We start from the raw sequence: 97,510 nt of genomic DNA on the forward strand, positions 1-97,510 counted from the left end.
GAGCCTGCTCGCGAAAGCGCCAGTTGCAGCACCGAGGTGTCCGAAGTGGAAAGCCAAAATTACACGCTGTAAAGATTTCATGACGAAATCCACAGGTAAAACCCATGAAATCGCCTTTTTCTTGATCCCGTAAGAAAATGCTTACGCTTCATTCTCTCAGATCCTTCTTCCACCGCTCTATCCCGCTTGTTTCCCGATCCCATGCAAGGTGTCATGCGCGCCATGCCTGTCGTGCAGGTGCATAACAAAAAGGAGGCGCAATGACCGCCGCAATCCGTTTCCAGCTCTCATCGGGGGCCGGTTTTTACGCCGTCCCCGCCCGTGACCTGCAAAGGTCTGATGTCCTTTTTGCTGCCGCCCGATCGCTTCGGGGTGGACACATGCAATCCCGGCTACCGACACGCTGATCCAGCGGGGTCTGGCAGCAGGGGGTTACAGGTGTACAATGCGCCGCGTTTTACCTGTGACCTCCTGCGCATCTGCGCAAACCTCAAGGCTATCCGCCTTGTTCACTCCGCCGCGCCACAAGCGTGTCGGGTTCGATTTCGTCACAGATAAAAACAAACAGGTGACGCATGACCGTTGTAAATACGCTGAACTCCTGGTGCCTGCGCTGGGGTTTGATCGACGCTGCTTAACGTCCTTCTGAGTAGCAACGTCAACTGAATATCATCAAACCTTGCGTGAGACCCTTTTCATGAGTGGACAAAACTCGCATTCAGGCGAGCTGAAACGCGGCCTGAAAAATCGCCACATTCAACTGATTGCCCTCGGTGGCGCGATCGGTACCGGTCTGTTCCTCGGCTCGGCCGGGGTACTGAAATCCGCCGGGCCGTCGATGATCCTCGGCTACGCCATCTGCGGCTTCATCGCCTTCATGATCATGCGCCAGCTGGGCGAAATGATCGTCGAAGATCCGGTGGCCGGCTCCTTCAGCCATTTCGCGCACAAGTACTGGGGCGGCTTTGCCGGCTTCCTGTCGGGCTGGAACTGCTGGATCCTGTACATCCTGGTCGGCATGTCGGAGCTGACGGCGGTCGGCAAATACATCCACTACTGGGCGCCGGACATCCCGACCTGGGCCTCCGCAGCCGCTTTCTTTGTGCTGATCAACGCCATCAACCTGGCTAACGTCAAAGTCTTTGGCGAGGCCGAGTTCTGGTTCGCGATCATCAAGGTCGTGGCGATCGTCGGCATGATTGCCTTGGGTAGCTACCTGTTGGTGAGCGGTAATGGCGGCCCGCAAGCGGCGGTCAGCAACCTGTGGTCCCACGGCGGCTTCTTCCCAAATGGCGTCACCGGCCTGGTGATGGCCATGGCGTTCATCATGTTTTCCTTCGGCGGCCTGGAAATGCTCGGTTTCACCGCAGCCGAAGCCGACAAGCCGAAAACCGTGATCCCCAAAGCGATCAACCAGGTGATCTACCGCATCCTGATTTTCTACATCGGTGCGTTGGTGATCCTGCTGTCGTTGACCCCGTGGGACAGCCTGCTGACCACCCTGAACGCCTCCGGTGATTCCTACAGCGGCAGCCCGTTCGTGCAAGTGTTCTCGATGCTGGGCAGCAACACCGCTGCGCACATCCTCAACTTCGTGGTCCTGACCGCGGCCTTGTCGGTGTACAACAGCGGCACCTACTGCAACAGCCGCATGCTGCTGGGCATGGCCGAGCAGGGCGATGCGCCGAAAGCACTGGCGAAGATCGACAAGCGCGGCGTGCCGGTGCGTTCGATCCTGGCCTCGGCCGCCGTGACCCTGATCGCGGTACTGCTGAACTACCTGATCCCGCACAGCGCGCTTGAGTTGCTGATGTCGCTGGTAGTGGCCACGTTGGTGATCAACTGGGCGATGATCAGCTACTCGCACTTCAAGTTCCGCCAGCACATGAACAAGACCAAACAGACGCCGCTGTTCAAGGCCTTTTGGTATCCGTACGGCAACTACATCTGCCTGGCGTTCGTGTTGTTCATCCTTGGCGTGATGTTGTTGATTCCGGGGATCCAGACGTCGGTGTACGCGATTCCGGTGTGGCTGGTGTTCATGTGGGTCTGCTACGGCATCAAGAACAAGCGCCATGCACAGCGCGCCTTGCAAGCAGCCGTGGAGTAACGCTGCACAGAAACAACAAACCCGGCCATGTGCCGGGTTTGTTTTTTTCAGGGTTCACACAAGACCCTGTGGGAGCGAGCCTGCTCGCGAAGGGGCCCTGTCAGTTGACATCACTGTTGCCTGGCACGCCGCCTTCGCGAGCAGGCTCGCTCCCACAAGGTCCGTATTCCTCCCACCTATTCGCGGTATCCTGCACCCTCTGATTACGGACGCTTTTCCATGCTGGTGATTTCCAACAACGTGCATCTGCCGGATGCCGAGATCGAATTGACGGCCATTCGCGCCCAAGGGGCCGGTGGGCAGAACGTCAACAAGGTTTCCAGCGCAGTGCACCTGCGTTTCGACATTCCGGCCTCGTCCTTGCCCGAGTTCTACAAGGAGCGGCTGCTGGCGCTGCGCGACAGTCGCATCACCAGCGAAGGCGTGCTGATCATCAAGGCCCAGCAATACCGGACCCAGGAGCAGAACCGCGCCGACGCGCTGGAGCGTTTGGTCGAGTTGATCCAGAGCGCTACCAAGGTCGAGAAGAAACGCCGGCCGACCAAGCCGACCCTCGGCTCGAAAACTCGTCGGCTTGAATCCAAGAGCAAGCGCGGCAACATCAAGGCCGGGCGCGGCAAGGTGGATTTCTAGCCAGCGTCTCGCGCTTGTCGATGCCTTGGGGCTTGCCGATACAGGTAGATGCAGAGCATCAGACTGCTTAGCGCGGCAATGGCGGCGAACAGGAAGATCGAGGCGAAGCCGAATCCCGCCGCAATCGCACCGGCCAACGGCCCGGTGATCCCCAGTGACAAGTCGATGAACAGCGAATAGGCGCCGACCGCCGCACCACGACTGGAGGCCGGCACCAGGTTGACCGCTTCGACACCCAGTGCCGGGAACACCAGCGAGAAACCAAAACCGCTCAATGCCGCGCCCGCCAACGCCCAATGCGCATCGGGTGCCAGCCACAGCAGTAACAGGCCCAGGGTTTCCACCGACAGGCAGGCAATCGCCACGCGAAAACCGCCAAGGCGATTGATCAGGTTGCCAAACAGCAGGCGCGCACCGATGAAGCTCGCTCCGAACAGGCTCAGGCACAACACGGCGTTGTCCCAGTGCTGGGTGGCGTAATACAGAGTGATGAAGGTGGCGATGGTGCCAAAGCCAATCGAGCCCAGGGCGAGGCCGCAACCGTGGGGCAAGACCCGACCGAGCACGTGCATGAACGGCAAGCGTTCACCGACAACGATGGGCGCGGCGGTTTTCGGCCACGCCAGCAGCAGGCCAAGTACTGCCAGCAGCACAATGCTCACGCCCATGCTCCACAAGCCCATCTGCTTGACCAGCAACACGCCCAAGGGCGCGCCCACCGCCAATGCGCCGTAACTGGCGATGCCGTTCCATGAGATGACCTTGGCGGTGTTCGCCGCGCCGACCCGGCCGATGCCCCAGCCAATCGAGCCGGAACCCACCAGGCTTTCGGCGCTGCCGAGCACCAGGCGGCCGATCAGCAAACTGATCAGGCTGAGCATCGGCAGGCTTTGGGTCCAGGCCGATAGCAGCATGAACACGCCGCTCAAGCCACAGCCCGCCAGGCCATACATGACCGCCAGTTTGCTGCCCTTGTTGTCGATGATTTTCCCGGCGTAGGGGCGGCTGAGCAGGGTGGCCAGGTACTGCACGCTGATCACCAGCCCGGCGATTACGGCGCCAAAGCCCAGGTCGCTATGGACATAGCCTGGCAGTACCGCCAAGGGAATGCCGATGTTGAGGTAGCCGATGAAGGTAAACAGGACGATGGAAACGACTTGCAGCGTGACCGCCAGGGGGCGCTGTTGTTCAGGCATGGGTAAAGGTCCACGGGAAAGCAGGTTTAGATAGGCTGCTTATGATAGCGGCGCGAGTGGCTGCCGGTCGTGGAAAAAGTAAAACTATTTGCCGGACGGATAGATCAGGGCTTGGCAGGCGCTACCAGTTGCGTGGTGACCAGGGCGGCCAGGGCATTTTCTTCGCTGCCGAAGCGGGCGAGCAGGGCGGCTTGTTTTTCGGGGGAGAGGCGATTCCAGATTTCGATCATTTTCTCGGCGGTGCCGATCAGGACGCTGGCTTGGGCTTCGGAAAATTCGTCGGTCATGGAGGGCTCACTGTTCAGGCGGTGTGGAAAGCGCATGTTAGCGCTTTCCACACAGTCTGTACGGCGGGTGTGTCAGTCTTCGCTGTCAGCCTGGCGGCAGTCAGTGGCTTCTTTCGGCTCGGGCTGTTGGGCACCGGCTTGTTGCGTGGTCGTCTGCTCAGGTACGTGCAGGCTTGGGAAGGGGAGATTAGGAATCTCGTGCATGGTCGCGCTCCTCGCTAAGTCTGTTGATAGATCTGGTCGATCCGCGCTTTCAAAAAAGCCTTGGCAGGATACAGGAGTAAAAATGACAAATAGACTTTTATATCTATTTGTTTCGACGAATGGGATTGTCTAGACAGGTAGTGAAGAACGTGGCAGTCGATCGTTCCCACGCTCTGCGTGGGAATGCCTCCACGGACGCTCTGCGTTCGGCTTTGGATGGGACGCGGAGCGTCCCGGGCTGCATTCCCACGCGGAGCGTGGGAACGATCAGTGAAGGAGCGTCCCGGGCTGCATTCCCACGCGGAGTGTGGGAATGATCAGTGAAGGAGAGTTATTTGCAGACTTTCGCGATGGCTTCGGCCAACAGGTCAAGACGCGACGCATCGATCCCCGCCACGTTCGCCCTGCCCGAGCTGACCATGTACACGCTGTGGTTATCCCGCAGGTCTTTCACTTGTTCAGGTGACAGCCCGGTGTAGGAAAACATTCCGCGCTGCATGCCAATGTGCGCGAAGCGCTCACGCAAACCGTAGGCCTCCAGCGCTTCGAGCAAACCGCTGCGCAGTTGTGCAATGCGCAAGCGCATGGTTTCCACTTCGTCGGCCCAGAGGTTTTTCAGCTCCGGGTCGCCGAGGATGGTCGCCACCACGGCAGCGCCGTGATCGGGCGGCGTCGACCACAGGTTGCGGGCGATGTTGGCCAGTTGGCTGCGGATGTCGGTCAGCTTGTCCGCAGATTTCGCGCAGACAATCAGCGCCCCGGTGCGGTCGCGGTACAGGCCGAAGTTCTTCGAGCAGGAACTGGTGATCAGGACTTCCGGCAATTCGGCGGCAAACAGTCGAGTCGACCACGCGTCCTGCTCCAGGCCGTCGCCGAAGCCTTGGTAGGCGAAGTCGATCAGCGGCAGCAACTCGCGCCGACGCACCACCTCTAGCACCCGACGCCAGTCATCATGGGACAGATCGAAGCCGGTCGGGTTGTGGCAGCAGGCGTGCAGCAGTACCACGTCGCCCTTGGGGGCTTCATTGAGCACGGCAAGCATCGCATCGACGTCGAGACGGTTGTCGCTGCCCACGTACGGGTAATGGCTGACCTTGACCTTGGCCGCGGCGAAAATGGTTTCGTGGATCGGCCAGGTCGGATTGCTCAGCCAGACCCCACGGCCCGGCAGGCACTGGGCGATGAAGTCGGCGCTCAAGCGCAACGCCCCGGTGCCGCCCGGGGTCTGGGTGGCGCCGGCGCGCTGTTCGGCGATCAGCTTCGAGTCGGCGCCGAGCACCAACTCGTTGATGACTTTGCCAAAAGCCGGGTCGCCATGACCGCCGATGTAGGTCTTGGTGGTCTGGCGATCCACCAGTCGCGCCTCAGCGAGTTTCACGGCCTGGGGAATCGAGGTCAGGCCCTGGGCGTCTTTATAGACACCCACGCCAAGGTCGAATTTGCGCGGGTTTGGGTCCTGCGCATAGGCCTCCATCAGGCCGAGGATCGGGTCGCCGGGCACCCGGCCGATGGCGTCGAAATGCATTACTTGCGGCCCTCGGCGTCCTTGGCCACTTCGTCTGTGCGCGCCGCCATGATGAAGTCGTTGCGGTGCAGGCCCTTGATCGAATGGCTCCACCAGGTCACGGTGACTTTGCCCCACTCGGTCAGCAGGCCAGGGTGATGGCCTTCGGCCTCGGAGATTTCACCGACGGCGTTGGTGAACGCCAGGGCGTGCTTGAAGTTCTTGAACAGGAAAACCTTTTCCAGCTGCATGATGCCGTCGCGAACTTCGATGTTCCAGTCGGGGATCTGCTTGATCAGGATCGGCAGTTCTTCGTCGCTGACTTGTGGGGCGTCGGCGCGGCAGGCTTCGCAGTGGGCTTGGGTTAATGCGGTCATGATGGGTTCCTGAAATCGTATTATTGGAATTCGGCCGTCAATGTCACCACGCTAAAGCAAAGCGTCGGTTCCGGACAGGCTCACTTGATGCTAAAAGCTGCGGATCACGCGGCTTTTGGTTTTGGCGGAAATTTTGGCGCGTGCAGACCCATCTGCATCGCTTGCTTGACCATGCCCATGATGTCTTCGTGGGCCAGGTCGAACAGGCGCTTGAGGTTCGGCAGCACAAAATACAGCGGTTGCAGAATGTCGATCCGGTAAGGCGTGCGCATGCACTCCAGCGGATCGAATGCCTGGCGCTCAGGCTCATCCGACAGGCAATACACGGTTTCCTTGGGCGAAGAAAGGATGCCGCCACCGTAGATGCGCTGGCCTTGCGGGGTGTCGAGCAGACCGAATTCGATCGTCATCCAGTACAGGCGCGCCAGGTACACGCGCTCTTCTTTGGAAGCCTGCAGCCCAAGTTTGCCGTAGGTGTGGGTGAATTCAGCGAACCAGGGGTTGGTCAGCAAAGGGCAGTGGCCGAAAATCTCGTGGAAAATGTCCGGCTCTTGCAGGTAATCCAGCTCTTCGCGGGTTCGAATGAAGGTAGCCACTGGAAACTGCTTGCTGGCGAGCAACTCAAAAAAGGTCTGGAAGGGAATCAGCGCCGGAACGCGGGCGACTTGCCAGCCGGTGGTTTCACCGAGGACCTTGTTGATCTCGCCCAGTTGCGGAATGCGGTCGTGGGGCAGACCGAGTTTTTCGATACCGTCCAGGTATTCCTGGCACGCACGCCCTTCGATCACTTTCAGTTGGCGAGTGATCAGCGTGTTCCACACCGCGTGTTCTTCAGCGGTGTAGTCGATAAAACCTTGCGCATCGGGCTCACGAGCCACGTATTGCGTCTGCTTCATGCTGCTCTCCTGCTAGGGGATTCGTTCTTGTTATGTACTGCTTTGGACCTAGGAATACCCCAACAATTGCTTCGATGCAGCCGGTGGAACGCGTCCTGTGCGGGAAATTCACGGTCAATTCGTAAAGTTTTCGTTACGTATTGGGCGTCATCGCGTAGATGTTGAGATTGGCGGGTAGGAAAAGCCCTTCACCTGTCACATAATCTTGACGACAAAGTGAGCGTTCCTGCAGAAAAAATCCTGCGAGGGGCCTCTTCATCACTGTCCAGGCCTCTATATGCGTATCAAAGTCCACTGCCAGAACCGCATCGGCATCCTGCGCGACATTCTCAACCTGTTGGTCGAGTACGGCATCAACGTCGCTCGGGGCGAAGTGGGGGGCGAGCATGGCAATGCCATTTACCTGCACTGTCCGAACCTGATCAATATCCAGTTCCAGGCGCTGCGTCCGAAATTCGAAGCGATTGCCGGGGTGTTCGGTGTCAAGCGCGTAGGGCTGATGCCCAGTGAGCGTCGGCACATGGAGCTCAATGCGTTGCTCGGCGCGCTGGAGTTTCCGGTGCTGTCGATCGACATGGGCGGTTCGATCGTCGCGGCCAACCGCGCGGCGGCGCAGTTGCTGGGCGTGCGGGTGGATGAAGTGCCGGGGATTCCCTTGTCGCGTTACGCCGAGGATTTCGACTTGCCGGAGCTGGTGCGCGCCAACAAATCGCGGATCAACGGACTGCGGGTCAAGGTCAAGGGCGATGTGTTCCTGGCCGACATCGCGCCCCTGCAATCGGAGCATGACGACAGCGAAGCCATGGCCGGGGCGGTGTTGACCCTGCACCGTGCCGACCGGGTGGGCGAGCGCATCTATAACGTGCGCAAGCAGGAGTTGCGCGGCTTCGACAGCATCTTTCAAAGCTCGAAGGTGATGGCGGCAGTGGTGCGCGAAGCCCGGCGCATGGCACCACTCGATGCACCGCTATTGATAGAAGGCGAAACCGGTACCGGTAAAGAGCTGTTGGCACGCGCCTGCCACCTGGCCAGCCCGCGTGGGCAATCGCCGCTGATGGCGCTCAATTGCGCCGGCCTGCCGGAGTCCATGGCCGAGACCGAGTTGTTCGGCTATGGCCCTGGTGCCTTCGAGGGCGCCCGGGCCGAGGGTAAGCTCGGCCTGTTGGAATTGACGGCCGGCGGTACGTTGTTTCTCGATGGTGTCGGGGAAATGAGCCCGCGGTTGCAGGTGAAACTGCTGCGTTTCCTACAGGATGGCTGCTTCCGTCGCGTCGGCAGCGATGAGGAGGTTTACCTCGATGTGCGGGTGATTTGCGCGACCCAGGTCGACCTGTCCGAACTCTGTGCCCGCGGCGAGTTTCGCCAGGACCTGTATCACCGTTTGAACGTGCTGTCGTTGCACATCCCGCCGCTGCGAGAATGCCTCGACGGCCTGACGCCGCTGGTGGAGCACTTTCTCGATCAGGCCAGCCGGCAGATCGGTTGCCCGCTGCCGAAACTCGCACCCGCGGCCATGGACCGGCTGAGCCATTACCATTGGCCGGGTAACGTACGGCAACTGGAAAACGTGCTGTTCCAGGCGGTCTCCCTGTGCGATGGCGGGACGGTCAAGGCCGAGCATATTCGTCTGCCGGATTATGGCGTGCGTCAGCCACTTGGCGACTTTTCGCTGGAGGGTGGGCTGGACGAGATTGTCGGGCGCTTTGAGAAAGCGGTGCTGGAGCGTTTGTATTCCGAGCATCCGAGCAGTCGGCAACTGGGTAAAAGGCTGGGGGTTTCGCATACCACCATTGCCAACAAGTTGCGTGATTATGAGGTGGGCAAGACAGAGTCCTAGCTGATTTTTGCGGTGATAGCGCACGCCTCTTCGCGAGCAGGCTCGCTCCCACAGGGGATCTTCAGTGCGCCGCAGATCCAATGTGGGAGCGAGCCTGCTCGCGAAGGCGGCGGTGGCCATCGCCCAAGGCCAAGCCTTGCCACCCACCGGCACGACACCGCCGGTTTTTCGTCTCTGACACAATCCCCCGTTTCCCTATAAATACCCTCAAGTCCTTTATTTGCCGGGCTTCGCGCCACCAAAAACAACTTGGTCTGCAAATTGCTTATGCCACGTCAGTACAGCATCGGGCGGCAAACGTCCGGCAGGCAGAGGAAAGCGTGTGGACAAGTACCTTTATGTGGCAATGACCGGTGCCAGCCAGAATGCGCTGGCGCAAAAGGCTCATGCCAACAACCTGGCGAACATCTCTACCAGCGGCTTCCAGAAAGACCTGGAGCAGGCCCGCTCGATGCCGGTGTTCGGCGACAGCTTTCCGGCGCGCGCGTTTGCCTTGTCCGAGCGCCCGGCTACCGACTTTACCCCTGGCTCCCTGGTACAGACCGGGCGCGACCTGGATGTCGCCGTGCAGGGCAGTGGCTGGCTGGCGGTGCAGAACCCCGATGGCGGCGAAAGCTACGTGCGTACCGGCAGCCTGGTGGTGGACGCCTTGGGCGTACTGCGCGCTGGCAATGGCATGCCGGTGATCGGCAATGGCGGACCGATTGCCGTGCCGCCCGAACAGCAGATCGAAGTCGGCGAGGACGGCACCATCAGCATCCGGGCGATGGGCGAAGGCCCGCGCGTCATGGCCGAAGTCGATCGCATCAAGCTGGTCAACCCGGACATCAAGAACATGACCAAGGGCCTGGACGGTTCGATCCACACCAAGGACGGTGCACCTGCGCAAGCCGATGCCGGGGTCAAGCTGGTGTCCGGTTTCCTTGAGTCGAGCAACGTCAATGCCGTGGACGAGATGACCCAGGTGCTGGCCCTGTCGAAGCAGTTCGAGCTGCACATCAAGATGATGAACACCGCCAAAGAAGACGACCAGGCCATGGCTCGGGTCTTGCAGATCAGCTAATTACCAGAACGTCGCGCCGTAAAACAGGCGCACGAGGAGAATCGAATGCTTCCGGCTCTATGGGTTGCCAAAACCGGTCTGTCCGCCCAGGACACCAACCTGACCACCATTTCCAACAACCTGGCCAACGTGTCGACCACGGGTTTCAAGCGTGACCGCGCCGAGTTCCAGGACTTGCTGTACCAGATCAAGCGTCAGCCAGGCGCCCAGTCGACCCAGGACAGCGAACTGCCATCGGGCCTGCAACTGGGTACCGGTGTGCGCATTGTCGGTACCCAGAAAAACTTCAACGCCGGCAGCCTGCAAACCACCGAGCAACCCCTGGACATGGCCATCGACGGTCGCGGCTTCTTCCAGATCCTGCAGCCGGACGGCACCACGTCCTACACCCGTGACGGTACTTTCCACCTGGACTCCAACGGCCAGATCGTCAACGCCAGCGGCTTTGCCCTGGAGCCGGCGATCGTCATTCCGAACGACGCCCAGACCTTCACCGTGGGCAAGGACGGCACCGTGTCCATCACCGTCGCCGGCAACCCGGCTTCCCAGGTGATCGGCAACCTGCAGACCGCCGACTTCATCAACCCGGCCGGCTTGCAAGCGGTGGGCAACAACCTGTTCCTGGAAACCGCCGCCAGTGGCGCGCCGCAAGTTGGCACCCCGGGCCTCGCCGGTTTCGGCACCACGCTGCAGAACACCCTGGAAACTTCCAACGTCAGCACCGTTGAAGAGATGGTCAACATGATCACCACCCAACGCGCCTACGAGATGAACTCCAAGGTGATCTCCACCGCCGACCAGATGCTCTCGTTCGTAACGCAGAATCTGTAATCAAGTCTATGAGGCGGCCGTGCGGCCGCCTGCAGCACCGTGAGGTAGGGTCATGAAACGCTTCGTCTCTGTTCTGGCATTGAGTGGGATTACCGCGCTCGCAGGCTGCGTGCCCGTGTCGCCCAAGCCCAATGACCCTTACTACGCCCCGGTGTTGCCGCGCACGCCGTTGCCGGCTGCCGCCAACAACGGTTCGATCTACCAGGCCGGTTTCGAGCAGAACCTGTACAGCGACCGCAAGGCGTTCCGGGTCGGTGACATCATCACCATCACCCTGAACGAGAAGACCCAGGCGAGTAAAAACGCCAACTCGCAAATTGGCAAAAACAGCAAGACCGGCATCGGCCTGACCTCGCTGTTCGGTAGCAGCGCAACCACCAACAACCCGTTCGGCGATGGCGACCTGAGCCTGAGCGCCAGCTATGAAGGTGACCGCGCGACCAAGGGCGACAGCAAGGCCGGGCAGGGCAACAGCCTGACCGGTTCGATCACCGTGACGGTGGCGGATGTCTTGCCCAACGGCATCATCGCCGTGCGTGGCGAGAAGTGGCTGACCCTCAACACCGGTGACGAACTGGTACGGATTGCCGGCCTGGTGCGCGCCGATGACATTGCCACCGACAACACCGTGTCGTCGACCCGCGTCGCCGATGCACGCATCACCTACTCGGGCACCGGTTCCTTTGCCGATGCGAGTCAGCCAGGCTGGTTCGACCGTTTCTTCCTCAGCCCGCTGTTCCCTTTCTAGGTGGTCACCTTGCATTTCAAAAGCCTCATGGTGGCCGCATTGTTGATGTCTGCGGCCTTCAACGCTCAAGCCGAGCGCCTGAAGGACATCGCCAGCATTTCCGGCGTGCGCACCAACCAATTGATCGGTTACGGCCTGGTGGTCGGGCTTAACGGCACTGGCGACCAGACGACGCAAACCCCATTCACCTTGCAGACCTTCAACAACATGCTCTCGCAGTTCGGCATCAAAGTGCCGCCGGGTTCGGGCAACGTGCAGTTGAAGAACGTCGCGGCAGTCTCGATCAGTGCCGACTTACCGGCCTTCGCCAAGCCAGGTCAGCAGATCGACATCACCGTGGCCTCCATCGGTAACTCCAAGAGCCTGCGCGGCGGCACCTTGCTGCTGACGCCGCTCAAGGGGATCGACGGCAACGTCTATGCGGTGGCCCAGGGCAACCTGGTAGTCGGCGGTTTCGATGCCGAAGGTCGCGACGGCTCGAAGATCACGGTCAACGTGCCGTCGGCCGGTCGCATCCCCGGCGGTGCCTCGGTCGAGCGCGCCGTGCCGAGCGGTTTCAACCAGGGCAACAGCCTGACCCTGAACCTCAACCGTTCCGACTTCACCACGGCCAAGCGCATCGTCGACAAGATCAACGACATGCTCGGCCCTGGCGTGGCCCAGGCCATCGACGGCGGATCGGTGCGCGTCACCGCGCCGCTGGACCCAAGCCAGCGTGTCGATTACCTGTCGATCCTGGAAAACCTCGAGATCGATCCGGGGCAGGCGGTGGCCAAGGTCATCATCAACTCGCGCACCGGCACCATCGTGATTGGCCAGAACGTCAAGGTTTCGCCGGCCGCCGTCACCCACGGCAGCTTGACCGTGACCATTACCGAAGACCCTATCGTCAGCCAGCCAGGTCCGCTGTCCAATGGCCAGACGGCCGTCGTGCCGCGCTCGCGGGTCAACGCCGAGCAGGAAGCCAAGCCGATGTTCAAGTTCGGCCCGGGCACCACCCTCGACGAAATCGTGCGTGCGGTGAACCAGGTCGGCGCGGCACCGGGCGACCTGATGGCGATTCTTGAAGCACTGAAACAGGCTGGCGCCTTGCAAGCCGACCTGATCGTGATCTGAGGACGGCGACCATGGACATGAACAAGAGCGGTCGGGTCAGCAGCAGCGATTCCGGTGCTTTTTCCGACCTGAACCGGCTGAACCAGCTCAAGGTCGGCGACAAGAACAGCGACGCCAACATGCGCAAGGTGGCGCAGGAGTTCGAGTCGCTGTTCCTTGGCGAGATGCTCAAGTCGATGCGCTCGGCCACCGAATCGTTGGGCAAGGACAACCCGATGAACACCGCCGAAGCCAAGCAGTACCAGGAAATGTACGACCAGCAACTGGCGGTTTCGATGTCCCGCGAGGGTGGCGGTATCGGCCTGGCGGATGTGCTGATGCGCCAGATGTCGAAGAACAAGCCGCTGGCGCCGGGTGAGGCGGCAACGCTGTCCGCCGCCAAGCAAGAGGCCGCGAAAGCCGCTGCGCAAACCCCGGTGGCCGCCGGCACGACGGCGCTCCATGGGCCGCTGTCGCGGGTCAATGGCGAACGTCCATTGTGGGCTTCACGTTCGGTCAGCGCACCGAGCGGCGAGGGCGCGCACCGCAATGACATGGCGCTGATCAATCAGCGCCGGCTGGCGCTGCCGCCGAAACTGGCCGATCGCTTGCTCGCGGGCCTGGTGCCTTCCGCCACGCCAACCAATGCTGGGGTGGTCAACAAGGCGCCATTGCCTGAGCGCGTCGCAAGCAGCGGTTCCGGACCCTTGTACAACGGCGACTGGCTGGCCAATGCCCAGGCAGCTGAGAGCGGGTCCCTGCAGATTCACGGGCGCGCCATCGCACAAATCCCCTTGGCGCCAGCGAAAAAAGCCTTCAGCAGCGCCGACGAATTCGTTAGCACCATGCTGCCGATGGCCAAGGAAGCGGCCGACCGCATTGGCGTCGATCCGCGCTACCTGGTGGCCCAGGCCGCCCTGGAAACCGGCTGGGGCAAATCGGTCATGCGCGCCCAGGATGGCAGCAGCAGCCACAACCTGTTCGGCATCAAGGCCGGCAGCAGTTGGAAGGGTGATTCGGCACGGGCGATCACCAGCGAATTCAGGAACGGCGAGATGGTCAAGGAGACGGCCGAGTTCCGTTCCTACGACTCCTACAAGGACAGCTTCCATGACCTTGTCACGCTGCTGCAAACCAATAATCGCTATCAAGATGTAGTGAAGTCGGCCGATAACCCGGAACAGTTTGTGCGCGAGCTGCAAAAGGCCGGTTACGCAACCGACCCGGCTTACGCCAGCAAGATTTCGCAGATAGCCAGGCAGATGACGAGTTATCAGAACTACGCTGCGGCGGGCGTTTCCACAACGCCTTTATAGACATAAGGGTCTGAACCATGAGTTTGCTCAACATCGGAATGTCGGGGCTCAATGCCAGCCAGGTTTCACTGGCGACCGTCGGCAACAACATTGCCAATGCCAACACGGCCGGCTATTCACGTCAGCAGACCACTCAGGTGAGCAACGCGTCGAACCTGTATGGCGGCGTGTTCATCGGCAGCGGTACAACCCTGGCCGATGTGCGTCGGGTCTATAACGCCTACCTCGATAACCAGTTGCAGACCTCCACGTCGTTGAGCAGTGACGCCAACGCCTACCTCGATCAGGTGAACCCGCTCGACAAGCTCTTCTCCGACAAGAACACGGGGATCAGTGCGGTGTTGAGCAGCTTCTTCACTTCGGTCCAGACGGCCGCCGGTACACCGAGCGACACCGCCGCCCGGCAACTGCTGCTGACCAATGCGCAAACCCTGAGTAATCGCTTCAACGCCCTGGCGTCGCAGATGACGCAGCAGAACGAAGGGATCAACAGCCAGTTGACGACCTTGACCGGGCAGGTCAACCAGCTGACGGCGTCGATCGCTTCGTTGAACCAGCAGATTGCCCAGGCCAGCACTTCTTCCGGCAGTGGCCCGAGCAACTTGCTCGATGCGCGCAATGAAGCGGTGCGCTCGCTCAACGAGTTGGTGGGTGTCACGGTCCAGGAACAGAACGGCAGTTACAACGTCTCCCTGGGGAACGGCCAGCCCCTGGTGCTGGGCAACACCTCCAACACCCTCTCGACCGCCCGCACCGGCATCGACAAAAGCCAGCTGAATATCCAGCTCAACTCGCCGTCTAAAACCAGTGACGTCACCTCGGTCATCAGCGGCGGCAAGATTGGCGGCCTGCTGCGTTATCGCGACGATGTGCTGGTGCCGGCGCAGAACGACCTGGGCCGCACCGCCCTGGTGATGGCTGACAAGATCAATAGCCAATTGGGCCAAGGGCTCGATGCCAATGGCGAGTTTGGTGCTTCGCTGTTCTCCAACATCAACAGTGCCACCGCGATCAGCCAGCGCAGCCTGGGGGCGTCGAACAACAGTACCGGTTCGGGCAATCTGGATGTCACGATCACCAATTCCAGCGCACTGACCACCTTCGATTATTCGGTCACCTTCACTGCGGCCGACAAGTACACGGTCAAGCGTTCCGACGGCAAGGACATGGGCTCTTTCGACCTGTCCCCGGCAGCAGAAATCGATGGTTTCAAGCTGGATCTGAACGGTGGTGGTCTCAGCGCGGGTGATTCGTTCAAGGTGACGCCGACTCGCAACGCCGCGAGTTCCATCAAGACCCAGATGACCGACTCGAACAAGCTCGCGTTTGCCGGCCCGCTGGCTGCCACCGGCAGCACGAGCAATGGCGGCACCGGCGCATTGACCCCTCCAGTGCTGTCCACGCCGTTGGATATCTATGGCGGTGCCGATCTGGCAGCCTTGCAGGCAGGTATCAAGGACTCGATGCCAGTGACCCTGGCCTTCAAGGATGCGGCGGGTGGCAGTCAAGCCTACGAAGTGTTCAACGCGAAAGGGCAGAGCATCGGCACGGGCACCATCGTGCCTGGCCAAAGCAATGACCTGACCATCAATGTGCCGATGCTTGATGCCTCAGGCGCACCGATCCCCGGAAAGTCGTTTTCGTTCAACACCACGGTCAGTGGCTCGCCGTCGAAGAATGACAAGTACGAAATCGCGTTCAACGCAGACGGCAAGAAGGACAACAGCAACGCCAACGAGCTGTTGGCTTTGCAAACCAAGGCAACGGTGGGTGTGACGGGCGGCAACGCCGGGATGAGCATGACCACCGCCTACAGCCGCCTGGTCGAACAGGTGGGTGCCAAGGCCAGCCAGGCCCTGGGTGACAGCACCGCCAGTGGCGCGATCCTGTCCCGGGCCAAATCCGAAGTCGCGTCGGTGTCCCAGGTCAACCTGGACGACGAAGCCGCCGACCTCTTGAAGTTCCAGCAGTACTACACCGCGTCGTCGCAGATTATCAAGGCCGCGCAAGAAACCTTCAGCACGCTGATCAACAGTCTTTAAGGGAGTCTTCGACGATGCGAATTTCTACAGCCCAGTACTTTGAGACGAGTGCGGCCAAGTACCAGAACAACTTCTCCTCGATTGTGAAGACTCAGGAGCAGATCACGTCGGGCGTGCGCATCCAGAGTGCTGGTGATGATCCTGTTGGCGCTGCAAAGTTGCTGATGTTGCAGCAGCAGAAAGACTTGTTGGGGCAGTACAGCACCAACATGGGCAGTATCAAGAGTTCGCTGACCAACCAGGAAAGCGTGCTTGAAAGCATTAACACCGCGTTGCAGCGTGGTCGCGAGTTGGCGCTTCAGGCGGGTAATGGTGGTTACAGTGATGCTGATCGAAAATCCATTGCCAGCGAGATAGGTGAGATTGAGCAGCAAGTACTGGGTTTGCTCAACAGCAAGGATTCGTCGGGCAACTACATGTTTTCTGGCTCGAAAACCTCTATACCACCCTATGTGCGTAACAACGATGGCACCTACACCTACCAGGGTGATGACACACAGTTGAGCCTGCAGGTGTCGGACACCTTGTCCATGGCCAGCAACGATACCGGTAAAAGCATCCTTGAGTCGGCGACGAACTCGGGGCGTACCCAGGCAGTCCTCGATCCGTCGAAGCCCAATGACGGTACCGTTTCCGTGTCTGCCGGCCTGGTGCAGTCGAATGCGACCTACATCAAGAAATTTGCCGCGGGAGAGCCCTACGAGCTGAGGTTTGTAGACAGTACTCATTACACTATCGCGGACAAGGACGGTAACGATGTCACGAGCGAGGTGCCTGGAAATGGCACGTTCGACTCAAGTAAAGAGGGTGGCTCGACCATCAGTCTGCGGGGGGTGGAGTTCGACATCTCGTTGCGACTCAAGGCGCCTGTGGATCCTGCGACCACGCTGCCAATGACCCCTGATCAAGAGGTCAAGGACCACATCTTTTCGCTGGGCACCAAGCCTGACAGCTTCAATGCATCGCGGACCTCGAGCAACGGTTCGACGGCCCAGATCACCGGGTCCGGCGTCGCTAACCAGGCAGACTACGTCAACGGGTTTCCCAACAGCGGGGTGGTGATCAAATTCACCGATGCCAGCAATTATCAGGTCTATGCCCAGCCAATGAGTGCAGACAGCAAGGCGATTGGTGGGGGTGTACTGGCGGGAGGGTCGATCACGGTCGCGGGCGTGAAGCTTGATTTTACCGGTGCCCCGCAAGCGGACGATCAGTTCGTGGTGGGTGCGAGTAGTCACCAAACGCAAAGTGCCCTGGATACCTTGAGCCAGTTGCGTCAAGCATTGGAAACGCCCGCCGATGGCAATGATCTGGCACAGATCAAGCTGAAGGACTCGGTGAATGCGGCGATCAGTAACCTTTCCAATGCCAGTGAGCAGGTCGATAACGTTCGAGGAGCGATAGGGGCGCGATTGAACGCCATTGAAATCCAGAGCGCCGAAAACGTCAGTATGGGCCTGGCTAACACCAGTACCCAGGCGGCTATTGGTGATACGGATGTCGCAACGGCATCCATCGACTTGGCGTTCCAGCAATCGCTGTTGCAGGCCTCGCAACTGTCCTTCGTCAAAATTGCCCAGTTGAGCCTGTTCAACAAGCTTTGATCTCTTCTCTAATTGCCGGCATCAATGATGCCGGCAATTTCTCGTTGGTTCGTTGTCGCGCCTTTTTTGCTCAATCATTTCCGATTTTTTCCTCTTCCACTGGGCGGTTGAACGCTTGTTTGTGGCTGGATGTTTTGCGCAAGGCACGCATAATGCGTGACCTGTGAGTCAGATAGCGCATCTTCACTGTATTGTGTCAAAAAGGATGGGCAGGGGTTTGACCCTTGTCGGGCGTGTTTTCAGGGTTTCTGGAGCGTCTGTGCCGTATTTTTTCGCTCGGTGAAATCCAGTATTGTCGTACCTCTCGGTCATGCGAGCGGTGATCTCCAGCTATTTAGTATTGGGAAGCCACAATGATTGGCATAAAAAGCATTGCCAGCTACGTGCCAGCGAGTGGGCTGGATAACTATGCTCAGGGCGCAAAGTTCGAGAAGGATGAAGAGTTCATCCTCGGGAAAATCGGTTCGGCGTTCCTGCCGCGCAAGGACGTTGAACAGGAAACCTCCGACCTGTGTGTCGAAGCGGCCAATGCGTTGTTCGCCAACAACCCTCAGCTCGACCGTCAATCCATCGACGTGCTGATCGTCGTCACCCAGAACGGTGACGAAGAAGGCCTACCGCACACGTCGGCGATCGTCCAGGACAAACTGGGCCTGTCGACCAACGTCGCCGCCTTCGACATCTCCCTGGGGTGCTCCGGTTACGTCTACGGTATCTATGCAATCAAGGGCTTCATGGAAGCTGCCGGGCTGAAAAATGGCCTGCTGATCACCGCAGACCCGTATTCGAAGATCGTCGACCCGGAAGACCGCAACACCACCATGCTGTTCGGCGATGCCGCCACCGCCACCTGGATGGGCGAAGACGCCATCTGGCAGCTGGGCAAGGCCAAGTTCGGTACCGACGGCTCCGGTGCTCCGCACCTGAAGGTTACCGACGGCGTGTTCTTCATGAACGGACGGCAGGTATTCAACTTCGCCCTGCTTAAAGTGCCGGCGCATCTGCACGAACTGCTCAATCAGTCCGGTCTCACGTCCCAGGATATCGATGCCTTCTGCATTCACCAAGGCAGTGCGGCCATTGTCGATGCCGTGGCGCGCCGCTTTGAAAGCGAGCCGGAGAAGTTCATCAAGGACATGGTCGAGACTGGCAACACCGTGTCTTCGAGCATCCCGCTGTTGCTGGAAAAGCACATGTTCGATTCCAGCTGGAAGCGCGTGGCGATCAGTGGTTTTGGTGTGGGCCTGTCCTGGGGCTCGGCGCTGATCCATCGCACCTGACGCGTCAGTTAAATAACGCCCAAAAAAGCGCCCATGGCCGTGAGGTCATGGGCGTTTTTGCATTCTGGGTCGGCATTTAACGCTTTGAAATGCAAGGGGTGGCACGGTGCTAGTAAAAAAAATCAAAAAAGCCCTCAAGCAACCTGCTTTCACGACGATAACTATTACGAAGGTTCTCTAGGCCACACCCGGCGGTTGCCAGGGCCGGAAGCCGCAGCACCCAACCAACGAGGAATTCGTCATGTCGTTATCCGTAAACACCAACATCACCTCCCTGGGCGTTCAGAAAAACCTGAACCGGGCTTCCGATGCTCTGAGCACCTCGATGAGCCGTCTGTCTTCCGGCCTGAAAATCAACAGCGCCAAAGACGACGCTGCCGGCCTGCAAATCGCCAACCGTCTGACCAGCCAGATCAACGGTCTGAACGTTGCCGTGAAAAACGCCAACGACGGTATCTCGATCGCCCAGACCGCTGAAGGTGCGATGCAAGAATCCACCAACATCCTGCAGCGTATGCGTGAGCTGGCCCTGCAATCGGCGAACGGATCGAACAGTGATGACGACCGTACTTCCCTGAATCAGGAATTCACCGCCCTGTCGGGTGAGCTGAACCGTATCTCCAACACCACCACTTTCGGTGGCAAGAATCTGCTTGATGGTTCGTTCCAAAACACCAGCTTCCAGGTTGGTGCAAGCGCTAACGAAACTATTTCGTTTGGTATGGGTGACTTGAGTGCTTCGGGTTTGAAGGGTACCTACAGCAGCGCTGAAGTGACTGGCAAAGAAATGTCGGGTATGGCTGCTAGCGTGCAGGGTTCGACCACTACATTGAAGCAAACTATTGTAGCGGGCGTTGCTGCTACTGGCTTTACTGTATCTGGCAATGAGAAGCTCAGCATCAACGGTGTTGATATCAAGCTGGCTGGAACTGAAACCAGTAACGCCGATGTTGCGACTACGATCACTGCCGCGTTAACTGCTGCTGGTTCTGCCGTAACTGTCGCTGAGGCTGGTGATATACTGACCTTCACCAATGCTTCTGGTCCTGTGTCTATTTCTGGTTCCGACGCTGGTAAGTTCGGTCTGACGGCTGGCACCACCAGCAACAAAACCGATGGTGGATCCGTTCCTCCAAAAGCCGGTAGCATCCTCGTCAATGGCTCTGCTGTTTCTTGGAATGGTACTACGGATGACGTTGACTCCATTCTGGGTCAGATCGAAGCATTGGCTGGTGTTGGTACTGGTAACGCCAAGATTGTTGACGGTCAAATCTCCATCACCTCCCAGAACGGCAACAAGATAACACTGGCAGACAATACTGGTGCCAACGATAGTGGTTCTCTCGCCTCGCTGGGCCTGAAAAGCGGTACTTCGGACGTCAAAATGACTGCTGATACTTCGCTAAAAATCGGCACCACCGAAATCAAGATCACTAAGGGCAGCGACCTTGACGCTGTTATTTCGTCGATCAACAGCGCCAGTGCCGGCGCTACCGCAACCAAAACTGCCGATGGCAAGATTCAGCTCAGCGGCAAGGCTGACATCGTGATCTCGGCAGGCAACACCGGTTCCCTAGGCGACCTGGGTCTGGAAGCAGGTATCTCCAATGCCAGCGAAACCCAAACCACCGTTGGCGACCTGGACATCCTGACTGCTGCTGGTTCGCAACAATCGGTACAGGCTCTGGACGCTGCCATCCAGCAAATCGACAGCCAGCGCGCCGCACTGGGTGCCGTACAAAACCGTTTCGACAGCACCGTGGCCAACTTGCAAAGCATCGCGCAGAACTCCACCGCTGCCCGTGGTCGCGTACAGGATGCCGACTTCGCTTCCGAAACCGCAGAGCTGACCAAGCAACAAACCCTGCAACAGGCTTCCACCGCGATCCTGTCCCAGGCCAACCAGCTGCCTTCCGCTGTACTGAAGCTGCTTCAGTAATCCCCGCGTCTGGTCAGTGAAATAAAAGGGCGCGTCTAACGCGCCCTTTTATTCATTCCGTTGATTTTTCATCTGAGGTGATGGCAATGGACATGAGCGTCAAGATGAATCAGCCCCCGTCTGTGACTGCATTGCAGGGGACAACCAGCCCAAAACCTTCGCCACTCTCGGCATCGACCGATGTGGGCGCAACGGCGTCGATGGACAAGCCCAAGCGGGCAGAGTTGGAACAAGCGGTAACCGATATTCGAGAATTTGTTCAGTCCAGCAAGCGCAACCTGGATTTCTCGATTGATGACTCGACCGGCAGGGTCGTGGTCAAGGTGATCGCGACAGAAAGCGGTGAAGTCATCCGCCAGCTGCCTTCAGAAGCGGCTTTGAAATTGGCTGCGAGTTTAAGTGATGCCAGTAGCCTTCTATTTGATGGAAAGGCTTAAGCTGGCACGTGTTTTGATAGTGGCTGGCATTGGTGAATTGTTCGTCAAGAACATGGCGACCTTCCGGGAAGGAGAAAAAGCATGGCAAGTTCAACCGTCAGTGGCATAGGCTCGGGGATCGACACCCAGAAAATTGTCACCGCATTGGTGGATGCCGAGAAAGCACCGAAACAAGCCCAGATCGACAAGCAGACTGCTTCGACCAGCACCACGCTGTCCGGGATCTCGGTGATCAAAAGTGCGCTTGACACGTACCGGGCGGCGATCGCCAAGCTCAACACGGCCACTGCTTTTGGTAGTATTTCCGGCGCTTCTTCCGACGAGAAAATCGCCAAGACAACGGTCAACGATGCGGCTACCAATGGTTCCTACGCCCTGGAAGTCACCAAGCTGGCCACGGCTTCAAAAGTCTCTACCACCGTGTTTGCAGGTGGCGCGTCGAGCGTGGTCAACTCCGGTACCGTAGCGACCACGTTGACGATTTCTCAGTCTGGCAACGATTACGGTGTGGTCATCGAGCCTGGTGCGACCCTGCAAGAAACGCGCGATGCGATCAACACCCAGCTCAAATCGAAGAACATCAGTGCCAACATCCTGACCGATGCCAACGGTTCCCGATTGGTTTTGAGTTCGAATACGACTGGCAAGGGTACTGATTTGACCCTCAGTGGCGCTGATGAGTTGACCAAGGATTATGTGGTCACTACCGTCCCACAGAATGCCGAGTACACGCTTGATAATGTGAAGATGGAGTCTGCTTCCAACTCCATTTCCTCGGTGGTCAGTGGGGTTAATCTGGAGTTGCTGACAGAAGGCAAATCCACAATCACGGTGTCTAGCAGTACCGCGCAGTTGAAAACCTCCGCGCAAGCTTTCGTATCCGCTTATAACGCGCTGATGACGGCGATCAACACGCAAACCAAGGTGTCGGCGACGGCGACCGCAACAGGTGGATCTACTACGACCGCTGGTGCGCTCACAGGTGATGCGACGATGCGAAGCCTGGTGACTTCTGTGCGGAATGAGTTGGTGTCCGGGGAGTCGGGTGCAGGCACCAGCGGCTTGAGCATGCTTTCGCAGCTGGGCATCAACACGGACAAAACCACCGGTTTGCTGACTATCGATGATGCCAAGTGGGACAAGGGCGTGAAAGCGTTTGGTTCCGAAGTCGCCGAACTGTTCACCGGCAAGAATGGCGTTATCAGTCGCATGACGAGTGCCACCGATGCCTTCGCGAAATCCGATGGCGTCCTGGCTCAGCGGCAGACCAGCCTGACTGACTCCCTGGACTCGCTCAAGGTTGATCAGGAAGATCTGAATCGTCGAATAGCGAACCTGCAAACTACGTTGACTGCCAAGTACACGGCCATGGATACCTTGGTCGCACAATTGACTGCGACTTCCAAGAGCATCATGACTACGCTGAATGCGTTGAACAAAGTCAGCGACGACTAACGGTCGCCAGATGGAAAAAACCCGGATCCTTTTTCAGGCGCTCCGGGTTTTTTCGTTTTGCCATGCGGGCCATGGCTAAAGTTTTATCCGTTCAAGTCGATAGCCCGTCATAGCAGATGAATGCCAGATAATCGTTTTTTCAAGGAGTCAGACATGAACCCCATGAGAGCCCTGCGTCAATACCAAAGTGTCAACTCGCACGCTCAGACTTCCGAGGCTAGTCCTCACCGTCTCGTCCAGATGCTGATGCAGGGTGGACTTGATCGTATTGCCCAGGCCAAGGGCGCTCTGGAGCGTAATGACACGGCTACCAAAGGGCTTTGCATTGGCAAGGCGGTGGCAATCGTAGGAGGGCTGCGTGAGGGGTTGGACCCTGAGAAGTCACCTACACCATTGTCTGATCTCGACAGCCTCTACGACTACATGATGCGTCGGCTGACTGAGGCCAATATCAAGAGTGATCCGCTCATTCTCGATGAGGTCTCCGGGCTGCTCAGTAACCTCAAGGAAGGTTGGGATGCAATTGCGCCTTGAGACGCTTCGTTAAATTTTCGAGGGTGATGCAATGAGCCAAGCACTGCAACGGATCGAACAAACCCGCGAAGCGCTGATCGATGCGCTGGCCGCGCGTAACTGGGATGCGATCGGCGAGCTGGATTCGGCTTGCCGCGAATGCGTGGACGAGGTGCTCAGTGAAGCGCCCGTCGACGAAGAAGCGCTGCGCACCCACCTTGAGAGCTTGCTCGCGGTGTACAAAGATTTATTGACGGTGACGATGGGCGAGCGTCAGGCGATAGTCGATGAGATGTCGCAGATCAACCAAGCGAAGAGTGCCGCAAAGGTTTACCATCTGTTTGGTTAATTATTTTCTGCTTAATCCGTGCTTATTGCGCCATAAATTTGACTGTGAACGGTTTTTTGACTTTACTAGTGGCTGTTTCCAGATTTCGGGCGTCTACAGGCATTAACGGTCTGCAAGCGTCTAGCTTGCCCACTCATTTCGGGCACCGGGTCGACTAGGGAAGTTACGATTGCATGTGGCGTGAAACCAAAATTCTGCTAATCGATGACGATAGCGTTCGCCGCCGCGACTTGGCGGTGATTTTAAATTTTCTCGGCGAAGAAAATTTACCCTGCGGTAGCCACGACTGGCAGCAGGCTGTCGTCTCTTTATCTTCTAGTCGTGAAGTGATCTGTGTCCTTATCGGGACGGTCAATGCTCCGGGTTCGCTTCAGGGCTTGTTAAAGACACTGTCGACATGGGATGAGTTCCTTCCGATTTTGCTGATGGGCGATAATTCTTCCATCGACCTGCCGGATGACCAGCGTCGCCGGGTGCTGTCGACCCTGGAAATGCCACCCAGCTACAGCAAGTTGCTCGATTCGCTGCACCGTGCCCAGGTCTATCGCGAGATGTACGACCAGGCCCGCGAGCGCGGTCGGCATCGTGAACCCAATCTGTTCCGCAGCCTCGTCGGCACCAGCCGGGCGATCCAGCACGTGCGCCAGATGATGCAGCAAGTGGCCGACACCGATGCCAGCGTGCTGATCCTCGGTGAGTCCGGGACCGGCAAGGAAGTGGTCGCACGCAACCTGCATTACCACTCCAAGCGCCGCGAGGCACCGTTCGTGCCGGTCAATTGCGGGGCGATTCCGGCCGAGCTGCTGGAAAGCGAATTGTTCGGGCATGAGAAGGGCGCTTTCACCGGGGCGATCACCAGCCGTGCCGGGCGTTTCGAGCTGGCCAATGGCGGCACGCTGTTCCTTGACGAAATTGGCGACATGCCACTGCCGATGCAGGTCAAGCTGCTGCGTGTGTTGCAAGAGCGTACGTTCGAGCGCGTGGGCAGCAACAAGACCCAGAGCGTCGATGTGCGCATCATTGCGGCGACCCACAAGAATCTCGAAAGCATGATCGAGATCGGCACCTTCCGCGAAGACCTGTACTACCGCCTGAACGTGTTCCCGATCGAGATGGCGCCGCTGCGCGAGCGCGTAGAAGACATTCCGTTGCTGATGAACGAATTGATCTCGCGCATGGAGCACGAGAAGCGCGGTTCGATCCGCTTCAACTCCGCGGCCATTATGTCGCTGTGCCGTCACGGCTGGCCGGGCAACGTCCGCGAGCTGGCCAACCTGGTGGAGCGCATGGCGATCATGCATCCATACGGGGTGATCGGCGTGGTCGAGTTGCCGAAGAAATTCCGTTACGTCGACGATGAAGACGAGCAACTGGTCGACACTCTGCGCAACGATCTCGAAGAGCGGGTGGCAATTAACGGCCATACGCCGGACTTCACCACCCATGCGATGCTGCCACCTGAAGGCCTGGACCTGAAGGATTATCTCGGTGGCCTGGAGCAAGGCCTGATCCAGCAAGCGCTGGACGATGCCAATGGCATTGTTGCGCGCGCCGCTGAGCGCCTGCGTATCCGCCGGACCACGCTGGTGGAAAAAATGCGCAAGTACGGCATGAGTCGCCGTGACGGAGATGAACAGGCGGATGATTGACGCCTGTTTTTCAAGCCGTTCATTTTCAAGCAGTTTTTTTTAGGCACGGGTATTGCTATAGCCCTCGCAACGTTCCGTTTCACTGACGGTCAGCCAAGCGAGAGAGCACCCAATGCCCCCATCCGCCCAGATGTCTCCTGCTCCCGATACCTTGGGGGATGCCCTGGGGCAATCGTCGTCGGTAGAGCAGGCGAGCCGGCTTGGCCTTGAGCAGGCGTTTGCCCTGTTCAACCAGATGTCGAGCCAATTGACCAACTCCTACAGCATGCTCGAAGCCCGGGTGACCGAGCTCAAGGGTGAGTTGGCGGTGGTCAGCGCCCAGCGCATGCAGGAGCTTGCAGAGAAAGAACGCCTGGCCAATCGCCTGCAACATCTGCTCGACCTCTTGCCTGGTGGCATCATCGTCATCGACGCCCAGGGCATCGTGCGCGAAGCCAATCCGGCGGCGTGCGAACTGCTCGGCCTGCCCCTCGAAGGTGAGCTGTGGCGGCAGGTCATTGCCCGTTGCTTTGCGCCCCGTGAAGACGACGGTCATGAAGTCTCCCTCAAGGATGGTCGGCGCCTGTCGATTGCCACCCGTTCGCTGGATGCCGAGCCTGGCCAGTTGGTGCTGCTCAACGACCTGACCGAGACCCGTCATCTGCAAGATCAACTGGCGCGCCACGAACGCCTGTCTTCCCTGGGGCGCATGGTGGCGTCGCTGGCGCATCAGATTCGCACGCCGTTGTCCGCGGCCTTGCTCTACGCCAGTCACTTGACCGAGCAGACGCTGCCGGTGGCCACCCAGCAACGCTTTGCCGGGCGGCTCAAGGAGCGCTTGCATGAGCTGGAACATCAGGTGCGCGACATGCTGGTGTTCGCACGCGGCGAGCTGCCATTGACCGACCGCGTGACGCCGGCGCAGCTGATGCAGGCGCTGCAGGCGGCGGCACTGGCACATGTGCAGGACTTGCCGATTCGCTGGCAATGCGACGCCCATGCCGGCGAACTGCTGTGCAATCGCGACACCCTGGTGGGTGCGGTCCTCAATCTGATCGAAAACGCCATTCAGGCCAGTGCCGCTGACGTGCGCTTGAAGGTGCACCTCTACACCCGTGGCAATAACCTGTGCTTGTGCGTCAGCGATAGCGGCAGCGGTATCGACGAAGCGGTGTTGGCGCGTCTGGGGGAGCCGTTTTTTACCACCAAGGCCACGGGCACCGGTCTCGGCCTGACCGTGGTCAAGGCAGTCGCAAGGGCGCACCAGGGCGAGTTGCGCTTGCGCTCGCGGATCGGTCGCGGCACCTGTGCGCAGGTAGTGCTACCGCTTTTTGACAGCGCCCAGGGAGTGGAGTGAAGCTCATGGCTATCAAGGTTCTACTGGTCGAGGACGACCGCGCGTTGCGCGAGGCGCTGGCAGACACGCTGTTGCTCGCCGGCCACGATTACAAGGCCGTGGCGTCGGCGCAGGAAGCCCTGGAAGCTGCGGCGGCCGAAGCGTTTAATCTGGTGGTCAGCGACGTCAACATGCCGGGCATGGATGGTCATCAGTTGCTCGCTTTGCTGCGGGCGCGACAGCCGCAACTGCCGGTGCTGCTGATGACGGCGCACGGTGCCGTCGAGCGCGCGGTGGATGCGATGCGCCAAGGGGCGGCGGATTACCTGGTCAAGCCGTTCGAGCCCAAGGCGCTGCTCGACCTGGTCGCACGGCACGCCCAGGGTAGGGTCGGCGCCACCGATGGCGAAGGGCCCGTGGCGTTCGAGCCGGCCAGTGCACAGTTGCTGGAGTTGGCCGCGCGGGTGGCGCGCAGTGATTCCACGGTGCTGATCTCCGGTGAGTCCGGCACCGGCAAGGAAGTGCTGGCGCGCTACATTCACCAGCACTCTCATCGGGCCAGTCAGCCGTTCATTGCGATCAACTGCGCGGCGATTCCGGACAACATGCTGGAGGCTACGCTCTTCGGGCACGAAAAGGGCTCGTTCACCGGCGCCATCGCGGCGCAGGCCGGCAAGTTCGAACAGGCCGATGGCGGGACGATCCTGCTCGATGAAATTTCCGAAATGCCCTTGGGGTTGCAGGCCAAGTTGCTGCGGGTGCTGCAGGAGCGCGAGGTTGAGCGAGTAGGTGCGCGCAAGCCGATAGCCCTGGATATCCGCGTGGTCGCGACCACCAACCGGGACTTGGCGGGTGAGGTGGCGGCGGGGCGTTTTCGTGAAGACCTGTACTATCGCCTGTCGGTGTTCCCGCTGGCCTGGCGGCCGTTGCGCGAGCGCACCGCCGATATCCTGCCGCTGGCCGAGCGACTGTTGGCCAGGCACGTCAATAAAATGAAGCATGCCGCGGCCAGGCTGTCGCCCGCGGCCCAGGCGTGCCTGATCGCTTATCCGTGGCCGGGCAACGTGCGTGAACTGGACAATGCGCTGCAGCGTGCGTTGATCCTGCAGCAGGGCGGGGTGATCGAGCCGCAGGATTTCTGCCTGAACGGACCGATCGCCTGCGCACCGTTGCCGGCATTGGCGCCCGCGCCGACGACAGTGCGGGCGGTCGAGGCCGAATCTGGCGGCGGGTTGGGCGACGACCTGCGGCGCCGTGAGTTCCAGATGATCATCGACACCTTGCGCACCGAGCGCGGCCGCCGCAAAGAGGCCGCCGAGCGCCTGGGCATCAGCCCGCGCACCTTGCGCTACAAGCTGGCGCAGATGCGCGATGCCGGAATGGACGTGGAAGCGTATTTGTTTGCCACCTGACCCACCGTGACGCCCGGTTCTCCCGTAGGAGCCAGGCTTGCCGGCGAACCAGGCGCTGCGGTGTATCTGTAATACCGCGTTCGTTCTTCGCCTGTAGGAGCGAGGCTTGCCCGCGAAGAACGATGACGCGGTCTACCAGAAATACCGTGGTGTCTGGTTCGCGGGCAAGCCTCGCTCCTACGGGAGGGGGGGCGCTGCCGGTTTTGTTTGAGGTAGACGCTGAGCTGGCACCCTTGTTGCTAACACCTCGTTACCCGCTGAGTGAGCGTCAAAAAATTGCGGGCCGCCAGAGAGAGTAGAGCATGAGCCAAGGTATTGAATTCAATCGATTGATGCTGGATATGCGGGCCATGCAAATGGACGCCATGTCTGCGCCGAAATCGACTGCCGCCGTCCCTGAATTGAATGGCAGCAGCTTTGCCGACATGCTCGGTCAGGCCGTCAACAAGGTCAACGACACCCAGCAGGCTTCCACGTCGTTGGCCAACGCCTTCGAGATCGGCAAGAGCGGTGTCGACCTGACGGACGTGATGATTTCCTCGCAGAAGGCCAGCGTGTCTTTCCAGGCATTGACCCAGGTGCGCAACAAGCTGGTTCAGGCGTATCAGGACATCATGCAGATGCCGGTTTAAGGACGAGATTGAGTCATGGCAGATGCTATCGCTGACAATGTTCCGGCCAAGGCCAACTCCGTAGACGGCAAACCGCCGCTGTTCGGGTTGTCCTTCCTGGAAAACCTCTCCGAGATGACCATGCTGCGCCAGGTGGGGCTGTTGGTCGGCCTGGCCGCGAGCGTGGCGATTGGCTTTGCCGTGGTGTTGTGGTCCCAGCAGCCGGATTACCGTCCGTTGTACGGCAGCCTTGCCGGCATGGACGCCAAGCAGGTGATGGACACCCTGGCTGCCGCCGATATTGCCTATACCGTGGAACCCAATTCCGGCGCCTTGCTGGTCAAGGCCGAAGACCTGTCCCGTGCGCGTCTCAAGCTCGCGGGCGCTGGTGTCACTCCCAGCGATGGCAACATCGGTTTTGAAATCCTCGACAAGGAACAGGGCCTGGGCACCAGTCAGTTCATGGAGGCGACCCGTTATCGTCGCGGCCTTGAAGGCGAACTGGCGCGCACCATTTCCAGTCTGAACAATGTCAAGGGTGCCCGCGTGCACCTGGCGATCCCGAAAAGTTCGGTGTTCGTGCGCGACGAGCGCAAGCCCAGCGCTTCGGTGTTGGTCGAGCTGTATTCCGGGCGTTCGCTGGAGCCGGGGCAGGTCGTGGCCATCATCAATCTGGTGGCGACCAGCGTACCCGAACTCAGCAAGTCGCAGATCACCGTTGTCGACCAGAAAGGTAACCTGCTGTCCGATCAGGCGGAAAACTCCGAACTGACCATGGCCGGCAAGCAATTCGATTACAGCCGCCGCATGGAGAGCATGCTCACCCAGCGCGTGCACAACATTCTGCAACCGGTGCTGGGCAACGACCGCTACAAGGCCGAAGTCTCGGCGGATGTCGACTTCAGCGCTGTCGAGTCCACCTCCGAACAATTCAACCCCGACCAGCCGGCATTGCGTAGCGAGCAGTCGGTGAACGAACAGCGCACCGCCAGTAACGGCCCGCAAGGTGTGCCGGGTGCCCTGAGCAACCAGCCGCCGTCGCCAGCCTCGGCGCCGCAAACCACCGGTGGCGCCACGGCGTCGGCCGGCATGGTACAGCCAGGCCAGCCATTGCTCGATGCCAACGGCCAGCAGGTCATGGATCCGGCCACCGGCCAGCCAATGCTCGCACCGTATCCGGCGGACAAGCGCCAGCAATCGACCAAGAACTTCGAGCTCGACCGCTCCATCAGCCACACCAAGCAACAGCAAGGGCGATTGAATCGCCTGTCGGTCTCGGTGGTGGTCGATGACCAGGTCAAGATCAACCCGGCCAACGGTGAGATCGCCCGTGCGCCTTGGAGCGCCGATGAGCTGGCCCGTTTCACCCGCCTGGTGCAGGACGCGGTCGGCTTCGATGCCAGTCGTGGCGACAGCGTCAGCGTGATCAACATGCCGTTCTCCACCGAGCGCGGTGAAGTGATTGCCGATGTGCCGTTCTACTCCCAGCCGTGGTTCTGGGACATCGTCAAGCAGCTGTTGGGCGTCCTGTTCATTTTGGTGCTGGTGTTCGGTGTGTTGCGTCCGGTGCTCAACAACATCACCGGTGGCGGCAAAGGCAAGCAGTTGCCGGGCATCGGCAGCGACGTCGAGCTCGGCGGCATGGGCGGCCTGGACGGCGAACTGGCCAATGACCGTATCAGCCTCGGTGGCCCGACCAGCATCCTGCTGCCGAGCCCGAGCGAAGGCTATGACGCGCAGTTGAACGCAATCAAGAGTCTGGTGGCAGAAGACCCGGGCCGTGTCGCCCAGGTCGTGAAAGAGTGGATTAACGCAGATGAGTGATAACCGAGCCATTGCCGCCAAACTGAGCAAGGTCGACAAAGCCGCGATCCTGCTGCTGTCGCTGGGCTCAACCGACGCTGCCCAGGTGTTGCGCCACATGGGGCCCAAAGAGGTCCAGCGTGTCGGCGTGGCCATGGCGCAGATGGGTAACGTGCACCGTGAGCAGGTCGAGCAGGTGATGAGCGAGTTTGTCGACATCGTCGGCGACCAGACCAGCCTGGGCGTCGGTTCCGATGACTACGTGCGCAAAATGCTCACCCAGGCCCTGGGCGAGGACAAGGCGAACGGCCTGATCGATCGCATCCTCCTGGGTGGCAATACCAGCGGCCTGGACAGCCTGAAATGGATGGAGCCGCGCGCGGTCGCCGACGTGATCCGCTACGAGCACCCGCAGATCCAGGCGATCGTGGTGGCGTACCTCGATCCAGATCAGGCCGGTGAAGTGCTGGGCAACTTCGACCATAAGGTGCGCCTGGACATCATCCTGCGGGTTTCCTCGCTCAACACCGTGCAGCCTGCGGCCCTCAAGGAACTTAACCAGATTCTCGAGAAGCAGTTCTCCGGCAACTCCAATGCTTCGCGCACCAGCCTGGGCGGCATCAAGCGCGCAGCTGACATCATGAACTTCCTCGACAGCTCGATCGAAGGCCAGCTCATGGACTCGATCCGCGAAGTGGATGAGGACCTGTCCGGTCAGATCGAAGACCTCATGTTCGTGTTCAACAACCTGGCCGATGTCGACGATCGCGGTATCCAGGCGTTGCTGCGCGAAGTGTCCTCCGACGTGCTGGTGCTGGCCCTCAAGGGCTCGGACGAAAGCGTCAAGGAGAAGATCTTCAAGAACATGTCCAAGCGTGCGGCCGAACTGTTGCGCGACGATCTCGAGGCCAAGGGCCCGGTGCGTGTCAGCGATGTGGAAACCGCGCAGAAGGAAATCCTCACCATTGCCCGTCGCATGGCCGAAGCGGGCGAAATCGTGCTCGGCGGCAAGGGCGGCGAGGAAATGATCTAACGCCATGGCCAAGAATGACGAGCTGCCCTCTGACCTGATCCGCGCCAGGGATGTCGGAGGTTTCGATACCTGGGCGCTGCCCAGCTTCGATCCGCCGGCCCCTGAGCCGGAGCCCGAGCCCGAACCCGAGCCGCCGGAAATGGAGGAGGTGCCGCTCGAAGAGGTCCAGCCACTGACCCTCGAAGAGCTCGAGAGCATTCGCCAGGAAGCCTATAACGAAGGTTTCGCGGTGGGCGAAAAAGAAGGGTTCCATAGCACCACGCTCAAGGTTCGTCAGGAAGCTGATGCGGCGTTGGCGGCCAAAGTTGCCGCGCTTGAAAAGTTGATGGCGCATCTGTTCGAACCCATCGCCGAACAAGACACGCAGATTGAAAAGTCCCTGGTCGAACTGGTGCGGCACATGACCAAACAGGTGATCCAGCGCGAACTGGCCATGGACTCGACGCAGATCGAACATGTGATGCGCGAAGCCCTCAAGCTGTTGCCGTTGGGCGTCAACAACGTGCGGCTGTACATCAATCCGCAGGATTTCGAACAGGTCAAAGCCCTGCGCGAGCGACATGAGGAAACCTGGCGCATCGTCGAGGACGAAGCGCTGTTGCCCGGTGGTTGCAGAGTCGAAACCGAACACAGCCGCATCGATGCCACGGTCGAAACCCGTGTGGGGCAGGTGATGGACAAGCTGTTCGACCAGCTTCACGAGCAGGCCTTGCACCCGGCGGCGCCGGATCTGAGCATCGATCTGTCCAGTGCAAGCAATCCTGTGGCGGTTCCCGATGCACCTTAAGCGCACCAGTTTCGCCAAGCGCCTGGGCAGTTACGCCGGGGCGATCGAACTGGCCGGCGCACCGATCCTCGAAGGCCGCCTGTTGCGCATGGTCGGCCTGACCCTGGAAGCCGAGGGCTTGCGCGCGGCCATGGGCAGCCGCTGCATGGTCATCAACGATGACAGCTATCATCCCGTGCAGGTCGAAGCCGAAGTCATGGGCTTTTCCGGCAGTAAGGTGTTTTTGATGCCGGTGGGCAGCGTGGCCGGCATTGCCCCAGGTGCCCGGGTGGTGCCCCTCTCCGACAGCGGTCGCTTGCCGATGGGCATGAGCATGCTCGGGCGCGTACTCGACGGTGCTGGCCGCGCCCTGGATGGCAAGGGCGGAATGAAGGCCGAAGACTGGGTGCCGATGGACGGCCCGACCATCAACCCGCTCAAGCGCGAGCCGATCAGCGAGCCCCTGGATGTGGGCATTCGCTGCATCAATGGCATGTTGACGGTCGGGCGCGGTCAGCGGCTTGGCCTGTTCGCCGGTACCGGCGTTGGTAAATCCGTACTGCTGGGCATGATGACGCGCTTCACCGAGGCCGACATCATCGTCGTCGGCCTGATCGGTGAGCGTGGTCGAGAGGTCAAGGAGTTCATCGAGCACATCCTCGGTGAAGAAGGGCTCAAGCGCTCGGTGGTGGTGGCGTCGCCCGCCGACGATGCACCCCTGATGCGTCTGCGCGCCGCCATGTATTGCACGCGAATCGCCGAGTATTTCCGCGACAAGGGCAAGAACGTGCTGCTGCTGATGGATTCGCTGACGCGTTTCGCCCAGGCCCAGCGGGAAATTGCCCTGGCCATTGGCGAGCCACCGGCGACCAAGGGTTATCCGCCCTCGGTGTTCGCCAAGTTGCCGAAACTGGTAGAGCGCGCGGGCAATGCCGAGAAGGGCGGTGGCTCGATCACCGCGTTCTATACCGTGCTGTCCGAAGGCGACGACCAGCAGGACCCGATTGCCGACTCGGCGCGGGGCGTGCTCGACGGGCACATCGTGCTGTCGCGGCGCCTGGCCGAGGAAGGCCATTACCCGGCCATCGATATCGAGGCGTCCATCAGCCGGGTCATGCCGGCGGTAGTCTCGCCGGAGCACATGACTCGCGCGCAGTACTTCAAGCAGTTGTGGTCGCGCTACCAGCAGAGCCGCGACCTGATCAGTGTCGGCGCCTACGTCGCCGGCGGTGACCGCGAGACCGACCTGGCGATTTCCCTGCAGCCGCAACTGGTCAAATACCTGCGCCAGGGCCTCAACGACAGCATCAGCCTGGGCGAAAGCGAGGCGTATCTCGCGTCGATCTTCGCGCCCGCGGCGGGCGGTTAACCGGCCATGGCCCAGACTCGGGCGGGCCGCCTGGCTCCCGTGGTGGAAATGGCCGAGAAGGCCGAGAAAACCGCGGTCCAGCGCCTGGGACACTTCCAGGGGCAAGTGCGCCTGGCCGAAAGCAAGCTGGCCGACCTCGAAGCCTTTCGGCTCGACTATCAGGAACAGTGGATCGTACGCGGCAGCAGTGGCGTGTCCGGCCAATGGCTGCTGGGCTACCAGGGCTTTCTCGCGCAGTTGGGCACGGCCATCGATCAACAGCGGCAAAGCCTGGCCTGGCACCAGAACAACCTGAACAAGGCGCGCGACACCTGGCAGCAGGCGTTCGCCCGGGTAGAAGGCTTGCGCAAACTGGTCCAGCGCTACCAGGACGAAGCGCGGGCGCTGGAGGACAAGCGCGAGCAAAAGCTGCTGGATGAACTGTCCCAGCGGTTGCCGCGCCATGATGCGTATTGAGTCATATGGAACGCGTTATCGTTCTTCGCGAGCAGGCTCGCTCCCACAGGAGAAAGGCGGTCAACCTGTGGGGGCTCAAGGCCTCCAAAAATATCCTGCCTTGCCCCAACCTCTACCCAATGCTAAACCTTGTACAAGAAGGTTTACCAACGACAAGGAAGCCATGACATGTCAGTCGTTTCAGAAGTGTCCCCGGATGGGCAAAAGCTGACGATATCGGTCAAGGGACGATTCGATTTCGCCAAGCATCAGGAATTTCGTCAATCCTACGAAGACAAGGCGCTCGCCGAAGTCGTCGTCGATCTGAAGGAAGCCACCTACCTCGACAGTTCCGCCCTGGGCATGTTGCTGCTGTTGCGAGATCACGCTGGCGGCGACGATTCCGATATTCGCGTGGTCAACAGCAATTGCGACGTGAGGAAAATCCTCGCCATTTCCAACTTCGACAAGCTGTTCGACATCAGTTGATCACTGTGCAACCGGCACTCGAATCGCTGACGATCCTGATCGCCGAAGACAGCGCGGCCGATCGCATGCTGTTGTCGAGCATCGTGCGCCGTCAGGGGCATCAAGTGCTAACGGCCGCCAACGGTGCCGAAGCGGTGGAAATATTTCGCCAGCAACGCCCGCAGCTGGTGTTGATGGACGCGATGATGCCGGTGATGGATGGCTTCGAGGCGGCCGCGCAAATCAAGGCATTGGCCGGGGAAACCCTGGTTCCGATCATCTTCCTCACCTCACTGTCGGAAAACCAGGCATTGGCTCGTTGCCTGGAAGTCGGGGGTGACGATTTTCTGGCAAAACCGTACAACCAGGTGATTCTTGCCGCCAAAATAAAGGCGATGGACCGCTTGCGGCGCTTGCAGGCCACCGTTGTACAGCAGCGCGACCAGATCGCCAGGCACCACGAATACTTGCTCAACGAACAGCGCGTGGCCAAGGCGGTGTTCGACAAGGTGGCTCATTCCGGCTGCCTGAATGCGCCCAATATCCGCTACCTGCAATCGCCTTACGCATTGTTCAACGGCGACTTGCTGTTGGCCGCCTTCACCCCGGCAGGGGACATGCATGTGCTGCTCGGCGATTTCACCGGCCATGGCCTGCCCGCCGCCGTTGGCGCCATGCCCCTGGCCGAAGTCTTCTACGGCATGACCGCCAAGGGCTACGGCCTGGCGGAAACCCTGCGCGAGATGAATGCCAAGCTCAAGCGTATCCTGCCGGTGGACATGTTTTGCTGCGCCACGATGCTGTGCCTGAGTGCCCAGAATCACTCGGTGGAGGTCTGGAACGGCGGCATGCCGGACGGCTACCTGTACAGCGTTGCCAGCGGCGAGCGAACGCCACTGACCGCGCGGCATTTGCCACTGGGGGTGCTGAGCCCGCCTACCTTCGATGATCGCACCGAAGTGTTTCCGATGGCCCCGGGTGATCGGATATTCCTGTTGTCCGACGGGGTGATCGATACCTGCGACGCCGATGACCAGCTGTTTGGTGTGCAGCGGTTGCAGCAGGTATTTGCCGCCAATCGTCAACCCGACACCTTGTTCGAGGATATCGAGCAGGCGCTTCGGGACTTTCGTGGTGAGGCGCGCGACGACGTCAGCATGGTCGAGGTCAGCCTGCCTGCGCCCACTCAGGCGAGCCCGCCGCTGCCGATCTATTCCGACAGTGGCCAGTCCTGCCCTCTGGACTGGTCGGCCAGTTTCGAGTTTCGCGCTGCGACGCTCAAGCGCTTCAATCCGTTGCCCCATCTCTTGCAACTGCTGCAGGAAGTGCACGGTCTGCGGGCTCAAAGCGGGGCGCTCTACAGCGTACTGGCCGAGTTGTACTCCAACGCCCTGGAGCATGGAGTGCTAGGCCTGGATTCCAGCCTTAAACGCGATGTGTCGGGTTTCACCCGCTATTATCAACAACGCAATGCACGCCTGGACGAGCTTGAGGACGGTTATGTCCGGGTTCATTTACAGGTTACCCCGCAAGGCGAGGGTGGATGCCTGGCAATTCGCGTCGAGGACAGCGGCAAGGGATTTGATGTCGGGCGGGTACTGGAACGTCCTGTCGATCCTGTCCGTCTGTCTGGACGTGGAGTCAGTCTGATCCGTCAGTTGGGTCATAATGCAAGCTGGTCTGACGATGGTCGAAGTGCCCGCGTGGAGTTTCTCTGGAAGGCTCTGGCATAATCCATAAATTCTTGATCAAGGAGCGAACAAGTGGCTGATGAACATCTGGACCTCGACGCGCTGAACGAGTTGCGCGAGGTCATGGAGGACGCGTATCCGCAGTTGCTGGATACCTTTCTCGCCGATTCCGAAGAGCGCCTTCAAGCGTTGCGCGAGGCAGGGAGAGCTGCGCAGCTCGTAGACGTGGCGCACAGCTTCAAAGGCAGCAGCAGCAACATGGGCGCCGTCAAGCTTGTCGCGCTATGTGGCGAACTTGAGAAAAATGCTGAAAAGCTTTCGCCCTCCGAAATCCAGGAGCTGATCACTGCAATCGACCTTGAGTTCGCGATCGTTCGGCCTCTTTACGAAGCTGAGCGGCAACGGTCCCTGGCGGAAAGCTGAGGCGCAAGACGCTTTTCGTCGCCATCAGGCGAAACTGGCCCGCCCCTTGCTATTAACTCTTGCAACTGTACCTACGATCCCAGTGCAGCGGAGACCGTTAAATGCCCTTTACCCCAAATTCTCTTCTTCAGGCCGCCGCTCAGGCCAAGAGTCAGGCCGCCGCCGCCCCTTCCACGAAGGTCGCCGCCGAGCCCGGGGACAAGGCGTCGAGCTTCTCTCAGGTGTACGCCGCACAAGGCCGGAACCCGGCTGCTGACGGACCTTCGAAACCACAACCTCACAAGGCTGCCGACAGCCTCGGTAAAAAGGACGACGTCAAGGATAACGCTGCCGCCGAGAAGCCTGTCGTTGCCGATAGCGGCAAAAGCTTGCCCGCCGACAAGCCGGCGCAAGCCGACGACAAGCAGGACAGCGCCGATGCGACGGACGAACAGGCAGGGGGCGTCGAAGCTGCGCCGGTTGATCCTGTCGAGGTGCCTGTCATCGCGGCGCCTGTTGTGGCTGATCAACCAGCCGTCGAAGCGCCCGTTGCGGCGGTCATCCCGCCAATCGTCCCCGCCACTGACACAGGATTCGATCCCGAAGCCGACCCACTGGACGCCCTGCCAGCCCTGCGCATGGCCATGGAGCAGAGTGGCCATGTCTCGGCCTCAAGCCAGGCACAACCCAAGGCAGCTCCGACCGAGGTCGACGGTGAACGGACGGCGGCGCAGACCTTCGCCGCTGGCATGGCGAACATGCTCGACGTGCAAACCGACATGGACAGTACCGACCAGGGCGGCGACCAGGCCTTCAGTGGCCTGATCGATGATGGGCTCAAGGACCTCAAGTCTGCCAGCAGCGATACCCGGGTCGACGATTTCGCCGACCGCCTGGCGGCACTGACCCAGGCAGCGACGCCAAAAACCGCCAACGCCCTGCCGGTCAACCAGCCCATCGCGATGCATCAGAGCGGTTGGACGGAAGAAGTGGTGAATCGGGTCATGTACCTGTCCAGCGCCAATCTCAAGGCGGCCGACATCCAGTTGCAGCCGGCCGAACTCGGCCGTCTCGACATTCGGGTGAACATGGTGCCCGATCAGCAGACCCAGGTGACGTTCATGAGCGCGCATCCGGGCGTGCGTGAAGCGCTGGACGGGCAGATGCAGCGTTTGCGCGACATGTTCACCCAGCAGGGCATGGGCCAGGTTGACGTCAACGTCTCGGACCAGTCCCGGGGATCCCAGGACCAGGCGCAACATCAGCAGGCGCAGAGTGGACGCGCCAGTGCTGGCGGCGGTCGCCTTGATTCGATGGATGACGAGATTACCCCGAGCATCACCGAAGTGGCTGCAACGGCCACTCATGTCATCGGCTCCAGCGCCGTCGACTACTACGCCTGACCAAGGACTGCACTAACCCTGTGGGAGCGAGCCTGCTCGCGAAGGGGTCGTAACAGTCAACATCTTCTTTGACTGTTTCGCCGCTTTCGCGAGCAGGCTCGCTCCCACATTGGTTTGTGGGGCTTGCACATCTGATCGTTGGCATAACACTTGCTCTTGCCTAGTCGCGCGACTGTAAAAACCGAATAGTGACGGATTATTGGCATGGCGAAGAGCGACGCAGCAGTAAAAGACCCCGCAACCAAAGGCAAACTCAAGCTGATCATCTTGATCGTGGTGGCGCTGTTGCTGGCGATCGGCTTGTCCGTGGGGGCGACCTGGTACTTCATGCACAGTGCCCAGAGCAAGCCTGCCGTCGTGGCCGAAACCACCCCCGTGGGCAAGCAGCCTGCCGTTTTCGAGCCGATGGCCCCGGCGTTCGTGGCCAACTACAACCAGAACGGACGCCAGCGCTACATGCAAGTGAGCATTACCATGCTTGCGCGCAACCAAGCGGATCTGGACGCGCTCAAGGTGCACATGCCGGTGATCCGCAACAACCTGGTGATGCTGTTCTCCAGTCAGGATTTCGCGACCCTCGCCTCGCCGGTCGGCCAGGAAATGTTGCGCCAGAAGGCCACCGCCAGCGTCCAGGAAGTGGCGCAGAAAGAGCTCGGCAAAGTGGTGATCGAACAGTTGCTTTTCACTAATTTCGTACTGCAGTAGGAACACGACATGGCCGTGCAGGACCTGCTGTCCCAGGATGAGATCGACGCGCTGTTGCATGGCGTCGACGATGGTCTGGTACAGACCGATATCGCTGCCGAACCCGGCACCGTCAAGAGCTACGACCTGACCAGCCAGGATCGCATCGTCCGTGGACGCATGCCGACGCTGGAAATGATCAACGAGCGTTTTGCCCGCTACACGCGCATCAGCATGTTCAACATGCTGCGCCGCTCGGCAGACGTGGCGGTCGGTGGTGTGCAGGTGATGAAGTTCGGCGAATACGTACACTCGCTGTACGTGCCGACCAGCCTCAACCTGGTCAAGATCAAGCCGCTGCGCGGCACGGCGCTGTTCATCCTCGACGCCAAGCTGGTGTTCAAGCTGGTGGACAACTTCTTCGGCGGCGACGGTCGCCACGCCAAGATCGAAGGCCGTGAGTTCACCCCGACCGAGTTGCGCGTGGTGCGCATGGTCCTGGAGCAGGCATTCGTCGATTTGAAGGAAGCTTGGCAGGCGATCATGGAGGTGAACTTCGAGTACATCAACTCGGAAGTGAACCCGGCCATGGCCAACATCGTCGGCCCGAGCGAAGCCATTGTAGTGTCGACCTTCCACATCGAACTCGATGGCGGTGGCGGCGACCTGCACGTGACCATGCCTTACTCGATGATCGAGCCGGTGCGCGAAATGCTCGATGCCGGCTTCCAGTCCGACCTGGACGACCAGGACGAGCGTTGGGTCAACGCCTTGCGCCAGGACGTGATGGACGTCGATGTACCGATCAACGCCACCGTTGCCCGTCGCCAGTTGAAGCTGCGCGACATCCTGCACATGCAGCCAGGGGACGTGATTCCCGTGGACATGCAGGAAGAACTGGTGATGCGCGCCAACGGCGTGCCGGCCTTCAAGGTCAAGATGGGTTCGCACAAGGGCAACCTTGCGCTGCAAGTGATCGAGCCGATCGAGCGCCGTTGAAGCGACGCAACTCCCCCTATTAATCAACTCTTCTAATTGAAGAGTTGTTCGCCGAGGACAAATGATGGCTGACAATATGAATACCCTGGACGATCAGGCGCTGGCTGATGAGTGGGCTGCTGCCCTGGAAGAAACCGGCGACGCCGGGCAGGCCGATATCGACGCATTGCTGGCCGCCGATGCTGGCCGTTCTTCGTCCAACCGCCTGCCCATGGAAGAGTTCGGCAGCGTGCCGAAAAACAACGACCCGGTGAGCCTCGAAGGCCCGAACCTGGACGTGATTCTCGATATCCCGGTGTCGATCTCCATGGAGGTCGGCAGCACCGACATCAACATCCGCAACCTGTTGCAGCTCAACCAGGGCTCGGTCATTGAACTGGATCGCCTGGCTGGTGAGCCGCTGGACGTGCTGGTCAACGGCACCCTGATCGCCCATGGCGAAGTGGTTGTGGTCAACGAGAAGTTCGGCATCCGCCTGACCGACGTGATCAGCCCAAGCGAACGCATCAAGAAGCTGCGTTGAGTGAAAAGGCTCCTGGGGTTGTTTTCGGGGCTGGCCCTGGCGTTGCCAGGCCTTGTGCTGGCCGCCGAGCCTGTCGCCAATGCCGCCGCCGCGCCCGCGGTCAACAGCGGCGTGGCCGGGCAGTTGACGCAACTGGTATTCGGCTTGTTGCTGGTGCTGGGGCTGATTTTCTTCCTCGCCTGGCTCTTGCGCCGGGTGCAACAGGCCGGGCCGGCCGGCAAGGGGCAGGTGATCGAGCTGATCGGTTCTCGCGCACTGGGGCCCCGTGATCGCTTGATGCTCGTGCAAGTCGGCAACGAACAGATCCTGCTCGGCCTGAGCCCGGGGACCATCACGGCGTTGCATGTGCTCAAGGAGCCGGTGCAGGTGCCGAGCGGCACTGAAAAAGCTACCCCCGAGTTTGCCCAGCGCCTGATGGAGTTGATGGGCAAGGATCAGAAGGATAAGAAGTAATGGGCGCGCTGCGCATCATCTTGACCCTGGCCATGATGCTGGCCGCGCCGCTGGCGTTAGCCGCCGATCCATTGTCGATCCCGGCCATCACCTTGGGCACCAACGCCGAAGGTGCCCAGGAATATTCGGTCAGCCTGCAGATTCTGCTGATCATGACCGCGCTGAGTTTCATCCCGGCGTTCGTCATGCTGATGACCAGCTTCACCCGGATCATCATCGTCTTCTCGATCCTGCGTCAGGCCCTGGGCCTGCAGCAGACGCCGTCGAACCAGATCCTCACCGGCATGGCGCTGTTCCTGACGATGTTCATCATGGCGCCGGTGTTCGACCGGGTGAACCAGGATGCCTTGCAACCCTACCTGGCGGAAAAGATGACCGCTCAGGATGCCGTGGCCAAGGCCCAGGTACCGATCAAGGACTTCATGCTGGCCCAGACGCGCACCAGTGACCTGGAGTTGTTCATGCGCCTGTCCAAGCGCACCGACATTGCCACGCCGGACCAGGCGCCGCTGACCATCCTGGTGCCGGCGTTCGTGACTTCGGAGCTCAAGACCGCGTTCCAGATCGGCTTCATGATCTTCATCCCGTTCCTGATCATCGACCTGGTCGTGGCCAGTGTGCTGATGGCCATGGGTATGATGATGCTGTCGCCGCTGATCATTTCCCTGCCGTTCAAGATCATGCTGTTCGTGCTGGTCGATGGCTGGGCGCTGATCATCGGCACCTTGGCCAGCAGCTTCGGCGGTGTGTCGCCATGACGCCGGAAGTCGCCGTCGATATCTTCCGCGAAGCCTTGTGGCTGACCACGCTGATGGTCGCGGTGTTGGTGATCCCGAGTCTGCTGGTCGGCCTGGTCGTGGCGATGTTCCAGGCCGCGACGCAGATCAACGAACAGACCTTGAGCTTCCTGCCGCGCCTGCTGGTGATGCTGGTAACGCTGATCGTCGCCGGCCCTTGGCTGGTGCAGACGTTCATGGAATACATCCTGCAGCTGTACGGCAGTATTCCGCAGGTCATCGGCTAAGCCATGTCGTCGCTGCTGCAGCTGACCGATACCCAGATCAGTACCTGGGTGGCGACGTTCATGTTGCCGCTGTTTCGCGCCGGCGCCTTGCTGATGGTGATGCCAGTGTTCGGCACTGCCCTGGTACCCAAGCGCATTCGCCTGTACTTCGCCCTCGCCATCACTGTGGTCATCGCGCCGGGCCTGCCGCCGATGCCGCCGGTGAATGCGCTGGACCTGAGCGGTCTTCTGCTGATTGCCGAGCAGATCCTCGTCGGCGCGATCCTGGGGTTCTCCCTGCAACTGTTCTTCCAGGCCTTCGTGGTGGCGGGACAGATCGTCGCGATCCAGATGGGCATGGGCTTCGCATCGATGGTCGATCCCACCAACGGCGTGTCGGTGGCAGTGATCGGGCAGTTCTTCACCATGCTGGTGACACTGATGTTCCTCTCCATGAACGGCCATCTGGTGGTGTTCGAGGTACTGACCGAGAGCTTCACCACCTTGCCGGTCGGCAGCGGCCTGATGGTCAACCATTACTGGGAACTGGCCGGCAAACTCGGCTGGGTGCTCGGCGCGGCGCTGCTGCTGGTGCTGCCGGCGATCACCGCGTTGCTGGTGGTCAACATCGCGTTTGGCGTGATGACCCGCGCCGCGCCGCAACTGAACATCTTCTCCATCGGCTTCCCGCTAACCCTGGTGCTCGGGATGTTCATCCTCTGGGTCGGGCTGGCGGACATTCTCAACCAGTATCAACCGCTGGCCTCCGAGGCCTTGCAGTTTTTACGCGAACTGGCACAGGCGCGCTGAGGCATGGCTGAGAGCGAAAGCGGTCAGGACAAGACAGAAGACCCCACGGAGAAAAAGAAAAAGGACGCCCGTGAGAAGGGTGAGATTGCCCGTTCCAAGGAGCTCAATACCCTGGCGATCATGCTTGCCGGGGCCGGTGCGCTGCTGGTCTTCGGTGGGGCTCTGGCGCAGGACATGATGGACCTTATGCGCCTGAATTTTTCCCTGTCGCGTGACGTGGTGCTGGACCAGCGTTCGATGGGCACCTACCTCCTGCATTCGGGACAGATTGCCTTGCTGGCGATCCAGCCGGTGATGATCACCCTGCTGCTGGCCGCCTTGATCGGCCCGATCTCCCTGGGTGGCTGGCTGTTTTCCGCCGGCACCATGGCGCCCAAGTTCAGCCGCATGAACCCCGGCGCGGGTCTCAAGCGCATGTTCTCGGCCAAGGCCTTGACCGAACTGCTCAAGGCCCTGGCCAAGTTCTTCATCGTCCTGTTCGTGGCCCTGGCGGTGTTGTCGGCGGATATTGACGACCTGCTGCGCATCGCCCACGAACCACTGGACCGGGCCATCACCCACAGCCTGCAAGTGGTCGGGTGGAGCACCTTGTGGATGGCCTGCGGGCTGATCATCATCGCCGCCGTCGACGTGCCGATCCAGATCTGGGAAAGCATCAAGAAGCTCAAGATGACCAAGCAGGAAATCCGCGATGAGCACAAGGACCAGGAGGGGCGGCCGGAGGTCAAGCAGCGGATTCGCCAGCTGCAACGCGAGATGTCCCAGCGCCGGATGATGGCGGCGGTACCGGATGCCGACGTGGTCATCACCAACCCGACCCACTATGCCGTGGCCCTCAAGTACGACCCGGACAAGAGCGGGGCGCCGATGCTGATTGCCAAGGGCAGCGACTTCCTGGCGTTGAAGATTCGCGAGATTGCGACGGCCAATGAAATTCTGCTGCTGGAGTCCCCGGCGTTGGCGCGGTCGATTTATTACTCCACCGAACTTGAGCAAGAAATCCCTGGCGGCCTGTACCTCGCCGTCGCCCAGGTACTGGCCTACGTCTACCAGATTCGCCAATACCGCGCGGGCAAGGGCAAGCGCCCGGACCCACTCAAGGATGACTTGCCGATTCCACCGGATTTGCGCCGGGATTCCTAGCAGCGTGATCGGTGTTGTACACAAGCAGTGTTGCCCGGGCCGATCCCCTTGTGGGAGCGAGCCTGCTCGCGAAGACGGCCGTCCATGCGACTTGATTTTTCCCGACCAATCCCTCTGTTTCAACCCCTCACGAAAGTTGGAAGGCTTCTTGCAATAGCCGCTTTGCGCCAGCTTATGGCGTCAAAAGTTTTGCTTCAAAGGAACGGGGAATACCGGTGGATCGCTCTCAGTTAATCAACAGTGCCCGCACGAACATGGCCGACCTCAGCCGAGGCAATCTGGGCGTGCCGCTGTTGCTGCTGGTCATGTTGGCGATGATGATGTTGCCGATGCCGCCGTTCCTGCTCGACGTGTTTTTCACGTTCAATATCGCGTTGTCGATTGTCGTCTTGCTGGTCTGCGTCTACGCCTTGCGGCCGCTGGATTTTGCGGTGTTCCCGACCATTTTGTTGGTGGCGACGCTCTTGCGCCTGGCGCTCAACGTGGCTTCCACCCGAGTAGTGATGCTTCACGGCCAGGACGGTCATGCCGCCGCGGGCAAGGTGATCCAGGCCTTCGGCGAGGTGGTGATCGGCGGTAACTACGTGGTCGGTATCGTGGTGTTCGCGATCCTGATGATCATCAACTTCGTCGTGGTGACCAAAGGCGCCGGGCGTATTTCCGAGGTGAGTGCGCGGTTCACCCTCGATGCGATGCCCGGCAAACAGATGGCCATCGACGCCGACCTCAACGCCGGCCTGATCGACCAGAACCAGGCCAAGGCGCGGCGTTCGGAAGTGGCGCAGGAGGCCGAGTTCTATGGCTCGATGGACGGTGCCAGCAAGTTCGTGCGCGGTGACGCCATCGCCGGCCTGTTGATTCTGTTCATCAACCTGATCGGCGGCATGGCGGTCGGTATCTTCCAGCACAACATGACCTTCGCCGATGCCGGCAAGGTTTACGCCCTGTTGACCATCGGTGACGGTTTGGTGGCGCAATTGCCATCACTGTTGTTATCTACAGCGGCGGCGATCATGGTGACCCGTGCTTCGGGCTCTGAAGACATGGGCAAGCAGATCAATCGGCAGATGTTCGCCTCGCCCAAGGCGTTGGCGGTGTCGGCGGGCTTGATGGCGGTGATGGGGCTGGTGCCGGGTATGCCGCACTTTTCCTTCCTGTCCATGGCCGCGCTGGCTGCAGGTGGTGCGTACCTGTTCTGGAAAAAGCAGAACAGCGCCAAGGTGCAGGCCCTGCAAGAGGTCAAGCGTCAGCAGGAACTGTTGCCATCGCCGGCCCGCGCCCAGGAAACCAAGGAGCTGGGTTGGGATGACGTGACGCCGATCGACATGATCGGCCTGGAAGTGGGCTATCGCCTGATTCCGTTGGTGGACCGCAACCAGGGCGGGCAATTGCTGGCGCGGATCAAGGGCGTGCGCAAAAAGCTGTCCCAGGACCTGGGCTTCCTTATGCCTACGGTTCACATCCGCGATAACCTCGACCTGGCTCCGAGTGCCTATCGCCTTACCCTGATGGGGGTGATCCTGGCCGAGGCGGAGATTTACCCGGACCGCGAACTGGCGATCAACCCGGGGCAGGTCTACGGCACGCTCAATGGCATTACCGCCAAAGATCCGGCTTTTGGACTGGAGGCGGTGTGGATCGAAATCAGCCAGCGCGCCCAGGCGCAATCGCTAGGCTACACCGTAGTCGATGCCAGTACCGTGGTGGCCACGCACTTGAACCAGATCCTGTACAAGCACTCCAGCGAGCTGATCGGCCACGAAGAAGTCCAACAACTCATGCAATTGCTGGCGAAAAACTCGCCGAAGCTGGCCGAAGAGCTGGTGCCGGGCGTGCTGTCACTGTCGCAATTGCTCAAGGTCTTGCAAGCGCTATTGGCCGAGCAGGTACCGGTACGCGACATTCGTAGCATTGCCGAAGCCATCGCGAACAATGCCAGCAAGAGTCAAGATACCGCCGCGCTGGTCGCCGCGGTGCGTGTCGGCGTATCCCGCGCAATCGTGCAAAGCATTGTAGGCACTGACTCCGAGCTGCCAGTGATCACGCTGGAACCCAGGTTGGAACAAATATTGCTCAATAGTCTGCAGAAGGCAGGACAAGGCTCTGAAGAGGGTGTTCTGCTGGAGCCAAGCATGGCTGAGAAGCTGCAGCGCTCGTTGATCGATGCGGCGCAGCGGCAGGAGATGCAAGGTCAACCGGTGATTCTGCTGGTGGCCGGTCCGGTTCGCGCGATGCTCTCGCGATTTGGCCGGCTCGCAGTCCCGGGTTTGCATGTGTTGGCTTATCAGGAAATTCCTGACAACAAGCAAGTGACCATCGTTGCGACAGTAGGGCCCAACGGCTGAGGTAGTGATTCATGCAAGTTAAGCGTTTCTTCGCCGCCGATATGCGTCAGGCCATGAAGCTGGTTCGCGATGAGCTGGGCGCCGATGCCGCGATCATTGGCAACCGCCGCATCGCCGGTGGCGTCGAGATTACGGCTGCCCTGGATTACCAACTGTCGGCGCTGGCCCCGCGCGTTCCGAACATGGAACTCGAGGACGAACTGCGCAAGACCCAGTCGCGCATCGTCAACGCCCAGGCCGAATTGAGCCTGCGAGGCGAGGGCGAAGGCGATAGCGACAAGAGCACTAATCGCCAGTTGTTTGCCGGCCTGCCGCTGACGGCTGCCGAGCCGCTGATCGAACCGACCCTGGCCGAGCCGCGCCGTCCCGCGCCGACACCGGCCCCGGCGGCGACTATCGATACGCGGGTCTTCGACTCGATGCGTTCGGAACTCAACAGCCTGCGCGAACTGATGGAAGTACAACTCGGTTCCCTCGCCTGGAACCAGCTGCAGGGCAGCCGCCCGGACCAGGCGAACCTTTGGCGTCGCCTGCAGCGCATCGGCCTGTCCGGCCCGTTGTCGCGGGACCTGCTGGCGCTGGTTAGCGAAATTGAAGAACCTCGCCAGGCCTGGCGCATGTTGCTGGCGCACCTGGCGCGGATGATCGTCACGCCGGAAATGGAGCCGCTGGAAGAGGGCGGCGTGATTGCCATGGTCGGCCCGGCCGGCATGGGCAAGACCACCACCCTGGCCAAGCTGGCGGCCCGTTACGTGCTCAAGTACGGCGCGCAGAACATTGCCCTGGTGAGCATGGACAGCTTTCGCATCGGTGCCCAGGAGCAGCTCAAGACCCTCGGGCGGATCCTCAATGTGCCGGTGACCCACGTCGATCCGAACCAGTCATTGGTCCAGGCGCTGGACCCTTTGTTGCGCAAGCGCGTGGTGCTGATCGATACCGCCGGCCTGCAAGCCAGCGACCCGGCCCTGCGCATGCAGCTCGAAAGCCTGGCCGGTCGAGGCATCAAGTCAAAAAATTACCTGGTCCTGGCAACCACCAGCCAGAAACAGGTTCTAACCGCTGCTTATCACAGTTACAAGCGTTGCGGGCTCGTTGGCTGCATCCTGACTAAACTGGATGAAACGGCAAGTCTGGGCGAAGTGTTGAGTCTGGCGATCAGCCATGAATTGCCGGTGGCCTACCTGACCGATGGCCCGCGGATTCCAGATGATCTGCATCTGCCGCGTCGTCATCAACTGGTCAGTCGGGCCGTCAGCGTGCAAATGCAGGAAGAACCCAGCGAAGAGGCCATGGCTGACATGTTCGCTGATATCTACCACAGTCCGACCAAGCAGGTTGGCTGAGGTAACAATGAATAGTTTTTGTACCCTACATCGATGGCCTGCCATGCATTGTTCCGGTTGTGAACGCGCAGCCAGTTATGTGGCCCCGTCTATGCAGAACAAGGTAAAGAAATAACATGGGCAGCATGCATCCTGTACAGGTGATCGCGGTGACCGGCGGCAAAGGTGGCGTCGGCAAAACTAACGTGTCAGTGAACTTGTCCCTGGCTTTGGCTGAGCTTGGCCGGCGCGTCATGTTGCTGGACGCTGACCTTGGGCTGGCGAATGTCGACGTTCTGTTGGGGCTGACACCCAAACGTACCCTGGCCGACGTGATTGAAGGCCGCTGTGAATTGCGCGACGTGCTGTTGCAGGGGCCCGGCGGCATCCGCATCGTTCCGGCGGCGTCCGGCACCCAGAGCATGGTTCACTTGAGCCCGGCGCAGCACGCTGGCCTGATCCAGGCCTTCAGCGACATTGGCGACAATCTCGACGTGCTGGTGATCGACACCGCTGCAGGTATTGGCGAGTCGGTGGTCAGCTTCGTGCGCGCGGCCCAGGAAGTGTTGCTGGTGGTCTGCGACGAGCCGACCTCGATCACTGACGCCTATGCGTTGATCAAATTGCTCAACCGCGATTACGGCATGAACCGTTTCCGGGTGCTGGCCAACATGGCGCAGAGCCCCCAGGAAGGGCGCAACCTGTTCGCCAAGTTGACCAAGGTCACCGACCGCTTCCTCGACGTCGCCTTGCAATATGTCGGTGCGGTGCCGTACGACGAAAGCGTGCGCAAGGCCGTGCAGAAGCAGCGCGCCGTCTACGAGGCCTTCCCGCGCTCCAAGTGCTCGCTGGCATTCAAGGCGATCGCGCAGAAGGTCGATACCTGGCCACTGCCCGCCAACCCGCGCGGGCACCTGGAATTCTTCGTCGAGCGCCTCGTGCAACAGACGGCAGGACCCGTGCTATGACCGCAAGCGGTTACAACCTCTACAAGGCATCGGCGCGTGACGCGCAGTACGAGCTGATCGAGCGTTACGCGCCGCTGGTTAAACGCATTGCCTATCACTTGCTTGCACGACTGCCGGCCAGTGTCCAGGTCGAAGACCTGATCCAGGCCGGGATGATCGGCCTGCTGGAAGTCTCGACCAAATACGACGCCAGCAAAGGCGCGAGTTTCGAAACCTACGCGGGCATCCGCATCCGCGGCGCCATGCTCGATGAAGTGCGCAAGGGCGACTGGGCGCCTCGTTCGGTCCACCGCAATACGCGGATGGTCAGCGACGCGATTCGCTCGATTGAAGCTAAAACCGGGCGTGACGCTAAAGATCACGAAGTTGCGGCCGAACTCCAATTGAGTCTTGACGATTACTACGGGATTTTGAACGACACCCTGGGCAGTCGGCTGTTCAGTTTCGACGACCTGTTGCAGGACGGCGAACACGAAGGGCTGCACGAGGATGGCGCCAGTGCGCATCTGGAACCGTCTCGCGATCTGGAAGATGAACGCTTCCAGGCGGCGCTGGCGGACGCGATCGCCAACTTGCCGGAGCGCGAGCGATTGGTGTTGGCGTTGTATTACGACGAAGAATTGAATCTCAAGGAAATCGGCGAAGTCCTGGGGGTCAGCGAATCCCGGGTCAGCCAGTTACACAGCCAGTGCGCGGCCCGTTTGCGGGGGCGTCTGGGAGAGTGGCGAGCGCGCTGAAGGCAGTGTGGGGGCACTGCGACGCGGCTGGTGGGGTGATGAACCGCGCCGGTCTCGATCCGTTGTATCCCAAACAGTCATCGAGTGTTTTGCCAGATTGATAGAAATGGCGTGTCCAGGTGCTGGGCGCGTTTTAGTCTGCTTGGAGGTCGAATTGGACAAGAACATGAAAATCCTCATCGTTGATGACTTCTCAACGATGCGGCGGATCATCAAGAACCTGTTGCGTGACCTTGGGTTCACCAACACGGTCGAGGCCGACGATGGCACTACCGCCATTCCGGTACTCAACAGCGGGAGCATCGACTTTCTGGTGACGGACTGGAACATGCCTGGCATGACCGGTATCGATCTGCTGCGTCACGTGCGCGCCGATGAAAAACTCAAGCACCTGCCAGTGCTGATGGTGACTGCCGAAGCCAAGCGCGAGCAGATCATCGAAGCGGCCCAGGCCGGCGTAAATGGCTATGTGGTCAAACCCTTCACGGCCCAGGCGTTGAAAGAAAAAATCGAGAAGATTTTCGAACGCATCGGTTGAACTGCGCCACGGGGGAGCTATGGAGCATAACGAGTCATCCCAGGGCGATTTTGAATCGACCCTGAAAAAACACGCCGTTGAATTGGTCGCGAGCCTTGAAAAGGGCAGGTTCGGCGATGCTGTGCAATTGATCCATGAGCTCAACCAGACCCGTGACCGTGGCCTGTATCAGGAAGTGGGCAAGCTCACCCGCGAGCTGCATAGCGCGATCGTCAATTTCCAGATTGACCCGCACATGCCGCAAGCCGAGGAAGTGTCACAGATCACCGACGCCACCGAGCGCCTGGGGTATGTGGTCAAACTGACGGAAGCCGCCGCCAACCGCACCATGGACCTGGTGGAAAACGCCACGCCATTGGTCAACGGCCTGGCTGAAGAGGCGCAGGGCTTGAGCGCCGACTGGGGACGGTTCATGCGGCGCGAAGTCGGGGCCGAAGAGTTTCGTGAACTGGCCCGGCGCGTCGATGGTTTCCTGGCGCGCAGCAGCGCAGACAATCGCGCCGTGTCCAGCAACCTCAACGACATTCTGCTCGCCCAGGATTACCAGGACCTTACCGGCCAGGTGATCAAGCGTGTGACCCAACTGGTCACCGAAGTGGAAAGCAACCTGCTCAAGCTCGTGCTGATGGCCAGTCAGGTGGACCGCTTTGCGGGCATCGAACATGACCGTGCGGCAATGCTTGCAGAAAAAGATCCACAAAAACATCTCTCCAAGGGTGAAGGTCCGCAGATTCATGCCGATAAAAGAGAAGACGTTATGTCCGGTCAGGACGATGTGGACGATTTGCTATCCAGCCTGGGTTTTTAAAGTTCAGGTTTTTTGGGTTTTTAGACCTGTAGGAGCACCCCCTTAATGAGCTTCGGCGCCGATGAAGAGATCCTTCAGGATTTCCTGGTTGAGGCCGGCGAGATTCTAGAGCAACTGTCCGAGCAACTGGTCGAGCTGGAAAGCCGTCCGGATGATGCGGACTTGCTCAATGCAATTTTTCGCGGTTTTCACACTGTAAAAGGGGGCGCCGGCTTCCTCCAGCTCAACGAGCTGGTGGAGTGCTGCCACATCGCCGAGAACGTGTTCGACATCCTGCGCAAGGGCGAACGTCGCGTCGACTCGGAATTGATGGACGTGGTCCTCGAAGCGCTGGATGCGGTGAACGGCATGTTCAGCGAAGTGCGCGAGCGTAGTCCGGTCACGGCTGCAACACCTGAGCTGCTGGCGGCACTGGCGCGTCTGGCCGAGCCGCAATCGGCTGACGAAGTGGCTGCTGCGCCTGTTGCTCCAGAGGTCGAAGCGCCTGTGGTTGCCGCCGATTCAGGCGATATCACCGATAACGAATTCGAACAATTGCTGGACTCGCTGAACGCCGTGAAGGCTCAGGCCGAGGCGCCGGCAGTTGTTCCAGCACCCGCCAGCGAAGTGCCTGCCAGCGACGAAATCACCGACGCCGAGTTCGAGTCGTTGCTCGATCAACTGCACGGCAAGGGCAAGTTCGCCGTCGATGCAGTGGCCCCGGCACCCGCCGCGCCGTCAGAGCCGTCAGCGGCGAAAGAGGCGGGTGATAGTTCCGACATCACCGACGAAGAATTCGAGGCCTTGCTCGACCAGCTGCATGGCAAGGGTAACTTTGCCGTTGAGGCGCTGGAGTCGGCCATTGCCTCTGTTCCAGCACCGGCAGCGCCAACCGCAGCGGCGGTCGGCAGTGATCTGATCAGCGATCATGAATTCGAGGCACTGCTCGACGAATTGCACGGCAAAGGCAAGTTCAGCGAAGTCGGCACCGCGACAACGGCCAGCAGCTCGAACGCCTCCGTGGCGGCATCGACCGCCAAGGTTGTCGCACCCAAGCCCGTTGCCAAGGCGCCCGAACCGCAAGCCAAAGCGCCGGCAGCCGCAGCACCAGTCGCGGCCCGAACTCCGGCCGCGCCGCCTGCGGAAAAACCGGCCAGTGAAGCCGAGACCACCGTGCGGGTCGATACCGCACGGCTCGACGAGATCATGAACATGGTCGGCGAGTTGGTGCTGGTGCGTAACCGCCTGGTGCGCCTGGGCGCCAACAGTGCCGACGAAGCCATGTCCAAGGCCGTGTCGAACCTCGACGTGGTCACGGCCGACCTGCAGACGGCGGTCATGAAGACCCGGATGCAGCCGATCAAGAAAGTGTTCGGACGCTTCCCGCGCCTGGTTCGCGACCTGGCGCGCCAGCTCAAGAAAGAGATCAACCTGGAACTGGTCGGCGAAGACACCGACCTCGACAAGAACCTGGTCGAAGCCCTGGCCGACCCGCTGGTCCACCTGGTGCGCAACGCGGTCGACCACGGCATCGAATCGCCGGAAGAGCGCGAAGCGTCGGGCAAGGCCCGTGGCGGCAAGGTGATCCTGGCGGCCGAGCAGGAAGGCGATCACATCCTGTTGTCGATTTCCGATGACGGCAAAGGCATGGACCCCAACGTCCTGCGTGCCATCGCGGTAAAACGCGGTGTGATGGACAAGGACGCGGCCGACCGCCTGAGCGATACCGAGTGCTACAACCTGATCTTCGCCCCGGGCTTCTCGACCAAGACCGAGATCTCCGACGTGTCGGGTCGTGGCGTGGGCATGGACGTGGTGAAAACCAAGATCTCCCAGCTCAACGGTTCGATCAACATCTACTCGGCCAAGGGCCAGGGATCGAAGATCGTCATCAAGGTGCCGCTGACCCTGGCGATCATGCCAACCCTCATGGTCATGCTCGGCAACCAGGCGTTCGCCTTCCCGCTGGTGAACGTCAACGAGATTTTCCACCTCGACCTGTCGCGCACCAACGTGGTGGACGGCCAGGAAGTGGTGATCGTGCGGGACAAGGCACTGCCGTTGTTCTACCTCAAGCGCTGGCTGGTCAGCTCCGCCGCTCACGAAGAGCAGCGCGAAGGCCATGTGGTGATCCTTTCGGTGGGCACCCAGCGGATCGGCTTTGTCGTCGACCAGTTGGTGGGCCAGGAAGAAGTGGTCATCAAGCCATTGGGCAAAATGCTCCAGGGAACCCCGGGCATGTCGGGCGCCACCATTACCGGTGACGGCCGCATCGCGCTGATTCTCGATGTTCCGAGCATGCTCAAGCGTTACGCCGCACGGCGTATTTGATTCTGGCGCAGCGGTGGCGACTGACGCCTCGCTGCGTCTAATGGAGTGTTTATGGCAGTCAAGGTCCTGGTGGTGGACGATTCGGGTTTTTTCCGCCGCCGCGTCTCGGAAATTCTTTCCGCGGATCCGAATATCCAGGTCGTCGGCACGGCGACCAACGGCAAAGAGGCGATTGATCAGGCGTTGGCCCTCAAGCCGGACGTGATCACCATGGACTACGAGATGCCGATGATGGACGGCATCACCGCGGTACGGCATATCATGCAGCGCTGCCCGACCCCGGTCCTGATGTTTTCGTCGCTGACCCACGAAGGCGCCCGGGTCACCCTGGACGCGCTGGATGCCGGCGCGGTGGACTTCCTGCCGAAGAACTTCGAAGACATCTCGCGCAACCCCGAGAAGGTCAAGCAACTGCTGTGCGAGAAGATTCTCAGCATCTCGCGCAGTAATCGTCGTGTCAGCAGCTACAGTGCGCCGGCGCCGGTGGTAGCACCGACTCCAGTGCCAACGCCAACGCCAACGCCATCGAGCAGCATCGGTTATGGCAGCAGCGCGCTTGTGCGCCCGTCTCCCGCACCGATCCCGGCCCGTGCACCTGCGCAGGCTCCGTCGTCGCCAGCGCCGAAACGCAAAGCCTACAAATTGCTGGCCATCGGTACGTCCACCGGCGGCCCGGTGGCCTTGCAGCGGGTATTGACCCAGCTGCCAGCCAACTTCCCCGCACCGATCGTGCTGGTCCAGCACATGCCGGCGGCCTTTACCAAGGCGTTCGCCGAACGCCTGGACAAGCTTTGCCGGATCAGCGTCAAGGAAGCCGAGGACGGCGACATCCTGCGTCCGGGCCTGGCGTTGTTGGCGCCTGGTGGCAAGCAAATGATGATCGACGGCCGGGGAGCGGTGAAAATCCTCCCGGGCGACGAGCGCTTGAACTACAAGCCGTGCGTGGACATCACCTTCGGTTCGGCGGCCAAGTCCTATGGCGACAAAGTTCTGGCGGTGGTACTGACCGGCATGGGCGCGGACGGTCGCGAAGGCGCGCGCCTGCTCAAGCAGAGCGGCAGTTCGATCTGGGCCCAGGATGAAGCCAGCTGCGTGATCTATGGCATGCCCATGGCCATCGTCAAGGCCGAACTGGCCGACGCAGTGTATGCGCTGGACGACATCGGCCGGCACATCGTCGAGGCCTGCGTCTGATGGACGTTTTAAGTCTCATCGGCATCATCATGGCGTTCGTCGCCATCATTGGCGGCAACTACCTCGAAGGCGGGCATATCGGTGCGCTGGCCAACGGACCGGCCGCGTTGATCGTGCTGGGCGGTACCATTGGCGCGGCGTTGTTGCAATCGCCCATGAGCGCCTTCAAGCGGGCCATGCAAATTCTGGCGTGGATACTCTTTCCTCCGCGGGTCGACCTGGCCGGTGGCATCGATCGCGTCGTCAACTGGAGCCTGACCGCCCGCAAGGAAGGCCTGCTCGGGCTGGAAGGGGTGGCCGATGCCGAACCCGATAACTACTCGCGCAAAGGCCTGCAGTTGTTGGTCGATGGCGCCGAGCCGGAAGCGATCCGCAGCATTCTGGAGGTGGACTTCTACACCCAGGAAAGCCGCGACATCGAAGCCGCCAAGGTCTTCGAAAGCATGGGCGGTTATGCGCCGACCATCGGCATCATCGGTGCGGTGATGGGCCTGATTCACGTCATGGGCAACCTGGGCGATCCGTCGCAGCTGGGCAATGGCATCGCCGTGGCCTTCGTCGCCACCATCTATGGCGTGGCCAGTGCCAACCTGGTGTTGCTGCCGATTGCCGCCAAGCTCAAGTCCATCGCGTTGCGCCAGTCGCGTTATCGCGAAATGTTGCTGGAAGGAATCCTGTCGATCGCCGAAGGTGAAAACCCGCGCTCTATCGAGTTGAAGCTCCAGGGCTTCATGGATTGATGGGGGTAATGGACTATGGCTCGTCGTCGTCAACATGATGAACATGTAAATCATGAACGTTGGCTGGTTTCCTACGCCGACTTCATCACCTTGCTCTTCGCGTTTTTCGTGGTGATGTACTCGATTTCGTCGATCAACGAAGGCAAGTACAAGGTCATTTCCGAGGCGCTGGTGGGCGTCTTTACCGATAGCGATCGTGCGCTCAAGCCGATCCCCATCGGTGACGAGCGGCCGAAGACCGTGACTCCGGCCAAGCCATTGGTCAAGGACAGCGACCAGGTCGATGCCGGTGTCTCGGGTGCCAGCGATCCGCTTAAAAGCATTGCCGATGACATCAGCGCGGCCTTTGGCGACCTGATCAGCTCCAATCAAATGACCGTGCGCGGCAACGAATTGTGGGTCGAGATCGAACTCAATTCCAGCCTGTTGTTCGGCAGCGGCGATGCCATGCCCAGTGACATTGCCTTCAACATCATCGACAAGGTAGCGGCGATCCTGAAGCCGTTCGACAACCCGATCCACGTCGAGGGCTTCACCGACGACCAACCGATTCGGACCGCGCAGTATCCCACCAACTGGGAACTGTCTTCGGCGCGCTCGGCCAGCATCGTGCGCATGCTGGCGATGCAAGGGGTAAACCCTGGTCGCCTGGCATCGGTGGGGTATGGCGAGTTCCAGCCAGTGGCCAATAACGCCACGGCCGAGGGCCGCGCGCGCAACCGTCGCGTGGTGCTGGTGGTGTCACGCAACCTGGACATACGTCGCAGCCTCACGGCAACCGGAGCGGCCAATGCACAACCGGATGCCGCGTTGAAGCGTGCTGGCACACAAACTGCACCGACCAAGGTCATGTCGCCGGTACGAGAGAACGCCGTCAATTCTCCGTCACCCGCATTAACACGTTGAGCTAATTCCCGGTCGATCCGTTCGGGCGGGAGGAACAATCGAATGAGAGTCTGGGCAGTCGCCAATCAAAAGGGTGGTGTCGGTAAAACCACTTCCTCCATCGCTCTAGCCGGGTTACTGGCCGAGGCGGGCAAGCGCGTGGTCGTGGTCGACCTCGACCCCCACGGCTCTATGACCAGCTATTTCGGTTACGACCCCGACAGCCTGGAACACAGCAACTACGACCTGTTCCTGCATAAAGGCAGCGTGCCCCAGGGCCTGCCCGGTCAGTTGTTGCTGTCCACCAGTCACGAGTCCATTTCGTTGTTGCCATCGAGTACCGCGCTGGCCACCCTTGAACGCCAGTCGCCGGGCCAGAGTGGCCTGGGCCTGGTGATCGCCAAGAGCCTGGCGCAGTTATGGCAGGACTTCGATTACGCCGTGATCGACAGCCCGCCACTACTCGGGGTGCTGATGGTCAATGCCTTGGCGGCGAGCCAGCAACTGGTGATTCCGGTGCAGACCGAACACCTGGCGGTCAAAGGCCTGGAGCGCATGGTCAACACCCTGGCGATGATCAATCGTTCGCGCAAGCAGGCCTTGCCGTTCACCATCGTGCCGACCCTGTTCGATCGCCGCACCCAGGCGTCCCTCGGTACGCTGCGGGTGTTGCGCGATAAGTTTCCAGAAGAGATCTGGCAGGGCTACATCCCGGTCGACACACGCCTGCGCGATGCCAGTCGGGCGGGGCTGACGCCTTCGCAATTCGACGGCAAGAGCCGTGGCGTCGTTGCCTACCGCGCGCTGCTCAAGCATCTGCTGGCGGCCCAACTCGTCGCGCAGGTGGCATAAAATGACACCGATCCCTGTAGGAGCTGCCGCAGGCTGCGATCTTTTGATCTGGCTTTGCGGCGCGTCTGAAATCGCTAAAAGATCGCAGCCTGCGGCAGCTCCTACAGGTGCGCGCCCATGAACCGGCCATTGAAGATCACATCGCGCCCGCAACTGGCGCTGCAGTCTTATCTGGACAGCCTGCTGCAAGACATTACTGAGGAACTTGCGCCGCCCTTCGAAGCCCCTCCCGAGGTGGTCGAGGTTGAAGCCGCGCTGGATGAATTCCAGGCCGCGGTGCTTGAAGAACAAGCTCGCGATGCCGTAGTGGCTACCTCAAAGGTGGTAGCGCCGATTGCGCAGGCACCCGTCGCCGTGGTGGACAGCCCGGCCCCCGTTCTGGCACCGGTCTCGACTATCGCGCCCTTGCTGCAAGCCTTGGCGCCGCCGGCCATGGACGAACCAGAAATTTTGGTTCCTGTCCCTGTCGAAGTGCAGCAGGTGCTGGTACCACCCGTGGTCGAAGTCCATCTGCCACCCGCCAACACGCCGCCACCGGCAGAAACCAACGGTCGTCCGGCCTGGGCGGCCGAGCCCTTCGAATGCCTGTTGTTCGATGTCGCTGGGTTGACCCTGGCAGTGCCCCTGGTGTGCCTGGGTTCGATCTATCCACTGTCCGGTCATGAACTGACGTCGCTGTTCGGCCAGCCGGAGTGGTTCCTCGGCATCCTGCCGAGCCAGGCAGGCAACCTGAAGGTGCTGGACACGGCCCGTTGGGTCATGCCCGACCGCTACCGCGAGGACTTCAAGCAGGGCCTGCAATACGTGATTTCCGTCCAGGGCTATGAGTGGGGGCTGGCGGTGCATCAGGTCAGTCGCTCGTTGCGCCTGGACCCGAACGAAATCAAATGGCGCAGTCACCGTGGCCAGCGGCCATGGCTGGCGGGCACGGTGATTGAACACATGTGTGCATTGCTCGATGTTTCCGAACTGGCCGAATTGATTGCCAGCGGTGGAGCCCGGCACATGGGTGGCACCAAGCCGCCGCATAAACCTACATAACAGAACAATACCGCCAGGGCGGTTTCTTGAGGGGATCAGGGTATGAATGACAAGGCGACGGCGGCAAAGGGTTCCGAAGATCCGATCCTGCAATGGGTCACCTTCAAGCTGGACAACGAAACCTACGGCATCAACGTGATGCGCGTCCAGGAAGTCCTGCGCTACACCGAAATCGCCCCGGTACCGGGCGCTCCGAGCTATGTGCTGGGCATCATCAACCTGCGCGGCAACGTGGTCACCGTGATCGACACCCGCCAGCGCTTCGGCCTGATGAATGCCGAAATCAGCGACAACACCCGCATCGTCATCATCGAAGCCGACAAGCAAGTGGTGGGGATCATGGTCGACAGCGTGGCCGAAGTGGTTTACCTGCGTCAGTCGGAAATCGAGACAGCGCCGAACGTCGGTAACGAAGAGTCCGCCAAGTTCATTCAAGGCGTGTGCAACAAGAACAACGAACTGCTGATCCTGGTCGAACTCGACAAGATGATGAGCGAAGAAGAATGGTCGGAACTGGAGAGTATCTGATTGATTCTAGAGGTGGCGGTGATTGTCCTGTTCCTGTTCTGGGCAGGCACGCTGGCAATGTTCTTGTCCTACATCCGTGGGCAAAAGCTGATCGCCGCGCAACAGGCCCAGGGCGATGCGCAGCGTGACCAGCGCATCAAGGACCTGGGCAGGCGCGTCGACAACTATCAGGATGGCAATGTGCGCATGGGCGAAGAGCTGCATGAATTGCGCACGCTCGTCGCGCCATTGCCGGACAAACTCACCCGACTGGAACAGCGCGATCCCAAGAGCCTGTCGTTTGACCAGGCGGCGAAGCTGGTCGGTATGGGTGCCAGTGTCGACGAACTGACCCAGTCTTGTGGCCTGACCCAGGCCGAGGCGGAGTTGATGAGCAAGGTGCATAAGAACTGAGCGTACACCCGGATCATTCCCACGCTCTGCGTGGGAATGCCTCCAGGGACGCTCCGCGTTCCGCTTCCAGGGTGTGACGCGCAGCGCCAGGGGCTTGGTCCGGGCGGTATTCCTACGATGGCGTTCTACAACCCTCAACAGTCTTCCATGTCATTGCCTGTTTCAAGAGTAAGGTATCGAAAAAGTCATTGCGAATCATGCCAGCGATATTCGTGGTGATTTCCCTGGCCTCGCTCAATCACTCCAAAGGCGTTGCAATACCGCTCTCGGTGTATGTGCTCGGCATAAATTCAGGGTGGGTAGGTGGCAAAGCGTTTCTACCCGAATCACAGTGGGGAACTCAAGGGAGGGTTTGGTGCTGGGAGGCACGATCAAGGTGTTGATTGTGTATTAGTGTTTCTTTGCCTGGCGTTACTACAGTGGCTGCCAGGAGGCAATGCATACCGAGCGAGCCAATGAAACCACGGCGGTGGCGTGGTCTGCACTCGGGGTTGGACTTATCAATGGCTTGATGTCCGGTCGTAGCTATTGGCTATTACGTTACTTTTGATAGTTGCGCTGTTTTATCAGAAGTCTTAATTTTGTCGTCGAACTTATATAGTCGGTTCGATAACTAATTTATTGATTTCTATTTTAAGGATTATATAGCATGGAGCAGGAACTATCTCGTTATACAGGATGTATCGAGACTTTTGAGTTGGAATATCCGCATTTGACCATAACGGCCGGCGCGAAAGGAACAGTTCGGGCCCCATTTAATGGTGCTCTCTGTGAACTGCGCGGGCGTGACTTAATGGGCATGGAATATCTGTTGCCACTTGTTGGGGTGCGTATTTCTTTTAATATCTACACAATGCAAGGTAGAAAAATTGCGGGTGATATTAGGCCGGAAGTAAGTGTTAGCGATGCCTGATTGAGGTATTGCTCAAAGTTGTCACGATGGCTGTCACTTCAAATGAGTGGCAGCCAACACGTTGTCGTTTTAATAATTATCCCCCCGCTCAGTTATATCGCGTTCCACTATCCCTCCATCCGGGTCCTGCTCCGCCGGAAACTTACCCTTCAAATTCCACGCAAACGCAATGATCTCGGCAACCGTCAGATAAAGCTCCTGCGGAATACTGTCCCCCAACTCCATCCGCGCCAGCAGGCTCACCAGTTCGGCATTCTCATAGATCGGCACTTCGCAGTCGCGAGCGATGCGCAGGATTTCTTCCGCCAGTTCTTCGTCGCCCTTGGCCGAGAGGGTAGGGGCGTGGGTGCCGTCGTACTTGAGGGCGATGGCCTGGCGGGGAGCGTTGGGGGTTTTCATGCGTTTTCGTCGACCCAGCGTTGTTCGAGACGGGTTTGCATTGAGGCGGTTGGTAATTGAGACAGTGGTCGCCTGACAATCGGATGGGGGAGTTGGCTTTTGTAAGTGTTACGGAATGATTCATGTTTCATTCTCATTAAGTAAGTTAAGTCCTACTCTTAAGAAGATCTATTTAGACTGTTGCGGTCAATTTGAGTCCTACACAGTAATGTACGAGGTTTCCTACAGGCTTGCCTGTTTTTGAACGGTCTGAGTGTGTTGAATTTTGTTTGGTTGTGGCTTTTGCATTGACAGGTTTGAGCGTCAGTCATTAAGTTTGTTCTGCAGGTGGATATTGTTTTATCAAGTCTTAGGGGGTTGAGTGCTGCGCAATTAACGTACAAGAGGACGGTTTCGTGAACAATATTCATATTATAGGTGTTGGTCAAATGGGACGGGCAATTTTGTTCGGGCTAAGACGGAGCATTATTGATTGCCATTTAAAGCCGATTGAAGTTTGTGCTGATCGAGCAGCCTATCTGGCTTCCTGCGGGGTTGAGGTAAGTAAGCGAATTGAAAGTATTGATGATGACGATGTTGTTATTTTAGCTGTCCCACCCCAGCAATTTCAGAGCGTGGTTCGCGACAATCAATTATTGCTTTCTCACCGTGGACCGGTCATCTCCGTCATGGCTGGCATCACTACTAATTCGCTTTGCCGTACCCTAGGTCATACGCGGATAGTTCGTTCGATTCCAAATACTCCGTCAGAGGTGCAGGAAGGCGTTACTTTTTACTATGTCCAAGAAAGTGCCGACAGTGATTTGATAACTGTCGCAGAAAAAATTTTCGGCACGATTGGCATTTGCATGCAAGTTGATAATGAGTGGCAGCTTGATTCAGGTACAGCGCTCGCAGGAGGTGGCCCCGCATTGGTCGCGTATTTTGTCAATGCGTTACTGTTATACGCAGAGAGCGAAGGGTTTGACTCCAAGGTCGCTTGGGAAGTTTCTACGCAGTTGTTATACGGAACCTCCTTGCTTTTGAAATCAACCAGAAAAACGCCGATGCAATTGTGTGAGGAGGTGCAAACCAAAGGCGGTACAACCGAACGAGCAGTACAGTTGTTCGATCAGCATGACTTCAATGGCGTTATGTTATCTGCTCTAACTGCCGCTGCGGAGCGTTCAAAAGAATTGGAAGCGTATTTTCTTTCGGAGAATCGTAATGAGCGTAGACAGGTCGACTAAAGTTCACTTTGATTGTCTCAATGAATCCAGGGTGAAGGGTGACTTATATAGCGTCTATTTTGGATTAGGGCACTGTATTGAACTTATTGATGATCCCGCAGTTTTTAAAGTGAGTCTCGCGGGAGAAGCCTTTGGGTCGCTGATAGCGCGCTATGTTACTGAAGAGTGTAAGGGGTTCAGGTTTTTGGATCTTGGAACCGGGAGTGGTGTGCATTCATTGTTGCTAAAAAGTATGGGTGCTATATCCGTTACTGGGTCTGATATATCCAGAGAGGCGGTTGCAGCGGCAAAGAAAAACGAGTTTCACAACTTTGGCGTCAATACCATTGAGTTTGCTTGTGGCGACCTTTTTCAAGGACTTCCAGAGGTTCCAGAGAAATACGATTTGATTTTGTTTAATCCTCCTGGCTGGAGAACGCCTTCCGATTCGTTCCTTGAGGTGCTCGATAGGTCTAACGGGGAGGGACTCGCTATTGATTCTATGTTTTATGGGGATAGAACCTTGGAGAGGTTTTTTGAATCGTTGCCGAAACATTTAATTGATGGTGGAAAGGTCTTGCTAGGCCTTAACTCACTGGTCGGGATTCGACAGGTTATGAGGAGGCTACGAGACTTGCACGAAGAGAGATATGTAATTAACTGCAGGCTTCTAGAGCGACATGACCTTCCTTTGCTACTGTATTCTGAGAAGTGGGCGAGGATACAGGATCATCTGATCGAAGAGATATTGAGCTGGACAAGGGAGGGCGACGCGTACTGCAGTAGGCAGGAGAATGGTCAGATAATCTGGTGTTATGAAATAGTTGAGCTAACTTTGTGGAAGAGATAGCCGTATGTTGCCCTCAAGCAAGCAGCGGTATTTTTTTATCGGATCCCTCAGTGGCGTTCTTGCAAATGTGCTGTTGGGGTTCTCTTCTGTTTTTTGGAGATATATCGGGTCTTTGAGCGCAGTAGAATTGGTTGCTTATAGGGTATATTTGTCTCTGTTGACGGTTTTTCTAATTTTGTGCGCTTGTAAAGGGGTGGGGAGGTTTTTTGCTCAGCTTAACATCAGGCTATTGTTTGTACATGCTCTTGCGGCCCTGTTATTAGCCGTTAATTGGGGAGTGTTTATCTGGGCCTCTATCCATGGTCGCGTCCTGGAAAGCAGCTTTGGTTACTTAGTTGCACCCATTATAAGTATTGCAGCAGGTGTTGTCCTGTATAAAGAGCCGGTCACAATATGTAAAGTGGTGGCTGTGGTGATTATGGTAATTAGTGTGCTTTGGCTATTGGTTTTGAATGATGAGCTCGTCGTGAAGGTTTACTTGACTATCGGCATGTCTTGGGGGGGTTACTCATGCCTGAAAAAAATGACATCGCTGAACGTTTTTAACGGTTTGTTCTTGGAGTCTTCTGTGCTTGCCTTTTTTTACACGTTGATTTTACTTTACTCAGATTTAAGTATGGCGATTCCTGAGGATTTTGGGCTGGAGCGTACGATACTGGTGTTTAGCTGTGGTGTAGTGTCAATTGTTCCTTTGGCTTTGTTTTCGCTTTCAGCTAAGCGTCTTACTATGACTTCTATGGGGTTGTTGCAGTTTGTATTGCCGGTCACGCAGTTTTTTGTTGCGGCAGTAATTTACAGGCAAGAATTTTCAACGGCTGTTTTATGTGTGCTATTGGTCGTCATTAGTGGATTGGCTTTGGTAGTGCTTGAGCCGTTTGTAAAAAACAGGTTTTCGCGAAAACGGGGGCAGTATGGGGCGTAGATACAGTGTGGTTGTGATTGGGTTAGGTGTTGTAGGAAGTGCATCGCTTTGGAGGCTTTCGTGCTCGAAAGTCGATGTGCTAGGCGTTGATTCAGCAGCGCCTATAAATTTATTTGGATCATCACATGGGGGGTCCCGAATTTTTAGGCGTGCTTACTGGGAGGGTACGTCATATCTCCCCTTGCTTTCTCAGTCAGATAACCTATGGCAAGAGTTAGACAGGTCATGTAGTAGACGTCTTGTTTTTCCTACTGGGGGGCTATTTGTCGGGCCGGTGGACTCGGGAGTTGTTCCAAAAAGTGTCGCAACCGCGCTGCAGGGGGGAATCAAACACACGCTTTTGTCTGCGACTGAAATTGCTGAGTCGTTTCGTGCTTTTCATGTTCTGGAAGACATGGAAGCTGTATATGAAAAGGGGGCATACACTATTGCAGCAGATGACTCAAAATTGCACATGGTCAACTTGGCTGTCAGGAACGGTGCTGAGGCTCGGTTCGGTACTTCGGTGGAAAGTATACTGAAAACTTCGCAAGGTTTAGCTGTTCAATTGAGTGGCGGCGAACTTATTCATACGGCGCGAGTGATTTTGTCGACGGGGGCTGCGATAGGTAAGATGCTTGTTGATGATCTCTCAGGTTTGGTGCGCTCTCAAAGTGTGCCTGTTTACTGGTTTAAACCTAAGTCGCGGAGAGGTTTGGATTTTTTAAAAAACTTTCCCGCTTTTTTGTATCAGATGTCAGATGGGCGTTTACTTTATGGTACACCTGAAATCAGTAGTGAGGAACCAGGGGTCAAGATTGGATTTCATAATTACCAGCAAACACCATTTGATTGTTTGTCGCACGGCCAGCCTGTGGAAGGCAGAGCTATCGACCAAATTTCTTCTTGTGTAATGCGGATATTTCCTGGTTTGAATCCAATTCCGTACGCATCAAAAAAATGTATTTATACAATGACTCCGGATGGTTCTTTTATACTGGGGGAGTCAGTTGATTTACCTGGTGTGTTTTATGTTTCGGCATGCTCTGGGCATGGGTTCAAGTTTGCAACTGGGTTGGGAGAGGTGCTTGCGAGAGCTGCATTGGATGGGCGGCTTGAAGAAGAGGTGTCAATATTTAGCATAAGCAGGTTCGCTGCTACCGAAGGATGATTTATTCGCTATTTAATTACAATAAAATAATAAATGTATTTATGATTGGATAACTCTATGGCAATCACTTATTTGATTGGTAGCTCCCGCAGTCCGTTACATCCTTTTCCGCTACTTCAGCAACTGGATCCTGCCCCACCGGAAACTTACCCTTCAAATTCCACGCAAACGCAATGATCTCGGCAACCGTCAGATAAAGCTCCTGCGGAATACTGTCCCCCAACTCCATCCGCGCCAGCAGGCTCACCAGTTCGGCGTTCTCATAGATCGGCACTTCGCAGTCGCGAGCGATGCGCAGGATTTCTTCCGCCAGTTCTTCGTCGCCCTTGGCCGAGAGGGTAGGGGCGTGGGTGCCGTCGTACTTGAGGGCGATGGCCTGGCGGGGAGCGTTGGGGTTTTTCATGCGTTTTCGTCGACCCAGCGTTGTTCGAGACGGGTTTGCGGACCTTGGGGTGGTTTGCCGAGGTGGCAGTCGAGATCGCCGACGTTCAGCCCGGCGGCCAGCATTCGCGGGCGCAATGCCGCCAGGTTGCTTTCAATCAGGCTGGCGGTGTAGGCGCGTTCGGCCCAGAGCTGGCTGCTGAGGCTGCCCTGGATCAGTTGTGCCTGAACCTGCAACGGCCCGAGCGGTTCCATGTCGAACGCCAGTTCGATGCGCCACAGTTGTTGCTTGGGCGCTCGTTCCTCCTGGCGTTCCTTGGGTTGTTCTCTTTCGGGGGCCTCCTCGCGCTGGAACTTGACCTGCAACGGCACGATGTCCTGCAGGTTGCGCATCGGAATCTCCAACTGCCAGGTACTCATCAATCGCCCATCCGGTGTGACGCCGGACTGCTCAAGGCTCGACAGTTGGTGGCTTTGCAGGCGTGAGACCGCCGCAGCGGCCAGGCGCAACAGATGCTCCAGGTCGTCTTCGCCGTCGGCGCTTTGCAACAGCCGCTCAGGCAACGGAAAACCAGTCGGCGACGGCTTGGCGCTGACCTGGCCGAGCATGCCCAGGGCATTGCGCACGAAACTCGGCATGGCCTGGGCCAGGGTGTTGGCGGCCATGATCGCACTGAGCTGGGTGCTGGCCGGCAGCCCGGATGACAACTGGCCGATCAGTTTGAGCAGGTCGCCTTTTATGTCAGGCGCCAGGTTCTGGCCGCCCAGCAATTTCGACTCCAGGAAGGCTCCGCTGCTGGCCAGCGCCTGGGCCAGGCCTTTGGCGCTGCTCAATTGCTGGATGTCCGGCAGCCCGGCGAGCAATCTGTCCACGGCCGTGCGCAGCTCGCTTGAAGTCTGCGTCGAGGCTGGCAGGTTTTGCAGCTGTTTGAGCAAACTATCCAGCGAACCCTGGCGGCTTTGTTGGCTGAGCAATTGCTGGGTCACGGCCAGTTGCTCCTGGCGGCTGCTCAAGGGCACGAACTTGAGGGTCTGGCCATCCTGTACCTGTGCGCTGAGCAACGTGCCGATGCGCAACGGTTGCGAGCTGTCGATGCTGAGGGTGCTGCCGCTCAGCGCTGTATTGAGCAGGCTGACCATCGAGCGAAACACCGTGGCTTGCCCCGGTACAGTCGGCAACACCTGGGAGGTCAGCACCTTACCCTGCAGCAGGGTGCCCACCGGCATTTTCGCAGTGTCGATACGGGTGAGGGTGGCGACGCTGGCGGCGATAGCTTGCTGCACGGTGACCGCCAGGTTGCCCGCCGAAGGCTGGGTAACCGCGATGCTGCTGCCTTGGGCCAGGGGTTGATTGCTGATGGCCTGGAGCGTGGTCTGCCGGCCGCTCTCGAGAGTGAGCTTGAGCAGCAATTGAAAGGCCTGATCCGCCTGTTTGAGCGACAGCACTTCAGCTTTGGCGGTCTGGCCTGCGCTGATCAGGCCCTCCATCGGCGTCAGCAGCTTGAGCAACTCGCCACTGACCGCTGGCGCACGCGGGGTCGTCGCGGTGGCCTGCGGTAGGGGGAGGATGTTCATTTCGCCTGTCATACGCGGTCACAACCTTGGGAAATTGCACGCTTGAGAGTAGGAAATGGCATGTATAATGCCGCCCCGTTGTATACAGAATGCGGAAAATTTCCCAGTTAATTGACGCAGCTCTCTCGTCCGGGCCGCCAATACCTTTATTCTGCATCTCTTTAACGGCCGCGCCAGCGCCGACTTGAACCGTATAAGGCCCGTGAACCCTTGACCAGTCCAGTCTTGCAAACCGTTGCCCTTGCTTGTGAGCGAGACCTTCGGCTGCTCTTCGAAAATCTCGATTTGAGAATGGCCAGTGGCGAAATGGTACAAATCAGCGGCCCCAACGGCAGTGGCAAGACCAGCCTGTTGCGCCTGTTGTCCGGCCTGATGCACCCGACCGCCGGTCAAGTACTGCTTAACGGTCAGCCGCTGAGCGAGCAACGCACAGAACTTGCACGCAATCTCTTGTGGATCGGCCATGCCGCTGGCATCAAGGATTTGCTGACTGCGCAAGAGAACCTGAGCTGGCTGTGTGCCCTGCATCAACCGGCTTCCCATGAGGCAATCTGGCAGGCTTTGGCCGCAGTCGGGCTGCGCGGTTTCGAGGATGTTCCCTGCCATACGCTGTCCGCGGGTCAACAGCGCCGAGTGGCGCTGGCGCGGCTTTATCTGGACAGCCCACCGTTGTGGATACTCGATGAGCCCTTTACCGCCCTCGACAAGCAAGGCGTGGCGCAGCTCGAAGAACACTTGGCAGGCCACTGCGAGCGCGGTGGCATGGTTGTCTTTACCACTCACCACACGCTGAGCCGCGTGCCGGCCGCGTACCGCGACATTGATCTGGGGAACTGGGCCGTATGAGTGTTTTTGGCCTGTTGGTTGCCCGCGAAGCCCGTCTGTTGTTCCGCCGTCCGGCTGAACTGGCCAACCCGCTGGTGTTCTTCGCCATCGTCGTTTCGCTGTTCCCGCTCGCGGTCGGTCCCGAGTCTCAATTGTTGCAAACCTTGTCTCCGGGGCTGGTCTGGGTGGCGGCCCTTTTATCGGTCCTGCTCTCGCTGGACGGGCTTTTCCGCAGTGATTTCGAGGACGGATCGCTGGAACAGTGGGTCCTTTCGCCGCACCCCCTGGCTCTTCTGGTTTTGGCCAAGGTACTGGCACACTGGGCGTTTTCCGGCCTGGCACTGGTTTTGCTCGCGCCTTTGCTGGCGTTGATGCTCGGGTTGCCTGCCGCCTGTCTGCCGGTGTTGCTGCTTTCTTTATTGCTGGGTACACCGGTACTGAGCCTGCTCGGTGCGGTGGGCGCGGCGTTGACGGTAGGTTTGAAGCGTGGCGGGCTGTTGCTGGCGTTGCTGATCCTGCCGTTGTACATCCCGGTGTTGATTCTTGGCAGTGGCGCCTTGCAGGCAGCCTTGCAGGGCATGCCGGCGACCGGTTATCTGTTGTGGCTTGGGAGCCTGACCGCCCTGGCGATAACCCTGACACCCTTTGCAATAGCCGCTGGCCTGAAGATCAGCGTCGGCGAATAATGAGGTCTGGTCAAAATTTGACCAGTAAAGACCCTTTGGCTGTCTCGTGATAGCGAGCAGCAACCGTGATGGAAACAGCAATGAACTGGACGTGGTTTCATAAGCTCGGCTCGCCCAAATGGTTTTACGGCATCAGCGGCAGAATGCTGCCATGGCTGAGCATTGCGGCGTTGCTGCTGATCGGCGTTGGCGTGGTCTGGGGCCTGGCCTTCGCGCCGCCGGACTACCAGCAGGGCAATAGCTTTCGCATCATCTACATCCACGTTCCGGCCGCCATGCTGGCACAGTCCATCTACGTGATGCTGGCAGTGTGTGGCGTCGTCGGGCTGGTGTGGAAGATGAAGCTGGCCGACGTCGCCTTGCAGTGTGCGGCGCCCATCGGTGCCTGGATGACCGCCGTGGCGCTGGTCACCGGGGCGATCTGGGGCAAGCCGACCTGGGGCTCGTGGTGGGTCTGGGATGCACGACTGACGTCCATGCTGATTCTTTTGTTCCTGTACTTCGGTCTTATTGCGCTGGGCAACGCCATCAGCAATCGTGACAGTGCGGCCAAGGCCTGTGCGGTGCTGGCCATCGTCGGCGTGATCAACATCCCGATCATCAAGTACTCGGTGGAGTGGTGGAACACCCTGCATCAGGGCGCAACCTTCACGCTCACGGAAAAACCGGCGATGCCCGCCGAGATGTGGCTGCCGTTGCTGCTGACGGCGCTGGGTTTCTATTGTTTCTTCGGCGCGGTATTGCTGCTGCGCATGCGCCTTGAGGTGCTCAAGCGCGAAGCCCGGGCCAGTTGGGTCAAGGCCGAAGTTGAAAACAGCCTGGAGGTTGCTCGATGAGTTTTGCTTCATTCGGCGACTTCCTCGCCATGGGCCATCACGGCCTGTATGTCTGGTCGGCCTATGGCATTTGCCTGGCAGTGCTGGCCCTCAACGTGGCGGCGCCGATCCTGGCCCGCAAGCGGTATCTGCAACAAGAGGCGCGCCGTCTGCGCCGGGAGAACGGCAAGTGAATCCGCTGCGTAAAAAGCGTCTTATCATCATTCTGGCGATCCTGGTTGGGGTCGGCGCCGCCGTGGGCCTGGCCCTCAGCGCCCTGCAGCAGAACATCAACCTGTTTTACACACCGACCCAGATCGCCAACGGCGAAGCCCCGCAGGACACGCGCATCCGCGCGGGCGGCATGGTCGAGGCCGGTTCCCTGCAGCGCTCCGGCGATTCGCTGGACGTGAAGTTCGTCGTCACCGACTTCAACAAATCCGTGACCATCAGCTATCGCGGCATCCTTCCGGACCTGTTCCGCGAAGGGCAGGGCATCGTCGCCCTGGGCAAGCTCAATGCCGAAGGCGTGGTGGTGGCCGATGAAGTGCTGGCCAAGCACGATGAAAAGTACATGCCGCCGGAAGTGACCAAGGCCTTGAAAGACAGTGGTCAATCCGCCCCAACACCCGCTAAGGAGGGTTGATCCATGACTTCCGGCATCTTCATTCCCGAACTGGGTCATTTGGCGATGATCCTGGCCCTGTGCTTTGCGCTGGTTCAGGCCGTCGTGCCATTGGTCGGCGCCTGGCGCGGTGACCGATTCTGGATGAGCCTGGCCCAGCCGGCGGCATGGGGGCAGTTCGCCTTTCTGCTGTTCGCTTTCGGCTGCTTGACCTATGCGTTCATGGCCGACGATTTTTCCGTCGCTTATGTCGCCAACAACTCCAACAGTGCCTTGCCCTGGTACTATAAGTTCAGCGCCGTATGGGGCGCGCACGAAGGTTCGTTGCTGTTGTGGGCGTTGATCCTCGGCGGCTGGACGTTCGCCGTGTCGGTGTTCTCCCGACAGTTGCCGCAAGTAATGCTGGCACGGGTGCTGGCAGTGATGGGCATGATCAGCACCGGTTTCCTGCTGTTCCTGATCCTCACCTCGAACCCGTTCAAGCGCATCCTGCCGCAAGTGCCTGGCGACGGTGCCGACCTCAACCCGTTGCTGCAAGATATCGGCCTGATCGTGCACCCGCCGATGCTGTACATGGGCTACGTCGGCTTCTCGGTGGCCTTCGCCTTCGCTATCGCCGCGCTGATGGGCGGTCGCCTGGACGCCGCTTGGGCGCGTTGGTCGCGGCCATGGACCATCGTCGCCTGGGCATTTCTCGGTATCGGCATCACCCTCGGTTCCTGGTGGGCCTACTATGAACTCGGCTGGGGCGGCTGGTGGTTCTGGGACCCGGTGGAAAACGCCTCGTTCATGCCCTGGCTGGTGGGCACCGCGCTGATTCACTCGCTGGCCGTCACGGAAAAGCGTGGTGTGTTCAAGAGCTGGACCGTGTTGCTGGCCATCGCCGCCTTTTCGTTGAGCCTGCTGGGCACTTTCCTCGTGCGTTCCGGCGTACTGACCTCGGTGCACGCCTTTGCCTCGGACCCCGAGCGCGGCGTGTTCATCCTGATCTTCCTGCTGTTCGTGGTCGGTGGTTCGCTGACGCTGTTCGCCTTGCGCGCACCGGTGGTCAAGAGCCAGGTCGGCTTCAACCTCTGGTCCCGGGAAACCCTGTTGCTGGGCAACAACCTGGTGTTGGTGGTGGCCGCTTCGATGATCCTGCTGGGCACCTTGTATCCGTTGATTCTCGATGCCATGACCGGTGCCAAGCTGTCGGTCGGCCCGCCGTACTTCAATGCGCTGTTCATTCCATTGATGGCCTTGTTGATGCTGGTGATGGCGGTCGGCGTGATCGTGCGCTGGAAAGACACCCCGGTGAAATGGCTGCTGGGCATGCTCACCCCGGTACTACTCGGCAGCGCCGCGCTGGCGGTGGTGGCGGGCGTGGCTTATGGCGATTTCAACTGGGCGGTGCTGGCGACCTTCATGCTCGCGGCCTGGGTGTTGTTGGCCGGTGTGCGTGACATTTTCGACAAGACTCGCCACAAAGGCCTGATCAAAGGCCTGCCGACCCTGACCCGCAGCTACTGGGGCATGCAGGTTGCACACCTGGGCATCGCCGTCTGCGCCCTCGGCGTGGTGTTGTCGAGCCAGAACAGTGCCGAGCGCGACCTGCGCCTGGCGCCGGGCGAGTCCATGGCCCTGGGCGGTTATCAATTCATCTTCGAAGGTGCCAAACATTTCGAAGGCCCGAACTTCACCTCCGACAAGGGTACCGTGCGGGTGATCAAGGACGGCAAGGAAGTCAGTGTCCTGCACCCGGAAAAACGTCTCTACACCGTACAGAATTCGGTGATGACCGAAGCCGGGATCGACGCCGGTTTCACCCGTGACCTCTACGTCGCACTCGGCGAGCCCCTGGGGGATGGCGCCTGGGCAGTACGTGTGCACGTCAAGCCGTTCGTGCGCTGGATCTGGTTCGGTGGTTTGCTCACAGGTCTGGGCGGGTTGCTGGCAGCGCTGGACCGGCGTTATCGGGTCAAGGTGAAAAGCCGTGTGCGGGAAGCACTGGGCATGACGGGAGCGACTGCATGAAGCGTTGGTTGATGTTGTTGCCACTGGCGATTTTCCTAGTGGTGGCTGTTTTCCTGTATCGCGGTCTGTACCTGGACCCGGCCGAGTTGCCCTCGGCGATGATCGGCAAACCCTTCCCGGAGTTTTCCCTGCCAGCGGTGCAGGGCGACAAGACCCTGACCCGCGCCGACATCCTCGGCAAACCGGCATTGGTCAACGTCTGGGGCACCTGGTGCATTTCCTGCCGGATCGAGCACCCGGTGTTGAACAAACTGGCCGAGAAGGGCGTGGTGATCCACGGCATCAACTACAAGGACATCAATGCCGACGCCTTGAAATGGCTGGCGGATTTCCATAATCCGTATCAGCTGGATATTCGCGACGACGCCGGCACCCTGGGCCTGAACCTCGGTGTGTACGGCGCCCCGGAAACCTTCTTCATCGACGCCAAGGGCATCATCCGCGACAAATTCGTAGGGGTGATCGACGAGCAGGTCTGGCGCGAGAAACTGGCGGCCAAGTACCAGGCGCTGGTCGACGAGGCGAAGCCATGAAGCGCTGGATTGCCGCCGTTGTCCTGGGCTTGAGCCTGGCCGGCGTGGCCCACGCTGCCATCGACACTTACGAGTTCGCCAAGGAAGGTGATCGCGAGCGTTTTCGCGAGTTGACCAAGGAGCTGCGTTGCCCGAAGTGCCAGAACCAGGACATCGCTGACTCCAATGCCCCGATTGCCGCCGACCTGCGCAAAGAGATCTTCCGCATGCTTGGCGAGGGTAAGGACAACCAGCAGATCATCGACTTCATGGTCGATCGCTACGGTGATTTCGTTCGCTACAAACCGGCCCTGAACGCCAAGACCGCACTGCTCTGGTTCGGCCCCGCTGGCCTGCTGTTGGGCGGTGTGGTGATCATCGCGGTGATCGTGCGTCGTCGTCGCGTGCAACGCGCCGAAACGCCAGGCTCGCTTTCTGCCGAGGAGCGCGAGCGCCTCGACCAACTGTTGGATAAAAACCAAGAATGATTGATTTCTGGCTCGCTGCAGGTCTGCTGCTACTGGTGGCCCTGAGTTTTCTACTGATCCCCGTCCTGCGTAGTCGTCGCGCCCAGCTCGAAGAGGATCGTACTGCCCTGAACGTGGCGCTGTATCAAGAACGCGTGGCTGAGCTGCAGGTTCAGCAGCAGGAAGGCGTTCTCGATGCCGCGCAAATGGACGCCGGCCGGGCTGAAGCCGCCCGTGAATTGCTCGCGGACACCGAAGGCGTTGCCGCGCCTCGGGTGACGCGCCTGGGCAAGGCGGCACCGTTGCTGGCAGCCATCCTGGTCCCGGTGCTGGGCCTGGGGCTGTACCTGCATTTCGGTGCCAGTGACAAAGTCGAGTTGACCCGGGAATTCGCCCAGGCGCCACAGTCGATGGAACAAATGACCCGGCGCCTGGAGCGCGCGGTTGCGGCGCAGCCCGATTCCGCCGAAGCGCTGTACTTCCTCGGTCGCACCTACATGACCCAGGATCGTCCGGCGGATGCGGCGAAGATCTTCGAGCGCACCGTCAACCTGGCCGGGCGCCAGCCTGAACTGTTGGGGCAATGGGCCCAGGCGCAGTATTTCGCCGATGGCAAGAAGTGGTCGGACAAGGTCCAGGCCTTGACTGACGAAGCGCTCAAGGCCGATCCAAAAGAAGTCACCAGCCTTGGCCTGCTGGGCATCGCCGCCTTTGAAGGCCAGCGTTACCAGGAAGCGATCGATTACTGGAATCGCCTGCTGGAGCAACTGCCGCCGGACGACCAGTCCCGTATTGCGCTGCAGGGCGGTATTACCCGCGCCAGCGAGAAACTGGTGGCCAGCGGTGGCAAGGTGGCCCAGGCGCCAGCGGCCAAGCCGGCAGCGCTGCTCAAGGTCCGGGTTGACCTGGCGGCCGACCTGAAGGCCAAGGTCCAGCCGGGCGACAGCGTGTTCATCTTCGCTCGCGCCACCTCTGGCCCACCCGCGCCTTTGGCGGCCAAGCGCTTGACCGTGGCCGATCTGCCGGCCACCGTCGAATTGGGCGATGGCGATGCAATGATGCCGCAATTGAAACTGTCGAACTTCCCTGAAGTCCAACTGGTTGCGCGCATCTCCCGCGCCGGTCAACCGACGGCAGGCGAGTGGATCGGTCGCAGCCAGCCCCTGGCCAGCAGCACCACCGCGCCGCAACAAGTGACCATCGATAGCCCGGATAAGTAAACCCGGATCAATAACAGGAAGCGCCACCATGACCGCCATTGCTCGTATCACCCTGCTCAGCGTTGTTTTGGGGCTGAGCGCTTGTGCGGTCCAGCAGCCATCAGAACAGCCGACGCGGCCACCGATTCCGCCGTCGCAGCCCAGTACCAAACCGACGCCGTCGACGGTGCCGGGCAAACCTTCGACTCCCGCCAAACCGGCCAAGGCGCTGCCGCGCACCTCGGCCAGCTTCGCGCCGCCACCGGGTGGCAACAGTCATTGGGACCCGAAACTGGGCGTGTATGTGCTCGATGATCAACCGAACACGTTCTATCGCCAGCGCACCTACTACCGTTGGGATAACGGCTGGAGCCGTTCAATCAGCCCGAAAGGACCCTGGGAAGAGACCGATATCCATGGCGTACCGGGTGGGTTGGGACGCCAGTTCGGGCAATAACGCAAAGTGCGACCCTCGGGGGGTTGGATGGCAGGCAGGTTGATCTACCTCATCGGGCCTTCCGGTTCGGGCAAGGACAGCCTGCTCGATGCCGCGCGAGCGCGGTTGGCCGAGCGTGGCTGCCGTATCGTGCGCCGAGTCATCACGCGTTCCGCCGAAGCCGTGGGCGAGGCAGCACTGGGCGTGAGCCCGCAGCAATTCGTCCAGATGCAGGCCCAGGGCGCGTTTGCCCTGAGCTGGCACGCTAATGGCCTGTCCTACGGGATCCCGCGGGAAATCGACGATTGGCTCGCCGCTGGCCAGGACGTGCTGGTGAACGGCTCGCGCGGGCATTTGCAGGATACTCGCGAGCGTTATCCGAATGTGTTGGCGATATTGCTGACCGTGGACCAGGCAGTGCTGCGCCAGCGCTTGCTGGCGCGTGGTCGTGAGTCCTTGGCCGAGATCGACCAGCGCCTGGCGCGCAATGCCCGTTTCGGTGAGCGCCTGCTGGCCGAGGATCCGACAGTGCATGTGCTCGACAACTCCGGGCCAATGGAACAAACCGTTGAACAACTCTTGGCCTGCCTCGTCGAGCCGGCTGCATGCGCCTGATCGCTGTGCCGGCCATTTTGTCGATTTAAAACCTTCTTTCTTCATACCCCGCAATACAACCGAACGTCGTGCTTTCAGTTTTTGTGCTTGAGTAAAGATAACTCTAGGGTTATTTTTGTTGAGGCCAAAGCAAGGAGGCTGGTGGTGCAGAGCAGGCTATTGATCAAGGAATTGATGGAGGCGGGATGGACCCTGGACCGGGTCACAGGCAGTCATCACATTTTCACCCACCGATACAACCCGTACACCATTCCCATCCCCCATCCGAAGAAGGATTTGCCGGTCGGGGCGGTCAAGAGCATCAGGAGGCGAGCCGGGCTGTACTGCCCGCCAGCCAGTTACGCAGGAGATCCATAATGCAATATCCAATCTGTATCGAATGGGGCGATGAGAACACCGCCATCGGTATCCAGATCCCCGATATCCCAGGTGCGGTAACCGCCGGGGATAGCTTTGAAGAGGCCTACAACGCAGCGGTCGAAGTTGCCCACATCATGCTGCAGGAGTTGGCTGCGGATGGTGAGTCGATTCCGATGCCGACGTCGGCTTCGGTGCATCGCAGTAATCCCGAGTTCGCCGACATGGGCTGGGGCATGCTGGAGCTGGACATCTCGCCGTACCTGGGCAAGACCGAGAAGGTCAACGTGACGTTGCCCGGCTATGTGATCCAGCGCATTGATCGTTATGTGCGCGAGCACAATGTAAAAAGCCGGTCGTCGTTCCTGGCGGATGCGGCGATGGAGAAGCTGGTGCGCAATTGATGGATTGGTAACCTTGCCTTGGCGGGCGATCCTACTCGCCCACCAAGCGCTTGAATCTTTACGCCGTCGCCAATGAAGCCTTCTGCGAAACACTCAGGAAGCGCAACAACGCCAACAGTGGAAACGCACTGCCAACCACCACGATCCACAGCCAGCCGCCGTGCTCATATACCGCGCTGGCCACGGATGAGCCGAACGCACCGCCGATGAAGATGCTGGTCATGTACAACGCATTCAGACGGCTGCGGCTTTTGGCGTCCAGGGCGTAGACCGCGCGTTGACCGAGGACCATGTTCATTTGTACGCAGAAATCCAGCACCACGCCGGTCACGGCCAAGCCGATCACGCTGTAGACGGGGTGGATGAAAGCGGGCAGGAAGCTCAGGCTGGCGCACAGCAGGGCCAGCAATGAAGCGATTCGGGTATGGCCGGCGTCGGCCAGGCGTCCGGCGATAGGCGCGGCAATGGCGCCGATTGCGCCGACCAGGGCGAAAATCGCGATCTGGCTTTGCGACAGGCCATGATTGCGCGCCAGTTCCAGCGGCACGGCGGTCCAGAACAGGCTGAACGTGGCGAACATGCAGCCTTGATAAAACGCCCGCTGGCGCAATACCGGTTGTTGACGCAGCAGCGTCCAGAGCGAACCCAGCAATTGGCCATAGGACGCGCTGTGGTCAGGCTGGCGCTTGGGGATGGTCAGCGCCAATACGATGCTGATCGCTGCCATCAATAGCGCGGCAATCACAAACATTGCCCGCCAGCCAAAATGATCCGCCACCACGCTGGACACCGGTCGCGCCAGCAATATTCCCAACAACAAACCGCCCATGATCCCGCCGACCACGCGGCCGCGAGATTCTTCCGGCGCCAGGTGTGCGGCCAGCGGAATCAGGATCTGCACCGACACCGAGCTGAAGCCCACCAGTAGCGAAATCAGCAAGAACACGTTCGGCTGATCGGTGAACGCCGCGCCCAGCAGACTGGCAATGGCGACCACGGTGGTGATGATCATCAGCCGCCGGTTTTCCAGCAGATCACCCAAAGGCACGAGGAAGAACAGGCCCAGGGCATAACCGATCTGCGTCAGCGAAACGATCAGGCTGGCCATGGTGCTGGTCAGGCCGATGTCCGGTGCGATCAGGCCGATGATCGGTTGCGCATAGTAGATGTTGGCGACGATCGCGCCACAGCAGAAGGCGAACAGCAGCACCATGCCTCGGGTCATTGTCGCGGTGCCATGGGGCAGCTGGGGCGATGGAGTCATAACGTGTCTCGCTGGAAATAAGTGAATGCGCGCAGGCTAAACGGCTGGCTGAAACGGCGGAAGTGGAATTGGAATGATAGTAATCATTCTTCTGCGCAATGAATGACGAATGCGGGCGTGTTGCAGGGACCACCGGCCATCCGAAGAACTGCCCGTTTTGCCGTGACAGCTAGAATCTACAGGGGGATCACTTCAACGTGTCCTTACAAAGCGGGAGTATCACGATGAAAATCGTATCTTCGCTGGCGTTGGTGGTAGCGGTTGGGTCGATCTTCGGGTGCTCGACAGTGCCGGATGCTCAGGTCACCAACGTTCCCATGAACGCTACTGCCATCAATGCTGGCAACATCGCCCGGCCAATCATGATGCCCGACGGGCAAGCAACAGTGTTCTGGTTTGCTGTCAGTGGAGAATCCATGGGTAGCGCGTTACCAGGTCGTTTGCAGGCCTACATCTACCCGGGAAGCTGTGGAAGTCTGGGTGCCAAACCCGCCTATGACATGAATGACGGCCCGAATGCGCGGTTCTATTCGCAAGCGTCCATGCAATATTTCTGGAAAAGTGCACCCGTACCAGTCGAGACACTTCGAGCGGGGGGCTATGCGTTGGTGGTGCGTGAAAGCCCGGCCGATGGTCACCAGGCGATTTTCTGCGGCAACCTGAGCTAGCGGCATACCCCCGTAGGAGCTGCCGAAGGCTGCGATCTTTTGATTTTGCCTTTTGAAAAACAAGATCAAAAGATCGCAGCCTTCGGCAGCTCCTACAGGGGATCGCGTCTGCTCAGTGGTTACTGGGCGTAAATCTGATCGAAAATCCCGCCATCATTGAAGTGGGTCTTTTGCACGGTGCGCCAGTCGCCGAAGGTTTTTTCCACCGACAGGAAGTCGACTTTCGGGAAGCGGTCGGTGTACTTGGCCAGAACGGCCGGGTCACGTGGACGCAGGTAGTTGGCGGCGGCGATTTCCTGACCTTGTGGCGACCAGAGGTACTTCAGGTATTCCTCGGCGGCAGCGCGGGTGCCTTTCTTGTCGACGGTCTTGTCGACCACCGACACCGGTGGCTCGGCTTCGGCGGATACGCTTGGGTAGATGACCTCGAACTGATCGCGACCAAACTCGCGGGCGATCATTTCCGCTTCGTTTTCGAAGGTCACCAGTACGTCGCCGATCTGGTTGGTCATGAAGGTCGTCGTTGCGGCGCGGCCACCGGTATCCAGCACTGGAGCCTGCTTGAACAGCTTGCCGACGAAGTCCTTCGCCTTGTTTTCGTCGCCGCCATTTTTCAGCACGTAGCCCCAGGCGGAGAGGTAGGTGTAGCGGCCGTTACCAGAAGTCTTCGGGTTTGGCACGATAACTTGCACACCGTCCTTGAGCAGGTCCGGCCAGTCTTTCAGGGCTTTGGGGTTGCCTTTGCGGACGATGAACACAGTGGCCGAGGTGAACGGGGCGCTGTTGTTCGGCAGGCGGGTGACCCAGTTGTCCGGGATCAGTTTGCCGTTATCAGCCAGGGCGTTGATGTCGGTGGCCATGTTCATGGTGATCACGTCAGCGGGCAGGCCATCGATGACCGAGCGCGCCTGTTTGCTGGAGCCACCGAAGGACATCTGCAAGGTGATGTTTTCGTTGTGCTCGGCTTGCCAGTGTTTCTGGAACGCAGTGTTGTAGTCCTTGTAGAAATCGCGCATCACGTCGTAGGAAACGTTGAGCAGGGTCGGTGCGGCCTGGGCCACGCTGGTCAGTGCCAGGCCAGCGGCCAGAAGTGAGGCGCCAAAGAGTTTTTTCACTGCGAATTCCTTGTTCTATGTAGGAGCTGCCGCAGGCTGCGATCTTTTGATTTTGATCTTCAAAAGCAAGATCAAAAGATCGCAGCCTGCGGCAGCTCCTACGGGTTATGTGTATTGAACGCGATACTAATTTGCCAGCGACTATAGCCGGCCCCGCATAGTCGTTTAAAGATTAAAAAGCTCTTTGCTTATTCCAGTTTCTTGAACAATGCATTGCCGCAGCGAGAGCAGAACGCGGCGCCGTGTTCGTGGTGGTTTTTCTTGCACACCGGGCAGTCATGTTGCAACTGTTCGCCACGCATGGCGTTGGCCAGCTCGGCAGTGAAAATACCGGTGGGCACGGCAATGATCGAATAACCGGTGATCATGACCAGCGAGGAAATCACCTGGCCCAATGGCGTCTTCGGCACGATGTCGCCGAAGCCCACCGTGGTCAGCGTCACGATGGCCCAGTAGATGCCTTTGGGAATGCTGGTAAAACCGTGCTCCGGGCCTTCGATCACATACATCAATGTGCCGAACACCGTCACCAGGGTGCAGACACTGACCAGGAACACCACGATTTTCTGCTTGCTGCCGCGCAACGCGGACATCAGGTAGTTGGCTTGTTTCAGGTAGGGGCTGAGCTTGAGCACGCGGAAAATCCGCAGCATCCGGATGATCCGGATAATCAACAGGTACTGCGCATCGGCGTAGTACAACGCCAGTATGCCGGGCACGATCGCCAGCAAGTCCACCAGTCCATAGAAGCTGAAGGCGTAGCGCAGGGGTTTGGGCGAGCAGTACAGGCGCAGGCCATATTCGATGGCGAAGATGACGGTGAAGCCCCACTCGATGTACGCCAGCACGTCGGCGTAGTTGCGGTGGACTGTATCGATGCTGTCGAGCATCACGATCACCAGGCTGGCGAGGATGATCAACAGCAAAATGCCGTCGAAGCGCCGACCCGCCTTGGTGTCGCTCTGGAAAATCATGACGTAAAGGTCTTCACGCCAGTTTTTGCTGCTGTCCATGGGAAACGCCTGAATCGGGAATCAGCGCAGCCTAGGTTGATTCTCCCCAGAAGCGCAAGGCGCAGTGGCCCCTGTCGCCTTGCCGAGTACTTGAGCCACCGTACGAATCAGCCAGCAGGCGAGGATGAACGGCGCGGTCAGCGTGGGCAGGCCAACAGCGGCAAACATCGGCGTCAACAGCAGCGCGCAGGCAATGCCCACCAGTGGCAGCCACGGCTGCTGGCGCTGGGCGCTGAAGGCGAGGGCGGCGAGCACGGCGTTGTAGCCACCCAGGCCCAGCAGTGCGGTGTAGAAGTCGTGGTTCAACAGGCTCCAACCCATGCCGGCAACAGACGCCAACAACGCCCAGCAGAAGGCGCGACGATCAGCCACCAGCAAACCGGCGGCAATCATCGCACCGGCCAGCGGATGACCGAGGAACATCACCTGGCCGAGGCCCTTGAGGGGGGCGGCGAGCATGTTCAGCGTGCTGACTTCGATCAGATGCGCCTCGGTCGAGGGCGTGGCGAAGCACAGCAGCAACCAGCCCAAACCCACGAAGGGCGCGGTATAGGCCGGCAGGTATTGGCTGAAGCGGGTGCGTTTGAGCCACTGCTGTGTGAGCATGGCGCTCAGGCCACCTGCGGCGAGGATCAGCGGCGGCAACATCGCCGACCAGGGGAAATACAGACTCAGCAGCAAGCCAAGCAAGACGCCGTTGTAACTGAAGAGTCCGGCCTGGCGATCGGCCTTGGCGTAGCCTCGACGTTGCGCGGTGAGCAGCCCGGCGACGCCGCCAAGCAACGCACCGCCGAGCAAGGCGGGCGCAGTAAACAGAATGGCGAGCAGGCACGCCAGACCAAACAGCGGATGGCGTTGGAGGAATATCTGGCTGAAGCCGTTGAGCAAGGCTTCGGCCCAGTCGGGGCAGTGGGTGTTGAAGTGGTTGGCAGGCATGGCAAGGGTCGTTTCAGTACAGATCGTTCCCACGCTCTGCGTGGGAATGCCTCAATGGACGCTCTGCGTCTGCTCTTGGGACGCGGAGCGTCCCGGGCTGCATTCCCACGCAGAGCGTGGGAACGATCATGTAGGGGTTAAATCAATGTTTCGATACGCAAAGAGTTAGTCGACCCCGGCTGCCCAAACGGCACACCTGCAGTGATCAATAACGTATCGCCCCGCTGCGCCATGCCTTGGGCCTGGGCAATTTCCAGCGCCGTAGAGCACACCTCGTCCACCTGACGCAGGCGATCGTTGACCACCGAATGCACCCCCCATGCCACGGTCAGGCGTCGAGCGGTTTGCCGGTTCGGCGTCAGGTTGAGGATCGGCACTGTCGGCCGTTCCCGGGCCGCACGCAAACTCGAGGTGCCTGATTCGCTGTAGTTGACCAAGACCGCCACCGGCAACACGTTGCTGATACGGCGAATCGCGCAGCTGATCGCATCGGAAACAGTCGCTTCGGCTTTTGGCCGGCTGACGTCCAGCTGGGTCTGGTAGTCCGGGCCGTTTTCCACCTGGCGGATGATCTTGCTCATCATCTGTACAGCTTCCAGCGGGTATTCGCCGGAGGCGGTTTCCGCCGACAGCATCACCGCGTCGGCACCTTCGGCCACCGCATTGGCGACATCGGTGACTTCGGCGCGGGTGGGCGCCGGGGAGAAGCGCATCGATTCGAGCATCTGCGTCGCCACCACCACCGGCTTGCCCAACTGGCGACAGGTGCTGATGATGTTTTTCTGGATCTGCGGCACGCTTTCGGCCGGCACCTCCACGCCCAGGTCACCGCGAGCGACCATGATCGCGTCGCTCAATTCGGCAATTTCGCGCAATTGCGCCACCGCTGACGGCTTCTCGATCTTGGCCATCAGGAACGCCTTGTCGCCGATCAGGGCACGGGCTTCGCGAATGTCCTCAGGACGCTGCACGAACGACAGGGCCACCCAGTCCACCCCCAGTTCAAGGCCGAAGCTCAGGTCGCGGCGGTCCTTGGCGGTCAGCGGGCTCAGTTCGAGCAGCGCTTGCGGCACGTTCACGCCTTTGCGGTCCGACAGTTCGCCACCATTGAGCACGGTCGTGTCGATGGCGTCGGCATACTTGGTGACCACTCGCAGGCGCAGCTTGCCGTCGTCCAGCAACAGGTCCATGCCGGGCTCCAGCGCAGCGATGATTTCCGGGTGCGGCAGGTTGACCCGGCGTTCGTCACCCGGCGTGGCATCGAGATCCAGGCGCAGGGCTTGACCGCGATGCAGCTGGACTTTGCCTGCGGCAAATTTGCCGACCCGCAATTTCGGCCCTTGCAGGTCCATCAGAATGCCCAGCGGATAATTCAGCTGGCGCTCGACTTCGCGGATCCACTGGTAGCGCTTGGCGTGGTCGGCGTGATCGCCGTGGCTGAAGTTCAGGCGAAAGATATTGACCCCGGCCTGCACCAGTTCACGAATGTCGTCGATCCCGTCGGTAGCGGGGCCCAGGGTGGCGAGGATCTTGACCTTTTTGTCAGGCGTCATGTTTAGGGCTCTCAAGAATCAGGATGGCGCGGAAGTCGTTGACGTTGGTGCGGGTCGGCTCGGTGACGATCAGTGCGTCCAGCGCCTCGAAATAGCCGTAGCCATTGTTGTTGTCCAACTCGTCGCTGGCGCTCAAACCGAGGGCCGCGGCGCTGGCGTAACTGTCCGGGGTCATGATTGCCCCGGCGTTGTCTTCGGAGCCGTCGATGCCATCGGTGTCCCCGGCCAGGGCGTAGACGCCGGGCAAGCCCTTGAGGCTGTCGGTCAGGCTGAGCAGGAACTCGGCGTTGCGCCCACCACGGCCGTTACCGCGAACGGTAACCGTGGTTTCGCCGCCAGAAAGAATCACGCAGGGCGCCGCCAGTGGCTGGCCGTGCTGGACGATTTGCCGAGCGATACCGGCATGCACTTTTGCCACTTCACGGGACTCACCTTCGAGGTCGCCCAGGATCAACGGACTGTAACCGGACTGACGGCACTTCACCGCCGCGGCTTCCAGTGATTGCTGCGGGCGCGCGATCAGCTGGAAGTGACTGCGGGCCAGGCTCGGATCGCCAGGTTTCACAGTCTCTGATTCCGGGCTTTGCAGCCAGTTACGCACGGAGGCGGGCACGTCGATGGCGTAGCGCTTGAGGATTGCCAGCGCTTCCGCCGAGGTGCTCGGGTCGGCCACTGTGGGACCTGAGGCGATGACCGTGGCGAGGTCGCCCGGCACATCGGAAATCGCATAGGTATAGACAGTGGCTGGCCAGCAAGCCTTGCCGAGGCGGCCACCCTTGATCGCCGAGAGGTGTTTGCGTACGCAATTCATCTCGCCAATGGTCGCGCCGGATTTGAGCAGGGCTTTGTTGATCGATTGCTTGTCGACCAGGGTGATGCCTTCGGCCGGCAGGGCGAGCAGCGCCGAGCCACCGCCGGACAGCAGGAAGATCACGCGGTCTGTTTCGTCGAGGTCGCTGACCAGTTCCAGAACGCGTTTGGCAACGGCCAGGCCGGCGGCGTCCGGAACCGGATGCGCGGCTTCGACCACTTCGATTTTTTCGCAGGGGGCGCCGTGGCCGTAACGCGTCACCACCAGGCCGGACACTTCGCCCTGCCAGCAGCGCTCGACCACCTGGGCCATGGCGGCCGCGGCTTTGCCGGCACCAATGACGATCAACCGACCGCTGCGGTCGGCAGGCAAATGGGCTTCAAGGACTTGCTGCGGATGGGCCGCGTCGATGGCTGTGGCGAACAGCTCACGCAGCAATTGTTGCGGATCGACCGACATGGCGGGCTCCCGGAATTCTTGTTATTCGAAAGGGCAACTCGGATCTCTGTGGGAGCGAGCCTGCTCGCGAATCAAACGACACGGTTTGTCAGGGACACCGCGGTGAATTCTTCGCGAGCAGGCTCGCTCCCACAGGTTTATGAAGGGCTTAGTTCTTGTCGCGAATCGAGAAATTTGCCATGTGCTCCAGGCCCTTGATCAGTGCCGAGTGGTCCCAGTTGCTGCCACCGATGGCCGCGCAGGTGCTGAACACTTGCTGGGCGTTGGCGGTGTTCGGCAGGTTGATGTTCAGCTCCTTGGCCCCTTGCAGCGCCAGGTTCAGGTCCTTCTGGTGCAGGCTGATGCGGAAGCCTGGATCGAAGGTGCCCTTGATCATGCGCTCGCCGTGTACTTCGAGGATCTTCGACGAGGCGAAACCGCCCATCAGTGCTTCACGCACCTTGGCTGGATCGGCACCGTTCTTGGCAGCGAACAGCAGGGCTTCGGCCACGGCCTGGATGTTCAGGGCGACGATGATCTGGTTCGCCACCTTGGCGGTTTGACCGTCACCGTTGCCACCCACCAGGGTGATGTTCTTGCCCATGGCCTGGAACAGCGGCAGCGCGCGTTCGAAGGCATCGGCATCGCCGCCGACCATGATGCTCAGGGTCGCCGCCTTGGCACCGACTTCACCGCCGGACACTGGCGCGTCGAGGTACTGGGCGCCTTTTTCGTTGATCCTGGCCGCAAATGCCTTGGTGGCGGTCGGCGAGATCGAGCTCATGTCGATCACCACCTTGCCTTTGCCAAGACCGGCGGCAACGCCGTCGGCACGGAACAGCACGTCATCGACCTGTGGGGTATCCGGGACCATCACGATGATGAATTCGGCTTCCTGGGCGACTTCTTTCGGGTTCGCCAGGGCGACGGCGCCAGCGGCAACCAGGTCAGCGGGGGCGGCGTCGTGGTGCGCCGACAGGAACAGGCTGTGACCGGCTTTTTGCAGGTTCGCCGCCATTGGGTGGCCCATGATGCCGGTGCCGATGAATCCGATTTTAGCCATGAGAAAATCCTCTCTTTTTGTTTGTCACCCTGTAGGAGCTGCCGAAGGCTGCGATCTTTTGATCTTGATCTTGAAAAACAAAGTCAAAAGATCGCAGCCTTCGGCAGCTCCTACAGGAATGTCATGTTCAATTAAATCGCGTTATGGGTCTTGAGCCAGCCCAAACCCGCTTCGGTGGTCGTCAGCGGCTTGTATTCGCAACCGACCCAACCCTGATACCCAATGCGGTCCAGGTGTTCGAACAGGAAGCGGTAGTTGATTTCACCAGTTCCCGGTTCGTTGCGCCCCGGGTTGTCCGCCAACTGCACATGGTTGATTTCGCCCAGGTGCGATTGCAGGGTGCGGGCCAGGTCGCCCTCCATGATTTGCATGTGATAGATGTCGTATTGCAGGAACAGGTTGGCGCTGCCGACCTGTTCGCGAATCGACAGGGCTTGCGCCGTGTTGTTCAAGTAGAAGCCCGGGATGTCGCGGGTGTTGATCGCTTCCATCACCAGCTTGATACCGGCTGCCTGCAGCTTCTCGGCCGCGTACTTGAGGTTGGCGACGAAGGTTTTTTCCACGGTGGCATCGTCAACGCCTTGTGGGCGGATGCCGGCCAGGCAGTTGATTTGGGTGTTGCCCAGCACTTGTGCGTAGGCGATCGCCAGGTCGACACCGGCGCGGAACTCTTCAACTCGATCCGGCAGGCAGGCGATACCACGCTCGCCCTTGGCCCAGTCGCCGGCCGGCAGGTTGAACAGCACTTGAGTCAGACCGTTGGCATCGAGCTTGGCCTTGATTTCGGCAGAGCTGAAGTCGTACGGGAACAGGTACTCGACACCACTGAAACCGGCCTTGGCGGCCGCTTCGAAACGGGCAAGAAAGTCCTGTTCGGTGAACAGCATGGACAGGTTGGCTGCGAAACGCGGCATGGTGGTCTCCCGTAAATATGTGAGGGCGGCCCCTGTGGGAGCGAGCCTGCTCGCGAAAGCAGTGTGCCAGCCAACATTGTTGCTGGATTTGAAGCCGCCTTCGCGAGCAGGCTCGCTCCCACAAGGGGAACGATCAATCGAGCAACGAAATCGCCGTTGGGGCGTCGTTGCCAACCAGCGCCAGGTCTTCGAATTCGTTGACGGCGTTGATCTCGGTGCCCATGGAAATATTGGTCACGCGCTCCAGGATGATCTCGACGATCACCGGAACCTTGAACTCTTCGATCATCTGTTCGGCCTTGCGCAGGGCAGGGGCGATGTCAGCCGGTTCGAACACACGCAGCGCCTTGCAGCCCAAGCCTTCGGCTACCGCGACGTGATCGACGCCATAACCGTTGAGTTCCGGAGCGTTCAGGTTGTCGAAGGACAGCTGCACGCAGTAGTCCATCTCGAACCCGCGCTGCGCCTGACGGATCAGGCCCAGGTACGAGTTGTTCACCACCACATGAATGTACGGCAGCTTGAACTGCGCACCCACCGCCAGTTCTTCGATCATGAACTGGAAGTCATAGTCCCCCGACAGGGCCACGACTTTGCGGTTCGGGTCAGCCTTGACCACGCCCAGCGCAGCAGGAATGGTCCAGCCCAGTGGGCCTGCCTGACCGCAGTTGATCCAGTGGCGCGGCTTGTAGACGTGCAGGAACTGCGCGCCGGCAATCTGCGACAGACCGATGGTGCTGACGTAGCAGGTGTCCTTGCCGAAAACCTGGTTCATCTCTTCATAAACGCGTTGCGGCTTGACCGGAACGTTGTCGAAGTGGGTCTTGCGCTGCAGGCTGGCTTTACGCTGCTGGCAGTCTTGCAGCCAGGCGCTGCGGTTTTTCAGCTTGCCGGCAGCTTGCCACTCGCGAGCGACTTCGATGAACACGGTCAGCGCGGAGGCGGCGTCGGAGACGATGCCCAGGTCCGGGGTGAAAACGCGGCCGATCTGCGTGCCTTCGATGTCGACGTGAATGAACTTGCGGCCTTCGGTGTAGACGTCGACCGAACCGGTGTGGCGGTTGGCCCAACGGTTACCGATGCCCAGTACCACGTCCGATTTCAGCAGGGTCGCGTTGCCGTAGCGGTGCGAAGTCTGCAGGCCGACCATGCCCACCATCAACGGGTGATCGTCCGGGATGGTGCCCCAGCCCATCAGGGTCGGGATGACCGGGATGCCGGTCAGTTCGGCAAACTCCACCAGCAGGTCGCTGGCGTCGGCATTGATGATGCCACCACCGGCCACCAGCAATGGGCGCTCGGCCTGGTCCAGCAGCGCCAGGGCTTTTTCCACCTGAACGCGGGTAGCGCTCGGCTTGGCCAGTGGCAGTGGCTGGTAGGCATCGATGTCGAATTCGATTTCGGCCATCTGTACATCGAACGGCAGGTCGATCAGCACTGGGCCTGGACGACCCGAGCGCATTTCATAGAAAGCTTTCTGGAACGCATAAGGCACCTGGCCCGGCTCCAGAACAGTGGTTGCCCACTTGGTCACTGGCTTGACGATGCTGGTGATATCGACAGCCTGGAAATCTTCCTTGTGCATACGGGCGCGGGGTGCCTGGCCGGTAATGCAGAGGATTGGAATCGAGTCGGCCGAGGCGCTGTAGAGCCCAGTGACCATGTCGGTACCGGCCGGTCCCGAAGTGCCAATGCACACGCCGATGTTGCCGGCCTTGGTGCGGGTGTAGCCCTCGGCCATGTGCGAGGCGCCTTCAACGTGGCGAGCGAGTACGTGATCGATGCCGCCGACCTTTTGCAGGGCGGAGTACAGCGGGTTGATGGCGGCACCGGGGATGCCAAAAGCGGTATCAACCCCTTCACGGCGCATCACCAGAACGGCGGCTTCGATTGCTCTCATTTTGCTCATGGTTTTGTGCCTCTTTACGTTTTGTAATTGTATACAAGTGGCTTTGCGCAGAGTGTATTCACGGCGGACGGCGCAGGTCAATCCATTTTCTCAAGCGCTCGTTTCATTCGTCGGAAGCCCGTTCTACTGTGGCTTTTCGTCGCATGCGGCGCTTTTCGAGAATTATTGTATACAAAAAAATAATCCATTGTGTTCTATTTGTTGCATCTGCCTGCGGCACAACGAAGCAGGCTACCGGCTTTCCTAAAAACAAAATGAGGACGGCACCATGAGCGCTTTAACCTTGAAAGTCGCAGTCAACCTGGTCAACGAGGCCATCACCGCCGCACGGGCAATCTCCGCCGCGCCCCTGGCCATCGCGGTACTGGATGCCGGCGGGCACCTGGTCGCCTTGCAGCGCGAAGACGGCGCCAGCCTGCTGCGCCCGCAAGTCGCCATCGGCAAGGCCTGGGGCGCCATCGCCCTGGGCAAAGGCTCACGCCTGCTGGCGCTGGACGCCCAACAGCGCCCGGCCTTCATCGCGGCATTGAATAGCCTGGGGCAGGGCAGCGTGGTGCCGGCACCGGGCGGTGTGCTGATCCGCGATCAGGATGGGAATGTGTTGGGGGCGGTGGGGATCAGCGGGGATCTATCGGATGTTGATGAGCAGTGTGCGATCAATGCGATCGAGGCGCTGGGGTTGAGGGCGGATGCTGGGGTGGCTGCTTGATATTTGATGATTGATCGACCGCTTTCGCGAGCAGGATATTTACTTGCACAGTAAATCCACTGTGGGAGCGAGCCTGCTCGCGAAGGCATTTTTCCAGACACATCAAGCTAAAAGTCTGCAAGACGATATGGCATTTCCAAGGCTAGGCTTTTCATGATTCCATCATGAGAGAGGCAAAGGAATGCCTGATTTAGCTGCTTCGCATCGCTTGAGAACCGGGCGTTATGCCGAGCCCAATCGAATCTATCTCCTCACTAGTAACACACATGATCGAGAACCGATTTTTGCCGATTTCACTTTGGGCAGGTTGGTTGTTCATCATTTTCGCCAAGCACAAAATTCAGGGCTAGTGGACTCTCTAGCATGGGTAGTCATGCCGGATCATTTTCACTGGCTAATTGATCTGCGGCGGGGGTCGTTGAGTGAGCTGATGCAAAGGACCAAATCCTTAAGCACCAAGGCGATCAATCTGTGCACTGGTCGTCAGATCAGTCTGTGGCAAAAAGGCTTTCATGACCGAGCACTGCGCCGTGATGAAGACTTGGTAAAAATGGCTCGGTACATTGTGGCCAACCCGCTAAGGGCAGGGCTAGTCGAGCGGCTTGGCGACTATCCGCTGTGGGATGCGATTTGGGTTTGAACTGGAACCGAGTTGCCTTTTTCGCGAGCAGGCTCGCTCCCACAATGGATTGGGGGGAGTCCTCTGTGTGGGAGCTTGCTCGCGAATGGTCGCGCCGCGGTATATCAGTCCGGCTCACACCCCTTGAGCACCAGCCGGATAATCGTCTGCGCAGCCGCTTCATAATCCTCTTCATCCAGCTTGGCCTTGCCGGTGATAGCAGTGATCTGCCAGTCGAAGTCGGCGTAGGTCTGGGTCGCGGCCCAGATGCTGAACATCAGGTGATTGGGGTCGATTGGCGCAATCTGGCCACGATCGATCCAGGTCTGGATGCAGTCGATGTTGTGCTTGGCCTGGCCGTTGAGCTGTTCGACCAGGTCGGCACTCAGGTGCGGCGCGCCATGCATGATTTCGCTGGCGAACACCTTGGAGGCAAAGGGCAGGTCGCGAGAGATGCGGATTTTCGAGCGGATATAGCCGCTCAGCACTTCACTTGGCACACCGTCGGGATTGAACGGTGTCGAGGCCTGCAGAATCGGTTCGATGATGCTTTCCAGGACCTCGCGATAGAGGTTTTCCTTGGATTTGAAGTAGTAGTAGACGTTGGGCTTGGGCAATCCCGCCTTGGCTGCGATGTCACTGGTTTTGGTCGCAGCGAAGCCCTTGTCGGCAAATTCTTCGCTGGCGGCACGCAGGATCAGTTGTTTGTTGCGCTCGCGGATGGTGCTCATAAACCAGGGGGTTCCTTGCCTGTACTGGCGGTGGCGCATGGTAGCACCGGCCTTCGGCGAGGCTCAAGAATGCTCCGTGCGGCGTCAGGCCGCGCTATGCTGCACGGCATTCATTCAAGAAGGAAAGCCGATTCATGGCAGGAAGCAGTTTGCTCGTGCTGATCGACGACATCGCAGCCGTACTGGACGATGTGGCGTTGATGACCAAAATGGCCGCCAAGAAGACCGCCGGGGTGCTGGGCGATGATCTGGCGCTCAATGCCCAGCAGGTCAGCGGCGTGCGGGCCGATCGGGAAATCCCGGTGGTCTGGGCGGTCGCCAAGGGCTCATTTATCAACAAGCTGATCCTGGTGCCATCGGCACTGGCCATCAGCGCGTTCATCCCATGGCTGGTCACGCCATTACTGATGTTGGGTGGCGCTTACCTGTGTTTCGAGGGGTTCGAAAAGCTCGCCCATAAATTCCTCCACAGCAAGGCTGAAGACCAGGCCGAACATGCCGAACTGGTCGAGGCAGTGGCGGACCCGGCGGTCGATCTGGTGGCGTTCGAAAAGGACAAGATCAAGGGCGCGATCCGCACCGACTTCATCCTTTCGGCGGAAATCATCGCCATCACCCTCGGCGTCGTGGCCGACTCGGCGCTGACCCAACAAGTCGTCGTGCTCTCGGGCATCGCCATCGTCATGACTATCGGCGTCTACGGGCTGGTGGCCGGCATCGTCAAGCTCGATGACCTGGGCCTGTGGCTGACCCAGAAGCCTGGGCAGATGGCCAAAAGCATCGGCAACGGCATCCTGCGCGCGGCGCCGTACATGATGAAAAGCCTGTCGGTGATCGGTACGGCGGCCATGTTCCTGGTCGGTGGCGGCATCCTCACCCACGGTGTTCCGGTGGTGCATCACTGGATCGAAAGTGTCAGTGCGGGGGCGGGCGGTGCCGGGTTTATCGTACCGACGCTGCTCAATGGGGTGGCGGGGATTGTGGCGGGGGCGGTGGTGTTGGTGGGGGTTCTGGCCGTCAGCAAAATCTGGCGAGCAGTCAAAGGTTAAACCTGTAGGAGCCGGCTTGCTGGCGATTGGCCCTTGAGTCTTGTGTAGACCTTTCGAGCGCTATCGCTGGCACGCCAGCTCCTACAGGGTGTTTGTGGCCGATGGTATTACTCGGCGATCTGCAACTTGCGCGACTCGGTGTACACGTAGCGCACCTTCTCATACTCGAACGGCGAGTTCAGTTGGCCATAACGGAAGCTGGTCTGGTTGCGTTTGTCGATGCCGCGCAGGATCCAGACTTCTGGATGGGTGGAGCTGACCTCGGACACATTGAGGAAGTTGATTGCATTCTCGGCGCTGAAGTCGACTGCCAGCCCGCCCGTGTCACGCAGATTGGACGGTCCCAGGATCGGCAGTACGAAATAGGCGCCGCCCGGTACACCATAGAAGCCCAGGGTCTGGCCGAAGTCTTCGTTCTGGCGCGGCAGGCCCATGGAGGTGGCCGGGTCCCACAAGCCGGCGATGCCAATGGTGGTGTTGAGCAGCAGTCGACCGGTGATCTCCATCGAACGCTGGCCCTTGAACTGCAACAGGCTGTTCAGCAGGTTCGGTACGTCGCCGAGGTTGTTGAAGAAATTGCTGACGCCAGTGCGCAAGAAGCTCGGCGTGATATAGCGATAGCCGTCGACCACTGGCAGGAACACCCACTGATCGAACCGGTAGTTGAAGTGGTAGACACGGCGGTTCCACTGCTCCAGCGGGTCGTAGACATTCAGGGCGCCGAGTGTCGAGCGTTCGAATTCGCGCTGGTCCAGGCCCGGGTTGAACTTGAGTTTGCTCAGGGGTTCCTTGAAGCCGTCGCTGTCGATGACGACAGGGGCGTTGGCTTTGCTGTTATCCGCATGGGCAATGCCTGCACTGAGTAACGCGGCGATAAGCAGGAGGTATTTAGCCACGGAAGAACTCCAGCATGGCGTCGCTGTTGACGCGATAGTTAAGGTTGCCGCAATGGCCGCCCAGCGGGTAAACGGTCAGGCGATCGCCAAATGTCTTGCGCAGGAAACCCAGGTCTCCAGGGCCGAGAATCACATCGTCGGCATTGTGCATCACGGCGATCTTCGGGCTGTCATGCAGGTAGTCCTTCAGTGCATACAAGCTCACCTGGTCGATCAGTTGCAGCAGGCTGCCGCCGTCGGTGCGGGCGCGCCACATCGGGATGACCTGTTCGGTGATGTAGCAGTCGAAGTCGCACTGCAGTGCTCGCTTGAAGTACGGCGAGAGGCTGGTGCCTTCGGTGATGGGTGTCTTGGGTGGAGTGATCAGGCCACGACGGTTGATCAGGTCCGACGTAAAGGCGATATCGGCGGCCGAGAAGCGGAACGAGGTGCCGATGAGCATGGCCATCTGTTCGTTGCTCAGGTGCTGCTTGGACTGCTGGAAGTCGTAGAGCAGGGCGTCGTTGAGATCGATGTAGCCCTTCTGCTGGAAGTAACGGGTCAGTTTGTTCAGCACCAGCTCATAGAAGGTGGTGGTGTTGGTGATGCCCTTGACCTCGGTCTGGACCAGCCGGTCCAGGTTGGTGATCGAGGTGTAGAGATTGACCGGAGGATTAAGCAGAAGCACTTTCTTGAAGTTGAAGCTGCGGCGGGTTTCGTCCAGGTGCGCAACGAATGCCGCATCCAGCGCGCCCAGGCTGTAGCCGGTCAGGTAGTAATCGGTGACCGGCAGTTTAGGGTTTTGCGCTCGCACCGCTTGCATCACGCGATACATGTCTTCGGCGTCGTCCTTGGTGATACCGGGCGTGGCAAAGCGTGAGGCGGCGCTCATGAAGTCGAAGCTGGTGGGCGACGACAATTGCACCACGTGGTACCCGGCCTTGTAATAGAGCTTTTTCAGGTATTCGTTAAGGCTGCTGTCATAGCGCGCGCCCGTGCCGGCGATCAGGAAAATCAACGGCGCGGCTTTATCCTGGGTGGCAATGCGATAGGTGAGCTTCTTCACTGGCCAGAAGTTGTCAGGCAGTTCGAATGCGCGTTCCGGGCGCAAGGTGACGCTGCGATCCGCCTGATCGATGTCGTCGTCCAGCGGCAGCTCGGGGCGCAAATCCGGCGGCGTCGTGGCAATCGTTGCCTCGAACGGGTTGGTCAAGGGATAGCCATAACTGGCAGCGTCGATATCGACCGCCAGTGCGGACGCACTCAAAATAAGGCCGCCAAACAGGGCGGCGAAGCGCAAGGAACGGAGCATGACTAGATCCCTTAGAGAAGGTGCCGAATGAAGTTCGCAGGCTATGACCACTGGATCCGCGCCAAAGTGCCACGCATCGGCACCAAACAGGCCTTAATTCCGAGTAATAGTAGCGCGACGATACACTTTGCAGTGATTGAATGACCAGTTATCAGTTGTTATTGCTTGCGTCGGGCTGCCGGGGGATTAAGCTGGCCGCCGTTTTCGCGTATTGGAGTGCCCCATGTCCCGCCGTTTGCCCGTGATTGTGCTGCTTGTCCTGCTGCCCCTCTGGCTGATCGCCAGTTATGGCGCGCGCTACGGCTTCATGGAAGATGCGCAGTGGGTCGGTATTTGCGTGGATGAGGCAAGCCGTTGGGAATGCCAGGTGCGTTCGAACCTGGGGCTGATGATTCACTTCCAGGTATTGGGCTGGGGCGCGTTGGCTGCCGCCGTGATCGGCTTTGTGCTGCCAGGGCGGGCAGGGTGGTGGTTGGCGGTGCTGGCGCTGGTGTTCGGGTTTCCCGCATTGGCGTTGTACAACACGACGATGGCGGTGTTTGCGGTGGTGATTGCGGGGTTGCGGTTGGTCAGGGCCTCCCGTAGCACGCGATAGTGAGCTTTCGCGAGCAGGCTCGCTCCCACAGTAGATTTTCAATGAACACAGATTTTGTGTACTGCGATGATCACAATGTGGGAGCGAGCCTGCTCGCGAAGAGGCCGGATGCAGCGCCAAATCAGCCCTTGCGAACCCGCAAGCTGCGCCACAACGCCGCCACCATCAATCCACTCACCAGCGCCCAACCCCAGGCCTGCTGGTTGTGCAAACCTTCCTGATAAAGCTGAGGTGCAATACCGGCGCCAATGATGAAGGTCAACAGGGCGATCTCCCGACGCGGCACACTGACCGGGCGGCATAGATAAACCAGTGCCGGCACGATGAACGCAACGCTGGGGAAACTGCGATAGCGCGGATCAAATACCAGTTCAAGCATCGTTACCGCCGCGGCAAATCCTGCCACTGCCAGTATCCAGCCAGCCCGACGTTCCAGCGCATTGAATGCCCATCCGCGCCAACCGGTGCGGGGACTCAAGGTTAGCGCGGCATGGGCCAGCACCAGCACATTCAACGCGGTCAGCAAAGTAACCCATAGCCACTCACTGGCAAAACGCGTGGTGACCCGTGCCAGGTCGCCCCAGGCGCCAATCGAGCAAGCAGCCAGCGCCCCCAGCAGTGGCAGGACCAGTGCAGCGCGAGTGCTGCGCACGCGTCCACCGAGAAGCAGTGTGCCAAGGAAGATGAACCCACCCACCACCAGCCACTGCGACCAGTACGGCACATTGGTCACCGGTCCTGCGAGCACGCCCTTGTCCTGGCGATCCGCATCGAACAGTCCCCAGTAACCGCCGACCGCGCCCTCGCTGGCACGTTTCCACGGCTGGTCGAAGGCTTCGATGAGGTTGTAGTGCCAACCATGTTGCTCGGCCATGGCGACAAAACCACGAATGAACCTGGCTTCGTCGACCCGGCTTGGCAGGGCAATCCTGCGTTGACGGCCTTCACTCGGCCAGCCGGTCTCGCCTATGAACACATCCTTGGGGGCAAACATGCTGGCGAACGATTCGCGAATCATGGCGAGTTGCGACAGCGAGACCTCGACGTCCCAAGGGTAATCAGCCCAGTACGGCAGCAAATGGATGGTCACGAAGTCCACCGCCGGAGCGATTTCCGGGTGCTTTTGCCAGAACTCCCAGACGTCCGCATAGGTGACGGGCTGTTTGACCTGGCTTTTGACCCGCTCAATCAGTTTCACAAGCTGTGTGCTGGTGACTTCCTTGCGCAGCAGTGCCTCGTTGCCGACGATGACCGCCGTCACCACGTCCGGGTTGGCATTGGCTTCGGCGATCAGCAGCTCTACTTCCTTGGCGGTGTCCACCGGGCTGCTGTTGACCCAGGCGCCGATCATCATTTTCAACCCATGCTTGCGCGCCAGATCGGGTAGCGCCTCGAGCCCCGTCATCGAGTACGTGCGTATGCATTCGAAGCGAGTTGCCAGCAGCGCGAGGTCCGCATCCATGCGCTCGGGACGCAGGTTGAATGGCACGTCGAACGGCGACTGGTCCTTGTCGAAAGGAGTGTAGGAAGCGCATTGCAGCTTGTGCGTGGCACTGGCGACGTCCGGCAGGATCACCGGTTTGCCCAGGCCATACCAGAAGCCGCCGAGAGCAAACAGCCCCAGCAGGCAAGCAAATAAATACGCAAAAAAAGGAAAACGGGATGTCGCGGACATGGTCAGGCCGTGTGGGAGCAAAGCGGCGCATGTTACCTGCATTTATCTCCCGCTTGGTGGCCTGCATGATTTTGACATGCAAAGTTCGGGCGGATTGCCCGGAACGGTTGTCTGGCGCGGGATTAATGGCGTTCTGATGTCGTTTCTCGCTGCCTTGAGGTCGCTGGCAGAGCAGGTCGCTGATAGCGTCAGGTTGATGATCGCAACTGTCAGTACTCCACTGATGATCGAACGAGTTTGCGGTGGGGCGTGATGGGGGCGCTGTGCACTATAACTATACGTTGACGCGACTCGGCATCCGTCGAGCGCAGCACTTTCGGGGAAGTAACGATGAAGATGCGACGACTTTTAGGCGCAGGTGCCGCTCTGGTGCTTGCGATGGGCTCCACATTCGCCAATGCCGAGAACAAGACCCTGAGCATCGGTTACGTTGACGGCTGGTCCGACAGCGTTGCTACCACTCACGTGGCCGCTGAGGTGATCAAGCAGAAGCTGAATTACGACGTGAAGCTGCAAGCCGTCGCCACCGGGATCATGTGGCAGGGCGTGGCCACCGGCAAACTCGACGCCATGCTGTCGGCCTGGCTGCCAGTGACCCACGGCGATTACTGGGCCAAGAACAAGGACCAGGTCGTCGACTACGGTCCGAACTTCAAGGACGCCAAGATCGGCTTGATCGTACCGGAGTACGTCAAGGCCAAGTCGCTTGAAGACCTGAAGACCGATGACAGCTTCAAAAAACGCATCGTTGGCATCGACGCCGGTTCAGGCGTGATGCTCAAGACCGAGCAGGCGATCAAGGACTACGACCTGACCGGTTATCAACTCAAGGCCAGTTCCGGCGCCGGCATGATTGCCGAGCTGACCCGTGCCGAGAAGAAAAACGAATCCATCGCCGTGACCGGCTGGGTGCCACACTGGATGTTCGCCAAGTGGAAACTGCGTTTCCTGGAAGACCCGAAAGGCGTGTACGGCGCGGCTGAAACCGTGAACAGCATCGGCAGCAAAGAGCTGGCGACCAAGGCACCGGAAGTGGCCAAGTTCCTGAAGAACTTCCAGTGGGCTTCGAAGGATGAAATCGGCGAAGTCATGCTGGCGATCCAGGAGGGTGCCAAGCCTGAAGCAGCGGCCAAGGATTGGGTAGCCAAGCACCCGGAGCGCGTGGCTGACTGGATCAAGTAATAGCTGCACCGCCGTACCCTGTGGGAGCGAGCCTGCTCGCGATGCGTTCTGTCAGTTGACCGAGATGTCGACTGATCTGACGCTTTCGCGAGCAGGCTCGCTCCCACATTTATTTATTCTTGCTGGACTTTGGCGAATACGTCACGTGGTTCTAAGACTAAGGTCGTCTGGAACCTGCCCCGCAGCCGCATAGAGTGGATACCGTTCCAACTAAATCTGTGCTGCGAGGATAAAAACAATGAACGACAGCATTTACCTCTCGATTCAAAACAGCCCGCGATTCAAGGAGCTGGTTAGCAAGAGGGAACGATTCGCCTGGATTCTTTCGGCGATCATGCTAGGGCTTTACTCCGGATTCATCCTTTTGATTGCTTACGGGCCGCAGGTGCTGGGGGCGAAAATCAGCCCTGAGTCATCGATTACCTGGGGCATACCGATAGGTGTCGGGCTGATTGTTTCAGCCTTCATCCTGACCGGGATCTACGTACGACGCGCCAATGGCGAATTCGACGACTTGAACAATGCGATTCTCAAGGAGGCTCAGCAATGATCCGGCGTCTAATGGCTCTCTTGAGCATCGCAGCCTTCGCACCGGGCGCCTGGGCGGCTGACGCCCTGACCGGCGCCGTGCAGAAACAACCGCTTAACGTGTCGGCGATTCTGATGTTCGTCGCATTCGTTGGCGCGACCCTGTGCATCACCTACTGGGCGTCCAAGAAAAACAAGTCGGCCTCCGATTACTACGCGGCGGGCGGCAAGATCACCGGCTTCCAGAACGGCCTGGCGATTGCCGGTGACTACATGTCGGCGGCGTCCTTCCTGGGTATTTCCGCGCTGGTGTTTACCTCCGGCTACGATGGCCTGATCTACTCGATCGGCTTCCTGGTGGGCTGGCCGATCATTCTGTTCCTGATCGCCGAGCGCCTGCGCAACCTGGGCAAATACACCTTTGCCGACGTGGCGTCCTATCGCCTGGGGCAAACCCAGATCCGCTCGCTGTCCGCTTGCGGTTCACTGGTCGTGGTGGCGTTCTACCTGATCGCGCAAATGGTCGGTGCCGGCAAGCTGATCCAGCTGCTGTTCGGTCTCGACTACCACGTTGCGGTGATCCTGGTCGGTATCCTGATGCTGGTGTACGTGATGTTCGGCGGCATGCTGGCGACCACCTGGGTGCAGATCATCAAGGCTGTGTTGCTGCTGTCCGGCGCTTCCTTCATGGCGCTGATGGTGATGAAGCACGTCAACTTCGACTTCAACATGTTGTTCTCCGAGGCGATCAAGGTTCACCCTAAAGGTGAAGCGATCATGAGCCCGGGCGGCCTGGTGAAAGATCCGATCTCGGCATTCTCCCTGGGGTTGGCGCTGATGTTCGGTACCGCTGGCCTGCCGCACATCCTGATGCGCTTCTTCACCGTGAGTGACGCAAAAGAAGCGCGCAAGAGCGTGTTGTACGCCACCGGCTTCATCGGCTACTTCTATATCCTGACCTTCATCATCGGCTTCGGCGCGATCCTGCTGGTCAGCACCAACCCGGCCTTCAAGGATGCGGCTGGCGCGCTGTTGGGCGGTAACAACATGGCGGCGGTGCACCTGGCCAATGCGGTCGGTGGCAGTATCTTCCTGGGCTTCATCTCGGCGGTAGCGTTCGCAACCATCCTGGCAGTGGTGGCCGGCCTGACCCTCGCCGGTGCCTCGGCGGTGTCCCATGACCTGTACGCCAGCGTGATCAAGAAGGGCAAGGCCAACGAGAAGGACGAGATCCGCGTGTCGAAAATCACCACCATCGCCCTGGCGGTGCTGGCGATCGGCCTCGGCATCCTTTTCGAAAGCCAGAACATCGCGTTCATGGTCGGCCTGGCATTCTCTATCGCGGCGAGCTGCAACTTCCCGGTGCTGCTGCTTTCCATGTACTGGAAAAAGCTGACCACTCGCGGCGCGATGATTGGTGGCTGGATGGGTCTGGTGAGCGCTGTGGGCTTGATGGTGCTTGGCCCGACCATCTGGGTGCAGATCCTGCATCACGAGAAGGCGATCTTCCCGTATGAGTACCCTGCACTGTTCTCGATGATCATTGCCTTTATCGGGATCTGGTTCTTCTCGATTACCGACAAGTCGACGGCGGCTGACAACGAGCGGGCGCTGTTCTTCCCGCAGTTCGTTCGTTCGCAGACTGGTTTGGGGGCGAGCGGGGCGGTTTCGCACTAAGGCTTCAAGTTTGTTGGCTTAAATAGAAATGCCCCGATTGAGAGATTGGGGCATTTTTTTTGGGCGGTTATCGGACATTTTAGACGTGAGATTTGTCTGCGAAGGCGGCCTTACAGCCGACCTATCTTTTGTTAACCGGGTACATATCCATTCCTGCGGTAACGGCGACTTAT

General features: G+C 59.5%; 99 protein-coding genes. 77 read left to right on the plus strand and 22 right to left on the minus strand.

Going from position 1 to position 97,510, the window contains the following annotated elements; genetic code table 11:
- Positions 1-697: 697 nt before the first annotated feature.
- Together PG5_RS09655 and arfB are read left to right on the plus strand one after the other, a co-directional pair.
- Positions 698-2,110 carry an amino acid permease gene (locus tag PG5_RS09655; RefSeq protein ID WP_020796927.1) on the plus strand — a complete coding sequence of 471 codons (1,413 nt, stop codon included), beginning with the start codon at positions 698-700 and terminating at the stop codon, positions 2,108-2,110.
- 219 nt (positions 2,111-2,329) lie between these two features.
- Positions 2,330-2,743: an alternative ribosome rescue aminoacyl-tRNA hydrolase ArfB gene (arfB, locus tag PG5_RS09660; protein WP_008055510.1), complete on the plus strand. Its 414-nt coding sequence runs from the start codon at positions 2,330-2,332 to the stop codon at positions 2,741-2,743.
- Here the strand turns inward: arfB and PG5_RS09665 are convergent.
- The 6 genes from PG5_RS09665 to phhA all read right to left on the minus strand — a co-directional run bounded on the left by PG5_RS09665 (position 2,740) and on the right by phhA (position 7,207).
- The gene (locus PG5_RS09665) at positions 2,740-3,939 is read right to left on the minus strand and encodes an MFS transporter (protein WP_020796928.1); all 1,200 of its coding nucleotides are present in this window, start codon (positions 3,937-3,939) and stop codon (positions 2,740-2,742) included. The genes arfB and PG5_RS09665 overlap by 4 nt on opposite strands.
- A gap of 104 nt (positions 3,940-4,043) precedes the next feature.
- Positions 4,044-4,226, minus strand: coding sequence for a hypothetical protein (locus PG5_RS09670; RefSeq protein WP_020796929.1), 183 nt, complete (start codon positions 4,224-4,226; stop codon positions 4,044-4,046).
- A 72-nt stretch (positions 4,227-4,298) separates the two neighbouring features.
- Positions 4,299-4,430 carry a hypothetical protein gene (locus PG5_RS34805; protein WP_020796930.1) on the minus strand — a complete coding sequence of 44 codons (132 nt, stop codon included), beginning with the start codon at positions 4,428-4,430 and terminating at the stop codon, positions 4,299-4,301.
- Positions 4,431-4,761: 331 nt separating this feature from the next.
- The gene (locus PG5_RS09675) at positions 4,762-5,955 is read right to left on the minus strand and encodes an amino acid aminotransferase (RefSeq protein WP_020796931.1); all 1,194 of its coding nucleotides are present in this window, start codon (positions 5,953-5,955) and stop codon (positions 4,762-4,764) included.
- A complete protein-coding gene (locus PG5_RS09680; protein ID WP_008055502.1) occupies positions 5,955-6,311 on the minus strand; it encodes a 4a-hydroxytetrahydrobiopterin dehydratase in 357 nt (118 codons plus the stop codon). Before PG5_RS09680 ends, PG5_RS09675 begins: the two co-directional genes overlap by 1 nt.
- 104 nt (positions 6,312-6,415) lie before the next feature.
- Positions 6,416-7,207 (minus strand): phenylalanine 4-monooxygenase, encoded by a 792-nt coding sequence (gene phhA, locus PG5_RS09685; protein ID WP_020796932.1) that lies wholly within the window; start codon positions 7,205-7,207, stop codon positions 6,416-6,418.
- A 277-nt stretch (positions 7,208-7,484) separates the two neighbouring features.
- Between phhA and PG5_RS09690 the strand changes: the two genes are divergently transcribed.
- From PG5_RS09690 to PG5_RS09935, 50 genes are all read left to right on the plus strand, one after another.
- Positions 7,485-9,044, plus strand: coding sequence for a sigma-54-dependent phenylalanine hydroxylase transcriptional regulator PhhR (locus PG5_RS09690; protein ID WP_020796934.1), 1,560 nt, complete (start codon positions 7,485-7,487; stop codon positions 9,042-9,044).
- A gap of 322 nt (positions 9,045-9,366) precedes the next feature.
- Positions 9,367-10,107, plus strand: coding sequence for a flagellar basal body rod protein FlgF (locus PG5_RS09695; protein WP_020796936.1), 741 nt, complete (start codon positions 9,367-9,369; stop codon positions 10,105-10,107).
- Positions 10,108-10,152: 45 nt separating this feature from the next.
- A complete protein-coding gene (flgG, locus tag PG5_RS09700; protein WP_008055493.1) occupies positions 10,153-10,938 on the plus strand; it encodes a flagellar basal-body rod protein FlgG in 786 nt (261 codons plus the stop codon).
- Positions 10,939-10,990: 52 nt separating this feature from the next.
- On the plus strand, positions 10,991-11,686 hold the full coding sequence (gene flgH, locus PG5_RS09705) for a flagellar basal body L-ring protein FlgH (protein WP_020796937.1): 696 nt from the start codon (positions 10,991-10,993) through the stop codon (positions 11,684-11,686).
- A 27-nt stretch (positions 11,687-11,713) separates the two neighbouring features.
- Entirely contained in the window at positions 11,714-12,802 is a 1,089-nt protein-coding gene (locus PG5_RS09710; RefSeq protein ID WP_042955327.1) for a flagellar basal body P-ring protein FlgI, read from the plus strand.
- An 11-nt stretch (positions 12,803-12,813) separates the two neighbouring features.
- Positions 12,814-14,097 (plus strand): flagellar assembly peptidoglycan hydrolase FlgJ, encoded by a 1,284-nt coding sequence (gene flgJ / locus PG5_RS09715; protein ID WP_020796939.1) that lies wholly within the window; start codon positions 12,814-12,816, stop codon positions 14,095-14,097.
- A 17-nt stretch (positions 14,098-14,114) separates the two neighbouring features.
- Positions 14,115-16,139 carry a flagellar hook-associated protein FlgK gene (gene flgK, locus PG5_RS09720; protein ID WP_020796940.1) on the plus strand — a complete coding sequence of 675 codons (2,025 nt, stop codon included), beginning with the start codon at positions 14,115-14,117 and terminating at the stop codon, positions 16,137-16,139.
- 14 nt (positions 16,140-16,153) lie between these two features.
- Complete coding sequence (locus tag PG5_RS09725; protein ID WP_020796941.1) at positions 16,154-17,743, plus strand: flagellar hook-associated protein 3; 1,590 nt, start codon at positions 16,154-16,156, stop codon at positions 17,741-17,743.
- 353 nt (positions 17,744-18,096) lie between these two features.
- Positions 18,097-19,023, plus strand: a complete 927-nt coding sequence (locus PG5_RS09730; RefSeq protein ID WP_020796943.1) for a ketoacyl-ACP synthase III — start codon at positions 18,097-18,099, stop codon at positions 19,021-19,023.
- Between the two features lie 241 nt (positions 19,024-19,264).
- Positions 19,265-20,962, plus strand: coding sequence for a flagellin (locus PG5_RS09735; RefSeq protein WP_020796944.1), 1,698 nt, complete (start codon positions 19,265-19,267; stop codon positions 20,960-20,962).
- Positions 20,963-21,048: 86 nt separating this feature from the next.
- Positions 21,049-21,399, plus strand: a complete 351-nt coding sequence (locus PG5_RS09740; protein WP_042955319.1) for a flagellar protein FlaG — start codon at positions 21,049-21,051, stop codon at positions 21,397-21,399.
- 81 nt (positions 21,400-21,480) lie between these two features.
- A complete protein-coding gene (gene fliD / locus PG5_RS09745; RefSeq protein ID WP_020796946.1) occupies positions 21,481-22,854 on the plus strand; it encodes a flagellar filament capping protein FliD in 1,374 nt (457 codons plus the stop codon).
- Between the two features lie 153 nt (positions 22,855-23,007).
- Positions 23,008-23,388, plus strand: coding sequence for a flagellar export chaperone FliS (gene fliS, locus PG5_RS09750; RefSeq protein ID WP_042955320.1), 381 nt, complete (start codon positions 23,008-23,010; stop codon positions 23,386-23,388).
- Between the two features lie 31 nt (positions 23,389-23,419).
- Positions 23,420-23,716, plus strand: a complete 297-nt coding sequence (gene fliT / locus PG5_RS09755; RefSeq protein ID WP_020796948.1) for a flagellar protein FliT — start codon at positions 23,420-23,422, stop codon at positions 23,714-23,716.
- A 173-nt stretch (positions 23,717-23,889) separates the two neighbouring features.
- On the plus strand, positions 23,890-25,365 hold the full coding sequence (locus PG5_RS09760) for a sigma-54 dependent transcriptional regulator (protein WP_020796949.1): 1,476 nt from the start codon (positions 23,890-23,892) through the stop codon (positions 25,363-25,365).
- A gap of 130 nt (positions 25,366-25,495) precedes the next feature.
- Positions 25,496-26,701, plus strand: a complete 1,206-nt coding sequence (locus PG5_RS09765; RefSeq protein WP_020796950.1) for a PAS domain-containing sensor histidine kinase — start codon at positions 25,496-25,498, stop codon at positions 26,699-26,701.
- A gap of 5 nt (positions 26,702-26,706) precedes the next feature.
- Complete coding sequence (locus PG5_RS09770) at positions 26,707-28,092, plus strand: sigma-54 dependent transcriptional regulator (RefSeq protein ID WP_033044918.1); 1,386 nt, start codon at positions 26,707-26,709, stop codon at positions 28,090-28,092.
- A gap of 302 nt (positions 28,093-28,394) precedes the next feature.
- Entirely contained in the window at positions 28,395-28,724 is a 330-nt protein-coding gene (fliE, locus tag PG5_RS09775; protein ID WP_033044919.1) for a flagellar hook-basal body complex protein FliE, read from the plus strand.
- A 15-nt stretch (positions 28,725-28,739) separates the two neighbouring features.
- Entirely contained in the window at positions 28,740-30,527 is a 1,788-nt protein-coding gene (gene fliF, locus PG5_RS09780; protein ID WP_020796954.1) for a flagellar basal-body MS-ring/collar protein FliF, read from the plus strand.
- A complete protein-coding gene (gene fliG, locus PG5_RS09785) occupies positions 30,520-31,539 on the plus strand; it encodes a flagellar motor switch protein FliG (RefSeq protein ID WP_020796955.1) in 1,020 nt (339 codons plus the stop codon). The genes fliF and fliG overlap by 8 nt, the downstream gene beginning before the upstream one ends.
- A 4-nt stretch (positions 31,540-31,543) precedes the next feature.
- Positions 31,544-32,326 carry a flagellar assembly protein FliH gene (gene fliH, locus PG5_RS09790; RefSeq protein WP_020796956.1) on the plus strand — a complete coding sequence of 261 codons (783 nt, stop codon included), beginning with the start codon at positions 31,544-31,546 and terminating at the stop codon, positions 32,324-32,326.
- On the plus strand, positions 32,316-33,674 hold the full coding sequence (fliI, locus tag PG5_RS09795) for a flagellar protein export ATPase FliI (protein WP_020796957.1): 1,359 nt from the start codon (positions 32,316-32,318) through the stop codon (positions 33,672-33,674). Before fliH ends, fliI begins: the two co-directional genes overlap by 11 nt.
- 6 nt (positions 33,675-33,680) lie before the next feature.
- Complete coding sequence (gene fliJ / locus PG5_RS09800) at positions 33,681-34,130, plus strand: flagellar export protein FliJ (RefSeq protein ID WP_042955322.1); 450 nt, start codon at positions 33,681-33,683, stop codon at positions 34,128-34,130.
- Positions 34,131-34,298: 168 nt separating this feature from the next.
- On the plus strand, positions 34,299-34,598 hold the full coding sequence (locus tag PG5_RS09805; protein WP_020796959.1) for an STAS domain-containing protein: 300 nt from the start codon (positions 34,299-34,301) through the stop codon (positions 34,596-34,598).
- 5 nt (positions 34,599-34,603) lie between these two features.
- Complete coding sequence (locus PG5_RS09810; protein ID WP_020796960.1) at positions 34,604-36,310, plus strand: fused response regulator/phosphatase; 1,707 nt, start codon at positions 34,604-34,606, stop codon at positions 36,308-36,310.
- Positions 36,311-36,340: 30 nt separating this feature from the next.
- Entirely contained in the window at positions 36,341-36,691 is a 351-nt protein-coding gene (locus tag PG5_RS09815) for an Hpt domain-containing protein (protein ID WP_020796961.1), read from the plus strand.
- Between the two features lie 101 nt (positions 36,692-36,792).
- Positions 36,793-38,073 carry a flagellar hook-length control protein FliK gene (locus tag PG5_RS09820; protein WP_020796962.1) on the plus strand — a complete coding sequence of 427 codons (1,281 nt, stop codon included), beginning with the start codon at positions 36,793-36,795 and terminating at the stop codon, positions 38,071-38,073.
- Positions 38,074-38,277: 204 nt separating this feature from the next.
- The gene (gene fliL, locus PG5_RS09825) at positions 38,278-38,778 is read left to right on the plus strand and encodes a flagellar basal body-associated protein FliL (protein ID WP_020796964.1); all 501 of its coding nucleotides are present in this window, start codon (positions 38,278-38,280) and stop codon (positions 38,776-38,778) included.
- A gap of 9 nt (positions 38,779-38,787) precedes the next feature.
- On the plus strand, positions 38,788-39,756 hold the full coding sequence (fliM, locus tag PG5_RS09830) for a flagellar motor switch protein FliM (RefSeq protein ID WP_020796965.1): 969 nt from the start codon (positions 38,788-38,790) through the stop codon (positions 39,754-39,756).
- Positions 39,757-39,820: 64 nt separating this feature from the next.
- Positions 39,821-40,279 carry a flagellar motor switch protein FliN gene (gene fliN / locus PG5_RS09835; protein WP_020796966.1) on the plus strand — a complete coding sequence of 153 codons (459 nt, stop codon included), beginning with the start codon at positions 39,821-39,823 and terminating at the stop codon, positions 40,277-40,279.
- Positions 40,280-40,732 (plus strand): flagellar biosynthetic protein FliO, encoded by a 453-nt coding sequence (gene fliO, locus PG5_RS09840; protein ID WP_042955323.1) that lies wholly within the window; start codon positions 40,280-40,282, stop codon positions 40,730-40,732.
- Positions 40,732-41,490, plus strand: coding sequence for a flagellar type III secretion system pore protein FliP (gene fliP / locus PG5_RS09845; protein WP_020796968.1), 759 nt, complete (start codon positions 40,732-40,734; stop codon positions 41,488-41,490). The genes fliO and fliP overlap by 1 nt, the downstream gene beginning before the upstream one ends.
- Entirely contained in the window at positions 41,487-41,756 is a 270-nt protein-coding gene (fliQ, locus tag PG5_RS09850) for a flagellar biosynthesis protein FliQ (RefSeq protein ID WP_020796969.1), read from the plus strand. Before fliP ends, fliQ begins: the two co-directional genes overlap by 4 nt.
- Positions 41,757-41,759: 3 nt before the next feature.
- Positions 41,760-42,545 carry a flagellar biosynthetic protein FliR gene (gene fliR, locus PG5_RS09855; RefSeq protein ID WP_020796970.1) on the plus strand — a complete coding sequence of 262 codons (786 nt, stop codon included), beginning with the start codon at positions 41,760-41,762 and terminating at the stop codon, positions 42,543-42,545.
- Between the two features lie 3 nt (positions 42,546-42,548).
- Positions 42,549-43,688 (plus strand): flagellar biosynthesis protein FlhB, encoded by a 1,140-nt coding sequence (flhB, locus tag PG5_RS09860; protein ID WP_020796971.1) that lies wholly within the window; start codon positions 42,549-42,551, stop codon positions 43,686-43,688.
- A 215-nt stretch (positions 43,689-43,903) separates the two neighbouring features.
- Positions 43,904-46,033 (plus strand): flagellar biosynthesis protein FlhA, encoded by a 2,130-nt coding sequence (gene flhA / locus PG5_RS09865; protein ID WP_020796972.1) that lies wholly within the window; start codon positions 43,904-43,906, stop codon positions 46,031-46,033.
- Positions 46,034-46,044: 11 nt separating this feature from the next.
- On the plus strand, positions 46,045-47,376 hold the full coding sequence (gene flhF / locus PG5_RS09870; RefSeq protein WP_020796973.1) for a flagellar biosynthesis protein FlhF: 1,332 nt from the start codon (positions 46,045-46,047) through the stop codon (positions 47,374-47,376).
- Positions 47,377-47,492: 116 nt separating this feature from the next.
- Positions 47,493-48,323, plus strand: coding sequence for a flagellar synthesis regulator FleN (gene fleN / locus PG5_RS09875; RefSeq protein WP_007975361.1), 831 nt, complete (start codon positions 47,493-47,495; stop codon positions 48,321-48,323).
- The gene (fliA, locus tag PG5_RS09880) at positions 48,320-49,060 is read left to right on the plus strand and encodes an RNA polymerase sigma factor FliA (protein ID WP_008001745.1); all 741 of its coding nucleotides are present in this window, start codon (positions 48,320-48,322) and stop codon (positions 49,058-49,060) included. The genes fleN and fliA overlap by 4 nt, the downstream gene beginning before the upstream one ends.
- Positions 49,061-49,226: 166 nt before the next feature.
- A complete protein-coding gene (locus tag PG5_RS09885) occupies positions 49,227-49,598 on the plus strand; it encodes a chemotaxis response regulator CheY (RefSeq protein ID WP_003183998.1) in 372 nt (123 codons plus the stop codon).
- A 19-nt stretch (positions 49,599-49,617) separates the two neighbouring features.
- Entirely contained in the window at positions 49,618-50,406 is a 789-nt protein-coding gene (locus PG5_RS09890; RefSeq protein ID WP_020796974.1) for a protein phosphatase CheZ, read from the plus strand.
- 45 nt (positions 50,407-50,451) lie between these two features.
- Positions 50,452-52,716 carry a chemotaxis protein CheA gene (locus PG5_RS09895; protein WP_020796975.1) on the plus strand — a complete coding sequence of 755 codons (2,265 nt, stop codon included), beginning with the start codon at positions 50,452-50,454 and terminating at the stop codon, positions 52,714-52,716.
- A gap of 51 nt (positions 52,717-52,767) precedes the next feature.
- The gene (locus tag PG5_RS09900) at positions 52,768-53,910 is read left to right on the plus strand and encodes a chemotaxis response regulator protein-glutamate methylesterase (RefSeq protein WP_020797022.1); all 1,143 of its coding nucleotides are present in this window, start codon (positions 52,768-52,770) and stop codon (positions 53,908-53,910) included.
- Positions 53,910-54,650, plus strand: coding sequence for a flagellar motor protein (locus PG5_RS09905; protein WP_020796976.1), 741 nt, complete (start codon positions 53,910-53,912; stop codon positions 54,648-54,650). Before PG5_RS09900 ends, PG5_RS09905 begins: the two co-directional genes overlap by 1 nt.
- 15 nt (positions 54,651-54,665) lie before the next feature.
- The gene (gene motD / locus PG5_RS09910; RefSeq protein ID WP_020796977.1) at positions 54,666-55,556 is read left to right on the plus strand and encodes a flagellar motor protein MotD; all 891 of its coding nucleotides are present in this window, start codon (positions 54,666-54,668) and stop codon (positions 55,554-55,556) included.
- Positions 55,557-55,598: 42 nt separating this feature from the next.
- Positions 55,599-56,387 carry a ParA family protein gene (locus PG5_RS09915; RefSeq protein WP_020796978.1) on the plus strand — a complete coding sequence of 263 codons (789 nt, stop codon included), beginning with the start codon at positions 55,599-55,601 and terminating at the stop codon, positions 56,385-56,387.
- Positions 56,388-56,504: 117 nt separating this feature from the next.
- Complete coding sequence (locus tag PG5_RS09920) at positions 56,505-57,428, plus strand: CheW domain-containing protein (protein WP_020796979.1); 924 nt, start codon at positions 56,505-56,507, stop codon at positions 57,426-57,428.
- Between the two features lie 42 nt (positions 57,429-57,470).
- A complete protein-coding gene (locus PG5_RS09925) occupies positions 57,471-57,956 on the plus strand; it encodes a chemotaxis protein CheW (RefSeq protein WP_007980742.1) in 486 nt (161 codons plus the stop codon).
- Positions 57,957-58,349: a DUF2802 domain-containing protein gene (locus PG5_RS09930; RefSeq protein WP_020796980.1), complete on the plus strand. Its 393-nt coding sequence runs from the start codon at positions 57,957-57,959 to the stop codon at positions 58,347-58,349. It abuts the gene before it with no gap.
- 649 nt (positions 58,350-58,998) lie between these two features.
- Positions 58,999-59,262: a hypothetical protein gene (locus PG5_RS09935; protein ID WP_042955324.1), complete on the plus strand. Its 264-nt coding sequence runs from the start codon at positions 58,999-59,001 to the stop codon at positions 59,260-59,262.
- A 69-nt stretch (positions 59,263-59,331) separates the two neighbouring features.
- Here the strand turns inward: PG5_RS09935 and PG5_RS09940 are convergent, their stop codons facing one another.
- A complete protein-coding gene (locus tag PG5_RS09940) occupies positions 59,332-59,661 on the minus strand; it encodes an EscU/YscU/HrcU family type III secretion system export apparatus switch protein (protein ID WP_020796982.1) in 330 nt (109 codons plus the stop codon).
- Positions 59,662-60,056: 395 nt separating this feature from the next.
- Here PG5_RS09940 and PG5_RS09945 point away from each other — a divergent pair, with 395 nt between their 5' ends.
- Genes PG5_RS09945 through solA form a run of 4 tightly spaced genes read left to right on the plus strand, consistent with a single transcriptional unit; the run spans position 60,057 to position 63,791 of the window.
- Positions 60,057-60,890, plus strand: a complete 834-nt coding sequence (locus PG5_RS09945; protein ID WP_093935781.1) for a pyrroline-5-carboxylate reductase — start codon at positions 60,057-60,059, stop codon at positions 60,888-60,890.
- Complete coding sequence (locus PG5_RS09950; protein WP_052024681.1) at positions 60,868-61,719, plus strand: methyltransferase; 852 nt, start codon at positions 60,868-60,870, stop codon at positions 61,717-61,719. Before PG5_RS09945 ends, PG5_RS09950 begins: the two co-directional genes overlap by 23 nt.
- A gap of 4 nt (positions 61,720-61,723) precedes the next feature.
- Positions 61,724-62,641 carry an EamA family transporter gene (locus PG5_RS09955; protein WP_050511585.1) on the plus strand — a complete coding sequence of 306 codons (918 nt, stop codon included), beginning with the start codon at positions 61,724-61,726 and terminating at the stop codon, positions 62,639-62,641.
- Positions 62,631-63,791: an N-methyl-L-tryptophan oxidase gene (gene solA, locus PG5_RS33325; protein WP_020796984.1), complete on the plus strand. Its 1,161-nt coding sequence runs from the start codon at positions 62,631-62,633 to the stop codon at positions 63,789-63,791. The genes PG5_RS09955 and solA overlap by 11 nt, the downstream gene beginning before the upstream one ends.
- Before the next feature lie 64 nt (positions 63,792-63,855).
- Here solA and PG5_RS09960 read toward each other — a convergent pair whose 3' ends face one another.
- The gene (locus PG5_RS09960) at positions 63,856-64,194 is read right to left on the minus strand and encodes an EscU/YscU/HrcU family type III secretion system export apparatus switch protein (protein ID WP_020796985.1); all 339 of its coding nucleotides are present in this window, start codon (positions 64,192-64,194) and stop codon (positions 63,856-63,858) included.
- Positions 64,191-65,759, minus strand: a complete 1,569-nt coding sequence (locus tag PG5_RS09965) for a flagellar hook-length control protein FliK (protein WP_020796986.1) — start codon at positions 65,757-65,759, stop codon at positions 64,191-64,193. Before PG5_RS09965 ends, PG5_RS09960 begins: the two co-directional genes overlap by 4 nt.
- Before the next feature lie 198 nt (positions 65,760-65,957).
- Here PG5_RS09965 and ccmA point away from each other — a divergent pair, with 198 nt between their 5' ends.
- The 13 genes from ccmA (at position 65,958) to PG5_RS10030 (ending at position 74,701) form a co-directional block, all read left to right on the plus strand.
- Positions 65,958-66,593 carry a cytochrome c biogenesis heme-transporting ATPase CcmA gene (gene ccmA / locus PG5_RS09970; protein ID WP_042955325.1) on the plus strand — a complete coding sequence of 212 codons (636 nt, stop codon included), beginning with the start codon at positions 65,958-65,960 and terminating at the stop codon, positions 66,591-66,593.
- The gene (gene ccmB / locus PG5_RS09975) at positions 66,590-67,258 is read left to right on the plus strand and encodes a heme exporter protein CcmB (protein WP_007980754.1); all 669 of its coding nucleotides are present in this window, start codon (positions 66,590-66,592) and stop codon (positions 67,256-67,258) included. Before ccmA ends, ccmB begins: the two co-directional genes overlap by 4 nt.
- Positions 67,259-67,338: 80 nt before the next feature.
- Entirely contained in the window at positions 67,339-68,094 is a 756-nt protein-coding gene (locus tag PG5_RS09980; protein ID WP_020796989.1) for a heme ABC transporter permease, read from the plus strand.
- Positions 68,091-68,267, plus strand: coding sequence for a heme exporter protein CcmD (gene ccmD, locus PG5_RS09985; protein WP_008055370.1), 177 nt, complete (start codon positions 68,091-68,093; stop codon positions 68,265-68,267). The genes PG5_RS09980 and ccmD overlap by 4 nt, the downstream gene beginning before the upstream one ends.
- Positions 68,264-68,719: a cytochrome c maturation protein CcmE gene (gene ccmE, locus PG5_RS09990; RefSeq protein ID WP_020796990.1), complete on the plus strand. Its 456-nt coding sequence runs from the start codon at positions 68,264-68,266 to the stop codon at positions 68,717-68,719. The genes ccmD and ccmE overlap by 4 nt, the downstream gene beginning before the upstream one ends.
- A gap of 3 nt (positions 68,720-68,722) precedes the next feature.
- Complete coding sequence (locus PG5_RS09995; RefSeq protein WP_020796991.1) at positions 68,723-70,711, plus strand: heme lyase CcmF/NrfE family subunit; 1,989 nt, start codon at positions 68,723-68,725, stop codon at positions 70,709-70,711.
- Positions 70,708-71,244, plus strand: a complete 537-nt coding sequence (locus PG5_RS10000; protein WP_020796992.1) for a DsbE family thiol:disulfide interchange protein — start codon at positions 70,708-70,710, stop codon at positions 71,242-71,244. Before PG5_RS09995 ends, PG5_RS10000 begins: the two co-directional genes overlap by 4 nt.
- Positions 71,241-71,711, plus strand: a complete 471-nt coding sequence (locus tag PG5_RS10005) for a cytochrome c-type biogenesis protein (RefSeq protein WP_020796993.1) — start codon at positions 71,241-71,243, stop codon at positions 71,709-71,711. The genes PG5_RS10000 and PG5_RS10005 overlap by 4 nt, the downstream gene beginning before the upstream one ends.
- A complete protein-coding gene (gene ccmI / locus PG5_RS10010) occupies positions 71,708-72,910 on the plus strand; it encodes a c-type cytochrome biogenesis protein CcmI (protein ID WP_020796994.1) in 1,203 nt (400 codons plus the stop codon). The genes PG5_RS10005 and ccmI overlap by 4 nt, the downstream gene beginning before the upstream one ends.
- Before the next feature lie 28 nt (positions 72,911-72,938).
- Entirely contained in the window at positions 72,939-73,346 is a 408-nt protein-coding gene (locus PG5_RS10015) for a hypothetical protein (RefSeq protein WP_020796995.1), read from the plus strand.
- Between the two features lie 27 nt (positions 73,347-73,373).
- The gene (gene phnN, locus PG5_RS10020) at positions 73,374-73,940 is read left to right on the plus strand and encodes a phosphonate metabolism protein/1,5-bisphosphokinase (PRPP-forming) PhnN (RefSeq protein WP_020796996.1); all 567 of its coding nucleotides are present in this window, start codon (positions 73,374-73,376) and stop codon (positions 73,938-73,940) included.
- A 144-nt stretch (positions 73,941-74,084) separates the two neighbouring features.
- Positions 74,085-74,297 (plus strand): type II toxin-antitoxin system HicA family toxin, encoded by a 213-nt coding sequence (locus PG5_RS10025; RefSeq protein ID WP_033044075.1) that lies wholly within the window; start codon positions 74,085-74,087, stop codon positions 74,295-74,297.
- Entirely contained in the window at positions 74,297-74,701 is a 405-nt protein-coding gene (locus PG5_RS10030) for a type II toxin-antitoxin system HicB family antitoxin (protein WP_020796998.1), read from the plus strand. The genes PG5_RS10025 and PG5_RS10030 overlap by 1 nt, the downstream gene beginning before the upstream one ends.
- 58 nt (positions 74,702-74,759) lie before the next feature.
- On the opposite strand, the gene PG5_RS10035 is transcribed toward PG5_RS10030, so the two are convergent.
- A complete protein-coding gene (locus tag PG5_RS10035) occupies positions 74,760-75,965 on the minus strand; it encodes an MFS transporter (protein WP_033044076.1) in 1,206 nt (401 codons plus the stop codon).
- Positions 75,966-76,189: 224 nt separating this feature from the next.
- Here PG5_RS10035 and PG5_RS10040 point away from each other — a divergent pair, with 224 nt between their 5' ends.
- The gene (locus PG5_RS10040) at positions 76,190-76,633 is read left to right on the plus strand and encodes a hypothetical protein (protein WP_020797000.1); all 444 of its coding nucleotides are present in this window, start codon (positions 76,190-76,192) and stop codon (positions 76,631-76,633) included.
- Between the two features lie 119 nt (positions 76,634-76,752).
- Here PG5_RS10040 and PG5_RS10045 read toward each other — a convergent pair whose 3' ends face one another.
- The 8 genes from PG5_RS10045 to gcl all read right to left on the minus strand — a co-directional run bounded on the left by PG5_RS10045 (position 76,753) and on the right by gcl (position 86,385).
- Complete coding sequence (locus tag PG5_RS10045; protein ID WP_020797001.1) at positions 76,753-77,748, minus strand: sulfate ABC transporter substrate-binding protein; 996 nt, start codon at positions 77,746-77,748, stop codon at positions 76,753-76,755.
- Between the two features lie 188 nt (positions 77,749-77,936).
- Positions 77,937-78,761 carry an ion transporter gene (locus tag PG5_RS10050; protein WP_020797002.1) on the minus strand — a complete coding sequence of 275 codons (825 nt, stop codon included), beginning with the start codon at positions 78,759-78,761 and terminating at the stop codon, positions 77,937-77,939.
- Positions 78,762-78,782: 21 nt separating this feature from the next.
- Positions 78,783-79,697 carry an urea transporter gene (locus PG5_RS10055; protein WP_020797004.1) on the minus strand — a complete coding sequence of 305 codons (915 nt, stop codon included), beginning with the start codon at positions 79,695-79,697 and terminating at the stop codon, positions 78,783-78,785.
- A 137-nt stretch (positions 79,698-79,834) separates the two neighbouring features.
- On the minus strand, positions 79,835-81,250 hold the full coding sequence (gene pyk / locus PG5_RS10060; protein ID WP_020797005.1) for a pyruvate kinase: 1,416 nt from the start codon (positions 81,248-81,250) through the stop codon (positions 79,835-79,837).
- A complete protein-coding gene (locus PG5_RS10065; RefSeq protein ID WP_020797006.1) occupies positions 81,240-82,520 on the minus strand; it encodes a glycerate kinase in 1,281 nt (426 codons plus the stop codon). Before PG5_RS10065 ends, pyk begins: the two co-directional genes overlap by 11 nt.
- A 148-nt stretch (positions 82,521-82,668) precedes the next feature.
- A complete protein-coding gene (locus tag PG5_RS10070) occupies positions 82,669-83,562 on the minus strand; it encodes a 2-hydroxy-3-oxopropionate reductase (RefSeq protein WP_020797007.1) in 894 nt (297 codons plus the stop codon).
- Between the two features lie 131 nt (positions 83,563-83,693).
- The gene (hyi, locus tag PG5_RS10075; protein ID WP_020797009.1) at positions 83,694-84,476 is read right to left on the minus strand and encodes a hydroxypyruvate isomerase; all 783 of its coding nucleotides are present in this window, start codon (positions 84,474-84,476) and stop codon (positions 83,694-83,696) included.
- Positions 84,477-84,609: 133 nt separating this feature from the next.
- Entirely contained in the window at positions 84,610-86,385 is a 1,776-nt protein-coding gene (gcl, locus tag PG5_RS10080; protein ID WP_020797010.1) for a glyoxylate carboligase, read from the minus strand.
- Between the two features lie 268 nt (positions 86,386-86,653).
- Between gcl and PG5_RS10085 the strand changes: the two genes are divergently transcribed.
- Both PG5_RS10085 and PG5_RS10090 read left to right on the plus strand, forming a co-directional pair.
- On the plus strand, positions 86,654-87,094 hold the full coding sequence (locus tag PG5_RS10085; RefSeq protein ID WP_020797011.1) for a heme-binding protein: 441 nt from the start codon (positions 86,654-86,656) through the stop codon (positions 87,092-87,094).
- A 181-nt stretch (positions 87,095-87,275) separates the two neighbouring features.
- A complete protein-coding gene (locus tag PG5_RS10090) occupies positions 87,276-87,734 on the plus strand; it encodes a transposase (protein WP_042955326.1) in 459 nt (152 codons plus the stop codon).
- Positions 87,735-87,838: 104 nt separating this feature from the next.
- Here PG5_RS10090 and PG5_RS10095 read toward each other — a convergent pair whose 3' ends face one another.
- On the minus strand, positions 87,839-88,444 hold the full coding sequence (locus tag PG5_RS10095; protein ID WP_020797014.1) for a TetR/AcrR family transcriptional regulator: 606 nt from the start codon (positions 88,442-88,444) through the stop codon (positions 87,839-87,841).
- 134 nt (positions 88,445-88,578) lie between these two features.
- Between PG5_RS10095 and PG5_RS10100 the strand changes: the two genes are divergently transcribed.
- On the plus strand, positions 88,579-89,493 hold the full coding sequence (locus PG5_RS10100; protein ID WP_020797015.1) for a DUF808 domain-containing protein: 915 nt from the start codon (positions 88,579-88,581) through the stop codon (positions 89,491-89,493).
- Positions 89,494-89,600: 107 nt separating this feature from the next.
- On the opposite strand, the gene PG5_RS10105 is transcribed toward PG5_RS10100, so the two are convergent.
- Together PG5_RS10105 and PG5_RS10110 are read right to left on the minus strand one after the other, a co-directional pair.
- Positions 89,601-90,389 carry a VacJ family lipoprotein gene (locus PG5_RS10105; RefSeq protein ID WP_020797016.1) on the minus strand — a complete coding sequence of 263 codons (789 nt, stop codon included), beginning with the start codon at positions 90,387-90,389 and terminating at the stop codon, positions 89,601-89,603.
- Positions 90,382-91,680: a hypothetical protein gene (locus PG5_RS10110; RefSeq protein ID WP_020797017.1), complete on the minus strand. Its 1,299-nt coding sequence runs from the start codon at positions 91,678-91,680 to the stop codon at positions 90,382-90,384. The genes PG5_RS10105 and PG5_RS10110 overlap by 8 nt, the downstream gene beginning before the upstream one ends.
- A gap of 223 nt (positions 91,681-91,903) precedes the next feature.
- On the opposite strand from PG5_RS10110, the gene PG5_RS10115 reads away from it, so the two are divergent.
- Positions 91,904-92,275, plus strand: a complete 372-nt coding sequence (locus PG5_RS10115) for a hypothetical protein (protein WP_020797018.1) — start codon at positions 91,904-91,906, stop codon at positions 92,273-92,275.
- A gap of 121 nt (positions 92,276-92,396) precedes the next feature.
- Here PG5_RS10115 and PG5_RS10120 read toward each other — a convergent pair whose 3' ends face one another.
- On the minus strand, positions 92,397-93,992 hold the full coding sequence (locus PG5_RS10120) for an exo-beta-1,3-glucanase (RefSeq protein ID WP_020797019.1): 1,596 nt from the start codon (positions 93,990-93,992) through the stop codon (positions 92,397-92,399).
- Between the two features lie 288 nt (positions 93,993-94,280).
- Here PG5_RS10120 and PG5_RS10130 point away from each other — a divergent pair, with 288 nt between their 5' ends.
- The 3 genes from PG5_RS10130 (at position 94,281) to PG5_RS10140 (ending at position 97,337) form a co-directional block, all read left to right on the plus strand.
- Complete coding sequence (locus PG5_RS10130; RefSeq protein ID WP_008061176.1) at positions 94,281-95,132, plus strand: glycine betaine ABC transporter substrate-binding protein; 852 nt, start codon at positions 94,281-94,283, stop codon at positions 95,130-95,132.
- A gap of 238 nt (positions 95,133-95,370) precedes the next feature.
- Positions 95,371-95,682, plus strand: coding sequence for a DUF485 domain-containing protein (locus PG5_RS10135; RefSeq protein WP_008052644.1), 312 nt, complete (start codon positions 95,371-95,373; stop codon positions 95,680-95,682).
- Positions 95,679-97,337, plus strand: coding sequence for a cation acetate symporter (locus tag PG5_RS10140; RefSeq protein ID WP_020797021.1), 1,659 nt, complete (start codon positions 95,679-95,681; stop codon positions 97,335-97,337). The genes PG5_RS10135 and PG5_RS10140 overlap by 4 nt, the downstream gene beginning before the upstream one ends.
- Positions 97,338-97,510: the final 173 nt, after the last annotated feature.

This window comes from Pseudomonas sp. G5(2012), from assembly GCF_000408945.1.
Lineage (GTDB): Bacteria > Pseudomonadota > Gammaproteobacteria > Pseudomonadales > Pseudomonadaceae > Aquipseudomonas > Aquipseudomonas umsongensis.

Coding starts and splice junctions, on each gene's coding strand:
- PG5_RS09655 (WP_020796927.1), top strand. CDS start 698: ATGAGTGGACAAAACTCGCATTCAGGCGAGCTGAAACGCGGCCTGAAA.
- arfB (WP_008055510.1), top strand. CDS start 2,330: ATGCTGGTGATTTCCAACAACGTGCATCTGCCGGATGCCGAGATCGAA.
- PG5_RS09665 (WP_020796928.1), bottom strand. CDS start 3,939: ATGCCTGAACAACAGCGCCCCCTGGCGGTCACGCTGCAAGTCGTTTCC.
- PG5_RS09670 (WP_020796929.1), bottom strand. CDS start 4,226: ATGACCGACGAATTTTCCGAAGCCCAAGCCAGCGTCCTGATCGGCACC.
- PG5_RS34805 (WP_020796930.1), bottom strand. CDS start 4,430: ATGCACGAGATTCCTAATCTCCCCTTCCCAAGCCTGCACGTACCTGAG.
- PG5_RS09675 (WP_020796931.1), bottom strand. CDS start 5,955: ATGCATTTCGACGCCATCGGCCGGGTGCCCGGCGACCCGATCCTCGGC.
- PG5_RS09680 (WP_008055502.1), bottom strand. CDS start 6,311: ATGACCGCATTAACCCAAGCCCACTGCGAAGCCTGCCGCGCCGACGCC.
- phhA (WP_020796932.1), bottom strand. CDS start 7,207: ATGAAGCAGACGCAATACGTGGCTCGTGAGCCCGATGCGCAAGGTTTT.
- PG5_RS09690 (WP_020796934.1), top strand. CDS start 7,485: ATGCGTATCAAAGTCCACTGCCAGAACCGCATCGGCATCCTGCGCGAC.
- flgG (WP_008055493.1), top strand. CDS start 10,153: ATGCTTCCGGCTCTATGGGTTGCCAAAACCGGTCTGTCCGCCCAGGAC.
- flgH (WP_020796937.1), top strand. CDS start 10,991: ATGAAACGCTTCGTCTCTGTTCTGGCATTGAGTGGGATTACCGCGCTC.
- PG5_RS09710 (WP_042955327.1), top strand. CDS start 11,714: ATGGTGGCCGCATTGTTGATGTCTGCGGCCTTCAACGCTCAAGCCGAG.
- flgJ (WP_020796939.1), top strand. CDS start 12,814: ATGGACATGAACAAGAGCGGTCGGGTCAGCAGCAGCGATTCCGGTGCT.
- flgK (WP_020796940.1), top strand. CDS start 14,115: ATGAGTTTGCTCAACATCGGAATGTCGGGGCTCAATGCCAGCCAGGTT.
- PG5_RS09725 (WP_020796941.1), top strand. CDS start 16,154: ATGCGAATTTCTACAGCCCAGTACTTTGAGACGAGTGCGGCCAAGTAC.
- PG5_RS09730 (WP_020796943.1), top strand. CDS start 18,097: ATGATTGGCATAAAAAGCATTGCCAGCTACGTGCCAGCGAGTGGGCTG.
- PG5_RS09735 (WP_020796944.1), top strand. CDS start 19,265: ATGTCGTTATCCGTAAACACCAACATCACCTCCCTGGGCGTTCAGAAA.
- PG5_RS09740 (WP_042955319.1), top strand. CDS start 21,049: ATGGACATGAGCGTCAAGATGAATCAGCCCCCGTCTGTGACTGCATTG.
- fliD (WP_020796946.1), top strand. CDS start 21,481: ATGGCAAGTTCAACCGTCAGTGGCATAGGCTCGGGGATCGACACCCAG.
- fliS (WP_042955320.1), top strand. CDS start 23,008: ATGAACCCCATGAGAGCCCTGCGTCAATACCAAAGTGTCAACTCGCAC.
- fliT (WP_020796948.1), top strand. CDS start 23,420: ATGAGCCAAGCACTGCAACGGATCGAACAAACCCGCGAAGCGCTGATC.
- PG5_RS09760 (WP_020796949.1), top strand. CDS start 23,890: ATGTGGCGTGAAACCAAAATTCTGCTAATCGATGACGATAGCGTTCGC.
- PG5_RS09765 (WP_020796950.1), top strand. CDS start 25,496: ATGTCTCCTGCTCCCGATACCTTGGGGGATGCCCTGGGGCAATCGTCG.
- PG5_RS09770 (WP_033044918.1), top strand. CDS start 26,707: ATGGCTATCAAGGTTCTACTGGTCGAGGACGACCGCGCGTTGCGCGAG.
- fliE (WP_033044919.1), top strand. CDS start 28,395: ATGAGCCAAGGTATTGAATTCAATCGATTGATGCTGGATATGCGGGCC.
- fliF (WP_020796954.1), top strand. CDS start 28,740: ATGGCAGATGCTATCGCTGACAATGTTCCGGCCAAGGCCAACTCCGTA.
- fliG (WP_020796955.1), top strand. CDS start 30,520: ATGAGTGATAACCGAGCCATTGCCGCCAAACTGAGCAAGGTCGACAAA.
- fliH (WP_020796956.1), top strand. CDS start 31,544: ATGGCCAAGAATGACGAGCTGCCCTCTGACCTGATCCGCGCCAGGGAT.
- fliI (WP_020796957.1), top strand. CDS start 32,316: ATGCACCTTAAGCGCACCAGTTTCGCCAAGCGCCTGGGCAGTTACGCC.
- fliJ (WP_042955322.1), top strand. CDS start 33,681: ATGGCCCAGACTCGGGCGGGCCGCCTGGCTCCCGTGGTGGAAATGGCC.
- PG5_RS09805 (WP_020796959.1), top strand. CDS start 34,299: ATGTCAGTCGTTTCAGAAGTGTCCCCGGATGGGCAAAAGCTGACGATA.
- PG5_RS09820 (WP_020796962.1), top strand. CDS start 36,793: ATGCCCTTTACCCCAAATTCTCTTCTTCAGGCCGCCGCTCAGGCCAAG.
- fliL (WP_020796964.1), top strand. CDS start 38,278: ATGGCGAAGAGCGACGCAGCAGTAAAAGACCCCGCAACCAAAGGCAAA.
- fliM (WP_020796965.1), top strand. CDS start 38,788: ATGGCCGTGCAGGACCTGCTGTCCCAGGATGAGATCGACGCGCTGTTG.
- fliN (WP_020796966.1), top strand. CDS start 39,821: ATGGCTGACAATATGAATACCCTGGACGATCAGGCGCTGGCTGATGAG.
- fliP (WP_020796968.1), top strand. CDS start 40,732: ATGGGCGCGCTGCGCATCATCTTGACCCTGGCCATGATGCTGGCCGCG.
- fliQ (WP_020796969.1), top strand. CDS start 41,487: ATGACGCCGGAAGTCGCCGTCGATATCTTCCGCGAAGCCTTGTGGCTG.
- fliR (WP_020796970.1), top strand. CDS start 41,760: ATGTCGTCGCTGCTGCAGCTGACCGATACCCAGATCAGTACCTGGGTG.
- flhB (WP_020796971.1), top strand. CDS start 42,549: ATGGCTGAGAGCGAAAGCGGTCAGGACAAGACAGAAGACCCCACGGAG.
- flhF (WP_020796973.1), top strand. CDS start 46,045: ATGCAAGTTAAGCGTTTCTTCGCCGCCGATATGCGTCAGGCCATGAAG.
- fleN (WP_007975361.1), top strand. CDS start 47,493: ATGGGCAGCATGCATCCTGTACAGGTGATCGCGGTGACCGGCGGCAAA.
- fliA (WP_008001745.1), top strand. CDS start 48,320: ATGACCGCAAGCGGTTACAACCTCTACAAGGCATCGGCGCGTGACGCG.
- PG5_RS09885 (WP_003183998.1), top strand. CDS start 49,227: ATGAAAATCCTCATCGTTGATGACTTCTCAACGATGCGGCGGATCATC.
- PG5_RS09890 (WP_020796974.1), top strand. CDS start 49,618: ATGGAGCATAACGAGTCATCCCAGGGCGATTTTGAATCGACCCTGAAA.
- PG5_RS09895 (WP_020796975.1), top strand. CDS start 50,452: ATGAGCTTCGGCGCCGATGAAGAGATCCTTCAGGATTTCCTGGTTGAG.
- PG5_RS09900 (WP_020797022.1), top strand. CDS start 52,768: ATGGCAGTCAAGGTCCTGGTGGTGGACGATTCGGGTTTTTTCCGCCGC.
- PG5_RS09905 (WP_020796976.1), top strand. CDS start 53,910: ATGGACGTTTTAAGTCTCATCGGCATCATCATGGCGTTCGTCGCCATC.
- motD (WP_020796977.1), top strand. CDS start 54,666: ATGGCTCGTCGTCGTCAACATGATGAACATGTAAATCATGAACGTTGG.
- PG5_RS09915 (WP_020796978.1), top strand. CDS start 55,599: ATGAGAGTCTGGGCAGTCGCCAATCAAAAGGGTGGTGTCGGTAAAACC.
- PG5_RS09920 (WP_020796979.1), top strand. CDS start 56,505: ATGAACCGGCCATTGAAGATCACATCGCGCCCGCAACTGGCGCTGCAG.
- PG5_RS09925 (WP_007980742.1), top strand. CDS start 57,471: ATGAATGACAAGGCGACGGCGGCAAAGGGTTCCGAAGATCCGATCCTG.
- PG5_RS09935 (WP_042955324.1), top strand. CDS start 58,999: ATGGAGCAGGAACTATCTCGTTATACAGGATGTATCGAGACTTTTGAG.
- PG5_RS09940 (WP_020796982.1), bottom strand. CDS start 59,661: ATGAAAACCCCCAACGCTCCCCGCCAGGCCATCGCCCTCAAGTACGAC.
- PG5_RS09950 (WP_052024681.1), top strand. CDS start 60,868: ATGAGCGTAGACAGGTCGACTAAAGTTCACTTTGATTGTCTCAATGAA.
- PG5_RS09955 (WP_050511585.1), top strand. CDS start 61,724: ATGTTGCCCTCAAGCAAGCAGCGGTATTTTTTTATCGGATCCCTCAGT.
- solA (WP_020796984.1), top strand. CDS start 62,631: ATGGGGCGTAGATACAGTGTGGTTGTGATTGGGTTAGGTGTTGTAGGA.
- PG5_RS09960 (WP_020796985.1), bottom strand. CDS start 64,194: ATGAAAAACCCCAACGCTCCCCGCCAGGCCATCGCCCTCAAGTACGAC.
- PG5_RS09965 (WP_020796986.1), bottom strand. CDS start 65,759: ATGACAGGCGAAATGAACATCCTCCCCCTACCGCAGGCCACCGCGACG.
- ccmB (WP_007980754.1), top strand. CDS start 66,590: ATGAGTGTTTTTGGCCTGTTGGTTGCCCGCGAAGCCCGTCTGTTGTTC.
- PG5_RS09980 (WP_020796989.1), top strand. CDS start 67,339: ATGAACTGGACGTGGTTTCATAAGCTCGGCTCGCCCAAATGGTTTTAC.
- ccmD (WP_008055370.1), top strand. CDS start 68,091: ATGAGTTTTGCTTCATTCGGCGACTTCCTCGCCATGGGCCATCACGGC.
- PG5_RS09995 (WP_020796991.1), top strand. CDS start 68,723: ATGACTTCCGGCATCTTCATTCCCGAACTGGGTCATTTGGCGATGATC.
- PG5_RS10000 (WP_020796992.1), top strand. CDS start 70,708: ATGAAGCGTTGGTTGATGTTGTTGCCACTGGCGATTTTCCTAGTGGTG.
- PG5_RS10005 (WP_020796993.1), top strand. CDS start 71,241: ATGAAGCGCTGGATTGCCGCCGTTGTCCTGGGCTTGAGCCTGGCCGGC.
- ccmI (WP_020796994.1), top strand. CDS start 71,708: ATGATTGATTTCTGGCTCGCTGCAGGTCTGCTGCTACTGGTGGCCCTG.
- PG5_RS10015 (WP_020796995.1), top strand. CDS start 72,939: ATGACCGCCATTGCTCGTATCACCCTGCTCAGCGTTGTTTTGGGGCTG.
- phnN (WP_020796996.1), top strand. CDS start 73,374: ATGGCAGGCAGGTTGATCTACCTCATCGGGCCTTCCGGTTCGGGCAAG.
- PG5_RS10030 (WP_020796998.1), top strand. CDS start 74,297: ATGCAATATCCAATCTGTATCGAATGGGGCGATGAGAACACCGCCATC.
- PG5_RS10035 (WP_033044076.1), bottom strand. CDS start 75,965: ATGACTCCATCGCCCCAGCTGCCCCATGGCACCGCGACAATGACCCGA.
- PG5_RS10040 (WP_020797000.1), top strand. CDS start 76,190: ATGAAAATCGTATCTTCGCTGGCGTTGGTGGTAGCGGTTGGGTCGATC.
- PG5_RS10050 (WP_020797002.1), bottom strand. CDS start 78,761: ATGGACAGCAGCAAAAACTGGCGTGAAGACCTTTACGTCATGATTTTC.
- PG5_RS10055 (WP_020797004.1), bottom strand. CDS start 79,697: ATGCCTGCCAACCACTTCAACACCCACTGCCCCGACTGGGCCGAAGCC.
- pyk (WP_020797005.1), bottom strand. CDS start 81,250: ATGACGCCTGACAAAAAGGTCAAGATCCTCGCCACCCTGGGCCCCGCT.
- PG5_RS10065 (WP_020797006.1), bottom strand. CDS start 82,520: ATGTCGGTCGATCCGCAACAATTGCTGCGTGAGCTGTTCGCCACAGCC.
- PG5_RS10070 (WP_020797007.1), bottom strand. CDS start 83,562: ATGGCTAAAATCGGATTCATCGGCACCGGCATCATGGGCCACCCAATG.
- hyi (WP_020797009.1), bottom strand. CDS start 84,476: ATGCCGCGTTTCGCAGCCAACCTGTCCATGCTGTTCACCGAACAGGAC.
- gcl (WP_020797010.1), bottom strand. CDS start 86,385: ATGAGCAAAATGAGAGCAATCGAAGCCGCCGTTCTGGTGATGCGCCGT.
- PG5_RS10085 (WP_020797011.1), top strand. CDS start 86,654: ATGAGCGCTTTAACCTTGAAAGTCGCAGTCAACCTGGTCAACGAGGCC.
- PG5_RS10090 (WP_042955326.1), top strand. CDS start 87,276: ATGCCTGATTTAGCTGCTTCGCATCGCTTGAGAACCGGGCGTTATGCC.
- PG5_RS10095 (WP_020797014.1), bottom strand. CDS start 88,444: ATGAGCACCATCCGCGAGCGCAACAAACAACTGATCCTGCGTGCCGCC.
- PG5_RS10100 (WP_020797015.1), top strand. CDS start 88,579: ATGGCAGGAAGCAGTTTGCTCGTGCTGATCGACGACATCGCAGCCGTA.
- PG5_RS10110 (WP_020797017.1), bottom strand. CDS start 91,680: ATGCTCCGTTCCTTGCGCTTCGCCGCCCTGTTTGGCGGCCTTATTTTG.
- PG5_RS10115 (WP_020797018.1), top strand. CDS start 91,904: ATGTCCCGCCGTTTGCCCGTGATTGTGCTGCTTGTCCTGCTGCCCCTC.
- PG5_RS10120 (WP_020797019.1), bottom strand. CDS start 93,992: ATGCAGGTAACATGCGCCGCTTTGCTCCCACACGGCCTGACCATGTCC.
- PG5_RS10130 (WP_008061176.1), top strand. CDS start 94,281: ATGAAGATGCGACGACTTTTAGGCGCAGGTGCCGCTCTGGTGCTTGCG.
- PG5_RS10135 (WP_008052644.1), top strand. CDS start 95,371: ATGAACGACAGCATTTACCTCTCGATTCAAAACAGCCCGCGATTCAAG.
- PG5_RS10140 (WP_020797021.1), top strand. CDS start 95,679: ATGATCCGGCGTCTAATGGCTCTCTTGAGCATCGCAGCCTTCGCACCG.